The 111601-nt window shown below is 63.7% G+C and carries 111 protein-coding genes, 2 tRNA genes, 1 other RNA gene and 1 pseudogene (2 of these 115 cut by a window edge); 60 read left to right on the top strand and 55 right to left on the bottom strand.

The features are described from left to right. Positions 1 to 2375, top strand: partial view of a hypothetical protein gene (locus V6590_RS05350; RefSeq protein WP_335420657.1) — the 3' portion only. Its footprint begins 763 nt before the window's first position; the window shows 2375 of its 3138 coding nt (coding positions 764-3138); its start codon lies off the left edge, out of view; it ends in the stop codon at positions 2373 to 2375. A gap of 98 nt (positions 2376 to 2473) precedes the next feature. Beyond that, positions 2474 to 4336 carry a monovalent cation:proton antiporter-2 (CPA2) family protein gene (locus tag V6590_RS05345; RefSeq protein WP_335420654.1) on the top strand — a complete coding sequence of 621 codons (1863 nt, stop codon included), beginning with the start codon at positions 2474 to 2476 and terminating at the stop codon, positions 4334 to 4336. Here V6590_RS05345 and cobT read toward each other — a convergent pair whose 3' ends face one another. Beyond that, positions 4337 to 5347 carry a nicotinate-nucleotide--dimethylbenzimidazole phosphoribosyltransferase gene (gene cobT, locus V6590_RS05340; protein ID WP_335420651.1) on the bottom strand — a complete coding sequence of 337 codons (1011 nt, stop codon included), beginning with the start codon at positions 5345 to 5347 and terminating at the stop codon, positions 4337 to 4339. A gap of 80 nt (positions 5348 to 5427) precedes the next feature. On the opposite strand from cobT, the gene cobS reads away from it, so the two are divergent. After that, a complete protein-coding gene (cobS, locus tag V6590_RS05335) occupies positions 5428 to 6195 on the top strand; it encodes an adenosylcobinamide-GDP ribazoletransferase (protein WP_335420650.1) in 768 nt (255 codons plus the stop codon). Positions 6196 to 6240: 45 nt separating this feature from the next. On the opposite strand, the gene V6590_RS05330 is transcribed toward cobS, so the two are convergent. From V6590_RS05330 to V6590_RS05310, 5 genes are all read right to left on the bottom strand, one after another. After that, a complete protein-coding gene (locus V6590_RS05330) occupies positions 6241 to 6750 on the bottom strand; it encodes a CarD family transcriptional regulator (RefSeq protein WP_335420647.1) in 510 nt (169 codons plus the stop codon). A gap of 272 nt (positions 6751 to 7022) precedes the next feature. Beyond that, positions 7023 to 7361 (bottom strand): ferredoxin FdxA, encoded by a 339-nt coding sequence (fdxA, locus tag V6590_RS05325; protein WP_335420645.1) that lies wholly within the window; start codon positions 7359 to 7361, stop codon positions 7023 to 7025. A 104-nt stretch (positions 7362 to 7465) separates the two neighbouring features. After that, complete coding sequence (locus tag V6590_RS05320) at positions 7466 to 7852, bottom strand: RNA-binding S4 domain-containing protein (protein ID WP_335420642.1); 387 nt, start codon at positions 7850 to 7852, stop codon at positions 7466 to 7468. Then, complete coding sequence (locus V6590_RS05315) at positions 7853 to 10780, bottom strand: helicase-related protein (protein WP_335420639.1); 2928 nt, start codon at positions 10778 to 10780, stop codon at positions 7853 to 7855. Positions 10781 to 10793: 13 nt separating this feature from the next. After that, positions 10794 to 11357 carry a tetratricopeptide repeat protein gene (locus V6590_RS05310; protein ID WP_335420636.1) on the bottom strand — a complete coding sequence of 188 codons (564 nt, stop codon included), beginning with the start codon at positions 11355 to 11357 and terminating at the stop codon, positions 10794 to 10796. A gap of 88 nt (positions 11358 to 11445) precedes the next feature. On the opposite strand from V6590_RS05310, the gene V6590_RS05305 reads away from it, so the two are divergent. Both V6590_RS05305 and V6590_RS05300 read left to right on the top strand, forming a co-directional pair. After that, positions 11446 to 11730 (top strand): SCP2 sterol-binding domain-containing protein, encoded by a 285-nt coding sequence (locus V6590_RS05305; RefSeq protein WP_335420633.1) that lies wholly within the window; start codon positions 11446 to 11448, stop codon positions 11728 to 11730. Positions 11731 to 11733: 3 nt separating this feature from the next. Further along, entirely contained in the window at positions 11734 to 12666 is a 933-nt protein-coding gene (locus tag V6590_RS05300; protein ID WP_335420631.1) for an alpha/beta fold hydrolase, read from the top strand. Positions 12667 to 12795: 129 nt separating this feature from the next. On the opposite strand, the gene V6590_RS05295 is transcribed toward V6590_RS05300, so the two are convergent. The 4 genes from V6590_RS05295 to V6590_RS05280 form a co-directional block, all read right to left on the bottom strand. Continuing rightward, positions 12796 to 13521, bottom strand: coding sequence for a proteasome-type protease (locus V6590_RS05295; RefSeq protein ID WP_335420626.1), 726 nt, complete (start codon positions 13519 to 13521; stop codon positions 12796 to 12798). 65 nt (positions 13522 to 13586) lie between these two features. Next, entirely contained in the window at positions 13587 to 14420 is an 834-nt protein-coding gene (locus tag V6590_RS05290) for a transglutaminase family protein (RefSeq protein ID WP_335420624.1), read from the bottom strand. Beyond that, entirely contained in the window at positions 14420 to 15370 is a 951-nt protein-coding gene (locus V6590_RS05285; protein WP_335420621.1) for an alpha-E domain-containing protein, read from the bottom strand. Before V6590_RS05285 ends, V6590_RS05290 begins: the two co-directional genes overlap by 1 nt. A gap of 5 nt (positions 15371 to 15375) precedes the next feature. Beyond that, complete coding sequence (locus V6590_RS05280; protein WP_335420871.1) at positions 15376 to 16767, bottom strand: circularly permuted type 2 ATP-grasp protein; 1392 nt, start codon at positions 16765 to 16767, stop codon at positions 15376 to 15378. Positions 16768 to 17064: 297 nt separating this feature from the next. On the opposite strand from V6590_RS05280, the gene V6590_RS05275 reads away from it, so the two are divergent. After that, the gene (locus V6590_RS05275; protein ID WP_335420619.1) at positions 17065 to 18891 is read left to right on the top strand and encodes a M3 family oligoendopeptidase; all 1827 of its coding nucleotides are present in this window, start codon (positions 17065 to 17067) and stop codon (positions 18889 to 18891) included. A 4-nt stretch (positions 18892 to 18895) separates the two neighbouring features. On the opposite strand, the gene V6590_RS05270 is transcribed toward V6590_RS05275, so the two are convergent. Next, entirely contained in the window at positions 18896 to 19744 is an 849-nt protein-coding gene (locus V6590_RS05270; RefSeq protein ID WP_335420616.1) for a LysR family transcriptional regulator, read from the bottom strand. A gap of 447 nt (positions 19745 to 20191) precedes the next feature. Here V6590_RS05270 and V6590_RS05265 point away from each other — a divergent pair, with 447 nt between their 5' ends. Continuing rightward, entirely contained in the window at positions 20192 to 20914 is a 723-nt protein-coding gene (locus V6590_RS05265; RefSeq protein WP_335420613.1) for a Bax inhibitor-1/YccA family protein, read from the top strand. A 157-nt stretch (positions 20915 to 21071) separates the two neighbouring features. Further along, positions 21072 to 21344, top strand: a complete 273-nt coding sequence (locus tag V6590_RS05260; protein ID WP_335420609.1) for a hypothetical protein — start codon at positions 21072 to 21074, stop codon at positions 21342 to 21344. 20 nt (positions 21345 to 21364) lie between these two features. Here V6590_RS05260 and rpmG read toward each other — a convergent pair whose 3' ends face one another. The 7 genes from rpmG to gatC all read right to left on the bottom strand — a co-directional run bounded on the left by rpmG (position 21365) and on the right by gatC (position 26086). After that, entirely contained in the window at positions 21365 to 21532 is a 168-nt protein-coding gene (gene rpmG / locus V6590_RS05255) for a 50S ribosomal protein L33 (protein WP_023666545.1), read from the bottom strand. Positions 21533 to 21676: 144 nt separating this feature from the next. Next, positions 21677 to 22387, bottom strand: coding sequence for a DUF533 domain-containing protein (locus tag V6590_RS05250; RefSeq protein WP_335420587.1), 711 nt, complete (start codon positions 22385 to 22387; stop codon positions 21677 to 21679). Between the two features lie 66 nt (positions 22388 to 22453). After that, positions 22454 to 22860: RNase P RNA component class A (rnpB, locus tag V6590_RS05245), an RNA gene on the bottom strand. Between the two features lie 52 nt (positions 22861 to 22912). Further along, positions 22913 to 23596 carry an N-acetylmuramoyl-L-alanine amidase gene (locus V6590_RS05240; protein ID WP_335420586.1) on the bottom strand — a complete coding sequence of 228 codons (684 nt, stop codon included), beginning with the start codon at positions 23594 to 23596 and terminating at the stop codon, positions 22913 to 22915. Between the two features lie 3 nt (positions 23597 to 23599). After that, the gene (locus tag V6590_RS05235) at positions 23600 to 24256 is read right to left on the bottom strand and encodes a hypothetical protein (protein ID WP_335420582.1); all 657 of its coding nucleotides are present in this window, start codon (positions 24254 to 24256) and stop codon (positions 23600 to 23602) included. 64 nt (positions 24257 to 24320) lie between these two features. Continuing rightward, entirely contained in the window at positions 24321 to 25802 is a 1482-nt protein-coding gene (gene gatA, locus V6590_RS05230) for an Asp-tRNA(Asn)/Glu-tRNA(Gln) amidotransferase subunit GatA (protein ID WP_335420578.1), read from the bottom strand. Further along, positions 25799 to 26086, bottom strand: a complete 288-nt coding sequence (gene gatC, locus V6590_RS05225; RefSeq protein WP_335420575.1) for an Asp-tRNA(Asn)/Glu-tRNA(Gln) amidotransferase subunit GatC — start codon at positions 26084 to 26086, stop codon at positions 25799 to 25801. Before gatC ends, gatA begins: the two co-directional genes overlap by 4 nt. 86 nt (positions 26087 to 26172) lie before the next feature. Between gatC and V6590_RS05220 the strand changes: the two genes are divergently transcribed. From V6590_RS05220 to dtd, 5 genes are all read left to right on the top strand, one after another. Continuing rightward, positions 26173 to 26352 carry a hypothetical protein gene (locus V6590_RS05220; RefSeq protein WP_335420572.1) on the top strand — a complete coding sequence of 60 codons (180 nt, stop codon included), beginning with the start codon at positions 26173 to 26175 and terminating at the stop codon, positions 26350 to 26352. Further along, positions 26349 to 26513, top strand: coding sequence for a DUF1398 domain-containing protein (locus tag V6590_RS05215; RefSeq protein ID WP_335420570.1), 165 nt, complete (start codon positions 26349 to 26351; stop codon positions 26511 to 26513). Before V6590_RS05220 ends, V6590_RS05215 begins: the two co-directional genes overlap by 4 nt. Before the next feature lie 133 nt (positions 26514 to 26646). Beyond that, entirely contained in the window at positions 26647 to 27612 is a 966-nt protein-coding gene (locus V6590_RS05210) for a phosphoribosylaminoimidazolesuccinocarboxamide synthase (protein ID WP_335420567.1), read from the top strand. Positions 27613 to 27734: 122 nt separating this feature from the next. Continuing rightward, entirely contained in the window at positions 27735 to 28658 is a 924-nt protein-coding gene (locus tag V6590_RS05205) for a carbohydrate kinase family protein (RefSeq protein ID WP_335420564.1), read from the top strand. Continuing rightward, positions 28655 to 29095: a D-aminoacyl-tRNA deacylase gene (gene dtd / locus V6590_RS05200; RefSeq protein ID WP_335420561.1), complete on the top strand. Its 441-nt coding sequence runs from the start codon at positions 28655 to 28657 to the stop codon at positions 29093 to 29095. The genes V6590_RS05205 and dtd overlap by 4 nt, the downstream gene beginning before the upstream one ends. A gap of 9 nt (positions 29096 to 29104) precedes the next feature. On the opposite strand, the gene V6590_RS05195 is transcribed toward dtd, so the two are convergent. Beyond that, positions 29105 to 29704 (bottom strand): lytic transglycosylase domain-containing protein, encoded by a 600-nt coding sequence (locus V6590_RS05195; RefSeq protein WP_335420558.1) that lies wholly within the window; start codon positions 29702 to 29704, stop codon positions 29105 to 29107. A 169-nt stretch (positions 29705 to 29873) separates the two neighbouring features. On the opposite strand from V6590_RS05195, the gene gatB reads away from it, so the two are divergent. Together gatB and V6590_RS05185 are read left to right on the top strand one after the other, a co-directional pair. Continuing rightward, positions 29874 to 31433 carry an Asp-tRNA(Asn)/Glu-tRNA(Gln) amidotransferase subunit GatB gene (gene gatB, locus V6590_RS05190; protein WP_335420555.1) on the top strand — a complete coding sequence of 520 codons (1560 nt, stop codon included), beginning with the start codon at positions 29874 to 29876 and terminating at the stop codon, positions 31431 to 31433. 218 nt (positions 31434 to 31651) lie between these two features. Then, on the top strand, positions 31652 to 32029 hold the full coding sequence (locus tag V6590_RS05185; protein ID WP_335420552.1) for a DUF4177 domain-containing protein: 378 nt from the start codon (positions 31652 to 31654) through the stop codon (positions 32027 to 32029). On the opposite strand, the pseudogene V6590_RS05180 reads toward V6590_RS05185, so the two are convergent. After that, a pseudogene (locus V6590_RS05180) lies at positions 32030 to 32143 on the bottom strand (pyridoxal phosphate-dependent aminotransferase); the annotation flags it as partial. It abuts the gene before it with no gap. A gap of 243 nt (positions 32144 to 32386) precedes the next feature. Next, positions 32387 to 32827, bottom strand: coding sequence for a hypothetical protein (locus V6590_RS05175; protein ID WP_335420549.1), 441 nt, complete (start codon positions 32825 to 32827; stop codon positions 32387 to 32389). Between the two features lie 3 nt (positions 32828 to 32830). Between V6590_RS05175 and V6590_RS05170 the strand changes: the two genes are divergently transcribed. From V6590_RS05170 to V6590_RS05160, 3 genes are all read left to right on the top strand, one after another. Next, the gene (locus tag V6590_RS05170; RefSeq protein ID WP_335420547.1) at positions 32831 to 33229 is read left to right on the top strand and encodes a hypothetical protein; all 399 of its coding nucleotides are present in this window, start codon (positions 32831 to 32833) and stop codon (positions 33227 to 33229) included. A gap of 388 nt (positions 33230 to 33617) precedes the next feature. Beyond that, positions 33618 to 34310: a response regulator gene (locus V6590_RS05165; RefSeq protein ID WP_335420544.1), complete on the top strand. Its 693-nt coding sequence runs from the start codon at positions 33618 to 33620 to the stop codon at positions 34308 to 34310. Further along, positions 34307 to 35407, top strand: a complete 1101-nt coding sequence (locus tag V6590_RS05160) for a sensor histidine kinase (protein WP_335420541.1) — start codon at positions 34307 to 34309, stop codon at positions 35405 to 35407. The genes V6590_RS05165 and V6590_RS05160 overlap by 4 nt, the downstream gene beginning before the upstream one ends. A gap of 127 nt (positions 35408 to 35534) precedes the next feature. On the opposite strand, the gene V6590_RS05155 is transcribed toward V6590_RS05160, so the two are convergent. The 4 genes from V6590_RS05155 to V6590_RS05140 all read right to left on the bottom strand — a co-directional run bounded on the left by V6590_RS05155 (position 35535) and on the right by V6590_RS05140 (position 40536). Continuing rightward, a protein-coding gene (locus tag V6590_RS05155) for an IS5 family transposase (protein WP_335420538.1) occupies positions 35535 to 36304 on the bottom strand; the annotation gives its coding sequence in 2 pieces (ribosomal slippage) (positions 35535 to 35968 and positions 35968 to 36304; 771 coding nt in all). Positions 36305 to 36591: 287 nt separating this feature from the next. Next, the gene (locus V6590_RS05150; RefSeq protein ID WP_335420535.1) at positions 36592 to 37395 is read right to left on the bottom strand and encodes a metallophosphoesterase; all 804 of its coding nucleotides are present in this window, start codon (positions 37393 to 37395) and stop codon (positions 36592 to 36594) included. Next, positions 37392 to 39431, bottom strand: coding sequence for an AAA family ATPase (locus V6590_RS05145; protein WP_335420533.1), 2040 nt, complete (start codon positions 39429 to 39431; stop codon positions 37392 to 37394). Before V6590_RS05145 ends, V6590_RS05150 begins: the two co-directional genes overlap by 4 nt. Positions 39432 to 40224: 793 nt before the next feature. Further along, positions 40225 to 40536 carry an ETC complex I subunit gene (locus V6590_RS05140; protein ID WP_335420528.1) on the bottom strand — a complete coding sequence of 104 codons (312 nt, stop codon included), beginning with the start codon at positions 40534 to 40536 and terminating at the stop codon, positions 40225 to 40227. Between the two features lie 361 nt (positions 40537 to 40897). Between V6590_RS05140 and uvrB the strand changes: the two genes are divergently transcribed. Beyond that, complete coding sequence (gene uvrB / locus V6590_RS05135; protein WP_335420527.1) at positions 40898 to 43075, top strand: excinuclease ABC subunit UvrB; 2178 nt, start codon at positions 40898 to 40900, stop codon at positions 43073 to 43075. Positions 43076 to 43083: 8 nt separating this feature from the next. Here the strand turns inward: uvrB and V6590_RS05130 are convergent, their stop codons facing one another. Beyond that, positions 43084 to 43401 carry an antibiotic biosynthesis monooxygenase family protein gene (locus tag V6590_RS05130; RefSeq protein WP_335420524.1) on the bottom strand — a complete coding sequence of 106 codons (318 nt, stop codon included), beginning with the start codon at positions 43399 to 43401 and terminating at the stop codon, positions 43084 to 43086. Positions 43402 to 43451: 50 nt separating this feature from the next. On the opposite strand from V6590_RS05130, the gene V6590_RS05125 reads away from it, so the two are divergent. Further along, positions 43452 to 43640 carry a hypothetical protein gene (locus V6590_RS05125; protein WP_335420521.1) on the top strand — a complete coding sequence of 63 codons (189 nt, stop codon included), beginning with the start codon at positions 43452 to 43454 and terminating at the stop codon, positions 43638 to 43640. Here V6590_RS05125 and V6590_RS05120 read toward each other — a convergent pair. After that, a complete protein-coding gene (locus V6590_RS05120; protein ID WP_335420517.1) occupies positions 43615 to 43914 on the bottom strand; it encodes a hypothetical protein in 300 nt (99 codons plus the stop codon). The genes V6590_RS05125 and V6590_RS05120 overlap by 26 nt on opposite strands. Before the next feature lie 124 nt (positions 43915 to 44038). Here V6590_RS05120 and pth point away from each other — a divergent pair, with 124 nt between their 5' ends. Genes pth through V6590_RS05105 form a run of 3 tightly spaced genes read left to right on the top strand, consistent with a single transcriptional unit; the run spans position 44039 to position 46312 of the window. Next, positions 44039 to 44752, top strand: a complete 714-nt coding sequence (gene pth, locus V6590_RS05115; protein WP_335420515.1) for an aminoacyl-tRNA hydrolase — start codon at positions 44039 to 44041, stop codon at positions 44750 to 44752. 29 nt (positions 44753 to 44781) lie between these two features. Next, positions 44782 to 45945 carry a serine hydrolase domain-containing protein gene (locus tag V6590_RS05110; protein ID WP_335420511.1) on the top strand — a complete coding sequence of 388 codons (1164 nt, stop codon included), beginning with the start codon at positions 44782 to 44784 and terminating at the stop codon, positions 45943 to 45945. Beyond that, positions 45938 to 46312: a DUF2237 family protein gene (locus tag V6590_RS05105; RefSeq protein WP_335420509.1), complete on the top strand. Its 375-nt coding sequence runs from the start codon at positions 45938 to 45940 to the stop codon at positions 46310 to 46312. The genes V6590_RS05110 and V6590_RS05105 overlap by 8 nt, the downstream gene beginning before the upstream one ends. A 17-nt stretch (positions 46313 to 46329) precedes the next feature. Here V6590_RS05105 and V6590_RS05100 read toward each other — a convergent pair whose 3' ends face one another. The 6 genes from V6590_RS05100 to lon form a co-directional block, all read right to left on the bottom strand. Further along, on the bottom strand, positions 46330 to 46914 hold the full coding sequence (locus V6590_RS05100) for a helix-turn-helix transcriptional regulator (protein ID WP_335420507.1): 585 nt from the start codon (positions 46912 to 46914) through the stop codon (positions 46330 to 46332). Continuing rightward, positions 46911 to 47324 (bottom strand): hypothetical protein, encoded by a 414-nt coding sequence (locus V6590_RS05095; protein WP_335420504.1) that lies wholly within the window; start codon positions 47322 to 47324, stop codon positions 46911 to 46913. Before V6590_RS05095 ends, V6590_RS05100 begins: the two co-directional genes overlap by 4 nt. 120 nt (positions 47325 to 47444) lie before the next feature. Beyond that, on the bottom strand, positions 47445 to 48098 hold the full coding sequence (locus tag V6590_RS05090; RefSeq protein WP_335420501.1) for a hypothetical protein: 654 nt from the start codon (positions 48096 to 48098) through the stop codon (positions 47445 to 47447). 437 nt (positions 48099 to 48535) lie between these two features. Beyond that, a tRNA-Val gene (locus V6590_RS05085) sits at positions 48536 to 48610 on the bottom strand. A 19-nt stretch (positions 48611 to 48629) separates the two neighbouring features. Then, positions 48630 to 49109 (bottom strand): HU family DNA-binding protein, encoded by a 480-nt coding sequence (locus V6590_RS05080; RefSeq protein ID WP_335420498.1) that lies wholly within the window; start codon positions 49107 to 49109, stop codon positions 48630 to 48632. A 158-nt stretch (positions 49110 to 49267) separates the two neighbouring features. Next, entirely contained in the window at positions 49268 to 51676 is a 2409-nt protein-coding gene (gene lon, locus V6590_RS05075) for an endopeptidase La (RefSeq protein ID WP_335420495.1), read from the bottom strand. A 267-nt stretch (positions 51677 to 51943) separates the two neighbouring features. Here lon and V6590_RS05070 point away from each other — a divergent pair, with 267 nt between their 5' ends. Continuing rightward, positions 51944 to 52477, top strand: a complete 534-nt coding sequence (locus V6590_RS05070) for a hypothetical protein (protein ID WP_335420493.1) — start codon at positions 51944 to 51946, stop codon at positions 52475 to 52477. Between the two features lie 25 nt (positions 52478 to 52502). Here the strand turns inward: V6590_RS05070 and V6590_RS05065 are convergent, their stop codons facing one another. The 4 genes from V6590_RS05065 to V6590_RS05050 all read right to left on the bottom strand — a co-directional run bounded on the left by V6590_RS05065 (position 52503) and on the right by V6590_RS05050 (position 57378). Then, positions 52503 to 54152 carry a flotillin family protein gene (locus V6590_RS05065; RefSeq protein ID WP_335420490.1) on the bottom strand — a complete coding sequence of 550 codons (1650 nt, stop codon included), beginning with the start codon at positions 54150 to 54152 and terminating at the stop codon, positions 52503 to 52505. A 38-nt stretch (positions 54153 to 54190) separates the two neighbouring features. Further along, positions 54191 to 54901, bottom strand: a complete 711-nt coding sequence (locus V6590_RS05060; protein WP_335420487.1) for an OB-fold-containig protein — start codon at positions 54899 to 54901, stop codon at positions 54191 to 54193. 128 nt (positions 54902 to 55029) lie between these two features. Beyond that, on the bottom strand, positions 55030 to 56160 hold the full coding sequence (gene tgt, locus V6590_RS05055) for a tRNA guanosine(34) transglycosylase Tgt (protein WP_335420484.1): 1131 nt from the start codon (positions 56158 to 56160) through the stop codon (positions 55030 to 55032). 126 nt (positions 56161 to 56286) lie between these two features. After that, positions 56287 to 57378, bottom strand: a complete 1092-nt coding sequence (locus V6590_RS05050; protein WP_335420481.1) for an LLM class flavin-dependent oxidoreductase — start codon at positions 57376 to 57378, stop codon at positions 56287 to 56289. Positions 57379 to 57493: 115 nt separating this feature from the next. On the opposite strand from V6590_RS05050, the gene V6590_RS05045 reads away from it, so the two are divergent. Then, positions 57494 to 58045 (top strand): winged helix DNA-binding protein, encoded by a 552-nt coding sequence (locus V6590_RS05045; protein WP_335420478.1) that lies wholly within the window; start codon positions 57494 to 57496, stop codon positions 58043 to 58045. Between the two features lie 32 nt (positions 58046 to 58077). Here the strand turns inward: V6590_RS05045 and V6590_RS05040 are convergent. The 4 genes from V6590_RS05040 to pdxH all read right to left on the bottom strand — a co-directional run bounded on the left by V6590_RS05040 (position 58078) and on the right by pdxH (position 59921). Beyond that, positions 58078 to 58154: transfer RNA gene (locus V6590_RS05040), tRNA-Pro, on the bottom strand. 41 nt (positions 58155 to 58195) lie between these two features. Next, entirely contained in the window at positions 58196 to 58651 is a 456-nt protein-coding gene (locus V6590_RS05035; RefSeq protein WP_335420870.1) for a DUF192 domain-containing protein, read from the bottom strand. Positions 58652 to 58653: 2 nt separating this feature from the next. Further along, complete coding sequence (locus V6590_RS05030) at positions 58654 to 59193, bottom strand: cold-shock protein (RefSeq protein ID WP_335420475.1); 540 nt, start codon at positions 59191 to 59193, stop codon at positions 58654 to 58656. A gap of 116 nt (positions 59194 to 59309) precedes the next feature. After that, positions 59310 to 59921: a pyridoxamine 5'-phosphate oxidase gene (gene pdxH, locus V6590_RS05025; protein ID WP_335420472.1), complete on the bottom strand. Its 612-nt coding sequence runs from the start codon at positions 59919 to 59921 to the stop codon at positions 59310 to 59312. 214 nt (positions 59922 to 60135) lie between these two features. Here pdxH and fabI point away from each other — a divergent pair, with 214 nt between their 5' ends. From fabI to trpE, 6 genes are all read left to right on the top strand, one after another. Beyond that, positions 60136 to 60957 carry an enoyl-ACP reductase FabI gene (gene fabI, locus V6590_RS05020; RefSeq protein WP_335420469.1) on the top strand — a complete coding sequence of 274 codons (822 nt, stop codon included), beginning with the start codon at positions 60136 to 60138 and terminating at the stop codon, positions 60955 to 60957. Continuing rightward, positions 60957 to 61595 (top strand): LysE family translocator, encoded by a 639-nt coding sequence (locus V6590_RS05015; RefSeq protein WP_335420466.1) that lies wholly within the window; start codon positions 60957 to 60959, stop codon positions 61593 to 61595. The genes fabI and V6590_RS05015 overlap by 1 nt, the downstream gene beginning before the upstream one ends. Before the next feature lie 16 nt (positions 61596 to 61611). Then, entirely contained in the window at positions 61612 to 62115 is a 504-nt protein-coding gene (gpt, locus tag V6590_RS05010) for a xanthine phosphoribosyltransferase (RefSeq protein ID WP_335420461.1), read from the top strand. Positions 62116 to 62314: 199 nt separating this feature from the next. Beyond that, a complete protein-coding gene (locus V6590_RS05005) occupies positions 62315 to 63493 on the top strand; it encodes an aminotransferase (protein WP_335420459.1) in 1179 nt (392 codons plus the stop codon). Positions 63494 to 63588: 95 nt separating this feature from the next. After that, the gene (locus V6590_RS05000; protein WP_335420457.1) at positions 63589 to 65454 is read left to right on the top strand and encodes a peptidylprolyl isomerase; all 1866 of its coding nucleotides are present in this window, start codon (positions 63589 to 63591) and stop codon (positions 65452 to 65454) included. Between the two features lie 10 nt (positions 65455 to 65464). Then, positions 65465 to 66973, top strand: coding sequence for an anthranilate synthase component I (trpE, locus tag V6590_RS04995; RefSeq protein ID WP_335420454.1), 1509 nt, complete (start codon positions 65465 to 65467; stop codon positions 66971 to 66973). Positions 66974 to 67015: 42 nt separating this feature from the next. Here trpE and V6590_RS04990 read toward each other — a convergent pair whose 3' ends face one another. Further along, the gene (locus V6590_RS04990; protein ID WP_335420452.1) at positions 67016 to 68404 is read right to left on the bottom strand and encodes a divergent polysaccharide deacetylase family protein; all 1389 of its coding nucleotides are present in this window, start codon (positions 68402 to 68404) and stop codon (positions 67016 to 67018) included. Between the two features lie 153 nt (positions 68405 to 68557). Between V6590_RS04990 and V6590_RS04985 the strand changes: the two genes are divergently transcribed. From V6590_RS04985 to lexA, 7 genes are all read left to right on the top strand, one after another. Then, a complete protein-coding gene (locus tag V6590_RS04985; RefSeq protein WP_335420448.1) occupies positions 68558 to 69139 on the top strand; it encodes an anthranilate synthase component II in 582 nt (193 codons plus the stop codon). Then, positions 69136 to 70149, top strand: coding sequence for an anthranilate phosphoribosyltransferase (gene trpD / locus V6590_RS04980; RefSeq protein WP_335420446.1), 1014 nt, complete (start codon positions 69136 to 69138; stop codon positions 70147 to 70149). The genes V6590_RS04985 and trpD overlap by 4 nt, the downstream gene beginning before the upstream one ends. Next, a complete protein-coding gene (locus V6590_RS04975) occupies positions 70149 to 70784 on the top strand; it encodes a uracil-DNA glycosylase (RefSeq protein WP_335420868.1) in 636 nt (211 codons plus the stop codon). The genes trpD and V6590_RS04975 overlap by 1 nt, the downstream gene beginning before the upstream one ends. Before the next feature lie 89 nt (positions 70785 to 70873). Beyond that, positions 70874 to 71686: an indole-3-glycerol phosphate synthase TrpC gene (gene trpC, locus V6590_RS04970; protein ID WP_335420442.1), complete on the top strand. Its 813-nt coding sequence runs from the start codon at positions 70874 to 70876 to the stop codon at positions 71684 to 71686. Continuing rightward, positions 71683 to 72162, top strand: a complete 480-nt coding sequence (gene moaC, locus V6590_RS04965; protein WP_335420439.1) for a cyclic pyranopterin monophosphate synthase MoaC — start codon at positions 71683 to 71685, stop codon at positions 72160 to 72162. The genes trpC and moaC overlap by 4 nt, the downstream gene beginning before the upstream one ends. Beyond that, positions 72159 to 73334 carry a molybdopterin molybdotransferase MoeA gene (locus V6590_RS04960; protein WP_335420436.1) on the top strand — a complete coding sequence of 392 codons (1176 nt, stop codon included), beginning with the start codon at positions 72159 to 72161 and terminating at the stop codon, positions 73332 to 73334. The genes moaC and V6590_RS04960 overlap by 4 nt, the downstream gene beginning before the upstream one ends. A 79-nt stretch (positions 73335 to 73413) precedes the next feature. Next, the gene (gene lexA / locus V6590_RS04955) at positions 73414 to 74103 is read left to right on the top strand and encodes a transcriptional repressor LexA (RefSeq protein ID WP_335420433.1); all 690 of its coding nucleotides are present in this window, start codon (positions 73414 to 73416) and stop codon (positions 74101 to 74103) included. Here the strand turns inward: lexA and V6590_RS04950 are convergent. After that, positions 74060 to 76246, bottom strand: coding sequence for a ComEC/Rec2 family competence protein (locus V6590_RS04950; RefSeq protein ID WP_335420430.1), 2187 nt, complete (start codon positions 76244 to 76246; stop codon positions 74060 to 74062). The genes lexA and V6590_RS04950 overlap by 44 nt on opposite strands. A gap of 85 nt (positions 76247 to 76331) precedes the next feature. On the opposite strand from V6590_RS04950, the gene gltX reads away from it, so the two are divergent. The 4 genes from gltX to V6590_RS04930 all read left to right on the top strand — a co-directional run bounded on the left by gltX (position 76332) and on the right by V6590_RS04930 (position 80462). Continuing rightward, the gene (gene gltX, locus V6590_RS04945) at positions 76332 to 77747 is read left to right on the top strand and encodes a glutamate--tRNA ligase (RefSeq protein WP_335420427.1); all 1416 of its coding nucleotides are present in this window, start codon (positions 76332 to 76334) and stop codon (positions 77745 to 77747) included. A gap of 77 nt (positions 77748 to 77824) precedes the next feature. Continuing rightward, a complete protein-coding gene (gene gltA / locus V6590_RS04940; RefSeq protein ID WP_335420424.1) occupies positions 77825 to 79120 on the top strand; it encodes a citrate synthase in 1296 nt (431 codons plus the stop codon). Positions 79121 to 79216: 96 nt separating this feature from the next. Continuing rightward, on the top strand, positions 79217 to 79918 hold the full coding sequence (locus V6590_RS04935; protein ID WP_335420421.1) for a heparan-alpha-glucosaminide N-acetyltransferase: 702 nt from the start codon (positions 79217 to 79219) through the stop codon (positions 79916 to 79918). A 58-nt stretch (positions 79919 to 79976) separates the two neighbouring features. After that, positions 79977 to 80462 carry a PaaI family thioesterase gene (locus V6590_RS04930; RefSeq protein ID WP_335420418.1) on the top strand — a complete coding sequence of 162 codons (486 nt, stop codon included), beginning with the start codon at positions 79977 to 79979 and terminating at the stop codon, positions 80460 to 80462. Here the strand turns inward: V6590_RS04930 and V6590_RS04925 are convergent. Continuing rightward, a complete protein-coding gene (locus V6590_RS04925) occupies positions 80459 to 81553 on the bottom strand; it encodes a T6SS phospholipase effector Tle1-like catalytic domain-containing protein (protein ID WP_335420416.1) in 1095 nt (364 codons plus the stop codon). The two genes, V6590_RS04930 and V6590_RS04925, sit on opposite strands and share 4 nt — an antisense overlap. Positions 81554 to 81744: 191 nt before the next feature. Beyond that, complete coding sequence (locus V6590_RS04920; protein WP_335420413.1) at positions 81745 to 82890, bottom strand: type III PLP-dependent enzyme; 1146 nt, start codon at positions 82888 to 82890, stop codon at positions 81745 to 81747. Between the two features lie 216 nt (positions 82891 to 83106). On the opposite strand from V6590_RS04920, the gene V6590_RS04915 reads away from it, so the two are divergent. Next, positions 83107 to 83538 (top strand): Lrp/AsnC family transcriptional regulator, encoded by a 432-nt coding sequence (locus V6590_RS04915; protein WP_335420410.1) that lies wholly within the window; start codon positions 83107 to 83109, stop codon positions 83536 to 83538. A 15-nt stretch (positions 83539 to 83553) separates the two neighbouring features. On the opposite strand, the gene V6590_RS04910 is transcribed toward V6590_RS04915, so the two are convergent. Continuing rightward, complete coding sequence (locus V6590_RS04910; RefSeq protein WP_335420407.1) at positions 83554 to 84171, bottom strand: winged helix-turn-helix transcriptional regulator; 618 nt, start codon at positions 84169 to 84171, stop codon at positions 83554 to 83556. 75 nt (positions 84172 to 84246) lie between these two features. On the opposite strand from V6590_RS04910, the gene V6590_RS04905 reads away from it, so the two are divergent. The 5 genes from V6590_RS04905 (at position 84247) to V6590_RS04885 (ending at position 91887) form a co-directional block, all read left to right on the top strand. Continuing rightward, positions 84247 to 84624: a DUF1428 domain-containing protein gene (locus V6590_RS04905; protein WP_335420404.1), complete on the top strand. Its 378-nt coding sequence runs from the start codon at positions 84247 to 84249 to the stop codon at positions 84622 to 84624. Between the two features lie 3 nt (positions 84625 to 84627). Continuing rightward, complete coding sequence (locus V6590_RS04900; RefSeq protein WP_335420401.1) at positions 84628 to 85392, top strand: VOC family protein; 765 nt, start codon at positions 84628 to 84630, stop codon at positions 85390 to 85392. Between the two features lie 70 nt (positions 85393 to 85462). Beyond that, a complete protein-coding gene (locus V6590_RS04895; protein ID WP_335420398.1) occupies positions 85463 to 88588 on the top strand; it encodes a valine--tRNA ligase in 3126 nt (1041 codons plus the stop codon). Positions 88589 to 88693: 105 nt separating this feature from the next. Then, a complete protein-coding gene (gene pepN / locus V6590_RS04890) occupies positions 88694 to 91249 on the top strand; it encodes an aminopeptidase N (protein ID WP_335420396.1) in 2556 nt (851 codons plus the stop codon). 98 nt (positions 91250 to 91347) lie between these two features. Next, a complete protein-coding gene (locus tag V6590_RS04885; RefSeq protein WP_335420393.1) occupies positions 91348 to 91887 on the top strand; it encodes a hypothetical protein in 540 nt (179 codons plus the stop codon). A gap of 17 nt (positions 91888 to 91904) precedes the next feature. On the opposite strand, the gene V6590_RS04880 is transcribed toward V6590_RS04885, so the two are convergent. From V6590_RS04880 to V6590_RS04865, 4 genes are all read right to left on the bottom strand, one after another. Then, a complete protein-coding gene (locus V6590_RS04880; protein ID WP_335420390.1) occupies positions 91905 to 92372 on the bottom strand; it encodes a GNAT family N-acetyltransferase in 468 nt (155 codons plus the stop codon). A gap of 199 nt (positions 92373 to 92571) precedes the next feature. Continuing rightward, entirely contained in the window at positions 92572 to 94458 is a 1887-nt protein-coding gene (locus V6590_RS04875) for an acyl-CoA synthetase (RefSeq protein WP_335420387.1), read from the bottom strand. A gap of 227 nt (positions 94459 to 94685) precedes the next feature. Next, a complete protein-coding gene (gene lysM, locus V6590_RS04870; protein ID WP_335420384.1) occupies positions 94686 to 95135 on the bottom strand; it encodes a peptidoglycan-binding protein LysM in 450 nt (149 codons plus the stop codon). A gap of 123 nt (positions 95136 to 95258) precedes the next feature. Then, positions 95259 to 97043, bottom strand: a complete 1785-nt coding sequence (locus V6590_RS04865) for an ABC transporter transmembrane domain-containing protein (RefSeq protein WP_335420381.1) — start codon at positions 97041 to 97043, stop codon at positions 95259 to 95261. Positions 97044 to 97168: 125 nt separating this feature from the next. On the opposite strand from V6590_RS04865, the gene V6590_RS04860 reads away from it, so the two are divergent. From V6590_RS04860 to glpX, 9 genes are all read left to right on the top strand, one after another. Beyond that, entirely contained in the window at positions 97169 to 97861 is a 693-nt protein-coding gene (locus tag V6590_RS04860; RefSeq protein ID WP_335420378.1) for a haloacid dehalogenase type II, read from the top strand. Beyond that, positions 97858 to 98694 (top strand): alpha/beta fold hydrolase, encoded by an 837-nt coding sequence (locus tag V6590_RS04855; RefSeq protein WP_335420376.1) that lies wholly within the window; start codon positions 97858 to 97860, stop codon positions 98692 to 98694. Before V6590_RS04860 ends, V6590_RS04855 begins: the two co-directional genes overlap by 4 nt. Continuing rightward, a complete protein-coding gene (locus V6590_RS04850) occupies positions 98691 to 99671 on the top strand; it encodes a threonine ammonia-lyase (RefSeq protein ID WP_335420373.1) in 981 nt (326 codons plus the stop codon). Before V6590_RS04855 ends, V6590_RS04850 begins: the two co-directional genes overlap by 4 nt. Beyond that, positions 99671 to 100453, top strand: coding sequence for a 3-oxoadipate enol-lactonase (pcaD, locus tag V6590_RS04845; RefSeq protein ID WP_335420370.1), 783 nt, complete (start codon positions 99671 to 99673; stop codon positions 100451 to 100453). Before V6590_RS04850 ends, pcaD begins: the two co-directional genes overlap by 1 nt. Before the next feature lie 60 nt (positions 100454 to 100513). Then, on the top strand, positions 100514 to 101182 hold the full coding sequence (locus V6590_RS04840; RefSeq protein WP_335420367.1) for an alpha/beta fold hydrolase: 669 nt from the start codon (positions 100514 to 100516) through the stop codon (positions 101180 to 101182). Continuing rightward, on the top strand, positions 101182 to 102393 hold the full coding sequence (locus V6590_RS04835; protein WP_335420365.1) for a TCR/Tet family MFS transporter: 1212 nt from the start codon (positions 101182 to 101184) through the stop codon (positions 102391 to 102393). Before V6590_RS04840 ends, V6590_RS04835 begins: the two co-directional genes overlap by 1 nt. A 79-nt stretch (positions 102394 to 102472) precedes the next feature. Next, positions 102473 to 103717 (top strand): mandelate racemase/muconate lactonizing enzyme family protein, encoded by a 1245-nt coding sequence (locus V6590_RS04830; protein ID WP_335420361.1) that lies wholly within the window; start codon positions 102473 to 102475, stop codon positions 103715 to 103717. A gap of 142 nt (positions 103718 to 103859) precedes the next feature. Then, entirely contained in the window at positions 103860 to 105155 is a 1296-nt protein-coding gene (locus V6590_RS04825) for a homoserine dehydrogenase (protein ID WP_335420358.1), read from the top strand. A 111-nt stretch (positions 105156 to 105266) separates the two neighbouring features. Further along, the gene (gene glpX, locus V6590_RS04820; RefSeq protein ID WP_335420355.1) at positions 105267 to 106232 is read left to right on the top strand and encodes a class II fructose-bisphosphatase; all 966 of its coding nucleotides are present in this window, start codon (positions 105267 to 105269) and stop codon (positions 106230 to 106232) included. Positions 106233 to 106324: 92 nt separating this feature from the next. Here glpX and V6590_RS04815 read toward each other — a convergent pair whose 3' ends face one another. Together V6590_RS04815 and V6590_RS04810 are read right to left on the bottom strand one after the other, a co-directional pair. Beyond that, entirely contained in the window at positions 106325 to 106738 is a 414-nt protein-coding gene (locus V6590_RS04815; RefSeq protein WP_335420352.1) for a PaaI family thioesterase, read from the bottom strand. 72 nt (positions 106739 to 106810) lie between these two features. Then, a complete protein-coding gene (locus V6590_RS04810) occupies positions 106811 to 107716 on the bottom strand; it encodes a LysR family transcriptional regulator (RefSeq protein ID WP_335420349.1) in 906 nt (301 codons plus the stop codon). Between the two features lie 102 nt (positions 107717 to 107818). Between V6590_RS04810 and V6590_RS04805 the strand changes: the two genes are divergently transcribed. Then, a complete protein-coding gene (locus tag V6590_RS04805) occupies positions 107819 to 108748 on the top strand; it encodes an alpha/beta hydrolase family protein (RefSeq protein ID WP_335420346.1) in 930 nt (309 codons plus the stop codon). Between the two features lie 78 nt (positions 108749 to 108826). Here the strand turns inward: V6590_RS04805 and V6590_RS04800 are convergent, their stop codons facing one another. From V6590_RS04800 to V6590_RS04790, 3 genes are all read right to left on the bottom strand, one after another. Next, the gene (locus V6590_RS04800; protein ID WP_335420343.1) at positions 108827 to 109477 is read right to left on the bottom strand and encodes a GcrA family cell cycle regulator; all 651 of its coding nucleotides are present in this window, start codon (positions 109475 to 109477) and stop codon (positions 108827 to 108829) included. A 111-nt stretch (positions 109478 to 109588) separates the two neighbouring features. Next, entirely contained in the window at positions 109589 to 109852 is a 264-nt protein-coding gene (locus V6590_RS04795) for a DUF167 domain-containing protein (RefSeq protein WP_335420340.1), read from the bottom strand. A 1-nt stretch (position 109853) separates the two neighbouring features. After that, positions 109854 to 110318: a transglycosylase SLT domain-containing protein gene (locus tag V6590_RS04790; protein WP_335420337.1), complete on the bottom strand. Its 465-nt coding sequence runs from the start codon at positions 110316 to 110318 to the stop codon at positions 109854 to 109856. A 159-nt stretch (positions 110319 to 110477) separates the two neighbouring features. On the opposite strand from V6590_RS04790, the gene V6590_RS04785 reads away from it, so the two are divergent. After that, entirely contained in the window at positions 110478 to 111056 is a 579-nt protein-coding gene (locus tag V6590_RS04785) for a nitroreductase family protein (protein WP_335420334.1), read from the top strand. Positions 111057 to 111063: 7 nt separating this feature from the next. Next, positions 111064 to 111601, top strand: the 5' portion of a protein-coding gene (locus V6590_RS04780; protein WP_335420866.1) for an EI24 domain-containing protein. It continues 161 nt past the right edge of the window; 538 of the gene's 699 nt are visible here — the first part of the coding sequence; it begins with the start codon at positions 111064 to 111066; the stop codon falls past the right edge of the window.

The following is a 111601-nucleotide window of genomic DNA, read 5'->3' as shown; positions in this document are numbered from 1 at the left end:
CTGATCCGGTGCTGGCCGCACCAGTTGCCCCCGAACCCGTCGCCCCCGAACCTGTTGCGAAGGCGCCGGTTGTTCGGCCTGAACCGCCACAATCCGACCCTGCGCCCCTGCCGGCCTCCGATCCCGAATATCCGATCGAAGCGCCCCCGGCCTTTGCCTCGCGCCGCGCGGCAGAACCTGCGGCCGAACCCACGCTGCGGGCCCCGGAACCGAAGCCCGAAGCCGGGCTGCCCCCCGAACCCCAGGCCGCTGGGGCAGAGGCTGCTTCGGCGCGGTTGGCTGTCACCTCGGTTACCACCAGCCATGGCCGCAAGGCCCCTGCCGCCCCGCTGACCCCGCCTGCCACCGGCCCGGCCCGGGCAGAACCCCAGCCCTATCAGCCCGAGCTGATGGACGAGGCAGCGGACGAGCCCTTTGCCGATCTGATGGTAGAGCCGAAGATCGAGGATGATCTGCCACCGGCACCGCCCGCCAGCGTGCAGGCGGCACGGGCGCGCGGGGCCGCACCGCTTGCCGCGCCTGCACGCAACCCGGCCCGCCCTGCCGCCGCGCCCAAACCTGCCAAGGGCAAGGCTCTGGGCGGGATTGTCACCGCACCTGGCATTCCGGGTTTCGGCGGGCCCAAGAAGGCCAAGCCAAACCCGGCAGCGGTAGCCGAAACGCTGGTCGCCCCGCCCCCGCCCGCCGAGCAACGGCCCTTCCGGGTCCAGCGCCCCGCGCCAAAGGGCAAGCCGAAATTCCTGGGCCTGATCCTGACCGGCCTGCTGCTGATTGCGCTTGCTGTCCTTGCGGCATGGTCGTCGATCTATCTGGCGGGCGGCAGCGATCCCGAAGATCAGACCGAGGTCGCCGCGCTGGCCCCTGAAGCCCCGGCACCTGAGGCCGCGTCACCCGACCCATCGGCAGCCCCCGCGCCTGCGTCACAGCCGCTTGCGCCCGAAGACCTGCCCCTGCCGGAGGATGAAGCCGCCGCCGATGGGGTGATCCTGCCCGAGGATGAGGCTGCGGCGGACGGGATTGCCAGTGCCGATGCCGTCCCGCCCGAAGCCCCGGTATCCGAGGCGGCGGCAGAAGCCCGGCTGCAATCGGGCGCGACCGCCCTGCCCGGCGTGGCGGATGAAATCGTGATCGCCGCAATGGATCAGCCGCCTGCCGCCTTGCCCGCCCAGCAACTGGGGGTGCCGCAACTGGCCGCAGATGCGCAACCCTCCGGGGTAGCGCTGCCGCCCCCGTTCGGCACGCAATATGAATTTGACGACAACGGCCTTATCAAACCGACGCCCGAAGGCATCCTGTCGCCCGATGGCGTGCTGCTGGTGGCTGGCCCGCCGCCAAAGCGCCCGCCAGAACGCCCGGCCAGCCTCGTGCCCCTGGCCGCTGCACCGGCACCCACGCTGGATGCCGATAATCCGCCGCCTGCCGCCGATCCGACGCTGCAAGGCCGCCGCCCCGCACCACGCCCGGCCAGCATTGCCACATTGGCAGCACCTGCAGCCACACCTGCCGTCAGTGACAACCCGCCGCCCGCCGCCGATCCGACCCTGCAAGGCCGCCGCCCCGAACCGCGCCCGGCCAGCATCGCGGCGCTGGCCCTACCCTCGGTGGCCCCTGCCGCCACCGATGATCCGCCGCCTGCCGCCGATCCGGCGCTGCAGGGTCTGCGCCCGCCCGTGCGCCCCGAAGGACTGGTGGCCAATGACGATGCCGCGCTGGACATCCCGGCAGAAACCCGTTTCGCCAGCAAGGTGCCGCGCCGTCGGCCCGCCGAAATCACCGCACAGGCCGAACAGCGCCGTCTGGATGAAGAAGCACGCAAGGTTGCCGAAGCCGCCTCTCTTTCCGCTGCCGCCGCTGCAAGAGCCCTTGCAGAGGCCGCACCGCAAGGAGAGCCTGCCGCCCTGAAACCCGAAGGGCCGTTCAGCGAATTGGCCGTGTCGATCTCGCGCCGCCCCGAACCACGCCCGCGCAATTTTGACCGCAAGGTTGCCGCTGCAGTCGCCAGTGCCGCCATCCGCCCGCGCGAGGAACCGCGCGAAAAGCCCGATGCCCCCGAGGACAAGCCCCGCCGCGCCGAACCGGGCGAGGATGAGGAACCCGATGTCGCCCCGGCCCGCACGCCAAAGGTGCCGACCAAGGGATCGGTGGCAAAGAACGCGACCTTTGCCAATGCCATTGATCTGGGCAAGACCAACCTGATCGGCGTCTATGGCACCCCGTCGCGCCGCCACGCGCTGGTGCGTCTCGGCAGCGGACAGTACAAGAAGGTCAAGGTGGGCGACCGCGTCGATGGTGGCACCGTGGCCGCCATCACCGAAAGCGAACTGCGCTACAAGAAGGGCGGGCGCATGATCACCCTGAAGATGCCCAAGACCTGATCCGCCCTACGGATTGTTTCACCCCGATTTGCTTTTGCAGCACAGTGTGTGCCCCGCCCCCCTTGCCCCGGCGGGGCCTGCCCCCGCATAGTTGCGCCATGGAACATCTTCTGCTTCAGGCTTCGATCTATCTGGGTGCCGCCGTGATTCTGGTGCCGGTCGCGGTGCGGCTGGGGCTTGGGTCGGTTCTGGGCTACCTGGCTGCCGGGTTGCTGATCGGCCCGGTGCTGGGGCTGGCCGGATCGGAAACCGCCGATCTGCAGCATTTCGCCGAATTCGGCGTGGTGATGATGCTGTTCCTGATCGGGCTGGAACTGGACCCGCGCACCCTGTGGGAAATGCGGCAGCGCCTGCTGGGTCTTGGCGGGGCGCAGGTCGTGCTGACCAGCCTGCTGATCGCGGGCGCCTTGCGCATGATGAACCTGGATTGGCCGGTGGCGCTGACGCTGGGGATGCTGCTGTCGCTGTCATCCACCGCCATCGTGCTGCAGACGCTGACGGAAAAGAACCTGTTGCGCAGTTCGGGGGGGCGATCGGTCTTTGCGGTGCTGCTGTCGCAGGATATCGCCGTGGTGCCGATGCTGGCGCTGATCCCACTGCTGGCCAGCCGCACGGCCGCCCCATCGCATGCCGACCATGGCGAAGGCGCGGCGGAACCGCTGATGTCGCTGGTGCAATCGCTGCCGGGCTGGGCGGTCACGCTGCTGACGCTGGGGGTGGTGGTGGCCATCGTGCTGGCCGGGCATTTCCTGTCGCGCCCGGTGTTCCGTTTCATCCATGCCGCGCGTCTGCCGGAAATGGGCACCTTCTTTGCCCTGCTGCTGGTGGCCGGTATCGCCTTTCTGATGGCCATGGTCGGCCTGTCGCCCGCGCTTGGCACCTTTGTGGCGGGGGTGGTTCTGGCCAATTCGGAATTCCGCCACCAGATCGAGGCCGACATGAAGCCCTTCAAGGGCCTGCTGCTGGGCCTGTTCTTCATGACGGTCGGCATCGGGATCGACCTGTCCTTGCTGGCCGATCAGCCCCTGCGCATCCTGGCGCTGACCCTGACCCTGATTGCCGTGAAGGCGGCGGTGCTGTTGGGTCTGGCCCTGGCCTTCGGATTGAAGTCGCGGGAACGGACCTTGTTCACGCTTGCCTTGGCGCAGGGTGGCGAATTCGGCTTTCTGCTGGTCAGCTTTGCCACCGCGCAGCATATCCTGCCCGAAATGGTGGCGCAGCGAACCTTGCTGGTAATCAGCCTGTCGATGCTGCTGACGCCGCTGCTGTTCATCCTGCAGGACCGGCTGGCCCGCCGCCATTCTGGCGCATCTGCCAATCAGCGCCCCGACCCGATCGACGAACAGGGCCCGGTGATCATCGCAGGCATCGGGCGCTTTGGGCAGGTGGTCAACCGGCTGGTGCGCGGGGCTGGCCTGAAAACCGTCGTGCTGGATGCCGATGCTGGCGCGATCGAACGCTTGCGACGCTTTGGCATCAAGGGCTATTTCGGCGATCCGTCCAACCCCGACCTGCTGCATGCGGCGGGGCTGGAGCAGGCGCAGGTGCTGGTGGTGGCGGTGGATGACAAGCCCAATGCGCTGCGCATCGTGGCCTTTGCCCGCAAGATGCGGCCTGATCTGCATATCGTGGCCCGCGCCTATGACCGGGTACATACCTATGAACTGTACCAGGCCGGCGCGAATGACATCGTGCGCGAAACCTTTGACAGCTCGGTCAGGGCTGGTCGCTATGTGCTGGAAAACATGGGCTTTACCGAATACGAAGCCGCAAAGCTCAGCCAGACCTATTACCGGGTTGACCGCGCGGCGATGCGCGATCTGGCCGAATTGTGGGTGCCGGGCCGCCCGCTGCACCAGACCGAGGCCTATATCGCCCGGGCCCGCCAGATCGATGATGATCTGCGCGAAGCGATGCGCGATGACCCCGACAGCCTCGCGCTGCGCGAAGCGGCCGAGTAATCAGCCCGCCGCGACGCCCGCTTCGGCAAAGGTCGCCATGCCGCTATGGCAGGCCACCGCACCTTTCAGAACCCCGATGGCCAGTGCCGCGCCCGACCCTTCGCCCAGACGCAGCCCCAGTTCCAGCAGTGGCTGCTTGCCCAGTTTCGACAACAGGGTGCGATGCGCAGCCTCGGCGCTGGCATGGCCCGCCACGCAATGATCCAGCGCGCCATCGCAGGCCTGCGCCAGAACGGCGGCGGCAGCCGTGCAGATGAACCCGTCCAGAATGACCGGGATACGTTCCGCCCGGGCGCGCGCCATTGCACCTGCCATGGCCGCAATCTCGCGCCCGCCGAGGCAGCGCAGCACCTGCAAAGGATCGCGGTCAGGATTGGCGGCCAGACCTTCGGCCACCACCTGCGTCTTGATCGCAAGCCCGTAGTCATCGACACCCGTGCCCCGGCCTGTCCATTCGCCCGGCGTGCCACCAAACAATGCGCAGGCAATCGCAGCAGCGGCGGTCGTGTTGCCGATACCCATTTCGCCCACCACCAGCAGATCCGCTGCCGGATTGACGGCCTGCCAGCCTGCCGCCAAAGCGGCCACCAACTCGGCCTCGGTCATTGCCGGGCCTTGGGTGAAATCGGCAGTGGGGCGATCCAGATCCAGCGCCTGCACCGACATTTCGGCCCCGAAGGCGCGCGACAACTGGTTGATCGCCGCCCCACCCGCCTGAAAGTTTGCCACCATCTGCACGGTCACCTCGGCCGGAAAGGCCGAAACGCCCCGCGCCGTCACGCCATGATTGCCCGCAAAGATGATGACTTGCGGCTTGTCCAGGCCGGGGCGTGCCGTTCCGCGCCAGCCCGCATACCAGATGGCCAGATCTTCCAGCCGGCCAAGCGCGCCGGGCGGTTTGGTCAACTGGCCATTGCGGTCGCGCGCACCCTGCAGGGCCGCAGCATCCGGGCCGGGGGCGGCAGCCAAAAGGGCGCGGAACTCGGAAAGCGTGGCAAAGGCGGCAGACATGGCAATGTCCTCATTGATCCCAGGTTGCGCCTTGGGTAGCGATGTTGGCAACGGAAAACCATCCCGGAAAGGGCATCGCAATGGCAGGAAACGACCCGAGCGGCATTGTGACACGCGGCCTGCATGACCTGCGCGCCGGGCTGGGGCTGCTGTCGCGCCTGCCGCTGCCCCCCTTGTCGGATTGGCCCAATCCGCCCGCTGTCTGGGCCTGGCCGCTGGCCGGTCTGGTGCTGGGTGCGCTGGCCTTGGCGGGGGGCGCTGCGGCTCTGGCGTTTGGCCTGTCGCCGGGCCTTGCGGCGGCGCTGATGCTGATGCTGGGTACGGTGATGACCGGCGCCATGCATGAAGACGGGCTGGCCGACAGTTGCGACGGGCTTTGGGGCGGATGGGATCGCGACCGGCGGCTGGCCATCATGAAAGACAGCCATATCGGCAGCTATGGTGTGATGGGGCTGGTTCTGGTGACACTGGCGCGCTGGTCGGCGCTGAGCGCGTTGCTGGCGGTGGGGCACTGGGGGGCGGCACTGGCGGCGGCGGCGATCAGCCGGGCCCCGATGGCGGTGCTGATGGCGGCCTTGCCCAATGCTCGCGGGGGCGGCCTGTCGGCATCGGTCGGCAGGCCAAGCCAGGATGCGGCGGCGGCGGCTTGCGGGGTGGCACTGCTGGCCGGGCTGATCTGCACTGGATGGGTGGCCCTGGCCATGGCGGCGGCGGCGACAGTTGTGGGCTGGCTGCTGGCGCGGATTGCCCTGCGCAAGATCGGCGGACAGACCGGCGACATTCTGGGGGCAACCCAGCAACTGACCGAACTTGCGGCATTGGCCTGCGCCACGGCCCTGCTGACATGAAAAAACCGCGCCCGAGGGCGCGGTTTCAAAGGCGAAGCATCGGGATCAGGCAGCGCGCGAGGTCAGCACCTGATCGACGGTTTTCTGCGCCTGCGCTTCATCCGCGCCCGAGACAGCGGCCACTTCGCGGGTCAGCCGTTCCAGCGCGGCTTCATAAAGCTGACGCTCGGAATAGCTTTGTTCGCGCTGATCGTCGCTGCGATGCAGATCGCGCACGACTTCGGCAATCGCCATCAGATCGCCCGAATTGATCTTCTGTTCATATTCCTGTGCGCGACGCGACCACATGGCGCGCTTGACCCGGGCCTTGCCCTTCAGGGTATCCAGCGCCTTGTTCACCACGTCGGGGGTGGACAGCTGACGCATGCCGATTTCCGTCGCCTTGTGGGTAGGCACCCGCAGGGTCATCTTGTCCTTTTCGAAGGAGATCACGAACAATTCCAGATGGATGCCCGCAATTTCCTGTTCTTCGATCGAAATGATCCTGCCCACGCCATGGGCCGGATAGACAACAAATTCATCGGGACGGAATTCAGGCTTTTTGGTCTTGGTCATTCCAGCGGCTTCCTCATGCGCAGGTGTCTGATCTTCCCACGAAAAAACCCGGCCGAAAGCGCTTGCTTTCAGCTGTTTCGGGCATTCTTTCACAAGAAATCCCGTCTCAGGCGAGCAGTCCTGAGGCGGCGGTCAGGCATCCATGCTTGGTTTGTGACGTCTGTATAACACAGAATCAGCCCGATTCCAACTGCGCCCGACACATCAGATGCCAAGGCAGCAGCCAATCAGGCCAATTTTTCCGCAATTCCGTTACGTCAAGGTTAACGGGATCAGCTCCCCTGCCCCGGATTGGGCGAGAAATAGCGTTCCAGCTTGTTCTTTTCGCCGTCGCGGTCCTTCGCTTCGGGCAGCGGATCGCGCTTTTGGGTGATCACCGGCCAAAGCTCCGCATATTTGCGGTTGAACTCGACCCAAGCATCCATATCCGGTTCGGTATCCGGGCGGATGGCATCGGCCGGGCATTCCGGTTCGCAGACCCCGCAATCGATACATTCATCCGGATGGATGACCAGCGTGTTCTCGCCTTCATAGAAACAGTCCACCGGACAGACTTCGACGCAGTCGGTGTATTTGCAGGCGATGCAGTTGTCGGTCACCACATAGGTCATGGCACGATCCCGGTCAGAGTTGGCTGCGGTCTAGCTAGTCCAACCGCGCCGGGGGATCAAGCGGGGTTGCAGGCCCCGGATCGCAGGCGCGGCAGGTTTGGCGATCATTCCGGGAAATCGTTCCTGAAATCTGCCGCTTCATCGGTATCCTGTTCCGACAGATCGGCAGGATCCGGATTCGATTGTGGATCAAGATCGCGATAAAGCGTCTGCGCCTCGGTCGCAGGTCCGCGGCGCTGCCCGGGGGCCAGCACCCGGATCAACCGGATGCGCCCACCTTGCGGAAAGGTCAGCGTGTCCCCTTCCCCGACCTGATGGCCGGGTTTCAGGCAGCGCTGGCCATTCAGCCGCAAATGGCCTTCAGCGATCATCTCGCAGGCCATGGGACGCGATCTGAAGAACCGCGCCTGCCAAAGCCATTTGTCCAGCCGGATGGTGTCGCGCGCTGGCGCCACCGGTTTGCGGCTGTCCTCCGGGCGATACTTGGCCAATCAGACCTTGCCCTTCAAAGCCAGCAATGCCGCGAAGGGATTGTCGGGATCTATCGGCTTTTCGGCGCGCGGCGGGCGGGTCTCGAAGTTGCGGGGCTTGTTGTCCTTGCCGCCATCGCGATCGCGACGCGGACCCTTGCCGTGATCGCGCCCTTCGGGCTTGCCGCCCTTGCGGTGATCGTCACGCTTTTCGCCACCTTCGCGGCGCGGGCGGTCCTCACGCGGCTTGTCGCTGCGTTCGGCCCCCTCGCGCGGGGCACGCGCCGGGCGATCTCCGCGCGGCTGACCTTCGCCACCTTCACGGCGCGGCCCCCGGCCTTCGCGGCCCTGCCCCTCACGCGCTTGCCCGTCGCGCCCCTGCCCTTCACGACGGGGGCCGCGATGGTCATTGCGCGGGCGCGGGGCCCAGGTGAAGGTATAGAAGGTTTCCATTTCGGGCGGCGGGGCTTCGGCCCCTTCGGGCAGCGGTTCTTCGGGCACGGGGGCCAGAACCGAAACCTCTTCCGGAATCGGGGCCGTGCTGGTTTCGGTCGCCACCGGCGGCAGCGGTGCGCGCACCTTCACCCGTTCTGCCTTTTCGCCCTTGTAGCCCAGCCCGCCCATCAGATCGGCGAATTGTTCCAGCGTCATGCCGGTGATCGACAGCATGTCGGGCGTGGCTTCGAACCCGGCCCGGCTGTCCTTGGCACGCAGCAGATCGGCCAGACGTTCCAGCATGTCGATGCGGATGGCACGGCTGCCCGCCGGGCGATAGCCGGCCAGCGTATAGTGATCCTTCGGCACTTCGGCGATATTCGGAATGGTCACCAGACCCGGAGGCGGGCTTTCAGGGAATTCCTGCAGGCCCTTGGCCAGCGACCACAGAACCAGCCGCAGCCGGGTTGGCGCGGGCTTGAGCAGCAGCGGCAGGAAGATGGTGTATTGGCCAAAACGCACGCCATGCTTGCGCAGGCTGGCGCGCGCCTCCTGATCCAGCGCCTTTACATCGTCGTTCACGCTTTCACGGGTGACAACGCCCAGGCCTTCGACCAGACGGAAGGCAAAGCCGCGGGCCAGGCCCTGCAGGTTTTCATCGCGGCCAAGCGCCAGCAGCGGCTCGAACAAGGCGGCAATCTTGCGGTCGATGAAATGCTGCAGGCGGCGCTTCACCTTTTCGGTGACGTCATACCCGGCCTCTTCATCGACAAAGGCTTCGACCTGCGGCTTCATCGCCTCGGCCCCGGCCACCAGCTTGCCCACCGCCGAGCCGCCCCACATCAGGCCGCCCTGTTCGGTGAAATCCATCTCGGTATCGGGCGCGTTATAGAACTTGTCCGCCCGCAGATGGAATTCGGGGCGCAGCGCTTCATAGGCCGCCTGCCGCATCACCCGCGCTTCCTCGCCTGTTGCCGAGGCATCCTGACGGAAACGGAACCCTTCGAGACGGCCGACGAATTCGCCTTCGACCATCACTTCACCCTTGTCATTCACCTCAGCCACAAGGCTCTCCTTCTGTTTCAACCGGCGCATCAGGACCGATGTGCGCCGATCGACAAATCTTTGCGTCAGCCGCGCATGCAGCGCATCCGACAGTCGGTCTTCTACAGCGCGGGTTTCCTCGCGCCAATGGGTTTCATCCTCGACCCAGCCCTTGCGCTGCGCAACATATGTCCAGGTGCGGATATAGGCCAGCCGTTTTGAAAGCGCGTCAATATCCCCGTCGCTGCGATCAATCCGCGCAATGGCCCGGGCCAGCCAGTCGGCCGGAACCCGCCCCGCCCGCAGGAATCCGTGGATGCGCGACAGAAGCTGCACATGATCGCCCCCGCCGACCGAGCGGAAATCGGGGATGCGGCACACATCCCACAGCAGGCGCACCCCCTGCGGCCCCAGCTTGGATGCCTGCAGATCGGGCAGATCGGCCAGCGCCTTCAGCGCCTGAAGATCGTCCGATTCCCGGGTGCGCATCAGCCATTCATTACCGGTTGGCGCCTCGAGCGAGGCAATCAGCCGCGCCACGCTGCCGAAATCCAGATCGGGGTTGCGCCACATCAGCTTGCGCACAGGGGCGAAGCGATGTTCCTCGATGGCTTCGACAATATCCTCGTCCAGCGGCCCGGCCTCGCCCGTCGTGCCAAAGGTGCCCGATTCCATGTGCCGTCCGGCCCGGCCCGCGATCTGGCCCATTTCATGCGGGAACAGGGGACGCATCCGCCGCCCGTCAAACTTGTGGGTGCTGGAAAAGGCGACATGCTTGATGTCCAGGTTCAAGCCCATGCCGATGGCATCGGTCGCCACCAGATAATCCACATCGCCATTCTGATAGAGGGCGACCTGTGCATTGCGGGTGCGGGGCGACAAGGCCCCCATCACCACGGCGCAGCCGCCCTTCTGCCGCCGGATCAGTTCGGCAATCGCATAGACATCATCAATGGAAAAGCCGACGATGGCCGACCGGGTCGGCATGCGGCTGATCTTCTTCTGGCCCGAATAGCTCAGCGTGGAAAGCCGGTCGCGCCGCAGGAACTGTGTCTGCGGGATCAGCGCGGCAATGGCGGGGCGCATGGAATCAGAGCCGAGGAACATCGTCTCGACCAGCCCGCGCGCGCGCAGCAGCCGGTCGGTGAAGACATGGCCGCGATCCGGGTCACCGCACAACTGGATTTCATCCACCGCCACGAAATCGGCGCCGATCTCCTGCGGCATCGCTTCGACCGTGCAGACCCAATACTGGGTGCGTTCGGGCACGATGCGTTCTTCGCCAGTCACCAGCGCCACGACCGATGGCCCGCGCGCCTTGACGATGCGGTCATAGACCTCGCGCGCCAGAAGCCGCAACGGAAAGCCGATCACCCCGGTGCGATGGCCCAGCATCCGTTCGATGGCATAATGTGTCTTGCCGGTATTGGTCGGTCCCAGAACCGCCGTCACCCGTCCTTGCGCTGCCATGCCGCCGGTGCCTTCAGATTTCCTGCCCGGCGACCTTGGCCTCCAGACGCTTCACCGCATCCTCTATCCCGTCGAGATGCGGATGTATAGCAAGCGCGGCGCGATAGACTTCCAGGGCCTGCGCCGGCCGGTCGATGGTTTCCAGAATGGCCCCGAACCCGGCCAAAGCGCCGAAATGCCGGGGATTGAGCGCCAGAACCCGCTGCAGATCGGCAATGGCCGGTCCGGTGCGCCCGGCATGGAAATAGGCCAGGGCCCGGGCATTCCAGCCTTCGGCGAAATCGGGCGCGTGATCGGTCAGCGCCGTCAGATGATCGATGGCCTCGGTGATCTCGCCCTGTTCCAGCGCGGCATTGCCCCGTTCCAACAGCAGATCCATCGCCGCCGACCCGGAACGCGACCAGATCCGCTCGATGTCATCCGCGATGCGCCGCGCCTCGGCGCGATCAGCCCCCTGCAGGTCGAAAAACAGCCGGTCCAGATCCTCGGCCCCCGCCGCGCGTGCCGCTGCGTCACAAAGCGGCAGTGCCAGCACTGCCGCAACGACAAGGTTGAGTATGCGTAACCGGAGTTTCATGATCTGCACTGTATCGCAAGAGATGCGAAATGCCATAAGGCTTGGGTCACATTCCGGCGACAGCCGCGACAAAACGAAGGAACACAAGATGAGCGAGATCATTTCCACCGCAGTCGAAGCCCTGTCGGCCAAATTGCCCAGCTTTGACGGCGTGGCCAAATTCGTCATTCCCGGCGAAGGTGCCATCATGATCGATGGTGCAGGCGTGCGCGCAGGCGATGACGAAGCCGATGTGACCCTGACCGCCGAGGCTGATGTGTTCCGCGCCATTCTGGACGGCGAGATGAACCCGACCTCGGCCTTCATGTCCGGCAAATTGGCGGTCGATGGCAATATGGGCCTTGCCATGCAACTGGCGGCCACCCTGGCCTGAACCATGACAGCCCCCCTGTTCCAGCATCTGGCGCAGGGTCCCGAAGGGGGCCAGGCCCATTGGCGCATGACGCCCGATGGTGCCCGGCTTCGTCTGGTGCATTGGCCCGCCGCCCGGGCACGGGGCACCGTGCTTCTGTTCAACGGGCGGTCGGAATATGCCGAAAAATACGGGCCCGCAGCGACCCGGCTGACTGCGGCAGGCTGGCATGTCGTCACGCTGGACTGGCGCGGGCAGGGTCTGTCGAGCCGCCACCATCCCGACCCGATGCTGGGCCATGTCGGGGATTTTGCGGAGTATCAGCAGGATGTGGCGGCGCTGATGGGGTTCATGCGCGAGAGCGGCCTGCCCGAACCGCTGCATCTGCTTGCCCATTCGATGGGCGGCTGTATCGGCCTGCGGTCGCTGCTGCAGGGGCTGCCGGTGCGGTCAGCGGCCTTGTCGGCCCCGATGTGGGGCATCCGCCTGTTCCCGACTGTCACGCCGGTCGCCATGAACCTGTCCTGGCTGGCCCATCAGGCCGGGCATGGCCATCGGCTGACGCCGACCACCACCCGTGTCAGCTATGTGCTTCATGCCGGATTTCGCGGCAATCTGCTGACCCGAGACCCGGAAATGTGGACCTGGATGCGCCAGCATCTGACGGCAGAACCCGGGCTGGCACTGGGTGGGCCGACCCTGACATGGCTGCATGCCGCCTTTACCGAGATGACGGCCCTGATGCGTGCCCCTGCCCCGAACCTGCCCGCCTATGTCGCCTTGGGCACGCGCGAACGCATCGTCTGCCCGCGCAGCATCCGTCGTCGGCTGTCCACATGGACCGGGGCGCGGCTGGAGCCCTATACCGGTGCCGAACACGAGGTGATGATGGAAGTGCCGCGCCATCGCGAACATTTCCTGCAGGCCTGCCTGACCCTGTTCGACCATCATTCCTGAAAAACAGCGGCGTGCCTTGGGGGCATCGAGCGCCATCGCCTGAGGAAGCCGCGCGCGCAGCGCGGCTGACGAGGCAAAAACCGTGCAGCCCCCCGCAGGGGGGCTGCTCCGCAAGATCACTGCCGGGGATTACAGGCAGATCTGGGTAAAGCCGTCCCGCAAGGCGCGCGACCAGGCCTCGCTCATCGCCGCGAATTGCGAATCTCCTGCCTCGATCCGGCGGCGCAGCGTCACGCGGCAAGCATCGCGTTCGATCACCGCCAGATCCAGCGGCATGCCCACCGACAGGTTCGACCGCAGTGTCGAATCCATGCTCAGCAGCACGGCCTTCTGCGCATCCTGCAGGCTGGTATCAGGACGCACCACCCGGTCCAGGATCGGCTTGCCATATTTATGTTCCCCGATCTGCAGAAAGGGGGTGTCTTCGGTTGCCTCGATGAAATTGCCTTCGGGATAGATCAGGAACAGCCGCATCACCCCGCCCTTACGCTGCCCCGCCACGATCATGCTGGCCGAGGCCAGCTGGCGCATCGTGGCCAGTTTCTCGTCGATCTCGGCCCGGACCGAAGCCAGCATGTTGCCGACGATTTCGGCCACCTTGAGCATGGTGGGCGCCTGCATGATCGAGGTTTCGCCGGTCGCGCCATCATCTTCGATCGCTTCGCGCAGGCGGGCGATGGTGGTCTGGGTCACACTCAGGCTGCCGGCGGTCATGATGGTGATCACCCGCTCGCCCGGTTCTTCAAAGGTGAACATCTTGCGATAGGTCGAGATGTTGTCCAGCCCCGCATTGGTCCGGGTGTCGGACAGCAGCACCATGCCTTCATTCAGCAGAAGGCCCACGCAATAGGTCATGATCGTTTCCGTTTCGGCAGGTTTGGCGCAACACTATTGCTGCGCCGCCCCGGGTGCAACCGTGGCTATTGCTGGCTCTGGCTTTGGGTCTGCCCTGTCGGCGCCAGAACACGGACCGTCACATCCATCCGTTCCACCCCCGGCCCGCGGGCAATGCCCCGGATCGGGGCGGCATCCTGCGCATCAAAGCCCGAACCCAGCCGGATATAGCGTGCATCGGGACAGCACCGATTCGCCGGATCAAATCCGATCCAGCCCAGCCCGCCGATCCACAATTCGGCCCAGGCATGGGCAGCCTCATGCGGGGTGCCTTCGGCATCGGCGAACAGATAGCCCGAGACATATCGGGCCGGAATCCCGCGCGCGCGCGCCATGGCGATCAGGGCCTGCGCATGATCCTGGCAAACCCCCGCCCCGCGCGCCAGCGCCTCGGCGGCGGTGGTCTGCGCCTCGGTCACGCCGGGGGTATAGGTGATGGCATCGGCCACAGCTGCCGACAGGCGATGCGCGGCATCAAGACTGCCCTCCGCCCCTTCTGCCGCCACGGCCAGCGCGACCAGCGCCGGATCAGCCCATGTGGCCGCCGTTTCGCGCAGATAGACCTCGGGGCGCACGCCTTCGCGATGGCCGCGCAGAACCCCGGCCAGATCGAGCGTTTCCACCGTGCCGCGCACCCGCACCACGATTTCAGACACCGGGCCGGGCACCGACCACGCGGTGATCCGGTCGCCCGCGCCATCGCGGAAGGTGCCGCCCTTCACGCCGTCGGTCACCTCCACCATCCAGTCGGCAACCATCTGGCCTTCAAACACCGAAGGCGTCAGCCGGTGGCTTTGCACCACGCCGCGCACCGGCTGGTCATAGCTGTATCGCGTCACATGATCGACAGTCAGGCGCATCAGCGAACATCCCCGCTCAGGTAGGATTCATGGATGACATGGCCCAGATCGGCCGAATCGCGGATGAAGCGCGACAGGAATTCATGCAGCCCTTCATCAAAGATCGCATCCGCCGTGGTGGTTTCCAGCTCGGCCAGCATGGCCTGCGCCTTGCCCTGCGCCGCCGTCATCCGGCCATAGGCCTTGGCCAGCCGCCCCAGATGATTGGTGACCCCGGCCACACAGGTGATGAGCGCGCGCGGGCTTTGCGGGTTGAGGATCAGGAAATGCGCGATCTTGGCCGCCGTCACCTCGCCCCCATAGGCCCAATGGAAAGCGCGCTGCGCCCCCATGGCACGCAGAAGCGTGGTCCATTGGTAATTGTCGAGGCCTGAGCCCACGAAATCCACCCGGGGAAGCAGGACGTAATATTTCACATCCATCATCCGCGCGGTATTGTCGCCACGTTCCAGATAATAACCGATATTCAGGAAGTTATAGCCATCATTGCGCAACAGTGTGGCGTCGATGGCGCCGCGCACCATGGCGGAATGGCGCATGACCCAATCGGTGAGGCGGCTGAGTTCCAGTTCCGAACGCGGCGTGCGTTCCAGCTGGCGCAATTCCTGAAAGGCGGTATTCAGCGCATCCCAGACCTGGCTTGTCAGCGCCGTGCGCACGATGCGGCCATTTTCCCGCGCCGCCGTGATGCAACTGGCCACGCTGGACGAATTGTCGCGATCGAAGAACAGCCAGCTTTCCAGATTGCGCTGCACCGGATCGCCGTATTTCTTGGCAAAGCCATCGGCGGTGCCAGAAGATTGCAACAGGCTGTCCCATTCGCTGCGATAGCCATGGACCGAAGGCAGCAGCGAAATCCGTGATCCCACTTCCAGCAGGCGCGCGGCGATGTCGGCGCGTTCCATGTAGCGGGCGATCCAGTAAAGGTTGTCTGCGGTTCTGCTCAGCATCTGTGTTACTCCGCCAACACCCAGGTATCCTTGACGCCCCCGCCCTGGGACGAGTTCACCACCAGACTACCCTCTTTCAGCGCGACCCGTGTCAGGGCACCGGGCACAAGGTCGATGTTTTCGCCCACCAGACAATAGGGCCGCAGATCGACATGGCGCGGCGCAATGCCCTGTTCGACAAAGGTCGGCGTGGTGGAAAGCGCCAGCGTTGGCTGGGCAATGTAGTTCCCCGGATCGTCCACGACCTTGGCGCGGAAGGTCTCGATCTGCTCCTTGGTCGATTTCGGCCCGACAAGCATGCCGTACCCGCCCGAGCCATGCACTTCCTTCACCACCAGATCGCCCAGGTTTTCCAGCACATATTTCAGATCATCGGCCTTGCCGCATTGCCAGGTCGGCACATTTTGCAGGATGGGTTCTTCCCCCAGATAGAAGCGCACCATTTCCGGCACATAGGTATAAACCGCCTTGTCATCGGCCACCCCGGCACCGGGCGCCGAACAGATGGAAACCCCTCCCGAACGATAGACATCCATCAACCCCGGAATGCCCAGCATGCTGTCAGGGCGGAAGCAGAGCGGATCGATGAAGGCGTCATCGATGCGGCGATAGATGACATCCACCCGCTGCGGGCCTTCGGTCGTGCGCATCCAGACATATTCGCCTTCGACAAACAGGTCCTGCCCTTCGACCAGTTCGATCCCCATCAGATCGGCCAGGAAGCTGTGTTCGTAATAGGCGCTGTTGAAATGGCCCGGCGTCAGCAGCACGACGCGCGGTTCGCCCTTGCATTTGGCGGGCGCAACCGAGGCCAGCGTCCGGCGCAGCCTTTCGCTGTAGCTGTCCACCGGCTGAATGCGGTTTTCGCGGAACAGGGCCGGGAACATCCGCATCATGATTTCGCGGTTTTCCAGCATGTAGCTGACACCCGAAGGGGTGCGGCAATTGTCCTCCAGCACGAAGAAATCATCCGGGCCGGTGCGGACAAGATCGATCCCCACGATATGCGAATACACCCCTTTGGGGGGGACGAACCCCACCACCGCCTTTTCATAGGCTTCGTTTTCATAGACCAGCCGCGCCGGGATGCGCCCCGCCTTGACGATTTCGCCCCGGCCATAGACATCGACCAGAAAGGCGTTGAGCGCCCGCGCCCGTTGCTTGATCCCGCGTTCCAGCCGGGCCCATTCCGCAGCGGTAAAGACCCGCGGAAACATGTCGAACGGGATCAGCCGGTCCGGGTCTCCGCCTTCGCCATATACGGCAAAGGTGATGCCGATGCGGCGGAACAGGGCCTCGGCCTCGGCCTGTTTCATCTGCCGGAACTCGGCCGGCATGGTTTTCATCCAGTCTTCCAACCGGGCATAGGGCGGGCGCACCGCCCCGTTCTGGTACATTTCGTTGAAGTATTCCGTCACCTGAACCACCCCCGTCCTTGGTATGGCCAGTTAAGCAATGCGCTTTGCGGGATTGAAGCGGTCATGTCGCATTTTGTGGCGGTTTTGAAAGAAAATTGCGAGACGCATCACGGTATGCCTAATTTTTGTGCAGATTTTCCACTCCAAGCCCGTTCAAAGCCCTTTGGCTGCCTGTCAGAAAGCCAAATCGCCCCTGACACGCGCAGCTGACACCTGCCCTTGCCTTTCCGCCCCCCCCGCCCCTAGATGTTGGGCAGTCCAACTCACAGGTGATCCATGACGCTGCCGCTGCCCACCCCGGTCTTTGACGCCCATGCCTCTGCCGGCGGTTTCGGTGACCTGCCCGACTGGGATCTGACCGATCTCTATCCCGCACCGGACTCGCCCGAGGTGGAACGCGATCTGGCATGGCTGGAAACCGCCTGCGCCAGTTTTGCGGCGAGCTATGAGGGCAAGCTTGCCAGCCTTGATGCGGCGGGCCTTCTGGCCTGTGTGCAGGAGTATGAGGCCATCGACATCGTGGCCGGACGCCTGATGTCCTATGCGGGCCTGCGCTATTACCAGAACACCATGGACAGCGAGCGCGCCAAGTTCATGGCCGATGCGCAGGATGAGGTGACCACCTCAACCACGCCGCTGGTGTTCTTCAGCCTGGAATTCAACCGGCTGGACGAGGCGCATCTGGCGGGCCTTCTGGCCGCCAATGCCGATCTGGCGCGCTACAAGCCGGTCTTTGACCGCATGCGCGCCATGCGCCCGCATCAGCTTTCCGATGAGCTGGAACGCTTCCTGCATGACGAAAGCGTGGTGGGGGCCAGCGCCTGGAACAAGCTGTTCGACGAGACCATGGCGGGGCTGATGTTCACCGTCGCTGGCGAGGAGGAGGAGCTGAACCTTGAGGCGACGCTGAACCTGCTGACCGACACCGACCGCGCGCGGCGCGAGGCGGCGGCGCGGGCGCTGGCGGCGGTGTTTGACAAGAACATCAAGCTCTTTGCCCGCATCCACAACACGCTGGCCAAGGAAAAGGAAATCCATGACCGCTGGCGCAAGATGCCCAGCCCCCAGCATGGGCGCCACCTGTCGAACCATGTGGAGCCCGAGGTGGTGGAGGCGCTGCGCAATGCCGTGGTCGCCGCCTATCCGAAGCTGAGCCACCGCTACTATCGCCTGAAGGCCAAATGGCTGGGGCTGGAGCGGCTGCAGGTCTGGGATCGCAATGCGCCGCTGCCGATCGAGCAGCCGAAAACCATCGGCTGGGATGAGGCGCGCAAGACGGTGACGGATGCCTATGCCGCCTTCTCGCCCGCCTTGGCCGATCTGGCCGAACCCTTTTTCACCAAGGGCTGGATCGACGCAGGCGTGAAGCCGGGCAAGGCGCCGGGGGCCTTCGCGCATCCGACCGTGACCACCGTGCACCCCTATGTGATGCTGAACTATCTGGGCAAACCGCGCGATGTGATGACGCTGGCGCATGAGCTGGGCCATGGCGTGCATCAGCGGCTGGCGGCGGCGCAGGGTGAATTGCTGGCCTCCACCCCGCTCACGCTGGCCGAAACCGCGAGCGTGTTCGGCGAGATGCTGACCTTCCGCAAGCTGCTGGATGACGCCAAGACCAAGGCCGAGCGCAAGACCCTGCTGGCGGGCAAGGTGGAGGACATGATCAACACGGTCGTGCGCCAGATCGCCTTCTATGATTTCGAATGCAAGCTGCATGCGGCCCGCGCCGAAGGCGAGCTGACGCCGGATGACATCAACGCCCTGTGGATGAGCGTGCAAGCCCAAAGCCTTGGCGATGCCTTTGATTTCATGGATGGATACGAGACCTTCTGGGCCTATATCCCGCATTTCGTGCATTCGCCCTTCTATGTCTATGCCTATGCCTTTGGCGATGGCTTGGTGAACGCGCTCTATGCCGCCTATGCGTCCGGCCTGCCGGGGTTCGAAGAGAAATATTTCGAACTGCTCAAGGCGGGCGGGTCGAAGCATCACAAGGAGTTGCTGGCACCCTTTGGCCTCGATGCCTCGGACCCGAAATTCTGGGACAAGGGCTTGTCGATGATCGCAGGCTTCATTGACGAGCTGGAGGCGATGGAGGACTGATCGCTCAGTCCCCGTAAGCCAGACTCAGTTCCGACAGCAGCGCCTCCACCGCCTCGCCCTTGGCGGTGGGCGCGCGATAGAGACAGACCGACAGTCCCGGCAGATCGGGCAGGCCAAGCCCGGTCAGCTCCACCGTGCCCTGAGGGCAGCGCCCCCGCAACCGGGCCGAAATCGCCAGATCAGCCGCCACCATAGCTTCAGCCGCCTGTTCGCTTTCGCCTTCGATTGCCAGTTCCCACTGAACCCCTGCCGCATCGAGGGCCGCCTGCGCAGTGGGGCGGAAGATGCAGGTATCCTTGAAGGCCAGGCGCAAGGGGCTGCGCCGCGCCGCCGCGCCCTCTTCAGCCCCGACCCAGACCAGAGCCTGACGCGACAATTCCTGCCCTTCCGGGCCGGGCCGGTCTTCGGTGGTCAGGATCACATCCATGTCGCCGCGGGCAAAAGCCTCTTTCAGCGGCAGGGTGAAGGATGATGCAAGGTTCACCCGCAGGCGCGGATATTGCGCAGCGAGCCGTTTCAGGATGCCCGGGATTGCGGGATAGACAATGTCATGCGGCACCCCCAGCCGGATTTCACCTTCGAAATCAGCGCCCGTCAACCGGGCCAGCGCCTCGTCATTCAGGGCCAGCATACGGCGGGCAAAGCCGATCAACTGCTCGCCCTCGGGCGTGAGGCTCAGCTTGCGGGCATTGCGCAGGAACAGCGCAAGGCCAAGACTATCCTCCAGCCGCTTGAGCTGCATCGACACCGCACTTTGCGTCAGGTTCAACAGCCCCGCCGCCCGGGTCACCCCGCCTGCATCCGCCACAGCCACCAGCGCCCGCAGCGCCGTCAGGTCCAGATTGCGCGCCACATCACACCCCTTGATGAATTATCTGACAATCATTCATTTCCATTATCATGCATCAAGGCGCATCTATCATCAAGACCCGGAATGATCGGGCCGCCATTCATCAAGGATCAGCGTGTGCCATGTTCAGCGCCCTCTTTCGCATAGCCCCAACCCCTTTGCGCCATCCCGGCCTGTTGCGTTGGTTGATCGCCAGCGTCCATCACTGGCAGAGCCGCCGCCAACTGGCGCGCATGGAACCCCGCCTGCACAGGGATGCGGGCCTGCCACCGCAAGACGCCGGCAGACCGGACTGGGATCCCCCACTGTGGTGGCATGACCTGCGCTGAAAACCCGGTTCTTCTGCGCAACTTTTCGGCCAGACCGCTTGAAATGCGACAGCAGCCTGCCGATATTGAACGCATAAGGCGCGGCCCACAAAGGCCGCAGCCACCACAACTGGAGGCAACTATGGCTGATTACAATACGATCCGCTCCGTGGGCATGGGTGCCCGCGCCGCGCAGATCGACGAAGGGCTGCGCGCCCATATGAACAAGGTCTATGGCCTGATGTCTGTGGCCATGGTTCTGACCGCAGGCGTGGCATGGGCCGTCGGCACCAATGATGCGATGATTGCCGCGATCTTCGGCACCCCGCTGAAATGGGTCGTGATGTTCCTGCCGCTGGTGCTGGTCTTTGCCTTTGGCGCGATGATCAACCGCCTGTCGGCACCAGCTGCGCAGCTGTTCTTCTATGTCTACGCGGCCGCCGTGGGTCTTTCGCTGTCGGTGATCTTTGCCGTGTTCACCGGCACCTCGATTGCCAGCACCTTCCTCGTGACCGCGATCGCCTTCGCGGGACTTAGCCTTTATGGCTACACCACGAAGAAAGACCTGAGCGCGATGGGCACCTTCCTGATGATGGGCGTGATCGGCCTGTTCATCGCGATGATCATCAACATGTTCCTGCAATCGAGCGGGCTGCAATTCGCGATCTCGTTGCTGGGCGTGCTGATCTTCGCGGGTCTGACGGCCTTTGACACGCAGAACATCAAGAACACCTATATCGAACATGCGGCGATGGGCGATCAGGAATGGCTGGAAAAATCGGCCATCATGGGGGCGCTGAACCTCTATATGGACTTCATCATGATGTTCCAGTTCCTGCTGAGCTTCCTGGGTGAACGCGAATAAGCGCCCCAGACGCAGATCATCCGAAAGGCCGGGCACAGCCCGGCCTTTTTGTTTTCAGGGGCTTGTCAGCCCTGCCGGATCAGAGCCCCTCTCGCGCAGGAAGACTGATGGCCTGACATGACTTTCGGATCTGATGTGGCCCCCCCCATTTCCCTGATTGCGGGATCTGAAGGCGGCGCGGCTGCTGGCCTTGGCTTGCGTGGCAACCGCAGCACCAGGACTGCTGCGTCTGTTCGAAGTCTGGCCAGCAGCGGGACCACTGGCCGCCGGATTGGCCGCCGCAACCCTGATCGCGGCACTGGTGCTTGGCCTGTCATCCCGGCTTGCCCTGCGGACCGAAGCTGTCCTGAATCGGCTGCGTGACCGTATGCGCAGACGCAACGCCTGGCGCAGAAATGACAAGGGCCGCACCCGAAGGTGCGGCCCATGATCCGGTAGGATCGGCAGATCTTACTTGATCTTGCCTTCCTTGTATTCGACATGCTCGCGCTTCACGGGGTCGTACTTCTTCACGACCATCTTTTCGGTCATGGTGCGGGCATTCTTCTTGGTCACATAGAAGTGCCCGGTGCCCGCCGTCGAGTTCAGACGGATCTTGATCGTCGTCGGCTTCGCCATAGTCGTCTCTCCTGCATCCGGGGAAACAGCGTAGCCCCGTAAAATCCTTGAGACCTGCCTTTTAAGGATGCAGGCGGCAGAGTCAACGCGAAAACGCAAGGCGAGGGCGCAAAATATGCCACCCCTGCCCTGATTTTGCTGGGGTTACGGCGCGGGCTTGCCCATGTCGGCATGCAGCTTTGCGACCGTGGCGGAATCAAGCCCGAGCGCGCGCGCCAGCCCCGCCAGATAGCTCCGCTCGGCATCGGTATCGACCGAGATCACCATCAGCGACGCCGCATAGACCTGCCCCTTGGCGCTGTCGGCCACACCGTTGGCAAGCCCTGCCAGATCCATCGGCCCGTCCAGCTCTGCCTGAACAAAGGCGATTTCCTCGTCGCTGGCATCCTTGAGATGCGACAGGATGGTTTCGCGTTCCGCCGCATCAATGGTGCCATCGGCCTTGGCGGCCTGGATCATGGCCCGGATCATCAGCCGGGCGTTTTCCTCGGCCATCGGCCCGGCGGGGGTGGCCCCGGTCAGCGCCCCCAGCATGTCGCCCATATTGGCCGCGCCTGTGCTGGCCGCGCCGGTCAGCGCCGTCATCAGGTTGCCAAAGCCCGCCTCGGCGGTTTCTGTCGCCTGTGCGGCAGTGGTGCCGAATTTGTCGAGCATGCCGCGCACGGCATCCTTGCCGCCCGGAAGGCCCATCTTTTCGGCCATCGCGCCCATCTGATCCCCGATGCCGCCCGGCTGGCCCGCACCGCGCAGCGCATCCTTCACCGCAGACAGGCCGCCGGCCTGCTGCAGCTTCTGCACGCCCTTGGCTGCGGCAAATCCCACGGCCAGCGTGGCCAGCGTCTTCACGAAACTCATGGCTGATTCCCCCCTTGTTACCCGGCAAGCTTAGCGCAGTCCTGTAACAGGACAGGGGGAATTTCGATGCACGGATGGCCTGTAAGCCGGATTCTGTCCAAGAGGTTGCCCTCTCTGGATGACCATTCCTCTATGCGGGCCGTTACCGACACGCTTTAGCCGCCAACCCGGGCGCTCTTGGGCTGAAGCATCCCTTGCGGAGGTCTCCGACAGCCTTGCAGCATATCGTCGGACCTTTCCGCGCGAGGCCCCTATTCGGCGTTGCTCCGGGTGGGGCTTGCCGTGCCGTCCTTGTTGCCAAGTCCGCGGTGGGCTCTTACCCCACCGTTTCACCCTTGCCCTGCAAGCAGGGCGGTCTGTTCTCTGTGGCGCTTTCCCTGGGGTTGCCCCCGCCGGGGATTACCCGGCACCCTTGCTTCATGGAGTCCGGACTTTCCTCGCGTCTTGCGACCCGCGGTCATCCGGCCATCCGTGCGAGGGCTGGCTTACGCGGTGGGGGGCGGGGCGTCAATCGCGAAAGCGGGATCAGCGATCTGGCCGCCCACAATCCACCGGCCAGTGGGCGGCCAGATCGGCGGCCAGCGCGGCATCCACTGCATCCAGCGGGCCGGAAAATCCGGGGCGGAACCGCAGGCGGAAGGCCTGAAGCAGATCTTCCTGCGCGACATCGGGATAGCCAAAGGCGCGGGCCTTGGCCCGAAACTCGGCCGGGTCGGCCTCTTGGGTCACCATGGGCCAGACCGACAAGCCACGATCGGCCAGCCTGCGCCAGTCAAACAGCGGGCCGGGATCGGATTTGCGCCCCGGCGCCATGTCGCTATGGCCGATCACCCGTTCCGGCACGATCTGCCAACGGGCCATCAGATCGGCCAGCACGACCTCCAGCGCCTGCATCTGCGCCTCGGGAAACGGATCATTGCCAGCGTTCGCCAGTTCGATCCCGATGGAACGCGAATTGACGTCGTGGCAGGCCCCCCAGGCCCCTGCCCCGGCATGCCAGGCGCGCAGTTCTTCGGGCACCAGCGCCTGCAGACTGCCATCCACATCGATCAGGTAATGCGCCGAGACCTCGGCCACCGGATCGCACAGCCGGGCCGCCGCTTCAGCGCAGCTTGGCATGGCCGTGTAATGGATCACCACCAGATCGGGCAGCGCGCCATGGCGGCGCGGGCCGAAATTGGGGGAGGGATGGGCAGCAAAGGCCCGCATCGGTCAGCGCACCGCGTTGCGGAAGACCGAGGGGTCCCATGCGCAGGCGAATCCATCGCCGTCGGGGTCAAGCCCCTTGCGGTCTTTCTCGGGGCCGCCCGCTTCAAGGAAGGCAAGCTGGGCCTGTTCCGGCGATGGATACTGCCCGCAGGCCTTGGCCGGATCGCGGATCTGCAGCGACGAGCGTTCATACATGGGCGTTCCCACCGCATGGGTGGTCGCCAGCGCAAATTCGACAAGGTTCGGCCCGCCCGAACCCGACCGCTGCGGCAGCGGCGCAACCGGCGTCACGGCGGCAGGCGCGGGAATCGCAACTGCCGGGGCCGACCCCAGCGGCTGGCCGGGCGCGACAGGGGCAACGGGGGCCGTTGCCATGGCAGGGGCCGGGCTTCCGGCTGCGCGGTCAATGGCAGCCCCCAGCCGATCAGTGGAGAAACCGCCCGCCGCAGGGCTACCCGCGCCAAGCGGTTGCGCCGACACCGCGCCGCCGGCAATGGGCTTCGCCCCGGGGGCCAGGATCGGTGCCCCGCTGTTCAGCGCCGCTTCGCGCTGCGCATCATAGCTGTCAAACCCGACCGGATTTGAATCCGGCACCGAAGGCGCACAAGCCGCAAGGGCAAGCGGTGAAACCAGCATCAAGGGCAGCAAAAGACGGCGCATCGCATTCATCCTGCACAGCAAAAGGCCGGCCCGAAAGGGCCGGTCCGGTATTCAAGTCCGGCTCTTACCACCATTTGCGCGGCTTGGCCACAAAGCCCGCCGCCTGTTCCAGCACATGGGCGTGATTGAGCAAGGCCCCCTCTTCCCAAGGCCGCCCGATCAGCTGCAGGCCCAGCGGCAGACCCTCCGGGTCCAGCCCGACCGGCACCGAAATGCCCGGCAGGCCAGCAAGGTTCAGGGTCACGGTAAACACGTCGTTCAGATACATTTCCACCGGATTGGCGGTCTGCATCTCGCCCAGACCAAAGGCCGGGGTGGGCGTGGCCGGGGCCAGGATCGCATCCACGCCCGCGGCAAAGGCCTGTTCGAAATCGCGCTTGATAAGCGCGCGCACCCGACGGGCACGGTTGTAATAGGCATCATAGAAGCCCGCCGACAGCACATAGGTGCCGATCATGACCCGGCGCTGCACCTCGGCACCGAAACCTTCGGCGCGGGTCTTCTCGTACATCTCGGTGATGCCATCACCAGCGGCCAGTTTGGCGCGGTGCCCATAGCGCACGCCATCATAGCGCGCGAGGTTGGACGAAGCCTCCGCCGGGGCGATGATGTAATAGGTGGGCAGCGCATATTTGCTATGCGGCAGCGAGACTTCGACAATCTCGGCGCCTGCGTCACGCAGCATTTCTGCACCCTGATCCCAGATCCTTTCGATCTCGGGGCGCAGGCCCGGCAGGCGGTATTCCTTGGGAATGCCGATCTTCTTGCCACGAATGTCACCGGTCAGGGCGGCCTCGAAATCCGGAACGGGAATGTCGGCGCTGGTCGAATCCTTCGGATCGTGGCCCGCCATGGCCCCCAGCATGATCGCGGCATCGCGGACCGATTTGGTCATCGGGCCTGCCTGATCCAGACTGGAGGCATAGGCGATGATGCCCCAGCGGCTGACACGGCCATAGGTCGGCTTGATGCCGACGATGCCGCAGAAGGCCGCAGGCTGGCGGATCGAGCCGCCGGTATCGGTGCCGGTCGCGGCGATGCAAAGATCGCCCGCCACCGCCGCCGCCGAACCGCCCGACGATCCGCCGGGGGTCAATTCTCGGTCATCCACGCGCCAGGGGTTCACCGCCGGGCCGTAGCACGACGATTCATTGGACGAACCCATGGCGAATTCGTCCATGTTCAGCTTGCCCAGCATCACCGCGCCCGCATCGAACAGCCGCGACGTCACGGTCGATTCGTATTGCGGGCGGAACCCGGCCAGAATGTTCGAACCGGCCTGGCTGGGCACATCCTTGGTGCAGAACAGATCCTTGATCCCCAGCGGGATGCCGCACATGGCCGGGGCATCGCCCGCCTTGATGCGGGCATCGGCGGCGCGGGCCTGTTCCAGCGCGATTTCCGGGGTCTTGTGGACAAAGGCCCCCAGACCGTCACCGGCATCCATCGCCGTCAGGCAGGACATCGTCAGATCGACCGCCGACAGATCGCCCTTGCGCAGCGCGTCGCGGGCGGCGGCGATGGTCATTTCGTTTGCGTTGGTCATTCCACCACCTTCGGCACGGCAAAGAAGCCCTCGCGGGCGTCGGGGGCGTTCTTCAGCACCAGATCCTGAATATTCCCGTCGGTCACCACATCGGTGCGGCGCTTCAGCCGCATCGGCGTCACCGATGTCATCGGCTCCACCCCGGTCACATCGACCTCGTTCAGCTCTTCCATGAAGCCCAGAATGTTCGACAGCTCATCCGCCAGCGCGGGCAGATCGCTTTCATCCACCTGAATCCGGGCGAGTTTGGCCACCCGGCGCGCGGTTTCGACGTCAATCGACATGGGTGATGCCCCCTTTGACAGTTTGCCCCCGTTTAGCCGGGCCGGGGCAGGCGTGCAAGGCTGTGGCGTGCAAGCCCCCCACGCGGGTGCAGGGGTTACGCCTGAGCGAGGCCGGAGCCGCGCAGGTGCCTGTGCTTGCAGCACTTGCCGAGCGCAACGATGCCACCTGCTTCGCCGGGCTGAACAGCGACGAACAGGCGACCCTGATGGCATTGCTGCAAAAACTGGCCACGGCGCAGGGCTTGCAAACCCCGCCGATCGGATGACCCAGGATCAGACCGGCGCGGCAGTCTACAGCTATGCAGGTTTTTGCACCAAGGCCGGGGCGGCGGGCTGCGCGCTTTATCTGGTGTCGCTGGGCGGGCGGCGGGTGGTCTATGTCGGGCGCAGCGGCGAGACCCATACCGAACATTTCCCGCCGGGCTGAGGGGCGGAATTGACTTCGGCGGCCCCGCGCGGCATAGCCCCGCCATGACAAGCGCGGCGGCAGCGCCGCGCAGAGACGCCACCGCGGCGCTGCCGCATCCTCCCGCCCCTGCCCCGCCCCTTCCGGAGTTGCCATGCGCGTGTTGCCCGAAGCCCGTATCGCCGAATTGCCCAACCCCTATTTCGGCAAGGTGCGCGACTGCTATGATCTGCCCGCCACGGCAGAGGTGCCCGAAGGGCGGCGCATCCTGATTTCGTCCGACCGGATTTCGGCCTTTGACCGCATTCTGGCGGCGATCCCGCACAAGGGGCAGGTGCTGACGCAAGTGGCGCGCTGGTGGTTTGACCGCACGAGCGACATTTGCGGCAATCATGTGCTGGCCTATCCGGATGCCAATGTGGTGGTGGGCAAGCGCCTGACCATCCTGCCGGTGGAAATCGTGGTGCGCGGCTATCTGGCAGGCACCACCGGCACCTCGGTGCTGACGCTCTACAAGCAAGGCCAGCGCGAAATGTATGGCCATACCCTGCCCGATGGGCTGCGCGACAATGAGGCACTGCCGCAAGCGATCATCACGCCCACCTCCAAGGCCTTTGACGGCGGCCATGACGAGCCGCTGACCGCGGCGGAGATCGTGGAACAGGGCCTGCTGACGGCGGCGCAATGGGATGAGGTCTCGGCCAAGGCGCTTGCGCTGTTCGCCCGTGGGCAGAAAATGGCGGCGGAGCGCGGCTTGATCCTGGTCGATACCAAATACGAATTCGGCACCGATCTGGAAGGCAATATCCTGATTGCCGACGAGATTCACACCCCCGATTCCAGCCGCTACTGGCTGGCCGATGGTTATGACGCCGCACTGGCGGCAGGCAGCCGCCCGCCCAGCTTTGACAAGGATGTGATCCGCGCCTGGGTCGCCGCGCGCTGCGACCCCTACAAGGACGCCATCCCCGAAATTCCCGCCGAGATGATCGCGCAGACCAGCGCCGTCTATGTTCAGGCCTATGAGGCGATCACCGGCGAAACCTTCGTACCGGACCTGTCGGGCGAGACGGTGCTGGACCGCGTGCGCAGCAATCTGACCCCGTATTTCGCCGGGTAAGCTGCGCGCGGGGGCTGCCTGCCCCCGCACCCCCGGGGATATTTTTCTCAGGTTGAACGGGCGATGTTTGCGCTAACAGCCACAGGTCGGCTATAAGCGCCAAAACGATTTGGGAGGGTGCCATGATTCTGAGCTGTGGCGAAGCGCTGATCGACATGTTGCCGCGGGAAAGCACCGCAGGCGAAGCCTGCTTTGCCCCCTATGCGGGCGGGGCGGTGTTCAACACGGCCATCGCGCTTGGCCGTCTGGGCGCGCCCTCGGCCTTCTTCTCCGGTGTTTCGACCGATATGCTGGGCGAGATCCTGGCCGATACGCTGGAGGCCTCCAAGGTCGATACCAGCCTGATGGCGCGTTCGGCTCGCCCCACGACCGTGGCCTTTGTCAAGCTGGTGAACGGTCAGGCCACTTATGCCTTCTATGATGAAGGCACGGCGGGGCGCATGCTGTCGGTGGATCAACTGCCCGCGCTGCCCGCAGAGGTGGACGCGCTGTTCTTTGGCGGCATCAGCCTTGTGAACGATCCCGCCGCCAGCACCTATGAGGCACTACAGGCGCGCGAGGCCCCTGCCCGCGTGACCATGATCGACCCGAACATCCGCCCCGGCTTCATCGCGGGCAAAGAGGCCGAATACCGCGCCCGGATCGAGCGGATGATCGCCCGCGCCGATCTGGTGAAACTGTCGGATGAAGACCTGCATTGGCTGATGGGCGACGGCGATCTGTCGGCCTTGGCGCGCGACATCCTCGCCAAGGGGCCGAAGGTCGTGTTCATCACCGAAGGCGCTGCGGGCGCGCGTGCCGTCACGGCGACGCAGGATCGGTTTGTCGCGGCGACCAAAGTCACCGTGGCTGATACCGTCGGCGCTGGCGACACCTTCAACGCGGGCGTTCTGGCCGCGTTGCATGAGGCAGGCGCGCTCAGCAAGGCGGGCGTGGCCGCGCTGTCTGACGCGGTGCTGGATACCGCGCTCAGCCTCGGCACGCGCTCTGCCGCTGTCACCGTCAGCCGCGCGGGCGCCAATCCGCCCTGGAGGCATGAACTGTGAGAGCGGTCATTCAGCGGGTCAGCCGCGCCAAGGTCAGCGTCGATGGCGTGGTGGCGGGCGAGATTGGCGAGGGTCTGATGATCCTCGTCTGCGCCATGCAGGGCGATACCGAGGCGCAGGCCGATCAGTTGGCCGCCAAGATCGCCAAGCTGCGCATCTTCAAGGATGAGGCGGGCAAGATGAACCGCTCGGTCAAGGATATTGGCGGGGCCTGCCTTGTGGTCAGCCAATTCACCCTGGCTGCCGATCTGCGCGGCAACCGCCCCGGCTTTTCCACCGCCGCCGCGCCCGCAGAGGGGCAGCGGCTTTACGAATATTTCACCGCGCGCCTTGGGGCCGAGGGGCTGGCCACCGCAAATGGCATCTTCGGTGCGGATATGGATGTGGACCTGCTGAACCAGGGGCCGGTGACGATCTGGATGGACACCGCGCAGTAAGCTGCCGGATCAGCCGGGCTGGCAATAGCTTTGGGTTTTCACCCAGGCCTGCATTTCGGCCCGTTTGGCGGATTTGCGGAAGGGCATCCAGTCGCGCCCGATCCCCTGTCGGCCATTGCCCACCGCCACACCATCGCGTTCGACGTGATGGGCGACCATTTCCACCGCACAGGCCAAATTGGCACTGCCATCCTTCAGGGCCGCGCTGGATTGCGCGTCACAGCCGTAATTGGCGGCCGACCGGGGGGAAATCTGCATGATGCCGATATAGCGCCCGCCCGCGCCCGAAGCCTTGGGGTTATAGCTGCTTTCATGCTTGCCCACGGCCGAGATAAGCCCGGCCCAGAAGGCGCGGCGTTCCATCAGGCTGGCCTTTTCATAGCCCGGGCACCATTGTTCGATATCGTCGGGCACACGGGCAGCAAGGGCATCATCCTTTTCGGCCACGGCCATCAAGGTGTTGACCGTCCATTCCTGTGCCTGCGGGTGATGGTCCCATCGCATGGGAGGGGGTGTCGTGGCCCTGGCCACCAGATCGGCGGTTCCTGTCGTGCATCCTGCCAGGGCAATTGCTGCCGTGACCATGATGATGGACTGTCTGACCTGCATCCCTGCATCCAAGTGGCGCCGCACCTCTGTGCGCGACGGCAGGTTTGTGCCTGCCCTTGGCCACTTGAAGCAAGCTCTGCCTTCGGACATGCGCGAAAATCCGCCCGTTGCGCCTTGCCCGTCGGGCCGCGCCTGCCTATGAAGGGGGCAAGTTTGCAAGGGGAAACCGATGCTCGACCTGACCTATGAAGCACCCAAACCGAAGGTGATTTCGGGGGCGAAACATGATTGGGAACTGGTGATCGGCATGGAAATCCACGCCCAGGTCAGTTCCAACGCCAAGCTGTTTTCGGGGGCCTCTACCCAGGTCGGTGCCGAGCCGAACAGCAATGTCAGCTTTGTGGACAGTGCCATGCCCGGCATGTTGCCGGTGATCAACGAATTCTGCATCGAACAGGCGGTGCGGTCGGGTCTGGGGCTGAAGGCACAGATCAACCTGCGGTCTGCCTTTGACCGCAAGAACTATTTCTATCCCGACCTGCCGCAGGGCTATCAGATCAGCCAGCTGTATCACCCCATCGTGGGCGAGGGTGAGGTGATCGTGGAACTGGGCCCCGGCGTTGCCCGGCGCGTGCGGATTGAACGCATCCATCTGGAACAGGATGCCGGCAAGTCGATCCATGACATGGACCCGAACATGTCATTCGTGGATTTCAACCGCACCGGCGTGGCGCTGATGGAGATCGTCAGCCGCCCCGATATCCGTGGCCCCGAAGAGGCAGCGGCCTATGTGGTGAAGCTGCGCCAGATCCTGCGCTATCTGGGCACCTGTGATGGCAACATGCAGAACGGCAATCTGCGCGCCGATGTGAACGTGTCGGTCTGCCGCCCCGGCCAGTATGAAAAATATCAGGAAACGCAGGATTTCAGCCACCTGGGCACGCGCTGCGAATTGAAGAACATGAACTCCATGCGCTTCATCCAGATGGCCATCGATTACGAGGCCCGGCGCCAGATCGCCATTCTGGAAGATGGCGGCACGGTGGTGCAGGAAACCCGGCTGTATGATCCAGACCGCAACGAAACCCGGTCGATGCGCAGCAAGGAAGAGGCGCATGATTACCGCTATTTCCCCTGCCCCGATCTGCTGCCGCTGGAAATCGATCAGGCCTGGGTCGATGACATCGCCGCCCGGATGCCCGAACTGCCGGATGCCAAGAAGGCCCGTTTCATGGCCGATTTCGGCCTGACGGATTACAATGCTGGTGTCTTGACCGCTGAATTGGCGAATGCCTCTTATTTCGAGGCTGTCGTGGAAAAAGCGCGCCGCAAAGGAATTGATCCTCAGGCAAAACAATCAAGCGGCTTTACCGTTGCGCATGGGATCTCAAATATGATCGTCAATGATCTGTTTGGAGCACTCAAGAGCTCAGACTTTACAATCGAAACGAGCCCAATTTCTCCCGAGCAACTCGCCTCTTTGGTTATGCTGATGCAAAATGGCGAGATCACCTCGAAAATGGCCAAGGAGCTGTTCGAAATCCTCTGGACCGAAGGCGGCGATCCGGCCGAAGTGGCGGCGGCGCGCGGGATGAAGGCGGTCACCGATACCGGGGCCATCGAAAAGGCGCTGGATGATCTGATCGCAGCCAACCCCGCGCAGGTCGAAAAAGCCAAGGTCAATGCCAAGCTGGCAGGCTGGTTCACCGGTCAGGTATTGAAAGCCACCGGCGGCAAGGCCGATCCGGCGGTGGTCAATGCCATGGTGGCGCAGAAACTGGGGCTTTGATCCCGGCCAAGGCAGGAAAGCAGGGGCACCTTGCAGGTGCCCCCTTTTTGTTGGCGGGTGATGGCACGCCACCGCACGCGGATTTGTGCCGCCGGTCGGCCTTGGGCAGTTGCGCGGGGGGCGGTTGGTTTCTATCAAGGCGGGGTGCGCAGTCCCTTGGCGGGGCTGACAATGACATTCGCCCGCAAGGGGCAAGACTTTCCGGGCAGGAGTTTCGGATGCAGCAATTTGAATTCAAGGTGGTCCCCGCGCCGCGCCGGGCCGAAAAGGTCAGGGGGTTGAAAACCACCGAAGACCGGTTTGCCCATGCGCTCATGCAGGTGATGAACCAGCTGGGGCGCGAGGGCTGGGATTATGTCCGCGCCGATGTGCTGCCCTGCGAAGAACGGGTGGGGCTGACAGGCAAGGCCACGAATTTCCACAACATGCTGGTGTTCCGCCGCCCGCTTGCGACTGCGGCTGCGGCGACTGTCGTGGCGATGACCGAAATAGCTCCCCCTGCCCCGACCGAGGCCCCGCGTCTCGGGACTGCGCTGGTCAGCGAAGGCAGCGCCCCGGCGCTTGGCCCGGCACGGCCTGAGGCGGCAAACGGCTGATCAACCGCGCGCTGCCGCCAGCGCCTGCGGCAGGGCTTCGGCAAAGGCGGCCAACGCCGCCGCATCCCCCACGCTGACCCGGATGCACCGATCCATCGGCGCGACAAAGGGCACGGAACTCCCCTCTGCGGGGGAACACACGGATGGCACAGCGCTCAGCATCGGCCAATGGAATACCTGCGGCCTCGGCGAAGCTGACAATCGCATCGTTGTAGCCTGATACGAAATGCTCGGGATTGATCCCGAAATCCTTGACAAGCCGTTCCATGCCGCGCCCGGTGTGAAGCATCGACAACCGATCAGCATAAGACAGCAGCGTTTCCTCTGCGTCGAAAGGAAGGGCAGGCCAAAGCGTCATCACTGCCCCCATCCGACAGCCTGCAACTCGGCTTTCACAACATCCCATGCCCCACTATCGAAGGGCGTCAGGTCAAGGCCAGAATTGGACTTTCGGTAAATCCGTTCGGCATCTTTGAGGTTGATCTCGTGCCGCCCGCGCTTGATCGCGGCCAGCATCATACTTTTGCCCAATGCCACGCTTTTGCCGACCTGGCCGTGTTCGGCAAACAGAATACGATCAGGCAGCGCATCCTCTTCGGCCACTTGCAGCCCCAAAATCTTTGCGGACTTCATGAAGTTTTTGCCGAAAGTTGCGGCGCCCTTCGACCCAGGGCGGATACCCGCCAAAGAAAACTCGGAGAAACGGCGCAGGGTTTCACCGGTGGGTTCCGACATGATTGCGGTTTTCAGGCTCGGCACGTCGGCGATGATCAGCGCAACGCGGTGTTTCGTCTGCATGATGTGCTTGAGAGACTGTATGGCACCCGGAACATCGCGACCGGGTCAGCTGGCGTACAGGATAAAGAGAAGGCCTTGCTCTCGTTGATTGTTCAAAAGCTGAATGATCTGTTCACAGGCGACCTGAGTGACAATGATCAGTTGTCCTACGCCATGGCTGTGAAGGGGAAGCTTTTGGATAATGAAGTCTTGCTCAATCAGGCTGCAAACAACAAAAAGGAACAGTTTTCGACTTCACCCACCCTGACCAAGGCGGTGCTTGCTGCAATTATGGATGCGTTTGAAACGCATGCAGAGATGAGCAAACAGGCCCTCGAGTCTCAAGTTGTACAAGACGGGCTGAAGGACGCGCTGCTCGGGCCAGGGCAACTCTATGAAGCTTTGAGGGCACGGGCTGCTTGACGTGGAAATGGAGGCAAGGTTCAGGTCGTCGCAACAACAGTGGTCGGAACGGGCGGGAAGCCGACGGAGAAGTTGCGGTATCGCACGCGCAGCAAATCGACAATAACCGCCGTTCACGGGGCCCCATGGGGAACGATACAATGCGCAGTTTGCAGACACGGCGCTCAAGCCGTCGCGCCAGACGCGATCGATGCAGCCGGGGCGAAGCCGACAAACACGCAAGGCCAACGACAAGATTTGGACAGCACCTTGCCGAGGAGGACAAAGGCGGGCTACCGTTAAGCTAGGGCCTGCACTTGGACGCGGCACGTACAGATTCGCAAAGAACATAACGTTGGAGGCGACTACCCCCTACGATAGACGGCTTGGGCAATGAAGAGAGGGAAACATGTGGCCGAAGAAACTTGAGAAATACCGCTCGATTCTAGAGATTAGAGACTACATTAAATCAAAGAAAGTTGAATTTAAACGCAACGATCTTCGCGGCAAAATTAAAATCGCGGTTATAGATGATGATAGCTTCAAGCCAAGGCCCAACCTCGAGAATTACGGATTTCAATTTGACGAACTGCAGGATATTAAGTCCATCGAAAAAATATCCAAATACGATATAGTGATCTGTGACCTAATGGACGTGGGGACGAATTTCGACTCTGCGATAGGTGGGGCGAGCATTATCGGTGAGATTAAACGCAACTACCCCTCGAAATACGTTATCGCATATACCGGGGCTCGCGCAAACAGCCCGGAGTCAATTGCGGCCAAAGAGTATGCCGACGCGCACGTCAAGAAAGATACCGAAATCACTAAGCTGGTCTCTGAACTCGATGAGGCAATTGACTACAGTTTGGACCCGTATGAGAAATGGATTATCACTCGCCAAGGACTAATAGATTTGGATGTCGATCTCCGTGAGGTGGTGAAGCTCGAAGATGCATACGTCCAATCGGTACTGTCGAAGGATGCCAATCTCCAAGGATTCAAATCAGCGATTATTTCTGCGGCGATACCCGGTCACGCCAAGGCTATCGCGCAAAGTCTCGCGGCATCAGTAATATATAGAATTCTGTTTCCTTCATGATTTTCGCACTTCCATGTATCGTTACTCGCGGGCAGGATGACTTTGAGTTCCTCCAAGGGCGGCTTTTTCCCCTCCCCCCGGAATTGTCCACAAATTACCAAATAAAGAAGTATTCAGAGGCTAGAATTATCGGCTGGAGCAGGTGCGACCTAGGATATTGGACTTTTACCACGACTCATGAGACGGGAAGATTCATAGTTCCCGGCCTACATCTTACCGACGCTGAAAGGCCACGAAAAAGGATCCATGGCCATAATGCAATGTTTTCAAAGAGACAGATAGAAGGCTACACAGCCGATTTCTTTGCAGCAATGCGAGACTCAAAGGTGGAGGCTGAAAAGGCGCTTACGTCATTGGTACATGACCTCCGACATCTGTCACACTCTATTTATCACAGCGCGCTGGAGGTGGAGGATTCTTGTCGAAATAGAAATACCGCCCAAGCTTTGGAGAAGATTAAAAGCGTAATCGCATCGCAGGCGATGCTAAAAGTCCGAATCGATTATCTCGACTTTAGCAACTCCGTCGATAGATTTTCGGAAATTGAAGAAATACCGGTTTACAGTCGTGTCGACAAGGTGAAGCGGTGCTTTTCTTCCAATGCAAATAGCAAGAACATTGACCTTCACCTTGTCGGAGAATCATTCCGTCTGGCGAGGGGCCCCAACATACTTGATATTGTGACCTACACGTTCGTTGAAAATGCAATCAAGTACTCTCCGTGTAATCAGCATGTTGAGATCCTTGTTAGTGACACCGACTGCGCAACGCGTGTCTCAGTTTCGTCTCTCGGACCCGCGATCGAGAAGGGTGAGTTACTAGAAATATTCAACAATGGTCAAAGAGGGAAAAACGCTGTGAAGGTGAGGCCGTCCGGAACCGGATTGGGGCTTTCTGTCGCTAGGGATATCATTGACGTTTTTTCGGGGTCTATTGGGGTGACGCCCAGCGGTGAAATTAAGAATGTTGATGGCGTGCCTTTCCAGCGTGTAACTTTCTTCTTTCAGATTCCCACTTCTGGGGAGGACGCGAAGCGCAAGAGTAGGATAGAGAAGTTTCGCTCCCAAAGGCGTAAGGCTCAGATTCTCACTACCTAGTAGCGGGTCTTGGCGAGAGCAGGATTTCGAGCATTGCGGAAATCGGCTGTCAAGAGTCCGATGAAAAGCCGTGTCCGCAAACTTGCTTCTCTCAGTCTTGTTTGCTAGGGTCCAGAATCATTGATCGTCAAAGCCAGAACATGACGGTAGCAGCGAGTGCGACTGCCGAGAGGAAGGTCTTGGCGCATCGGTCGTAGCGGGTGGCAACCCTGCGCCAGTCTTTCAATCGACCGAACATGATCTCGATCCGGTTGCGGCGGCGGTAACGTCGTTTGTCGTAGCAGACTGTCTTGCCGCGCGACTTCCGCCCAGGGATGCAGGGGCGTATCCCTTTGTCTTTCAACGCTTCCCGGAACCAGTCGGCGTCATATCCCCGGTCCGCGATCATCCATTCGGCAGCAGGCAGACTGCCAAACAGGGCGGCGGCTCCGGTGTAGTCACTGACCTGGCCTGCGGTCATGAAGAACTTCAGGGGTCGTCCCTTGGCGTCGGTGACTGCATGCAGCTTGGTGTTCAGCCCGCCCTTTGTGCGGCCGATAAGGCGCCCGCGCTGATCTTCAGGCCCCCCTTTTTCGCCCGCAGGCTCGAAGCCGTGCGATGCGCCTTCAGGTAGGTCGCGTCGATCATGATGGTCTTCTGCTCGGCCCCTTCGAAGGCCAGCCCTTCCATCATCCGGGCGAACACCCCCATGTCGCCCCACCGCTTCCACCGGTTGTATAAGGTCTTGGGAGGGCCATACTCCCGTGGCGCATCGCACCAACGCAAGCCATTGCGATTGATGAAGATTATGCCGCTCATAACCCGCCGATCATCAACCCTGGGCTTGCCATGGATCTTCGGGAAAAACGGCCTCAGCCGCTCCATCTGCTCTTCGGTCAGCCAGTAAAGATTGCTCATCATCACTCCCGTCAGTTCAAGAGATTGAATCACGCAGGAAGAGCGGTCTCAAGCAGATCAATGGGTCCTGACCCTAGGAATTTGCGCTTCACATCCTCTGCGACGGCGCCAGTTATTGCGCTGCAACCCGCACGAGAGCCCGGAATGGGCTGCGACCGCGTATCGCTGCTGCCGGATCGAGTGACCGCTTCGGTGTCCTATGGCGGGAGGGTCGAGTGGCCGGTCAGGGCCGTTCACGCTCCTTGGCAACCCAAAAACACTCTCTGCCGCGCCGCCGCTTCAACATTTCACTCGACCAGAAGGCTCGCCACCTCGGTATCGATCAGCCCCTGCCTGAGAAGGCCTGATACCTGATCCGGCTCGACCTCATGGGGATAGCCGAAGGAAATATCCCGGATGCACGTGTTGCCAACCCTGCCTTGCAGGCGCCGATGGGCATGGCCGCAGAGCCAGAGGTCTGGGGTGTGGGCGCGGATCCAGTCCTCCAGATTGGAGACGAAGAACGGCGACAAGGGGGTGGGTCTGCCGCCGATCACCGGGCTCGGCTGATGATGTGTCACCACGACCGTGCGCCCGGCATGGGGGATTTCCATCTGCCGTTTGAGCCAGGTGAGATGATCCTGATGGGCTGCGCGGAGGTCTTCGGGCTGGACCAGGTCGCCTTTCCCATCGCGCTGGATACGCGAAAAACCCTCCATCCAGCGTGCATCATGCATGGAGCGTTCAGGCCTGCCAAAGAGGCCAAAATCGGTCCACAGCGTGCAACACAGAAACCGGACATCCCCGAAGATCAGTGCCTGTTTTTGAACAAAACGCATGCCCGCGGCGTCCACGACGGCGCGCAATGCCGCGTCTCCATCCAGCCGATGGCCATAATAATCATGGTTGCCGGGCAGGATATGGACCTTGGCCGGATCAATCTGCCGCCCCAGCCAGTTGAGGTAAACCGGCCAGGTTCGCAGCGGATCATCCGCCAAATCGCCCGCAAGGATCAGGGCATCCAGGCCGTGGAGATGCGGAACGAGCTCGGGTGGTGAGACGCTCTCGGACCAATAGTCGAGATGCCAGTCAGAGGTGACGAGAATTTTCATGGGCAGCCTCCTTCGGGCTGCGTATCGGCCCCCCTTTGGGCCTCGGTTTGCACGGCCTGAACCCAAGGCAGCACACCTTCGGCCCGCAGGCTGCGTTGGGCCAGCACCTCCTCGGCCAAGCCGATCAGGGCGGCTTTGTGGGTGCTGAGGATGGTTTGGGCGCGGGCCTCGGCAGCGGTGAGGCGGGCGCTGATCCTGCGTTGAAGGCTGGGTTCGGTCAGCAAATGCGTCTGGGGCGCGTCGAGCCAGAGCAGGCCGGAACTGCCCAAGCCCAAGGTGGTCTCAATCGCCAAGGCAAGGGTGGTGGCTTGCGCGAGATCCGATCCGGCGGAGCCGCCGGACCCGGCGGAGACCTCGCCCAAGATCAGCGCCTCCGCCGCGCGCCCGGCAAGATGGAGGCAGAGGTTGTTTTCCAGATCGCTCAAAAGCCCCGGCACAAGGCTCGGCTGCCGCGCCACCTCACCGCCCTGACGGCTGATCGACATCCGCTCGATGGTGCCCAAGTGCAGCGCAGCCACCACCACCGCATGGCCCGCCTCATGCACGGCATGGCGCCACAGCAGTGCACCCTCTGCGGGGTCAGGCGTCAGCCGCAACTGGTCGCGCAGCAGCGCCAGATCGAGGGGCTTGCGGGTATGGCGTGCCTCAGAGCGGGCGGCGCGGATGGCGGCATCGATGGCGGCCAGGCTTTGCCCCACCGCCTGCCGGGCCAAAGGCTCCAAGCTGTCTTGCGGAAAATCCGCGCCCATATGCTGCTGCAACACCGCCAGAATGGCCGCGGCATCGGGCATCGGCACCTCCAATTTCAGGTCAAACCGGCCCGCCCGAGTAATGGCAGGGTCGATCCGGTCCGGGTGGTTGCAGGCGCCCACCACGATCACGCCGGGCTCCAGCGCGAGCGAGTTCATCTCGCCCAGAAACCCATTGATCACATTTGCGCGGTAGTTTTCGTTATGCCTGTCGCCGGATTTGCGCGACCCCACCGCGTCGATCTCATCGAAGAACAGAAGCGCCGGTGCCGCGCGGCGTGCGGCGGCAAAGCTTTTGCGCATCGCGGCCAGCATTTCGCCCAAATGCCCGGCGGCCTGCCATTCGGCAAAGCTGGCCTTCACGCAGGCGATCCCGGCAGAATTACCCATGGCGAGCGCCAGCCATGTCTTGCCGGTGCCGGGCGGGCCATAAAGCAGCAGGGAATGGCTGAAATCTCCCCAACCGATCTCCCCGCGCCGCCAGGCCAGCAGATCGGCCACCAAGCGCTGCGCGGCATGAAGCGCCGGGCTGTCGGCAAAGCCCGTATCCAAGGTTGGCCCTTCTGGGGCGGGGGCAGTCAAGGTGTGCAACCGCTGGGGCAGATCGCCCCCAAAGCCAAGCCGCAAGGCGGGTACCAGCTGCGCGACCTCCAGCTGAGCCAGAGCCTCCTCGCCCGGGAGAGCATGCAGAAAACCCTCCACATCCGCAGGCCTGCGGCCCAGTGCCGTCAGAAAATCCAACACAATCTGAGCAGAGAGGGGGGCATAGGTCAGCAGCGTGGCACCGGCTTGGAGGAGATGCGCAGGCTGAGCAGCCTCAGTGGGCAGCAGGATCAGAATCGCGCGCGGGAGGTCGAGCGCGAGGTCCAGATCGCGCTGAAACCGCGCAAGGCTGGATTTGGTGACCCCGCCTTCATAGATCGATGGGGCCAAGACCCTCCATTCCGCCTGTGGCAGGACAATCTTGAGCAAAGCCGCCACATCCCCCGCCTCATCGGCGCCAAAGCCGCGCAAAACCGTCACCGCCCCGGCGCGCGTGAGCGGCAGGATGGCCTCGGCAGTGCCAAAACTCGCGGCGAGCCGGAGGCAGATGAGCAGGGAGCGGGCGGGGATCAGCCCGGGCGCTTGGTCTGAAGGATCGTCCTCCTCGGGGTCATCCCATGGGGGGATGTCGCGTTCCGGTTCTGTCGCCGGGGAGGCGAGATGCGCCTTCAGACGCGCGACAAAGGTTGCGGTCAGATCATCGCTCTGTGAGGCCGTGAGGGGGAGTTCGTTGGATTTGGTCATTGGGCGGGTTCCTGGAAAATCGGGCAAGCGCGATCAGCCGGAAAAACCGGTTCTGCGCGGCTGTGTGAAAAGCGGAAAGGAGGGGTTACTGGGCTATGCGTGCCGGGCGCTTTGCGCCTGCCGGAACCGCGAGCCCCAGCAGCACTTCCATGTGCATCTTGGCACCCAATCTTGGCGCCACAGCATGTTGAGGGTCGGAATTGGTCAGCCTGCGGATCATCTGCACACCATCTGTTCTGCCCTCAGGGTTGGCCGAAGAGGGGCAAATGGCAAGGGGGATTTGAGCCCTCAGTGCAAAATCACTTCGAGGTAAGTGCAAGAAAAACAAGAATTATTGGGGGAGTGAGGCCCGGTTTGATGGGCCAAAGCCTTGATCCGACACAAAGCCGAGGAGGCGGATCAAGGCCTGATCCAAAATCCGAAAAGGAGGTTTGCACTGTGATGCCTTGCAGAGCGGCAAGAGCGGTTTCGCCCCTCTCACGCGGCCTGAGCAGCAGCCTGAGGCTGAGTCAGATGTACTCAAGGCCGAATCGTCACAGGTACAGAACAGGGCGAGAAGGTGCGAAAACACGCGCTTGGGGCGACGCCTGCTTACCCAGAAAAATGATGCCACGCTTGCAAGGCGGCGCCATCGGGCAATGCTGGTGCCTTAGCCCTTGGGTCGGTTCCCCGCGCTCAGAGCTGAACAACATATAGAAAGAGCGCCCCTTGGGCGCTCCATATCTTGATTGAGCCGTGGCTTCGCGAGATCCTTGCCCCGATTTCGAGACAACTTTGCTCCGATTTACAATGTTCAATGTGTCCAGGCGCCCTTGCGATTGGTCGCAAAATTCTCGCCATAACCCAGCGGCCGGATGTTCGGCTTGCGGGTCTTGGGTTCCAGCACGATGGCGTCAATCCCATGGGCGCGGGCATAGTCTTCGGCAGCTTCACGGCTGTCAAAGCGCAGCTTCACCTGCGTGGTGGTATCGGTGGTCGAAGTCCAACCCATCAGCGGATCAACTTCGCGCGCCGATGCGGGCGCGAATTCCAGAATCCAGCCCTTGGTCTTGGCGGTGCCTGACTGCATGGCATTGCGGGCGGGCTGATAGATGCGGGCGCGCATGGCTGTCCTCCGGTTCTTGTCCCGCCCTTATTGGCGAAAACAGATCGGCAAGGCAAGCCCGATGCCCTGATTCAGCGCTGATTTTCAAGGGAAAGTCAGGTCTGTCGGCCGACCACTGGGAGTGTGGGTGGGGTGTGTGGTGCAGCCGGCCGACAGTGCGTTGCTTGCCCAGAAACTATGCCAACGTACTTAACGTAAATCAACCAAAAGCTGCGCCAGCCACAGCGCGCAATCCATAAAATTGCAACCACTTCCTTTACCTTAGCGCAGCAAAGGTTAAGCAGCCGTTGATTTCGCCCATGCCCGGGGCTTGCATGGGAACAAAAACAGATCATCTTGAAGGCTGACGAAGGGAATCGCCATGCCGCACAACAACACCAATGCCCTGTCTGAACGTCCCGAAGTGCTGACCCGGCAAAAGCTGGAAGGCGGGCGGCGCTTTGTGCTGCATTCCCCTTTCCAACCCGCCGGTGACCAACCGACCGCCATCGCCGAACTGGCCGAAGGGGTGATGGGGGGTGAACGCAATCAGGTGCTGCTGGGCGCGACCGGGACCGGCAAGACCTTCACCATGGCCAAGATCATCGAGCAAACCCAGCGGCCTGCCATCATCCTGGCCCCCAACAAGACGTTGGCCGCGCAATTATACGGTGAATTCAAGGGCTTCTTCCCCGAAAACGCGGTGGAATATTTCGTCAGCTATTACGACTACTACCAACCCGAGGCCTATGTGCCGCGCTCGGACACCTATATCGAGAAGGAAAGCCAGATCAACGAACAGATCGACCGGATGCGCCACTCGGCCACCCGGGCGCTGCTGGAACGTGACGATGTGATCATCGTGGCCTCGGTGTCGTGCATCTATGGCATCGGCTCGGTCGAGACCTATTCGGCCATGACGCAAGACCTGATCGTGGGGCAGATGTATGAACAGCGGCAGGTGATCGGCGAACTGGTTGCGCAGCAATATCGCCGCAATGATGCGGGCTTTGCGCGCGGGTCGTTCCGGGTGCGCGGCGATAGCCTTGAGGTCTGGCCCGCCCACCTTGAGGATCGCGCCTGGCGGTTTTCCTTCTTCGGGCCAGAACTGGAAAGCATCGTGGAGTTTGACCCCCTCACCGGGGCCAAAACCGATGTGTTCAAGCAAATCCGCATCTATGCCAACAGCCATTATGTGACGCCCCGCCCCACCATGCAGCAGGCGGTGAAGGGCATCAAACTGGAGCTGAAACAACGGCTTGAGCAGCTTGTTGGCGAAGGCAAGCTGCTGGAGGCGCAGCGGCTGGAACAGCGCACCAATTTCGATCTGGAGATGCTGGAGGCGACCGGCGTCTGCAACGGGATCGAGAATTATTCGCGCTATCTGACGGGTCGTGCGCCGGGCGAACCGCCGCCGACGCTGTTTGAATTCATTCCCGACAATGCCATTGTTTTTGCAGATGAATCCCACGTCTCGGTGCCGCAGATCGGCGGCATGTATCGCGGCGACTATCGGCGCAAATTCACGCTGGCGGAACATGGCTTCCGCCTGCCCTCCTGCATGGATAACCGCCCGCTGAAATTCGAGGAATGGGATGCGATGCGCCCGCAATCGGTTTTTGTGAGCGCGACGCCAGCGGCCTGGGAGATGGAGCAGGCGGGCGGGGTCTTTGCCGAACAGGTGATCCGCCCGACTGGCCTGCTGGACCCGGTGGTGGAGATCAGGCCCGTGGACATGCAGGTGGATGACCTGCTGGACGAGATTCGCCGCGTGGCGGCGCAGGGGTTGCGGGTGCTGGTCACCACGCTGACCAAGCGCATGGCCGAAGACCTGACGGAATATTTCCACGAACAGGGCATTCGCATCCGCTATATGCACTCGGATATCGACACGATCGAACGCATTGAAATTCTTCGGGATTTGCGCTTGGGCGCCTTTGATGTGCTGGTGGGGATCAACCTGCTGCGCGAGGGGCTTGATATCCCGGAATGCGGGCTGGTGGCGATTCTGGATGCCGACAAGGAAGGCTTCCTGCGCTCGGAAACCTCGCTGATCCAGACCATCGGTCGGGCCGCGCGCAATGCGGAAGGCCGGGTCATCATGTATGCCGACCGCATCACCGGCAGCATGGAACGCGCGCTGGCCGAAACCAACCGGCGCCGCGAAAAGCAGATTGCTTACAACACCTTGCACGGCATTACCCCTCAGACAGTGAAGAAGAATGTCGAGGATGTGCTGGCGGGTCTCTGGCAGGGCGACACCGATATGGCCAGGGTCACAGCGCAGGTGGAAAAACCCCTGGTCGGATCGAACTTGGCCGCCCATCTGGATGCGTTGCGGCTACAGATGCGCAAGGCAGCGGAAAATCTGGAATTCGAGGAAGCCGCGCGCCTGCGCGACGAGGTCAAGCGGCTGGAAGCCGTGGAACTGGCGGTTGCCGACGATCCGCTGGCCCGGCAATCGGTGATCGAAGACGCCGTGGAAGAGGCCGTCAAGACCCGTGGGCGCAGCACCGCCGGGCGCGCAGGCCAGCGTGGCGGCACGAAACGGCGCAGATAGGCGGACGTTCAGAACACCGCCTGCACGTCATACATCACCGGCTCGAACCCCTTGCACAATTCGTTGATGCGGCGGTTGCGGTCGCGCATTTCGCCGGTGCGCAGCATGGCCAGATAATCCTCGCGCCGCTGCCATTGCGAATAGTTGCAGATCCGGGTCTGGGCATCATTGATATGCAGCCCCGCACCCAGAAAACCGGCCTGGTGGCGGATCACGTTTTCATACGCGTTTACAAGGGCTTCCAGCACATCCTGTGCGGTTCCCGGGGTCACTTCAAAGGTGGTGATGACGGTCTGGCCTTGAAAGCCTGTGGTGATCTCTGGCATGGTTCTGGTCCTCCGCTGGGAAAACTCTAGCAGAAAAACCATGGAAAATCATGCGCTTCATTGACCCTGATCACAGCTTCTTTGCCCGTGCCCCGGTGCGCTGTATCACCGCACTTGCCCCGCTGGCCTGGGCGGTGGTGGAATTGCTTACGGGGTCACCCGGCTGGGCGATCCTGTTTGCGGCTGTCGGAGTTTACGCCTTCTGGGCGCTGATCATTGTTGGCCCTTCGGGCAGGTGACACGCCCCCGCATTGCGCCACTGTCACCCTGCAGGGTGGATGGCACGATGCTGCAGCCGGTCAGTTTCGGGACCAGATCAAACATCGTGGCCCGGATGCGTGGGTGTTCTTCGGGGTCGGCCCAGCCCAGCCGGATCACCTCAACCCGATTGTCCTTCTTGAAAAGCGTATAGCTCCGCCCCTCCACCACGGTATCAAACCGCTGCGCCCCGAACATCAGCGGGCTCGGCTGGGCGCCGCAGGCAGCAAGGATCAGGATCAACAACCAACGCATGTCAGCAATCTGGCGGGCAATGGTAAACCAAAGGTTAACCGCGCCATGCCTGGCAAAGGCCCTGCGGGGCGACTTGACCACCCTGCCGGCTTTCGGCAGAGCTTGGTCAACAAGGGAGACTGCGATGAAGCTCTGGGTCGGGCTCGGCAATCCGGGCGCAAAATATGCGGGAAACCGGCATAATATCGGCTTTATGGCCCTGGACCGGATCGCCGCCGATCACGGGTTTTCCGGCTGGAAGCGCAGCTTTCAAGGCCTGCTGGCCGAAGGCAGGCTGGGCGGCGACCGGGTTCTGCTGCTGAAACCCGAAACCTTCATGAACCTGTCGGGCCAATCTGTGGGCGAAGCCATGCGCTTTCACAAACTGGCACCGGCAGATGTGACTGTCTTTCATGATGAACTGGACCTTGCGCCGGGCAAGATCCGGGTCAAGACCGGCGGCGGCCATGCCGGGCATAATGGTCTGCGCTCGATTCACGGCCATATTGGCGAGGCCTATCACCGCGTGCGGCTGGGCATCGGCCATCCGGGCCACAAGGATGCCGTCGCGGGTTATGTGCTGCATGACTTTGGCAAGGCCGATGCCGACTGGCTGGATGATCTGCTGCGCGGCATCTCGGATGGCGCTGCGGCATTGGCGGGGGACGATTCGGCCCGTTTCCTGAATGCGGTCGCCCTGCGGGTGGCCCCGCCCCGCGCCTCTACCGGGCAGGCCCGGCCCGAGGGCAACATGCCGAAAGCCCCCCCGACGCCGCGCCCGGCCCCCGCAGCGGACGCAACGGAACAGCCCCCCGACACCCGAAGCGCACTGCAAAAGCTGGCAGATCGCTTTCGTTAAGGACAGGATCGCCGCAAGGGAGGACCACCATGCGCCGTTTTCTGAAATTTCTTGCTCTGATCGTGCTGATCATCCTTGCCGCCGCGGTCTGGAAACGCGACGAGATCGCCCGCCTGCATGCCGTCTTGACGCTGTTTGACGATGACCGGATCGTCACCAATTTCAGCCATATGGACGCGGCCTTCCTCACTGTCCCGGTGCCAAAGGGCGATGGACCGGCAATGCCCTTGCCGCAAGGCGCGGCCTTCGCCCTTCCCGCTGCTACCAAGGACTGGATCGTTGAACGGTCTGTGACTGCGCTGGTCATCCTCAAGGATGGGGCGATCCGGCATGAAAGCTATCACCTGGGCACCGGGCCGATGGATCGCCGCATCAGCTGGTCTGTCGCGAAAAGTTTCCTGTCGGCGCTACTGGGAACGCTGGTTGCTGACGGCACCGTGGACCTGGACCGCCCGGCGGTGGACTATGCCCCGCAATTTGCGGGATCGGCCTATGAAGGCGCAACAGTGCGCCAGATCGCCAATATGACGGCGGGCCTGGAATTCGACGAGGATTATCTGAAGTTTTCAAGCGACATCAACAAGATGGGCCGCGTTCTTGCACTGGGCGGCTCCATGGATGACTTTGCGGCCGGTCTGACAGCACGCCGCGCGCCGCCGGGCGACAGCTGGGCCTATGTCTCGATTGACACCCATGCGCTTGGCATGGTGATCCGCGGGGCCTCCGGGCGGTCGATTGTTGATCTCCTGTCGGAACGGGTCATCACTCCGCTGGGGTTGGAGGCAGAGCCCTATTACGTCACCGATGGTTATGGCGAACCCTTCGTTCTGGGCGGCCTGAACCTCATCACGCGCGATTATGCGCGGATGGGCCAGATGTTTCTGGAGGGCGGCCGCGCCATGGGGCGGCAGGTGGTGCCCGAATCCTGGGTCGAGGCCAGCACCAGACCGCAGGCCGAAACCCCAGCCGGGGCCATGGGCTATGGGTATCAGTGGTGGATCCCGCAAGGGGCAGAGCCGGGCGAATTTCAGGCTCAGGGCGTTTATGGCCAGTATGTCTATGTGAACCGCCGCGCTGGCGTGGTGATCGCCGTGAATGGCGTGGACAAGGGCTTTACCGCGCCTGCAGTTGAGGCGCAGAATATCGCCATGTTCCGCAGCCTTGTGGCTGCGCTGGAGGCTGCGGATGGCTGACAAGGAAGCTTCGGTCAATGTGCTGGGTACGGCCCTGGAACCCTGTTCCACGGCGCCGATGACCGGGTTCTGGCGCAATGGCTGTTGCGACACCGGGCCAGCCGATGCCGGTCGTCATACCGTCTGTGCGGTGATGACGGCCGAATTTCTCGCATTGTCCAAGTATCTGGGCAATGACCTGTCCACGCCCCGGCCCGAATTTGGCTTTCCCGGCTTGAGGCCGGGCGATCAATGGTGCCTGTGCGCCAGCCGCTTCCTGCAGGCCCATGATGAAGGCGCGGCCCCAAAGGTCAGGCTGGCCGCAACCCATATCCGCACGCTGGATATCGTTCCGATGCAGGCCTTGCGCGACGCCGCGATCGATTGAACGGCCGGGCGCGCCGATCAAATGGCGCGCAGCGGCTTTTTTTCCGGCAGTTCGGCGGGCCGCTCCTGCTGCTGCAGCGGGCCATCTTCGCGCATGAGTTCTTCGATGAACAGGCTCAGCAGTTGCGGGCGACCGGTCACCCCGGCCTTGCGGTAAATCGCATTGGTCTGCGCTTTGACCGTGCCTTCCGATGTCGCCCGCAGCGCGGCAATCTCGGCGGTAGACATGCCCTTGATCGCAAACAGCGCCACATCGCGTTCAGCGGGCGTCAGCCCCCATTCGGCGAAGCGTTCGGCCAGAATTTCGCTGAAGGCCCCCGAAGCACGCCGGAGCCGCGCCTCGGCAAGGTTGCGTTCATGCAGGGCATGGCGCAGCGCCAGTGTCCCAAGGATCAGGCCCAGCATCAGGCCAAGCGCCGCGCCGATTTCGAACATCTCGCGCACTTGCCAATCGATCGGCACCGTATGCAGGCCAAGCAGCGACGACAGGATATCCAGAATGAAATAGGCGGCGCAAACCAGTTGCAGGGCCAGCAAAAGCCCCAGTCCAACCGGCCCGCGGGTCAGAAACCGGCGCAACCTGCCGGCGGGTGGCATGTTCATTGGCTGACCCCCATCGACGGTTCTGCGACCTTGCCGTCCACAGTGCCTGACCGGTCGATGATACTGCCCGAATCGCCCGCGACTCCCACCTCTGCCCCAAGTGACTCGGGCGTGCCGCCTGTGCTTGCGCTTCCGGATTTGCTGCTTTCTGCCCGACGTGGTTCGGCCTGATAGTCGCGCAGAATTTCGCCAGTCGTGGGATTGATGACAATCTCGCGTTCGGCGGAATTGACCACCGCCACGATCCTGACCCGTCCAAGCCAGGTTCTGTTCACCTTGATCTGGCGATAGCCCTGATATTCCAGTTGGGCCACAATTTCCTGCACGGCAACGGGCAGCGTTTCGGCCTGCGCCGGTTGCACCAGCCCCAGCGTGAGGGTCAGAAGAAGTGGGGCGAGCAGGTGTCTCATGTTACTCTCCAAAGGCAGGCGCGCGGGATTAGGCACCGCGCCCCCAAGAAACGGGAACGGCCCGGAGCAGATCCTGCGCCGGGCCAGCGTGACGGGCCGCCAACAGCCCGTCAAGCCAGATCAATTGTCGCCGCAACGGCTGCCAGATGCGCTGGCTGCACAGATATCACGTCCACCGCGATCCGAACGGGCCGTGGTTTGGATTTCACTGCGCGTTTCAACTTCAACACCGGTGGTTTGTACGACCTCTGGTGCGAAATCGTCCTCGATATAGGTGGGCTCTTCTTCCGTGCCCGACAGATCTTCACCGTCGATCACCTCGCCGCCGCAGGCCTCGCAGAAATCCGGGTCACCACCGGCCCACATGGTCTGGTCATCCTCGTCCACCGGCATCGGATCGACCAGCGCTTCACCGTCTTCATCATCGACAGGACCACCGATGTCACTGCCCTCATCTTCATCGCCACGGCAGTTTTCGCAATCGTCACGCCCATCGCCAGGGGCCACGCCATCGTCGGCATCCCCATCTGCGCCATCATCGGCAGCGCCGTCATCTGCGCCATCACCCGCACCGTTGTCAGTGCCTTCGTCCGCATCCCCGTCGCCATCCGCCGATGCCAACACCATCAAGCCAGCACCGGATTGGACCGGGGCAGCCTTCGTCAGTGTCAGCCAGCCGGCCGTCGTGGCACCGGGCAGCGCCAGAACCGGGCCTGCCATCATCGCGCACAGGGCAACACCTGCCATCAGCGCGCTGTTCATCCTGATCTTCATGTCACTCATTCTCCTGAAATGATCTGCTCGATCACTTGGTGGGTTCTGCCCGCATCCTTCCTGGTGTCTGGGTTGCCCCTTCCCCGGTATCTGATCCGTGCCCCCAGATCAGGCACCCGGAATGCACTGCGGTCCATTTCAAGCGCGGTATAAATTGGCCCTGGCTTTGAACGAATGACGGGCTAAACGATGGTTTATCCTGGGATGAGAGCCGCCCGGCCATGATCCGGCCCGGACTTTTTTCAATTCACCGGCACCTCAGCGCCGCCACCGGTGGAACAAGGCCAAGACGATCATTTTCGAAACCGGGCCATCCGCACCGCCGGCACGGCGTGATCGACTTGCCGCCGGGGCTGCACCGGGAGGTGACACAAGGTCAGCCACCAGATCGCAAAGACAAAAGCCGAGGCATTCAGCCTCGGCTTTTGCATGAATGATGGTGGGCGATAACGGATTTGAACCGCTGACATCTTCGATGTGAACGAAGCGCTCTACCGCTGAGCTAATCGCCCGATGCCGGGGTATCTACCGTCACTCGTCGGCCTCTGCAACCCCCTCAGGCGCATCTTTCCGGTTTTTCTTTTCGGCGGTTTTCCCATTGTCGGGTTTCAGTTTGATGACCATCATGCCACCTTCGCCCTCGCCCTTCTGGCGGCTGACCTTGGCCTTGCCCAAGGGCGGCAGGTTCAGGTCATGGCCCTTGGCAAGGGCCGCTGCCAGCGCGCTCAGCGTGGCTTCGATGGTTTCCTTGACGCCCTTCTTCTTGCCGCCGGTTGCTGCCGTGACCTGTTCGATCAGCGCACGCAGTTTCAGCACCTCGCCCGCCGGGCGGACCTTGGGTTCGGGCACATCGGCACTGACCACAGTTTCGGTGACAGCCGTTTCAGCCTGCGCCGCGACCTTGGCTGCACGCGGCTTAGCCTCTGCTTTTGAGGCGGCCTTGGGGGTGCTGCTGCGGGATTTGCTGCCGCGCACGGCACCGGGTTTCGCTTCTGATGGTCTGGTGGCCATTTCTGTCCCCATTGTTTCTTTTTCTGCAACGACAATAGGGGAGTTTTGGGGGGATGCCTAGCGGGCTTCATCCGCCAAGATGCGAAAGATTCGCGCAAAAAGGCGCGGTTTCCCGCGCCTTTCGCCATCTCGTCACGCGCTCTGTTCAGGGCAAGACGTCAATGCGCCGTCTGACCGGCCACGCTTTCGCCTGCCCCCTTGCGGGCGGCGGCGGCGGCCTCTTCGGCTGCCTCATCCCATTCCACCGGGTCGGGCTGACGCACCAGCGCATGGCGCAGCACTTCGCGCACATGGGTGACCGGGATGATGGTCATGCCCTGCTTCACGTTGTCGGGGATCTCGGCCAGATCCTTTTCGTTTTCCTGCGGGATCAGCACCGTCTTGATGCCGCCGCGCAGGGCTGCAAGCAGCTTCTCCTTCAGCCCGCCGATCGCGCTGGCATTGCCGCGCAGGGTGACTTCGCCGGTCATGGCGATATCCTTGCGCACCGGAATACCGGTCAGCACCGACACGATGGCCGTGACCATGGCAAGCCCGGCGCTCGGGCCGTCTTTCGGCGTGGCCCCATCGGGAACATGGACGTGAATGTCGATATTCTCGAACTTGGGCGGCTTCACCCCGATTTCCGGGCTGATCGACCGCACGAAGCTTGAGGCGGCATCGATGGATTCCTTCATCACATCGCCCAGCTTGCCGGTCGTCTTCATCCGCCCCTTGCCGGGCAGCTTCAGCGCCTCGATATGCAGCAAGTCACCGCCGACACTGGTCCAGGCCAGACCGGTGACAACACCGATCTGATCCTCGGCCTCGGCCAAACCATGGCGATGGCGCTGCACGCCCAGATATTCGCCGGCCTTGTCGGACGTCACTTCGACCGACTTCGCCTTCTTCTGCAGAATCTCGGTCACCGCCTTGCGGGCCAGTTTGGCAATCTCGCGTTCAAGGTTCCGGACACCTGCTTCCCGCGTGTAATAGCGGATCACATGGGTCAGCGCCTCGTCGCTGATGCTGAACTCACCCTTGCGCAGCCCGTTCGCCTCGATCTGCTTGGGCACCAGATGCTGCCGCGCGATTTCGCGCTTTTCATCTTCGGTATAGCCCGCAAGGCTGATGATCTCCATGCGGTCCAGCAGCGGGCCGGGCATGTTGTAGCTGTTGGCCGTGGTCAGGAACATCACGTTCGACAGATCGTATTCCACTTCCATATAGTGGTCCACGAAGGTCGCGTTCTGTTCCGGGTCCAGCACCTCCAGCATCGCGCTGGCCGGGTCACCGCGGAAATCCTGCCCCATCTTGTCGATTTCATCGAGCAGGATCAGCGGGTTGGTTGTCTTGGCCTTTTTCAGCGCCTGAATGATCTTGCCGGGCATCGACCCGATATAGGTGCGCCGGTGGCCACGGATTTCGGATTCGTCGCGCACGCCACCAAGGCTGATGCGGATGAATTCGCGCCCCGTCGCCTTGGCAACCGAACGGCCCAACGAAGTCTTGCCGACACCCGGAGGGCCGACGAGGCAGAGGATCGGGCCTTTCAGCTTGGCCGAGCGTGCCTGCACCGCCAGATATTCGACGATGCGTTCCTTGACCTTTTCAAGGCCATAGTGATCGGCATCCAGAACCTTCTGCGCGGCGTTCAGGTCTTTCTTGACGCGGGATTTCACGCCCCACGGCACGCCCAGCAGCCAATCCAGATAGTTGCGCACGACCGTCGCCTCGGCGCTCATCGGCGACATGGATTTGAGCTTTTTCAGCTCGGCATCCGCCTTTTCGCGCGCCTCTTTCGACAGGTCGGTCTTGCGGATCCGCTCTTCCAGCTCGGCCAGTTCGTTCTGGCCGTCCTCGCCATCGCCCAGTTCCTTCTGAATGGCCTTCATCTGCTCATTCAGATAGTATTCGCGCTGCGTGCGCTCCATCTGGCTCTTGACGCGCGACTTGATCTTCTTTTCCACCTGCAGGACGGACATTTCGCCCTGCATATGGCCATAGACCTTTTCCAGCCGTTCGGCCACGTCAAGCGTTTCCAGCAGTTCCTGCTTTTGCGCCACCGGAATGCCCAGATGGCCTGCCACCAGATCGGCCAGGCGCGCAGGTTCGCGCGTGTCCGATACGGCAGCCAGCGCTTCTTCGGGGATATTCTTCTTGATCTTGGCGTAGCGTTCGAATTCTTCCGCCACACCGCGCAGCAGCGCATCAACCACCGCCTGATCGCCGGGGGTTTCGTCCAGCGGCTCGGCCGTGGCTTCAAAGAAGCTGTCATTGGGCAGGAAGCCGGTGATCTTCACCCGGGTCTTGCCTTCCACCAGCACCTTTACAGTGCCGTCGGGCAATTTCAGCAATTGCAGCACATTGGCCAGAACGCCATTGCGGTAGATGCCCTCGGCGGTCGGATCATCGACCGTCGGGTCCATCTGGCTGGACAGCAGGATCTGGCGGTCTTCGGCCATCACCTCTTCCAGAGCCCGCACAGATTTTTCCCGCCCCACGAACAGCGGCACGATCATGTGGGGAAACACCACAATGTCGCGCAGCGGCAGAACCGGGTAGCTGGGTGAGAAAGTCTCGCTCATTCGCGCATCCTTGTCTGGCAGGAAGGCAGCGGCCCCGGCATGCGGCAGCCCGGCCTCCCCCGTTTGGATACCATATCTGTGCGTCTGTCATGGAACTGTCAACCTGACCTTGCTTCACATTCGACGCATGGCCTGTCTTCCGGCATGGATTTTGCCGCAACGCGGCGTCGTGATCGGGGCATGAACAGGTCAAAATCAGGCCACAATCGCCTGCGACTGTTTCCTGATCGGGCTGTAATCCCGGCCCTTTGAAGGGAGATAATGAGTATGTTCGGCTTTCTGAACCGCAAACCCAAGACCCCTGCCCTGTCCGGTCTTCTGGCCGAATGGCTGCAGGCACCCACAGTCGTGTTGCAACGCCAAGCCCAACAGCGCCGGGCCTGGCCCGAACAGGTGGTGGCCCGTCTGCTGGAGGGGCTCATCACGCAAGGCAGTTTCGTGGGTGCGCTGGATGCGCTGCCGGGGTTTGAATCCCGCGCCATGCCGGCGGGCATCCATTGCCTGCGTCATTCCGGGCAATTGGCGGGCGCGATCCTGACCGATTGTTCCGCTGCGTTGCATTTCGCCCAGCCGGGTTTGGGGATCTTTGCCGAAACCATCGCCGCCCCCGTGCTGGCCGCACATCTGGGCCAATGGCCCGACTGGAGTTCCGAAGACTCCACCGGCATGACTGCCGCAATCTGGCTGACCCCGACCCTGGTGCTGGATGTCGCGCTGGCCGAAGGTCCGGTCGATCCGTTGTTCATCGGGCAAACCCTTCCGGGCGTCACCCTGACACTGGCCCTGCGCCCCGCTGCCTGAACAGCGGGGCCCGTCAAACCGTGTCTCAGGCCTTGTCTGCCGGCTTTTCCGAAGCGGCAGGCCCCGGTTCCGCCACATCGTTCAGCACGCCTGCCAGACCATCCTCCAGACTGATCCCCAGTTCGGCGCCCAGCTTCTTCATCACCGGCAGTTGCAGCGCGGCCCCCAGCATGGCGTCAAAAGCCTGATTGACCGGGGCCTTGCTGCCACCAGCCTCGGCCATCACTCCGCCCTGCCCCAGACCGGTGATCTGGTTGATGCGGATGGAATCGATCTTTTCGGCCGGTTTCACCATTTCCTGCACGATCTTCGGCATGGCTTCCAGACGGGCCAGCGCCACGCGCATGGCAATGATTTCCGGCGACAGCGTATTTTCCGAATTGGCCAACGCCTGCCGCCCCTCGGCCTCGGCCAGAAGATCGGCCTTCTTCGCCTCGGCGCGGATGGTGACGGCATCGGCCTCGGCCTGCGCCTCTTCGCGCAGCGCGGCGGCACGGTCTGCTGCTGCCGCACGCTCGGCCTCGGCGGCCAGACGAATCCTGGTCCCCTCGCGTTCAGCCTCGCGCCGGGCTTCGATCACCGCGATTTCCTTGTCGCGTTCAGCCTGCGCCAGGGCGCGCGCCGTTTCGATCGCCTCGGAGGCCTTGACCGCCTCGGCACGGGCGGCATCGGCACTGGCGCGGGCACGGCTTTCCGCCTCGGATTTCTGGTTGATCACGATCTGGCGATCCTGATTGGCCACCTCGATTTCACGTTCCTTGGTGATCTGGGCCTCTTCCATCGCCCGGGCGCGGGCGATTTCTGCGGTCTCGATCTCCTGCTCGCGGCGGATGCGGGCGCGTTCCTTCTCTGATTCCGCCGCTTCGCGCGACCGGGCGATTTCGGCATCCTGCGCGGCCTTCAACTGCTCGATCTCCAGCGTCCGGGCGATGCGAGCCTCTTCCTCGTCGCGGGCGATCTGCATTTTCAGCTTTTCGGCCTCCATCGCCGACCGGCGCACCGACACATCGGCCTCGGCATCAATCTGGGCGCGTTCCTTCTTTGAGGTGGCAATCACCTCGGCCAGCTTGCGCATCCCCACCGCGTTGAAGGCGTTGTTTTCATCCAGCGCCGAAAACGGGGTCTGGTCCAGCGCGGTCAGCGACACGCTTTCCAGTTCCAGCCCGTTCTTGAGCAGATCATTCGATACCGCATTCTGCACCTCCTGCACGAATGAGGTGCGGTTTTCATGCAGTTCATCCATCGACATCCGGGCCGCGACCGCGCGCAGACCATCAATCAGCTTGCCCTCGATCATTTCGCGCAGCGCATCGACATTGAAGGTCTTTTCGCCCAGCGTCTGCGCCGCGCGGCTGATGCCATCTTCGGTGGCCTGTACCGAGACATAGAATTCGGCCCCCACATCGACGCGCATCCGGTCCTTGGTGATCAGCGCCCCTTCTGAGGCGCGCTTCACCTCCAGCCGCAGTGTTTTCATGTTCACCGGGCTGATTTCGTGCAAGAGCGGGATCACGATGGCCCCGCCATCCATGATGACGCGCTTGCCCCCGGCGCCGGTCTTCACAAGGCTGATTTCACGCGTGGCCCGGCGATACAGCCGACCCAGGATCAGCCCGATCAGCAGCAGAAAGGCGACAATGGCGCCGATGATGACAAGGTAGGTGGTCAAGGGCATGCGGGCCTCCTGATCTGGCGGTTAAGATGAATAAGGGGTCATGCAGTGGCAATGATGCGCAGAACCCATTGGTCTGGCGCGGCACGCAGGCGCAGGGTCAGCACCTCGGTTCCTTCGGGAATGCTGTCATGGTCCTGCAATGGTTCGCAGCGCAGGAAGTGCAGGTTGCCATGGCGGTCATGCAGCCGCACCTCGGCGGGCGAACCACGCCGGGCAATGCCCTGGGTAACAACACCGCGCAGCCCCCCCATGAACTGGGCCCGGGTGGCCGTGGTTTCATCCTTGGGCAACAACCGGGCAAACCCGCGCGCAAAGCCCCGGGCAAAGCCAAGCCCCAGACCAAGCGCAACCGGCACGGCGAAAACCGCCGACATCGGGCTGCCTGCAACTGCGGTCCAAGCCCCTTGCAACGCAATCCCTGCGACGCCAAAGCCGGTCAGCGCGGCAGCGAACCACAGCATGAAGGGCGTGGCCCCCAGCCCCAGAAATCCGGCAAGGCCCGGTTGCGGCAGATCGGCTGGCAGATCAGCCGGGCTGTCTGCCGCCGCGAGCAGGCTGGTCAAATCCGGCGTCTCGCCCGGTTCCACATCGAACAACCCCATGCCGCCGGGTTCCAACTCGGGCCCTGCATCCGACAGAAACAGAGAACTGCCCAGAAGCAGGGCCGCCAGTTCCACCAAAAGCAGAGCGACCAGCACCCCCAGGGCCAGCGAAAACGCGATATAGGGGCCGGAAAACAGCAGCGTCATCCCATCTCCTCGGTTGTGCGGATTGGACAATGTTCGCCCATCCACCTCTGACGCAATTGTGAATGCCGGAGCGCATTTTCAATCCTTTGTGCGCCAGAAATCCCGAATATGGGGCTGCGTCAACCGGATCAAAGCGGATCAATATCCCCTGCGGCCCGCATGGCGTGGAAATCGGCCACAAAGCCCGCCAGACGCTGCCCGGCAATCGCATCGCGCAGACCCTGCATCAGATCCTGATAATAGTGCAGGTTGTGCCAGGTCAGCAGCATCGAGCCGATGATTTCGTCCGCCTTGACCACATGATGCAGATAGGCGCGGCTGTAATTGCGGCAGGCCGGGCAGGTGCAGGCCTCGTCCAGCGGGCGGGGATCATCCTTGTGGCGGGCGTTCTTCAGGTTCACCGCGCCGCGCCGCGTCCAGGCCTGGCCGGTGCGGCCCGACCGTGACGGCAGCACACAATCCATCATGTCGATGCCGCGTTCCACTGCGCCGACGATGTCATCGGGCTTGCCCACGCCCATCAGGTAGCGCGGCTTGTCTTCAGGCAGCAAACCGGGGGCATAGTCCAGCACGCCGAACATGGCCTCCTGCCCTTCGCCCACCGCCAGACCGCCGACGGCATAGCCGTCAAAACCGATCTCGCGCAGTTTGGCAGCGCTTTCCTCGCGCAGGTCACGCGTCACGCCGCCCTGCATGATGCCAAACAGCGCATGGCCCGGCCGGTCGCCAAAGGCATCGCGTGATCGTTGCGCCCATCGCATCGACAATTGCATGGATTTCGCCACTTCCGCCTCGGTGGCGGGCAGTGCCGGGCATTCGTCGAAACACATCACGATGTCAGACCCCAGCAGGCGCTGGATTTCCATGCTGCGCTCGGGCGTCAGCATGTGCTTTGATCCATCGACATGGCTGGAAAAGCGCACGCCCTCTTCGGTCAGCTTGCGCAGACCAGACAGGCTCATCACCTGAAATCCGCCGGAATCGGTCAGGATCGGGCGCTCCCAGTTCATGAAGCGATGCAGCCCGCCCAAGGCCGCGATGCGTTCGGCTGTGGGGCGCAGCATCAGGTGATAGGTATTGCCCAGCAGAATATCGGCTCCGGTCGCACGCACGCTTTCCGGCATCATCGCCTTCACCGTGGCCGCCGTTCCCACCGGCATGAAGGCGGGCGTGCGTATCTCGCCGCGCGGGGTGGAAATCACGCCGGTGCGCGCACGACCATCGGTGGCGGCAAGCTGAAACTGAAAGCGGGCGGTCATCGGTCGGGTTCCCTCAACAAACGCCGCCTTCTGCCGCAAAACCAGCTCTTTGCCAAGCACAGACCGGCAAGCCCCCCTTCCGGCGAAAAAGCGCGGCCCGGATCCCCGGGCCGCCAGTCCGGGGTCTTATCGGATGCCCGCGCGTTCCAGGCGCGGCAGCACCTCGTCGCGGAAATAGGGAAACTCGGCCAGATAATCGACAAAGCTCAGCGTCGTGCCGGCAAAGCCCGCCCCATGCAGCCGCAAGATACCCGCCGCCACCTGATCGGGCGTGCCCACCAACGGATAGCCGCCATGCCCCATGGCAAAGAGATGCTTGATCTGCGCCAGCAGATCATGCGGAAAGCTGTGGGCATGGGCAAATTGCAGGTTCACCAGATTGTCCACTGCCGCATGATCGCAGTTTTCCACCGCTGTATAATGCAGAAACTCTTGTGCTTCGGCCTCGGTCGGGCGGCAGATCACATGGCTGAATGTCAGCACATCGACCTTGCGGCCCTTGGCTTGGGCCTGCGCCTTCAGATCAGCGATTTCGGTCTTTGAGCGGTCCAGATCAATGGCCGGGGTGAACAGGAAATCGGCATTGTCGGTGGCAAAGCCCCTGCCTTGCGGGCTGCCTGCGGCGTTCAGGATCGGCACGGTGCCCCGCTGCGGCCTTGGATCGCCTTTCACCTTCCGGGCCTTGAAGAACCGGCCCTCCCAATCGAAGTGCGTCTCGGCGGTCCAGAGCTTGCGCACCAGATCAAACCATTCCTGCGCATAGGCATAGCGGGTTTCATGGTCATCGGGCAGGTTCAGCCCGAGCGCCTCATATTCCGGCTTGTTCCATCCCGCGACGATGTTCAGACCGGCCCGGCCATGGCCGATCTGGTCGATGGTGGCGATCTGCTTGGCCACCACCACGGGATGATTGGCCGCCGTATGGATGGTGGCAAAAACCGAAATGTCCTTCGTCGCCGCCAGCAAGCCGGCGGCCCAGGTCATCGTTTCCAGCACACCGCCATGAAAGTCCGTTTCGCCCCCATAGCCGATCCAGCGCGCAATCGGCAGCATGAAGTCGATCCCCGCCGCATCCAGCATCCGTGCCAGCGCCAGGTTGTTGTCCCAGCTGTTGACCCAGCGTTCGGCGATCTTCGTGGGCGTCATGCCCGAAGAACAGTTGGTCGAAAATGTGCCCAGGCGAAAGCGATCGCCCGACAGTATCGGGTGGTGTGTCATGATGTTCGTCCTGTTGGAGATTTTGATTTATTTTATGATTGAAAGTCTATCGTAAATTCGCGTTGCGTCAACAGGCTTGCCACGCCATCCTGCGCTGATCCCGAAAGGAAGCGGCATGGCGCGGAAACCCCTTCAAACTCAAAGCATTGTCACGAACGACAAGCATGACCGGCGCTGGCATCTGGCCGAAAGCGCCGTCGAGGTGGATACGACAGAACTGGAATTCGCCTTGATGCGCGCCTTCGAAGGATTCGGGCGCTGGCAATCGGAATGTCTGGCCTCGGTCTCCGAAGTGGCGGCCAGCGGCCCCGAAAACGCCATGCTGCACATCATCCGCATGAATGACCGGCCCAAAAGCCTGAAGGATCTGGCGCGGCTGACCAATCGCGACGATGTGCCCAACATCCAGTATTCGCTGCGCAAGCTGATCGGGGCGGGGCTGGTGTTGCGCAAGGGCGCGGGACGGTCGGGGGTCAGCTATGAGGTGACAGACCTGGGCCGCCAGGTGACTGACGATTACGGCACTTTGCGCCGCCGCCTTCTGATCGAGGCGATCACCACCCTGCCCGGCTTTTCCGCCCGCCTGCAAGATGCGACACGCACGCTGAACCTGCTGTCAGGCATCTATGAAGAGGTGGCGCGCGCAGCAGCCACCCACCGGCATTGACCGGGCAGCTCTGTCACAGTGATCTGGATGTTTGGTCGGGGCGGCGGGATTCGAACTCGCGACCTACGGTACCCAAAACCGTCGCGCTACCAGACTGCGCTACGCCCCGACTGCGGGCTTCCTAACCGGTTGTTACCGGGATGGAAAGCCCTAATCTTGCCCGCAAGGCCAGGCGGCCGTCGCGGCAGAAATGGCCGGATGGCGCAGCTCGGCCCCCGGGGCAATGCCGATGGCCTTGGCCAGTCCGGCATTGATCTCAAGCACATAGGCCACGCCCTGACCGCCGTCGATGGGCGTTTCATCCTGCGGCACGGCACCGGAATGCACATGGGTGACCCGGCCTGACGCATCGGCAAAGATCATGTCCAGCGGGATCAAGGTGTTCTTCATCCAGAAGACCGCGCGCTGCGGTTGCGGATAGACAAACAGCATCCCCGCCCCACGCGCCATGCTTTCGCGAAACATCAGGCCCTGAGCCCGCTCTCCGGCTTCATCGGCGACTTCGACATGGAACTGCGCCGCCCCAAAGGGGCCACGCAATTGCACGGTTTCAGGCGCACAACCCGAGGCGGCCAAAGCCACCCCCGGCCAGAGCGCGGCGAGCATGATCACTGATGCGCTTCGCGCGCCGCTGCTTCCCACGAAACCACCTGTACGGCCATGCGGCCACGCTTGCCTTCGATGATGCGCAGACAGACTGCTTCGCCTGCGGCCAGATCGGCAAAGCCTGACAGGCGCAGCACCTCGATATGGATGAACACATCCTCGGGCCGTCCGAAAACATTGGCAAAGCCGAAGCCCTTGCCCTTGTCGAACCATTTCACCCGGGCCGGTTCCATCGGCCGTGCGGCGATTTCTTCCGGTGTGGCCAGACCATGTTCCTCGCCCAGTGGGAAAGAAACGCCTGCCGGAGGTTCGATCTTCAGCACTTCGACCGCCTGAACCCCGCGTTGGGTATTCTGCACCATCACGCTGATGCCGGTCCCGTCCGCAACCGAGCTCTGGCCGTAATTGCGCAGAACATTGGCATGCAGCAAGATGTCGGAACCACCTTCCTCGGCCACGATAAACCCGAACCCTTTGGCCGGATCAAACCATTTTACCTTGCCATGCACCACACGCGGCATGACGACGTTCTCTTCTGACATATGAGAGCCATTTCCCCAGATAAGACCCCTCGGCATTAGTCATTCGAGCAAACTGAACGCGTATTCAAGCGAAAAACACCGAAAGTTTACGCGCCGGTTTTCACGAAGCGTGAAAATCAAGGGTTCAGCCGCTCGATTTTCCACTCAGTTTCAACCCGATCGCGCCGCCAGCGAAAGCGGTCGTGCAACCGGAAGGCCCCATCGGCCCAGAACTCGATTTCCACAGGCTGAATGCGGAAGCCGCCCCAGAACGGCGGGCGCGAAGGATTCGGCCCTTTGGTCGCCGTCACCTTCGCCACCTCTGCCATCAGCGCCATCCGCGACCCCAAAGGCCGCGACTGGCGGCTGGCCCAGGCCCCCAGCCGCGACTGCAGGCTGCGGCTGGCATAATAGGCATCGGCCTGCGGGCCTTCCTCACGGCTGACCTCGCCGCGCACCCGGATCTGCCGACGCAGCGATTTCCAGTGCATCACGAAAGCCGCCTTGCCCGAGGCCGCCAGTTCCTCGCCCTTGGCACTTTCGTAATTGGTGTAAAAGACAAAGCCCCCCGCGCCTTCGGTTTCGATCTCCTTGAGCAAAACCATGCGCACATTGGGCAGGCCCGCCGCATCGACCGTGGCCAGCGCGATGGCGTTCGGATCATTGGGTTCCTGCGCCTCGGCCTCGGCCAGCCAGGACCGGGCCAGAACGAAAGGATTGTCTCCCGCGAAGATGCCGCCACGATCCATTCCGCTATCCTTTCACAACGTCACTCGCAAAGAGCCTGTCACCGCGCGCAGGCAGGTGCAAGAGCAACTAATGCGGCAAATCGGTCAATCAAGCCCGGCACAGCCTGCCATCCGGACCGCACCGGCCATCGGCCCATCATGCCCGGCCTTGATGCTCTGGGGCGTATCGCCTAAAGCTTGCCGCAAAGACCGCAATGGAAAGACGGGGGAAGACATGGCGAACGGGCTGCTGGCGGGAAAGCGCGGGCTCATCATGGGGCTGGCCAATGACAAGTCGATCGCCTGGGGCATCGCCAAGGCCTGTGCCGATCAGGGCGCGGAACTGGCCTTCTCCTATCAGGGCGATGCGCTGAAAAAGCGGGTCGAACCGCTGGCAGCCAGCATCGGCTCGGATTTCCTGGCCGAATGCGATGTGGCCGATGAAGCCAGCCTGGACGGCCTGTTCACCGCCATCAAGGATCGCTGGGGCGGATTGGATTTCGTGGTCCATGCCATCGGCTTTTCCGACAAGTCAGAATTGCGCGGCCGCTATGTCGATACCACGCGCGGCAATTTCGGCATGACCATGGATATCTCGGTCTATTCCTTCACCGCTGTGTGCCAGCGGGCCTGCGCGATGATGGGGCCGGGCGGCAGCCTGCTGACGCTCACCTATTACGGGGCCGAAAAGGTGATGCCGCATTACAATGTGATGGGCGTGGCCAAGGCCGCGCTGGAGGCTTCGGTGAAATATCTGGCCGAGGATCTGGGCAAGGACGGCATTCGCGTGAACGCGATTTCCGCCGGGCCGATCAAGACGCTAGCCGCCTCGGGGATTGGCGATTTCCGCTATATCATGAAGTGGAACGAGCTGAACTCGCCGCTCCGCCGCAATGTGACACAGGAAGAAGTCGGGAAAGCCGCGCTTTACCTCTTGTCCGATCTGGGCTCCGGCACCACGGGCGAAAACCTGCATGTCGATGCAGGCTACCATGTCGTGGGCATGAAGGCGGTGGATGCACCCGATATTGACGTGGTCACCGGGCGGAAAGACTGATGCTGGAACTGGCAGGCCCTTTCACCGTCATGGTCGCCACGCTGACGCTGGCCATCCTGTCACCCGGGCCTGCCATCATCGCGGCGATGCAGACATCTTTTGCCCGCGGGCGCACCGTTGCTGTGCCCTATGGCGTTGGGCTGGCCGTTGGCGCATCAGTCTGGTGTCTGTTTGCGCTGGCCGGTCTGACCGTGCTGTTCCAACTGGTGCCCGCCCTCTATGTTGCGCTGAAGATCTTCGGCGGGCTTTATCTGCTGTGGATGGCCTGGGGGCTCTGGCAGAGTGCCCCACATCCGATGCCCGAGGCTGCACGGGCACGGTTTGGCACGGGATTCTGGGGTGGCATCGCGCTGAACCTGTCAAACCCGAAACCGGCACTGTTCTATTCCGCCCTGATCGTGGCGCTGTTCCCGGGGCCACAACCCCTTGGCGCACAGGCCGCGATCTATGCCACGGCGGTTGGCACCGAATTGTTCTGGTATGTGGCGATCACCTCCGCCATGTCCACCGCCCCCCTGCGCCGCCGTTACGCTTCTGCCAAGCTCTGGCTGGATCGCGGGGCGGCCTTGCTGCTGGGGCTGCTCGGGCTTGGCCTGCTGGCCGAAACCGCGCGCGAAACCCTGATCGAAACCGCCTGAGGAGAAAGGCCAGACCATGATCGACCGCCTGCCGCATGAAAAGGGCTTCCATGTCAGCTGGGACCAGATCCATCGCGACGCCCGCGCACTGGCCTGGCGCATGGACGGCAAGGGGCCGGACAATGGCGCCTGGAAGGCGGTGGTCGGCATCACCCGCGGCGGCCTTGTGCCCGCCATGATCGTCAGCCGCGAGCTGGACATCCGCGTCGTCGATACGATCAGCGTGAAAAGCTACAGCCATCAGGACCGGTCCGAAGCCGTGGTGACCAAAAGCCCGCAGGCCGACCTGATGGGCGATGGCACCGGCATCCTGATCGTGGATGATCTGGTGGACAGCGGCAAGACGCTGGAACTGGTGCGCAGCCTCTATCCCAAGGCGCATTTCGCCACCGTCTATGCCAAACCGCATGGCAAGCCGCAGGTGGATACCTATGTGACCGAAGTCAGCCAGGACACCTGGATCTTCTTCCCTTGGGACATGGCGCTGCAATATGTGCAGCCGATGCGCGGGAAAGACTGACGTTGCAAGGGGGCGCTCGCGCCCCCTCTTGGCCTTGCGGCCAATTCACCCCCTGAGGATATTTTTGAACAGATGAAAGCGGGGGGACCGCTTGGTGTTTCATCTGTTCCCAAATATCCTCGGGGGGAGGCCCGACAGGGCCGAGGGGGGCAGACAGCCCCCCTGCCCCCTCATCCGCCAGCACGAACCGGAGCTGTCCATGTCCCTGCCCCTGAACCCCGCCATGGCCGCCACCTTTGCCCCGCCGGTGATGGAGGCGCGGCGTTGGTTGCAGGGTGTGACCTTCACGCATGACAGGCCGCTCATCAATGTGAGCCAGGCCGCGCCGGTCGAAAGCCCGCCCTTGGGTCTGCGGCAGGCTCTGGCTGAAGCCGCGCTCTCGGAAGGGGCGGCGCATCTTTATGGCCCGGTGCTGGGTCTGCCCGAGCTGCGGGCCGAGATCACGGCGCAATGGTCGGTCGCCTACGGCGGCGCGATCAGCGCTGATCAAGTGGCGATCACCCAAGGCTGCAATCAGGCCTTCACCGCCGTGATGTCCACCCTTGCGGGGGCCGGGGATGAGGTGATCCTGCCGACACCGTGGTATTTCAACCATAAAATGTGGCTCGATATGCAGGGCGTGCATGCTGTGCCGCTGGCCACTGGCGCCGACCTGCTGCCCGATCCCGAGAAAGCGGCGGCCCTCATCACGCCGCGCACCCGTGCCATCGCGCTGGTCAGCCCGAACAACCCCGGCGGGGTGGAATATCCGCCCGCCCTGATTGCGGCTTTCCGTGATCTGTGCCGCGCGCGCGGCCTTGCGCTGATCCTCGATGAGACCTACCGCGATTTCGACAGCCGGGATGGGCGGCCCCATGATCTCTTCACCGATCCGGATTGGGATGATGTGCTGATCCATCTCTATTCCTTCTCCAAGGCCTACCGCCTGACCGGGCACCGTGTCGGCGCGGTGGTGGCCAGCGCGCGCCAACTGGCCGAGGTGGAGAAATTCCTCGATACCGTCGCCATTTGCCCCGGCCAGCTGGGCCAGATCGGCGCACTTTGGGGGATGCGGAACCTCAGCCAATGGGTGGCGGGCGAACGGGCCGAGATCCTGCGCCGCCGCGCAGCCATGGTCGCGGGCTTCTCTGCCCTGCCCGACTGGCGGCTGATGGGATGCGGGGCCTATTTCGCCTATGTCGAACATCCCTTTGCCAGTGCCTCGCCCGAATTGGCGCAGCGCATGGTGCGCGAGGCGGGCGTTCTCATGCTGCCCGGCACCATGTTCCAGCCCGACAGCCACGCAGAGGGCGCGCGCCAGTTCCGCATCGCCTTTGCCAATGTCGATGAAACCGGGATCACTGCGCTTTTTGACCGGCTGGCAGGCTTTGCCGGCTGACGACCACTGGCCCTTGCCGGGCCGGGGGCAACTGCTTAGAACCGTGCAAACCCCGATCGCTTTTGGGCGCGGGTCTCCGAACAGACAGGCATGACATGACACAGCAAGACGACAGCGACAGCCCGAAACGCAAGCGCCGTGGGTCTTCGGTCATGGCCTGGCTGTTGATGGGCATGCTGGTGGCCGGTCTGGGCGGCTATGGCGTGACGAATTTCGGCGGCAACCTGCGCAGCATCGGCAAGGTCGGCGACCGTGACATCCCGCTCAACCGCTATGTCCGGGGTCTGCAGGGCGAGATGCAGGCCTTTGGCGCACAGGTCGGCACCCAGATCGGCATGGCCGAGGCGTTGCAACTGGGGCTGGATGCACGCGTGCGCCAGCAACTGGTGACCCAGACGGCGCTTGATAACGCCAATGATCGGATCGGCCTGTCGATGGGCGATACCCGGCTGGCGGCTGAACTGACATCAATGCCCAGCTTCAAGGGGGCAGATGGCAATTTTGACCGCGAAACCTATCGCTTCACGCTGCAGCAGAACAACCTGACCGAAGCCGAATTCGAATCCGGTCTGCGCGACGATATGGCCCGGGCGCTGTTGCAGGGGGCCATCGGGTCGGGTTTTGCCGCCCCGGCCCCGATGACCGACAAGCTCTTGGCCTATGTGGCGGAGCGGCGCGGGTTTTCCCTGCTGAAACTGACCGAGGCGGATCTGTCCACGCCGCTGCCCGCCCCGGATGAGACCGCGCTGAAAGCGCATTACGATGCCAATATCGCGGCCTTCACCCGGCCCGAGGCCAAGCGCATCGCCTGGGCCGCCCTGCTGCCCGAGGCGCTGGCCGCGACGCTGCCGGTGGATGAGGCGGAACTGCGCAAGCTGTATGACTCGCGCCTTGCCGAATACGTCAAACCGGAACGGCGGCTTGTCGAACGGCTGGTCTTTGGCAGCGACGAAGAGGCGGCGGCGGCGAAGGCCCGTCTTGATGCCGGCGAAAGCTTTGAAACGCTGGTCAGCGAACGCGGTCTGCAGCTGATCGACATTGACCTGGGCGATCAGTCGCAGGAGGAACTGGGTACCGCGGGCGCGGCGGTCTTTGCCTTGGCCGAACCGGGCGTCGTCGGGCCTCTGCCGTCGGATCTGGGCCCGGCACTGTTTCGGATGAATGCGATTCTGGCTGCCGAAGAAACCAGCTTTGACGAGGCCAAGGCCGACCTGACGACCGAATATCAGCTGGATGCCGCCCGCCGTGCCATTGGCGACCGGCTGGAGGCCATCGACGATGCGCTGGCTGGCGGTGCCACGCTGGAAGAACTGGCCAGGGAACAGGCGATGGAACTGGGCCGGATCGATTTTTCGGGCGCATCCGATGACAAGATCGCGGGCTATCCTGCCTTTGTCGAAGCCGCCAACAAGATCGCCGAAGGCGATTTCCCCGAGGCCATCGCCCTGGATGATGGCGGCGTGGTTGCCCTGCGGCTGGATGAGATTGTGCCCGCCGCGCCCATCCCGTTTGACGAGGCCCGCGAAGCCGTCACCGAAAGCTGGCAGCGCGAGGCCCTGCGCAAGGCGCTGGCCGCCCGTGCCGCCGAGGTGCAGACCGCCATTGCGAATGGCACGGCAATCGGGGCCCATGGCATCGTCAGCGTGACACCTGAAATCGCCCGCGATGGCTTTGTCGAAGGGGCCCCTGCCGGACTGATGCCGCTGGTCTTCGGCATGGCGGAGGGCGCGACAGAGGTGATCGATCAGCCCGATTGGGTCGGTCTGGTGCAGCTGGATCGTATCCTGCCCGTGGATATGGCCAGCCCCGACGCCGTGGCCCTGAAAGCTGCCATTACAGCCCAGGTCGAACAGGCCTTTGCGCAGGATGCCTTTACGCTGTTCGGTGCGGGCGAAGCCGCACAGGCAGGCATCCAGCTGGATCAGACGGCGATTGACGCCGTCCATGCGCAGATGCGCTGAAGGCCGGACCATGACGATGATCTCCTCCTTCGAGACCTTCGAACGTGGCTGGACTGCTGGCCGGAACCAGTTGGTCTATGCCCGGTTGGCCGCCGATCTGGATACGCCGGTCAGCCTGATGCTGAAACTGGGCGAAGCGCGCGCCGATACCTTCATGCTGGAAAGCGTGACCGGGGGCGAACTGCGCGGACGCTATTCCGTGGTGGGGCTGAAACCCGATCTGATCTGGCGCTGCCGGGGCGAAGCATCGGAGATCAACCGCGAGGCACGCTTCGATCCGATGGCGTTTCAGCCACTGGACGGCCATCCGCTCGACACGCTGCGCAGCCTTCTGGCCGAATGTCGGATTGATATGCCCGATGATCTGCCCGCCATCGCGGCGGGGCTGTTCGGCTATCTGGGCTATGACATGATCCGGCTGGTGGAACATCTGCCCGATGTGAACCCTGATCCCCTGGGCCTGCCCGATGCGCTTCTGATGCGGCCTTCGGTGGTGGCGGTGCTGGACGGGGTCAAGGGCGAGGTCACGCTGGTCGCGCCCGCCTGGGTGGGTTCGGGCCTGTCGGCCCGCGCGGCCTATGCGCAGGCCGCCGAGCGCGTGATGGATGCGCTGCGCGATCTGGACCGCGCGCCCCCCGCGCAACGCGATCTGGGCGAGGCTGCACCTGTCGGCGCACAAGTGTCGAACTTCACCCATGAGGGCTACAAGCAGGCGGTCGAGAAGGCCAAGGACTATATCCGCGCGGGCGACATCTTTCAGGTCGTGCCCTCGCAGCGCTGGACGCAAAGCTTCGCCCTGCCGCCCTTTGCCTTCTACCGCTCGCTGCGGCGCACCAACCCCTCGCCCTTCATGTTCTTCTTCAACTTCGGCGGCTTTCAGGTGGTGGGCGCAAGCCCCGAAATCCTCGTGCGGCTGCGCGAGGGCGAGGTGACCATCCGCCCGATCGCAGGCACCCGCAAACGCGGCGCCACGCCCGAGGAGGACAAGGCGCTGGAGTTGGACCTGCTGGCCGACAAGAAGGAACTGGCCGAACATCTGATGCTGCTCGATCTGGGCCGCAATGATGTGGGCCGGGTGGCGAAGATCGGCACGGTGAAACCGACCGAGAAATTCATCATCGAACGCTACAGCCATGTGATGCACATCGTGTCGAATGTGGTGGGCGAGATTGCCGAGGGGCAGGATGCGCTCTCGGCCCTGCTGGCGGGCCTGCCTGCGGGCACGGTTTCGGGCGCACCCAAGGTTCGCGCGATGGAAATCATCGACGAGCTGGAGCCGGAAAAGCGCGGCGTCTATGGCGGCGGGGTGGGCTATTTCGCGGCCAATGGCGAGATGGATTTCTGCATCGCGCTGCGCACCGCCGTGCTGAAGGATGAGAAGCTCTACATTCAGGCAGGCGGCGGCGTGGTCTATGACAGCGACCCAGAGGCCGAGTTCCAGGAAACCGTGAACAAATCCAAGGCGCTGCGCCGCGCCGCCGAGGATGCGGGCCTGTTCGCCCGCCGCAGCAACAGCTGACCCATGGTCCCGGGGGGCTGTCTGCCCCCCGGGACCATGATCTTACTCCGCCGCCTCCAACACCGCCGTCAGCGGGGCCAGTGCCACCGACCCGGCCCGGCCCTCGATCGACCATTCAAGCAATGCGGCGATGGTCTCCGCTCTGGCAGTGCCATAGACCACCACCCGCCCGTCCTGAGCGGCCTTGAAAGCGGCGCGGTCAAGATAGCGGCGCATCACGGGCGCGGTTTCGCCTTCGGCATCGATCTGGCGGAAGATCAGGGCCGAGGGCACCGCTTCGCGCCGGGCCAGTTGTTCGCCGGCATTCAGCCCCCGGTCAAAGGTCACCAGCCCACGCCCCTGATCCTTGATGAGCGGCACAAGATCGGTGGACAGCGTCCGGTCATTCTGAAAGCCATCGACCGGCAGGTCGATCACGGCGACGGCCTGCGGCACCGCGCTGGCATGAGAACCGAAGGTCACCTGCAGGTCGCTGGCCTTGGCCCCGGCCGGGATGGCGGTGGCCAGCATCGCCACTTCCTTGCCCGCCTTGCGATAGGTTTCGGCCAGCGCCGTCACCCCCGGTGCCGTCGGGTCCAGCGCGATGGTCACAGGCAGCGGCAGTGCCGCCAGCCCTGTGCGATCCAGATCGGCGCGGCCATCATCGGCCAGAATGATGGCAAAACGCGGCTTGCCCGCCGGATTGTCGAAGGCTTCTGCATGCCGTTTGACAGGCGGGGCGTCTTCACCCAGCCCCGGCTCTGCCGCGGGTTCTGCGGGTGGGGTCACGCCGATGGCTGGCAGATTGCCCACGGTCACACCTTCGACTGGTTTGCCAAAGCCCGGTTCGGGCCGATCCAGCAGCGGCTCGGCAGGGGCTGGCGGTTCTGTCGGCGCGGGGTCCGGCAGGGTCGGTTCAACGACCTCCAACTCGGGGGCCAAAGGCGATCCGGGCGGCACCTCGCCCGGCAGCGGGGCCAGAATGGCCTGTTCTTCGGGCGTGAGCGGCGGCACCGGTGGCGGTTCGGCCCCTGCAGGCGAGGGGTCGGCAGCGCGGTCGAGCCCCACGGCCAATTCGGTCGGATCGGGCTCGGCCACCGGTGCGGGCTCTTGCGGCACCGGTTCCGGCGCGGCCTCAGATTGAGCCGGGGGCGCGGGTTCCAGCGGCGCTTCGCTGACGGCTGCAGTGGGCGGCGGGGCGGGTGGCTCCGGTTCGGGCGCGGCTGCGGGCTCTGCCACCACGGCCTGTTCCGACGCGGGGGCGGGCTCCGCCTCGGTCGGGGTTTGCGGGTCCATGGCAGGCTCTGCCACTTCTGCCGTCTCTGGCATCACCGCAGGGTCGGCCCCGGCGCTTTCGCCCCGCTGCGGGAGCGGGGCCAGTTGCGACACCACGCCCAGACCCAGAACCGACACCACGCTGCCCACAAGCAACCCTGACAGATACCCGCGCATTCCTGCCTCCACACCACTCCGGCGGTTGTCCCGCCGCTTGCCTTGTTGCGCGCCCGGTTTGGCTTGACCTTCCGGCGCGGCTGGCCCCATGTATAGCGCGACGATGCGCGGGGTTCACCCCCTTGCGTGAGCTTTGTTGAAGGCCTGCCCCGAATGCTGCTTCTGATCGACAATTACGACAGTTTCACCTACAATCTGGTGCATTATCTGGGCGAGCTGGGGGCCGATATCCGCGTTGTCCGCAATGACGCGCTGGATGTGCAACAGGCCATGGCCCTGCGCCCCGAGATGATCGTGCTGTCACCCGGCCCCTGCGATCCGGCACAGGCGGGTATCTGCATTCCGCTGACCCATGCCGCAGCCGAGGCCCGCATTCCGCTCTTGGGCGTCTGCCTGGGCCATCAGACCATCGGCGAGGCCTTTGGCGGCCGGGTCATTCGCTGCCATGAAATCGTGCATGGCAAGATGGGCACCATGCATCATGCCGACAAAGGGATTTTCCGGGGTCTGCCCTCGCCGTTCCTGGCCACCCGGTATCACAGCCTTGTGGTGGAACGTGACAGCCTGCCCGATTGCCTGGAGGTCACCGCATGGCTGGACGACGGCACGATCATGGGGCTGCGCCACAAGACGCTGCCCATCGAAGGCGTGCAGTTCCACCCCGAAAGCATTGCTTCTGAACACGGCCACCAGTTGCTGAAGAACTTCCTCGACATGGCAAAGGTGGCGGCATGACCGACCGGCTGAAATCGCTGATCGGCACTGCGGCCGCCCGCCCGCTGACCCGGGACGAAGCCGAAACCGCCTTTGCCGCGCTGTTTGAAGGCGAGGCGACACCGGCCCAGATGGGCGGCTTTCTGATGGCGCTGCGCACGCGGGGCGAAACGGTGGATGAATATGCCGCCGCCGCATCCGTCATGCGCGCCAAATGCCATGCCGTGCATGCGCCCACTGGCGCGATGGACATCGTGGGCACGGGGGGGGATGGGAAGGGGACGCTGAACATCTCCACCGCCACGGCCTTTGTGGTGGCGGGTTCCGGCGTCGTGGTGGCCAAGCATGGCAACCGGAACCTGTCGTCGAAATCAGGTGCGGCGGATGCGCTGATCGAACTGGGCCTGAATGTGATGATCGGGGCCGAGATCGTCGAACGCTGTCTGGACGAAGCCGGGATCGGCTTCATGATGGCACCGATGCACCACCCCGCCATGCGCCATGTCGGCCCGGTGCGGGCAGAGCTTGGCACCCGCACCATCTTCAACATCCTGGGGCCGCTGACCAATCCGGCCGGGGTGAAACGGCAATTGACCGGCACCTTCAGCCCGACCCTGCTGCGCCCGATGGCCGAAACCCTGCTGGCGCTTGGGTCGCACAAGGCCTGGCTGGTCCATGGCGGGGATGGCACGGACGAGCTGTCCATCGCCGCACCCTCGCAGGTTGCGGCTTTGGAGAACGGGGCGATCCGCGAATTTTCGATCCACCCCGAGGATGCGGGCCTGCCGGTACATCCTTTCGAGGCGATCCTGGGCGGCACACCCGCCGAAAACGGGGCCGCTTTCCGCCGCCTGATGGAGGGCGAGACCGGGGCCTATCGCGATGCCGTGTTGCTCAATTCCGCGGCTGCGCTGATGGTGGCGGATCGCGCCACCAGCCTGGCCGAAGGGGTGGAAATTGCGCGGGACTCGATCGATTCAGGTCGCGCCCTGGCCAAGGTGGAGGCGCTGGTCGCGCTGACCAACGCGTGATCCCTGCCCCGCCCGAAAGCTGGGCCGATCTGCCCTTTTTCCGGCAGGACTGGCCTGCTTTGGCGGCCCGTCTGGCCATGGCCCCCGACTGGCAGCCCGCCGATCCGTTTCGCGCGCTGCGGCTCACCCCGCGCGAAGCGGTGCGGGTGGTGATCCTTGGGCAAGACCCCTATCCGACACCGGGCCGGGCCACGGGACTTGCCTTCGGCTTTCCGCCGGGGGCACCGCCGCAACATTCGCTGAAGAACATCCTGACCGAATTGCACAGCGATCTGGGACTGTCGCGCCCCGATGGCGATCTGGCGGGCTGGGCCAGGCAGGGCGTCTTGCTGCTGAACACCGTGCTGACCGTGCCATCTGGCCAGTCGAATGGCCACAAGGGCTGGGGGTGGGAGACACTGGTGGCGCAGATCATCGCCGCAACCGCCGCCGATGGGCCACGCGCCTTCCTGCTCTGGGGGGGGCCTGCGCAAAAGCTCTGCGCCCGCGTGCCACGCGACGGGCATTTGTTCGTGGAAAGCCCGCACCCCTCGCCGCTGTCGGTCTATCGGGGCTTTTTCGGCAGCCGCCCTTTCAGCCGGGTGAATGACTGGCTGGTGGCACAGGGCAGCAGCCCGATCGACTGGGCTGCCTGATCCTTCGACCGATCTGGCGGACCCCCAACGCTTTTGCCGGGTTTTCAAGCCCGCCCCTGCGGGGTAATGCTGCGGAAAGGAGTCTTGCCATGCCTACCATTCTTGACCGCATCAAGGCCTACAAGCTTGAGGAAGTGGCCGCGCGCAAGGCCGCCCGTCCGGTGGCCGATCTGGAAGCCGCAGCCAAAGAAGCACCGCCCCCGCGCGGCTTTGCCAAGGCGCTGCGGCAGGCGACCGGCACCGGCTATGGCCTGATTGCCGAAATCAAGAAGGCCAGCCCATCCAAGGGTCTGATCCGCGCCGATTTTGACCCGCCCGCCCTGGCCCGCGCCTATCAGGAGGGCGGTGCCACCTGCCTTTCGGTGCTGACCGACGGGCCGTCCTTCCAAGGCGACGATGCCTTCCTGACCCAGGCCCATGACGCAACCACCCTGCCCTGCCTGCGGAAGGATTTCATCTATGATCCCTACCAGATCATCGAGGCCCGCGCGCTGAAGGCCGATTGCATCCTGCTGATCATGGCGTCGCTGGACGATGCGCAGGCGGTCGATCTGGAACAGGTGGCCATGGATCAGGGCATGGATGTGCTGATCGAGGTGCATGATCGTGCCGAACTTGACCGCGCCGCACGGCTGAAATCGCCCTTGCTGGGGATCAACAACCGCAACCTGCACAGTTTCGACGTGACGCTGAACACCACCCGCGATCTGGCCCGCCGCGCGCCCGAAGACCGCCTGATCGTGTCGGAAAGCGGCCTGTTCACCCCCGCCGATCTGGCCGACATGGCGCAATATGGCGCGCGCTGCTTCCTGATCGGCGAGGCGCTGATGCGGCAGCCCGATGTTGCCGCCGCCACCCGCGCCATTCTGGCCAATCCGCTGGTCGCACAAGGGGGCGCATGATGGCGCTGAGCCATTTCGATGCCGAGGGCCGCGCCCATATGGTCGATGTCTCGGAAAAGCCCGTGACCGCGCGGCTGGCCGTCGCGCGGGGCGAGGTGCGGATGACCGCCGAAACTTTGGCGCTTGTGATCGAGGGCCGCGCCGACAAGGGCGATGTGCTGGGAATTGCGCGGCTGGCGGGGATCATGGCGGCCAAGCGCACCGCCGACCTGATCCCACTGTGCCACCCGCTGCCGATCACCAAGGTTGCTCTGGATCTGACGCCAGACCCGGCCCTGCCCGGCGTGGTGGTGCAGGCCACCGTCAAGACCGGCGGCCAGACCGGGGTGGAGATGGAGGCGCTGACTGCGGTTTCCGTGGCCTGCCTGACGGTGTACGATATGCTGAAGGCCGCCGAAAAATCCATGCAGATCGAAGGGATACGGCTGGTTCTTAAAGAAGGCGGGAAATCCGGCCGCTATGAGGCGCAGCCATGATCTCGGTTGAAGAGGCCCTGGATCGTGTTCTGGCCTTGGCCCGCCCGATGGGTGTGGAAGAGGTGCCGCTGGCCGAAGCCCATGGCCGTTGGCTGGCCCATGCGGCCGTGGCCCGGCGCGATCAGCCGCCCTTCGACGCCTCGGCCATGGATGGCTATGCCGTGGCTGGCCCGGCTCCGCTGGCTGCGCGGTTCCGGGTGATCGGCGAAGCGGGCGCAGGCCATGGCTTTGCGGGGCATTTGGCGCCGGGCGAATGCCTGCGCATCTTCACCGGCGCACCGGTGCCACAGGGCGCGACCCGTGTCGTCTTGCAGGAAAATGTGCAGCGCGACGGCGAGATCATCACGATCGCCGAGACATCGGAGAACGACAATATCCGTCTGCGCGGAAGTGATTTTGCTGCCGGGGCCGAGGTCGGGCCGCGCAGGCTTTCGGCCAATGATCTGGCGCTGCTGGCTGCCATGAACGTGCCGCGCCTGACCGTGCGCAAAAAGCCGGAACTGGCAATCATCGCCACGGGCGATGAACTGGTCATGCCGGGCGAAGAGCCCGGGCCGGATCAGATCATCGCATCGAACTCATTTGCGATCAAAGCCCTGGCCGAGATGGCGGGCGCGCGGGTGCGCCTGCTGCCGATTGCCCGCGATACCGAGGCCAGCCTGCGCGCCGTCTTTGAACTGGCGCGCGGCGCCGATCTTGTGGTGACGATCGGCGGCGCTTCGGTCGGCGATCATGACGTGGTGGCACGGCTGGCCGAAAGCCTTGGGCTTGACCGCGATTTCTACCGCATCGCCATGCGCCCCGGCAAACCGCTGATGGCCGGGCGTCTGCACGGCGCACCGATGCTGGGCCTGCCCGGCAATCCGGTGTCGGCCATCGTCTGCGCCCATCTGTTTCTGCTGCCGCTGATCCGCGCCATGCAGGGCGATCCCACCCCCCGCCCGCAACCGCGCCACGCCATGCTGGCCTGCGACACCGGCCCGACCGGGCCACGCACACATTACATGCGGGCGCATTTGTCGGCAGGCCCGAACCTGCCGCATATCACCCCGTTCCGCGATCAGGATTCCGCCTTGTTGGGCGTGCTGAGCCAGGCAGATGCCCTGCTGATCCGTCCTTTGGGCGACGGCCCCCGCGCCGCCGGAGAGCGTGTCGAATATTTGCCGATCTGATCTGGGGGCTTGACACAAACCGGGAACGCGGGCAGAACATTATGCAAACACGCCACAGTTCTGGCGAAGGGATGGCCTGATGCTGACGCGCAAGCAATTGGAACTTCTGGATTTTATCCGCAGCCGGATGGATCGTGACGGCGTTCCGCCGTCATTCGACGAAATGAAGGAGGCGCTGGACCTTCGGTCGAAATCCGGGATCCACCGCCTGATCACGGCACTTGAAGAACGTGGCTTCATCCGCAGGCTGGCCCATCGCGCCCGCGCCATCGAGATCGTCAAGATCCCCGAGGCGATGGAGAAATCGGGCTTCTCGGCCCGGGTGATCGACGGTGGCCGCCGCACGGAACCGGCGCGCAACCCGATGGCCGCCCTGCCCGCCCATGCGATGGAACTGCCGGTGATGGGTCGGATCGCGGCAGGTGTCCCGATTGAAGCGATTTCGGAAATCTCGCACCACATCGCGGTTCCAGGCACGATGCTGTCGGGCTCTGGCCAGCATTATGCGCTTGAGGTCAAAGGGGATTCGATGATCGAGGCGGGCATCAACGATGGCGATATCGTGGTGATCCGCGAACAGGATTCTGCGCAGAATGGCGATATTGTCGTGGCGCTGGTCGAAGATTCCGAAGCGACGCTGAAGCGCTATCGGCGCCGCGGCGACATGATCGCGCTGGAGGCCGCAAACCCGGCCTATGAAACCCGGATGGTGCCGGAACATCTGGTCAAGGTGCAGGGGCGGCTGGTTGGCCTGATCCGCAGCTACTGATCCCGGGACAGCGTTCCGGGCCCTGTGCCAGACGGAGTGCCGGCGGGGGCAGGTTGTGGGGCAATGATGCCATCGGTGCGGGGCGGTCGTGCCAGACCCGCGCAGCGCCGCGCGAGGACGTGATTTGCAATCCTCCGTCCGGCAACAGATGAATGGCAAGCGCCCCGGTCGCCGCCAGCATCGTCTGGTCGATCACGACGCAATCCCCCGGGCTCGCTGTCACTCGCGCTGCGATGATCACCAGATCGGCTGTCAGGCAGGCGGTCTGCAGCGCGTCCCTGGCGGTTTTTCCCCGAAGATGTACCCCGCGCCAGGGGCCAAGGACGAACCGCCGCTCGTGCTGGGGTCCTGAAAAACCCGCCCGACGCGCGGCAATGGCTTGCGCCGCAAGATCACCGTCATGCGCCAGCCAGTTTTCGGCCGCAAAGCCGCCGCCCCGCGCAACCGACAGCGCCCGCCCCTCTGGCCCGGCCAGTCCGACCAGTGCCGCATCCTCGGCAATCAACAGATCGGGCCGCGCCACTTGTGACCACAGGACGAATGCCAGACCCAAAGGGGCGACGGCGGCAAACCGCCCCCAGCCGCGCCAGACCGCCAGCCAGATACCGGCCAGCGAGATCAGCAGCAGCACGGCAGGACCAGGGGCCGGAACGGCCGTCACCGCCCCTTCGCGCGCGGCCACCCAATGCGCCACCTGCAACACCCAGTCGCAGCCGAGCCCCATGATCCAGAGCGGCAGGTCGGCCAGCCCCAAGGGGGCCAGCAATGCCGCCAGCGCCCCTGCCGGCATGATGATGACCCCCATCACCGGCACCGTCAGCAGATTGGCAAAGAACCCCAGATCGGCAATCCGGTTGAAATGCGCAGCCGCATAGGGACCGGTGGCCAGCCCGCCGATGGCGGATGACAGGACAAGGGTGAAGACCGGCAGAACCCAACGCGGCAGGTGATCGCGCAACACACCGCCCTCCAGCGCCCCGAACCCGGCGATCAGCATGGTGGTCGCAGCAAAGGACATCTGGAACCCTGCATCGAACAAGGTCTCGGGGCGCAGGGCCAGCAGGATGACCGCCGACATGGCAACCGACCGCAGGCTGAGCGCGCGCCGATCCACAAGGATCGCCCCCAGCATCACCACCACCATGATGAAGGCGCGTTCGGTCGGCACATTGGCCCCAGACAGCAGCAGGTAGAACCCAGCCACGCCCAAAGCCAGCACTGCCGCGATTTTCTTGGCATTGATCCGCAGCGCGACAAAGGGAACCAGCGCGACGCCGCCCCGGCACAGCGCAAAGACAAAGCCGGTCAGAAACACCATGTTCATGCCGGAAATGGCCAGCAGATGTGCAAGGCTCGAATCGCGCAGGGCGGCCACGGCGTCACCGCTCAGCCCAGAACGGTCGCCAGTCATGACACCGGAAGCAAAGGCCCCGGCATCGCCCGGAATCGCGGCCTGTATCCCGGCGGATAGCTGACTGCGCAACCGGCCCACCCATTGTTCGCCCGGCGAAGGCGGCGCCCAGGGCAGCACCGGATGGCGGGTATAGCCCACCGCGCCGATCTGACGAAACCAGGCATTGCGCTGAAAATCGAAGGCGCCCGGTTCAACCGGCCCGCGCGGCGGTGACAGATGGGCCGTGACCTGAACCCGCGCGCCGGGCTGCGACACCAGCCAGCGTTGATCGCCCTGCACCGAGATGCGTACCCGTATCGGCACGTCGCCGGGTGCGACCCCGTCCAGCACCACCAGGTCCAGCGTCAGGCGCAGCGCATCGCTTTGCGAACGGTCGATCTCCACGATGCGGCCTGATACCGGGCCGTAGTAATGGCCCTCCAGCACCGGGCTCGCAATCACCATGACGCGCAACCCGCAAAGCAAGACCCCGGCCGCAACGCATCCGGTCGCCACCCAGAAGGGCTGCGCCAGATGCGGCCCGATCCGCCAGCCGATGACACAGAGCAGAACCACCGCCGCCGCAGCGGCATAGACAGGCATGTCTGGTTCGTCGGCGCGGCCGAACCACCAGCCAATGCCGCAGGCCAGAAAGACCGGCACCCAGGGAAACAGGATGCCCCGCGCCTCGGCCAGCGCCAGAACCGGCCAGAGCGCCACCTGCTGCATCCAGAGGCCGATCCGCTGCATCCCCTGCCGCCTCCTTGTGTCCGGCCCGCCTTCCGCCTATCACCGAAGACAACTTGCGAAGATCTGGTTTCCGAAAGGTTAAGGTATGGCGCTCCAGTCCACCTCCCGTCCCGTTGTCACGCGTTTCGCCCCGTCGCCGACCGGCTATCTGCATATCGGTGGCGGGCGGACGGCGCTGTTCAACTGGCTCTATGCCCGGGGGCGCGGGGGAAAGTTCCTGCTCAGGATCGAGGATACCGATCGCGAACGGTCAACCCCCGAGGCAACGGCGGCAATCCTGCGCGGGCTGGAATGGCTGGGGCTGGACTGGGATGGCGAGGTGGTCAGCCAGTTTGACCGCAAGGATCGTCATGCTGCCGTGGCACATGAAATGCTTGCACGAGGAACGGCCTACAAGTGCTTCAGCACCAAGGAAGAAATCGAAGCTTTCCGGGCCGAGGCCGAAGCCCGGGGCAGCTATGCCGCCTTCCAGAGCCCCTGGCGCGACGCCGATCCCGCCAGCTATCCCGATCTGCCTTATGCAATCCGGATGCGTGCCCCGCGCACGGGCGAAACCGTGATCGACGATCAGGTTCAGGGCCGGGTGGTCATCCAGAATTCCACGCTGGACGATATGATTTGTTTACGCTCGGATGGTACGCCGACCTACATGCTCGCCGTTGTGGTGGATGACCACGATATGGGCGTGACGCATGTGATCCGGGGGGATGACCATCTGAACAACGCCGCGCGCCAGCAGATGATCTATGATGCCATGGGGTGGGAAATCCCGGTCTGGGCCCATATCCCGCTGATCCATGGGCCGGATGGCAAGAAGCTGTCGAAACGCCATGGCGCGCTTGGTGTCGAGGAATATCAGGCCATGGGCTATCCTGCTGCCGGGATGCGCAATTACCTGACACGTCTGGGCTGGGCACATGGCGATGCCGAATTCTTCACCAGCGCACAGGCGATGGAGTGGTTTGACCTGAAGGGAATCGGTCGCGCACCGGCCCGACTGGATTTCAAGAAGCTGGAAAATCTCTGCGGTCAACACATCGCCGCCGGCGATGATGCCGCATTGCTGCGTGAATTGCAGGCGTTTCTGGCTGCATCGCAGCAACCGGCACTGACAGATCATCAGGCCGCGCTGATGCTGAAAGGCATGGCCGGGTTGAAGGAACGCGCCAAGACCTTCCCGGAATTGCTTGAAAAGGCGCGCTATATTCTGGAATCGCGCCCGATTGCACGCGACGAGGCCGCCGAGAAGGCGCTTGATCCGGTATCCCGTGGTATACTGAAATCATTGACGCCGCGCCTGCGAAATGCTAGCTGGACCAAGGATGATCTTGAGGCCATTCTGACCGGGGCTGCCGCAGATGCTGGCATCGGCTTCGGCAAACTGGCTGCCCCCTTGCGCGCGGCTTTGGCCGGACGCACGGTAAGCCCCAGCGTCTATGACATGATGCTTGTCATCGGTCAGGACGAAACGATTGCGCGGCTGGAGGATGCCGCGGCCTGATCGCCGCGCCCCCCTGCCCGGACTATTCGCCGCAGCGCCTTCCCGGCGCTGCCCGCCAACGCAGAGGGATGTAAGAGATGGCAGAACCGACCCGGACCGCAAAGCTCACGATCGATGACAAGTCGTTTGACCTGCCGATCTATTCGGGCACCCTCGGTCCCGATGTGCTGGATATCCGCAAGCTCTATGCGCAGACGGATATGTTCACGTATGATCCGGGCTTTACTTCGACGGCAGCCTGCGACAGCGCGATCACCTATATCGATGGTGACAAGGGCGAACTGCTGCATCGCGGCTATCCGATCGACCAGCTGGCCGAGAAATCGCATTACCTGGAAGTCTGCTATCTGCTGCTGCATGGGGAACTGCCCAATGCCGCACAGATGAAGGATTTCGAACAGCGGGTCACGCGCCATACCATGGTGCATGAACAGATGCACAACTTCTTCCGCGGGTTCCGTCGTGACAGCCACCCGATGGCGACCATGGTGGGCGTGGTGGGCGCCATGTCGGCCTTCTATCACGACAGCACCGATATCAACGACCCCTGGCAGCGCGAAGTTGCGGCCATGCGCCTGATCGCCAAGCTGCCAACCATCGCGGCAATGGCCTACAAGTATTCGATCGGTCAGCCCTTCGTCTATCCGAAGAACAACCTCGATTACGCGGCCAATTTCCTGCACATGTGCTTTGCCGTGCCCTGCGAGGATTATGTGGTGAACCCGGTTCTGGCCAAGGCCATGGACCGCATCATGATGCTGCATGCCGATCACGAACAGAACGCCTCCACCTCCACGGTGCGTCTGGCGGGTTCGTCGGGGGCCAACCCCTTTGCCTGCATCGCGGCGGGCATTGCCTGCCTGTGGGGCCCGGCCCATGGCGGGGCCAATCAGGCCTGTCTGGAAATGCTGCGCGAAATCGGCACGGTGGACCGCATTCCGGAATACATCGCCAAGGCCAAGGACAAGAATTCCGGCTTCCGCCTGATGGGCTTTGGGCACCGCGTTTACAAGAACTTCGATCCGCGCGCCAAGGTGATGAAGGAATCCGCCGACGAAGTGCTGAGCCTTCTGGGCATTGAAAACAACCCGACGCTGCAGGTCGCCAAGGAACTGGAACGGATCGCGCTGTCGGATGATTACTTCATCTCGAAAAAGCTCTATCCGAATGTCGACTTCTATTCGGGCATCATTCTGGATGCGATGGGCTTCCCGACTGCGATGTTCACCCCGATCTTCGCGCTGTCGCGCACTGTGGGCTGGATCAGCCAGTGGAAAGAGATGATCGGTGACCCGACGCAGAAGATCGGCCGTCCGCGCCAGCTTTATCTGGGCGAAAAGGCCCGGGATTATGTGGATGTGCGCCACCGCTGATCGGGCGCAGCAGACCATCGGGGCGGCCTTCGGGCCGCCCTTTTTCATTGCAGACAGGGGCGTCCTGCGGGACAAGGGGGCAAACAGGGGGCCGGGATGCAGCGGATCTGGATCATCGATGTGGCGCGCACATTGGCGCTGATCGGCATGGCGGCCTTTCATCTGGTCTATGACCTGCAGATGTTCGGGGTGCTGCCGCCGGGCACTGCAACATCGGGGATATTCTACTATCACGCACGGATCGTGGCCGGCAGCTTCCTGTTTCTGGCGGGGATGGGGCTGTGGCTGGCACATGGCTCAGGTCTGCACTGGCATGCCTTCTGGCGGCGCTGGCTGCGGATCGCGGCAGCGGCAGCGGGGGTAACGCTGGTCACCCGCCTTGCCATGCCGCAGGCTTGGGTTTTCTTCGGCATCCTGCATTGCATCGCGCTGGCCAGCCTGATCGCCCTGCCCTGTCTGCGCCTGCCTGCCCTGCTGACCCTTGCCCTGGGCGCCACGGTGCTGGGGGCCGCATGGTGGGCACCTCCGCTGCTGGAATGGACATGGCCGCCCCTGCGCTTTCTGGGGCTGCAGACCGGACCGACCTACAGTGTCGATTTCGTGCCGCTGGTGCCGTGGTTCGGGCCATTTCTGATCGGGCTTGGCCTTGCCCGGCTGATCGGTCCCGGCTGGGTGCGGCTGGCCCGGTTGCAAGCGCCTGACTGGCTGGCCTGGCCCGGACGACATTCGCTGGCCATCTATCTGCTGCACCAGCCGGTGCTGATCGGACTGCTCTGGCTGATCCTGCAACTGGTATGACGCTGCGTCACTCCAGCTCCCTCTCGACATTGCAGTTTGAGCCGGACCAGATCGGGGCATGACCACACCCTATTTCGCCCAAAGCCCCGCTGATCTGCCTGACCGCCAAACCCTGTTGTCCATGTCGGGTCTGGACTTCATGCAAGGCATTCTGGCAGGCCGGTTACCGCATCCGCCGATTGCCCGCCTGATGGGCTTTCACCTGACCGAAGTGGCTGAGGGCAAGGTGGCCCTGCGCGGGGCGGCCGGGTTTGACCATTGCAACCCCTTTGGCGCAGCGCATGGCGGCTGGTATGGCACGGTGCTGGATACGGTTCTTGGCTGCGCGGTGATGACCACGGTGCCACAGGGGCGCTGGTACACCACGTTGGAATACAAGGTGAACATCACCCGCGCGGTGCCCTTGGGGCAAGAGGTCAAGGCCGTGGCAATCGTCGATCACGCGGGCCGCAGCACCGCAGTTGCAAGCGCCATTCTGCGTGGGGTCGCCGATGGCAAGACCTATGCCACGGGCAGTACCACCTGCATCATCATGGCGGGCTAAGGGCGGCCCGGCACGCGGCGTGGCCAGAAACCGGCCAGCCGCGCGCGTGGCGTCACCATGGACGAAGCTGTAGGATGCACCCGTTCGGACGGGTCGCGCCCCACCACCCGCGCCTTGCGCAACAGGAAAGCTGCGCCCCAGCCACGCCAGGTGCCCACCATCGGGGCCGCTGCATCACAGGGAAACCGGCCGCGCCAATCCTGCGGCAGGCGCAGCCCGCAGGCCTCGGCCCGTTCCAGCATCCAGACCAGCGGGATATTGGCCAAAGGCCGCGCCGCCTCACAGCTGCCGATCTGCCCGCCCACATCGCCATGCGCGCCCCGGAACCAGACCTGTTCGACATTGCCCTCCCATCCGGGCGGACAATCCCACAGCACAGGTTCGAACACCGCCCGCGTTTCATGCAGCGCCAGCGCCTGAAAGCCATGACGGATCGAACTGCCCAGATGGTGGTTGTGAAAGGCATGGCGGCTTTCGGTCAGCATCCACAGCAACGGCAGCCGCAGCCCGAGCGCCTTGACCGTATCCCAGACGCCCACCATCTGGATCGCTGCCTCGGCATGGCAGAATTCATGGGCGAAGGCCCGGGCCGAACGGGAATCGGGATCGCGCGCATAATGGCGATAGGCCAGCGTCACATTGCGTTCGGTCGCCGCATCGTGGCGCAGCAGCCCGACGCGGTCGATCACCCCGGCCAGACTGCGCACTGCATAGGCCCCGCGCGAATAGCCGAACAGGAAGATCCGGTCGCCCGGCCGGTAATGGCTGGCCAGATGGCCATAGGCACGGCGGATCTGTCGGTTGATGCCGCGCCCCTGCATCACATCCAGCGTGTTGCGCCAGCCTTCCCATTGCAGACCGGGTTCATAATAGAGGGAACGGCGGTTGCCCGGCACGCTTTCCTTCATCACCAGAAAGGCCCGCCCGGCATTGCTGTCCATCCCCGGCTCCAGCGAGGCCATGGTGCCATCCAGCACGATCACATGATCCACCTGTCCGCGTCCCCGCCCCTTGGCCGGGGCATCTGCCGGATCGGTCTGCACCACAGGATGACGGCGCAGCCAGCTGTTCAGGCGCTCCATCCAGCGCATTGGCGGCCCTTTCGCGTTCCAAAGCCCGCAGCCGGATCGCTACGGTCCAGACGATCAGGGTGATCCTGTCCGCCTTTCCCGATGATTGACAGGATGCCACCCAATGCAAAGAGTTTTACAATCTGTCGCGCAAATGTGTGCGGGCCGGGCCGGAAAGTTCCGGCACGGCCCGTAACGGGATCAGCCTGATGTCAGACCTTCAGCGACAGGACCGTGGCGATGGTCAGATCGCCAAAGCCGTTGAACCGGGTATTGGTGGCCACCGAATAGGCCCCCATACCATGGATCACCAGATAATCGCCTTCGGCAATGTCGTCTGCCAGCATCAACTCGCCGGGAATACGATCCACCGAATCGCAGGTGGGGCCAAAGACGATGCGCGACTGCAATTCGCCCCGCCGCTTGGCCCCCATGCCATCGACCACCTCGATCCGGTCGATGATGCCAACCAGCGGCAGTTCGGCCAGCGCCCCGTAGACCCCGTCATTGAGGAACACATGCGCGCCATCGCGCACGGCCTTGACCTTGGCGATATGGGTGAAGGCATCGCCGCACAGGCCTCGGCCCGGTTCGCAGACCAGCATCGGGCGGGCATCGCCAAAGGCTTCGGTCGCGACACGGTCGATCAGCGCGAAGGTTTCGTCGATCTGCGGCACCACGGCCTGCAGACGATGGTTCGGGAACCCGCCGCCGACATTCAGCCGCGCCACGGTCACATCGGCCATACGCGCAATGTCAGCCGCCGCCCGGATGTAGGATTCCCAGGCATGCGGATCAGTGCATTGCGTGCCCGGATGGAAGGTGAGCGAGGGGATGAAGCCCGCCTCGGCCGCGCGCTTGAGCAGTTGCGCCGCCAGATCAACCGTCGCGCCGAACTTGGCCCCGAAATTATAGGCCGCACCGGCCACCGGCAGCTTGAACCGGACCGAGATTTCGCAGTCTTGCGCCGGAACCATCTCGATCAGCTTTTCCAGCTCGGTCGCACTATCCACCGAATAGCTTTTCACACCCAGTTCCACCGCCACGGCGATCTCGGCGCGGGCGCGGACGGGGTTGTTGTAATGCATTGCGGCATCAGGTGCGATGCGCTTGACCAGCCGCATCTCGCCGGGGCTGGCCACGTCAAAGCCACGCACCCCCGCCGCCGAGAGGTTTTCGATCACCACATCCGACGGGTTGGTCTTGACCGCATATGTCACCATGCCCGGGAAGCCGTCGATGAACCGGCGCGCGGCGGCCTGCAGCACGGCAGGCGAGAAGAACAGCACGGGATTTTCCGGCTGAACGGTACGGATATATTCGGACGGATTGGTCCAGATCGTTTTGGAAAGTCCCATCGGCGTGTCCTTTTCTGCCAACAGAACGCAAGCGGCCATTGCCCGGAACCCTTCCGGGAGCCAGCACCTGCGCGGTCATTACAACCAGGCCAGGTGCGTATGAGCCGCCCTTTTCCTGAAAACGTGGAATGCGCATATGGGACCAAACTTCACCGATGAAAACCACAAAAATATAGTGTAGGGGTGACAGAATGACGAAATTTCCGGGCATATTGCATGGACGATCTGGATAGAAACATCATCAGCCTTCTGGGGGCGGATGCACGCATGTCAGTGGCCACCCTGGCCCGGCGGATGAAGGTGGCGCGCTCCACCGTGCAGGCCCGGCTGGAGCGGCTGGAGACCACCGGCGTGATCGCGGGATACACGCTCAAGCTGGGCGAAGGCGCACGTCAGGGGCGTCTGCGGGCCAGCGTGCTGCTGACCATCGAACCCCGCGCGCAGGCCGCGATTCTGACTCGGCTGAAAAGCATCGCGGAAATCGAACGGGTCTCGACCACCTCGGGGCGTTATGACCTGCTGTTGCAGGTGGCAGCCCCCAGCACCACGGTGCTGGATCAGGTGCTGGATCAGATCGGCGCGCTGACCGGCGTCATCAGTTCGGAAAGCCTGATCCACCTGTCCACGAAATTCGACCGGGCATTGTAACCGGGCGGCCTTGGGTCAGCGCAGGCGGAACAGATCAAGAAAGGCCTGACCTTCCGCCGGATCGCCCGCAAAGTGGATAAGGCTTTGCGCCGTTTCGACCAGGGGCTGCGGCCCGTAGACAGCGGCTGCCATGGCATTGGGCGGCCCGGAAAACACCATCCCGGTCGCGGCCGGATCGCGCGTCACCACATAGCTGCCGGGGTCGCAGAGGATCTGGAACCGGTCGGTTCCCAGATCCATCGCCACCCGGTATCGGCCAGCCCGGTCGTGCGCACACATCGCCCGCATCGACAGCATCAGCGCCGCCGGGCTGATGAACAGGCGCGGGTCATGCCCGGGTTGCGCCGCCCCCCAATGGCACAACGCGCGGATCACCGGCCAAAGCCCCTCGCCCGCCTCAGTCAGGCCATAGCCGGGCGGGATGCTGACCACGAGCCCCGCCACCTCCAGTTCCGCAAGCCTCTGGGTCAGCACATTGGCGCTGACCCCCGGCAGGCCCGCACGCAGGGCGCCAAAGCGGCGCGGGCCGAACATCAGTTCGCGCACCACCAGCAACGCCCAGCGGTCGCCGATCAGGTCCAGCGCATGAGCGGCCACACAGCCTTCGCCATAGCTTCGTCGGGTTCGGTCCATGCCACCACATTTTAGTTGTTTTTTCTAACTAACCTCGCCAGAGTGACGCAACAAGGGCTTTCATCGGGGGATTTCATGGCGATCGGCTATATTGACGGCTTCCTTGTTCCGGTCGCGACAGCCGACCGCGAAACCTACCGCGCGCATGAGGCCAAATGGTGGCCCCTGTTCCGCGACATGGGGGCGCTGAGCATCGGGGTCGGCTGGGGGGATGATGTGCCGCCGGGCAAACAGACCGATTTCCTGCGCGCGGTCGATCTGAAAGAGGGCGAGACTGTGGTCTTCTGCTGGATGACCTGGCCCGACAAGGCCACCCGCGATGCGGCCTATGCCAGAATGATGACACTGGACCCGGCAACGCTGGGAGAAATGCCATTTGACGGCAAGCGCATGGTCTATGGCGGCTTTGTTCCTCTGCTGCTTGAAAGCGCGCAGAATTCGGAAGGGGTATGAGCCATGGCACTTCTGGGCGCCCCGTGCTGGTATGAACTGACCACCGCCGATCCCGATACCACGACAAGGTTCTTCGGGCCGCTTCTGGGCTGGTCCTTTCGCGATGCCGGGATGGAAGGGTTCGACTATACGCTGGCCCATGCCCGCCGCGACGGGGCGGAAACCATAGTTGCGGGGCTGTATCCGCCTTTTGACGGCCAGCCCGAGGCCTGGCTTGTGTATTTCGCCGCTGACGATCTGGATGCCACGCTGATGCGGGCCATTGGCCTGGGGGCCACGATCCTGCAACCGGCCAGTGATGTTCCGGGCACCGGGCGATTTGCCGTGCTGGCCGATCCCCAAGGCGCGGCCTTCGGCCTGTTTCAACCGCTGGACGGTCTGCAAGGCGGGGCCTTTGCCCCACCCGCTGCCGGGCATGGGTGCTGGCATGAACTGATGGTGCCCGATCCGGTGGCAGCCATGACCTTTTACCGCGCCGTGCTGGGCTGGCAGGAATCGACAGTGATGCCAATGGGCGAGACCGGGGCCTACAGGCTGTTCGGCTGGCAGGGTCAGGATATCGGCGGCATGATGGGCCTGCCCGCCCCCGATGCCCCGCCCTGCTGGCTGCCCTATTTCGGGGTCGAGTCGATTGCCGGGGCGATGGCGAAGATCACTGCTTCGGGCGGAACTGTTGTCATGGGTCCGATGCCGGTGCCGGGGGATGCCGTGGTCTGCATCGCACAAGACCCGCGCGGCAGCCATTTCGCCCTTGTCGGCGGCACCTGACCGCTCTGCCAAGCCTTCCCCTTGCCCGGCCTTTTCGCTAAACCCGGGGCCGACGAAAAGGGGAATGATCATGCCGATGGAAAAGACCTTCAACGCCGCCGAGGCCGAGGCCCGCATTTCTGCCCAGTGGATCGAAGGCAAGGCCGGGCGGGCGGGCGCGCATGCCAAGCCCGGGCGTCCGGCCTTTTCCATCATGATCCCGCCGCCCAATGTGACCGGCAGCCTGCATATGGGCCATGCCTTCAACAACACGCTGCAGGATATTCTGGTGCGCTGGCACCGGATGCAGGGCGATGACACGCTCTGGCAGCCCGGCACCGATCACGCAGGCATCGCCACGCAGATGGTGACCGAACGCGAAATGGCGCTGCACCAGGAACCCACCCGACGCGAGATGGGGCGCGAAAAATTCCTTGAACGCGTCTGGCAGCAAAAGGTGAAATCGCGCGGCACCATCATCGGCCAGTTGCAGCGCCTTGGCGCAAGCTGCGATTGGGACCGCGAGGCCTTTACCATGTCGGGCGCCCCCGGCGCACCGGCGGGCGAAGCCGGCAATTTCCACGATGCCGTGATCAAGGTCTTTGTGGACATGTACAACAAGGGCCTGATCTATCGCGGCAAACGCCTCGTGAACTGGGACCCGCATTTTGAAACCGCGATTTCCGACCTTGAGGTCGAGAATATCGAAGTCGCGGGCCATATGTGGCACTTCAAATACGAACTCGCGGGCGGCGAAACCTATGACTATGTCGAGAAAGACGAAGACGGCAATGTGACCTTCCGCGAGAAGCGGAATTACATCTCCATCGCCACCACGCGCCCCGAAACCATGCTGGGCGATGGCGCGGTGGCGGTGCATCCGTCGGATACCCGCTATGCGCCCATCGTCGGCAAGATGGTGAAACTGCCGCTTTGCGACCGTCTGATCCCGATCATCGCCGATGAATACCCTGATCCGAACTTCGGCTCGGGCGCGGTGAAGATCACCGGCGCGCATGATTTCAACGATTATGCGGTGGCCAAGCGCAACAACCTGCCCTGCTATCGCCTGATGGATACCCGCGGCCGGATGCGCGACGACGGCGCGGCCTATGAGGTCGCCGTGGCGCGGGCGCGCGAGATTGCCGCAGGCTCGCCCACGACTGAATCCGAAGTGGACAGCCTGAACCTCGTGCCGACGAAATATCGCGGCATGGACCGGTTCGAGGCCCGCAAGGCCGTGATCGCCGATATCAACGCCATCGGCCTGGCCGTCACCGTGATGATCCGCGAAACCGACCCGGAAACCGGATCGGAACATCTGCGGCTGGAACCGGTGGTAGAAAGCAAGCCGATCATGCAGCCCTTTGGGGATCGCTCGAAGGTGGTCATCGAGCCGATGCTGACCGACCAATGGTTCGTCGATACCGCCAAGATCGTGGAACCGGCGCTGGAGGCGGTGCGCACGGGCCGCGTGAAGATCATCCCGGAATCGGGCGAGAAAACCTATTATCACTGGCTGGAGAATATCGAGCCTTGGTGCATCTCGCGCCAGCTTTGGTGGGGGCATCAGATTCCCGTATGGACAGCAATGGTCCCTAGCCTCAAGGGTGAAGTAGGATCATGGCGCATTGGGGTTGGGTCCGAAATCCCGTTGGGAGAGGCCGCGCAATTCTTGCGTGAGAACGCCTATGATGAGAAGGCCCTCGGAGGACAACTCACCCGCGCGGGGCTCCTTACTATGCAGTTCTGCGCTGCATCTGCTGAGGATGCACAAAAGCAGATTGCAAAAGTTTGGATTGATCGGACAGGCGCTGCGCCCTCGAATTTGGTTGAAGTCAACGCAGAACCTTCTGAATGGCCTCAGTTTCTGCATGACACGCCGAACAAGGGAGGCGACATTCCCTTCTGGCGCGACCCCGACGTTCTCGACACCTGGTTCTCCTCCGGTCTCTGGCCCATCGGCACGCTGGGCTGGCCAGAGCAAACGCCGGAGCTGGAGAAATACTTCCCGACCTCGGTGCTGGTCACCGGGCAGGACATCCTGTTCTTCTGGGTCGCCCGCATGATGATGATGCAGCTGGCCGTGGTGGAGGATATCCCCTTCCACACCGTCTATCTGCACGGCCTTGTGCGCGACGCCAAGGGCAAGAAGATGTCGAAATCCTTGGGCAATGTCATCGACCCGCTGGAGATCATCGACGAATACGGGGCTGACGCGCTGCGCTTTGCCAATGCCGCCATGGCCAGCCTTGGCGGGGTGCTGAAACTCGATACCCAACGCATCGCGGGCTATCGCAACTTTGGCACCAAGCTGTGGAATGCCTGCCGCTTTGCCGAAATGAACGGCGTCTGGGAAGGCCATGCAACCCGCGCCGCCCCCCCCAGCCCGCAGGCCACGGCGAACAAATGGATCATCGGCGAAACCGCCAAGGCACGGGTCGAGGTAGATGCCGCGCTGGCCGATTTCCGCTTCGATCAGGCCGCAGACGCGCTCTATAAATTCGTCTGGGGCAAGGTCTGCGACTGGTATGTCGAATTTGCCAAGCCGCTGTTTGACGGCGATCAGGCCGATGAAACCCGCGCCACCATGGCCTGGGTGCTGGATCAGTGCATGATCCTGTTGCACCCCTTTACCCCCTTCATCACCGAGGAACTCTGGGCCACCACCGGCACCCGCGCCGGGATGCTGGTCCATGCCGATTGGCCGACCTACGGGACCGAGCTGATCGACACAGAGGCCGACCGTGAAATGACATGGGTGACCGGGCTGATCGACGAAATCCGGTCCGCCCGCGCGCAGGTGCATGTGCCGGTGGGGCTGAAGCTCGACATGCTGGCCACGGCGATGGATGCGCAGGCCCGTGCGGCCTGGACGCGCAATGAGGCGCTGATCAAGCGGTTGGCGCGCGTCGAAAGCCTGACGGATGCCAGCAGCGCGCCCAAGGGGGCCATTGCCATCGCCGCCGAAGGCGCCAGCTTTGCCATCCCGCTGGAGGGGATCATTGATATCGGTGCCGAAAAGGCCCGGCTGCAAAAGGCGCTGGAAAAGCTGGAAAAGGAAATCAGCGGCCTGTCGGGGCGGCTGTCCAACCCCAAGTTCATCGAAAGCGCCAAGGAAGAGGTGGTCGACGAAGCCCGCGCCAATCTGGAGGCCCGCAGCGACGAGGCCGCCAAGGTGCGCGCCGCCATGGCCCGTCTGGCCGAACTCGGCTGATCCAATCCGCCCGGGCCCCGATCGCGGGCCCGGGCCCGCCCCCCGCCACGGCTTGACCTTGGCGGCGCTTCATCCCACCTTTCCGGGGCATTGATGGAGTGTTGAATGACCCCCGCCCCGGTTCTGCTGTCGGATTACCAGCCCTACCCCTTTCTGATTGAACAGGTCAGCCTGCGCTTTGCCCTGTTGCCACAGGCCACGCGCGTCAGCGCCCGGCTGGACCTGACGCCCAACCCGGCCCGCCCGGGGCAGCACGATCTGCGGCTGGATGGCGAAGGGCTGAGGCTGCTGTCGCTGCGGCTGGGGGGGACGCCGCTGGAATGCCAGCCCGATGCCACGGGCCTGACCATTCCTGCCGCGCTGATCCCCGCCGGGGCCTTCACCTTGGAAACCGAGGTGGAGATCGCGCCCGAAGGCAATACCGCGCTTGAGGGGCTGTATATGTCCAACGGCATGTATTGCACCCAATGCGAGGCCGAGGGTTTCCGCAAGATCACCTTCTATCCCGATCGCCCGGATGTGATGGCGCGGTTCCGCGTGCGGATCGAGGCCGATCTGCCGGTGCTGCTGTCAAACGGCAATCCGGTGGACAGCGGCGCGGGCTGGGCGGAATGGGATGACCCATGGCCCAAACCCGCCTATCTGTTTGCACTGGTCGCCGGGGATCTGGTGGCCCATTCCGCGCCCTTCACCACGGCCGAGGGGCGCAAAGTCGCGCTGAACATCTGGGTGCGGCCCGGCGATCAGGACCGCTGCGCCTATGCGATGGATGCGCTGATCCGGTCGATGCAATGGGACGAAACCGCCTATGGCCGGGCCTATGATCTGGATGTGTTCAACATCGTGGCGGTCGATGATTTCAACATGGGCGCGATGGAGAACAAGGGGCTGAACATCTTCAACTCCAAATTCGTGCTGGCCAGCCCGGAAACCGCGACGGATGACGATTTCGCCCGGATCGAGGCGATCATCGCCCATGAATACTTTCACAACTGGACCGGCAACCGCATCACCTGCCGCGACTGGTTCCAACTGTGCCTGAAGGAAGGGCTGACCGTGTTCCGCGATCAGCAGTTTTCCGGCGACATGCGCAGCCACGCTGTGAAGCGCATCGAAGATGTACTGATGCTGCGCGCCCGGCAGTTCCGCGAAGATCAGGGGCCATTGGCCCATCCGGTGCGGCCCGACAGCTATGTCGAGATCAACAACTTCTACACCGCCACGATCTATGAAAAGGGGGCCGAGGTCATCGGCATGTTGAAACGGCTGGTGGGCGAAGATGGCTACAAGGCCGCGCTGGACCTGTATTTCACCCGCCATGACGGCGATGCCGCCACGATCGAGGATTGGCTGAAGGTCTTTGAAGATGCCACCGGCCGCGATCTGACCCAGTTCAAGCGCTGGTATACCGAAGCGGGCACCCCGCGTCTGGGCGTGCATGAGGCCTGGGATGGCGCGGGGACCTATACGCTCACCTTCACACAGACCAATCCGCCGACACCGGGCCAGCCCGACAAGGGGGCCAAGGTGATCCCGATTGCCGTGGGCCTGCTGAACCCCAATGGCGACGAGGTGCTGCCGACCACCGTTCTGGAAATGACGCAAGCCGTGCAATCCTTCCGGTTTGACGGGCTGGCAGCGCGGCCTGTACCGTCGATCCTGCGCGGCTTTTCCGCCCCCGTGGTGCTGGAGCGCGACGCTGATGCTGCCGAACGCGCCTTCCTGCTGGCCCATGATACCGACCCGTTCAACCGGTGGGAGGCCGGGCGCAGCCTTGCCAAGGATGTTCTGGCGCGCATGGTCACCCAAGGGGCGGCGCCCGCGCGGGGCTGGCTGGATGGGTTGGCGGCACTGGTCTGTGACGACAGTCTGGATCCCGCCTATCGCGCACTGGCGCTGCGCCTGCCGTCCGAGGATGACATGGCAGCCACCCTTGCCGCGGCGGGCCATGTGCCCGATCCGGATCGCCTTCATGCCGAACGCCGCCGCATGGCACTGGCGCTGGCAGAGCGGTTGGCACCGCATCTGCCCGGGCTGATGGAGGCGATGCGCGTCACCGCCCCCTTTGCCCCCGACGCGACACAGGCCGGACAGCGCGCGCTGTTCAACGCCTGCCTGCAACTGGCCAGCCGTCTGGATGGCGGTGCGCAGGCCCGCGACGCCTATGCCCGCGCCAGCAACATGACCGATGGGCTTGCGGCGCTGGTCGCGCTGCTGGATCTGGGTCAGGGTCAGGCGCAACTGGACGCATTTGAAACCCGCTGGCGGCATGACAGGCTGGTGATGGACAAATGGTTCATGCTGCAAATCCTGCATGCCGCGCCCGACCAGACCGCCGCGACAGTCGCCCGCCTGACGGCCCGCACCGATTTCGACTGGCAGAACCCCAACCGCTTTCGTGCGGTGATCGGCGCACTGTCGGCCAATCATGCGGGCTTTCATCAGGCGGATGGATCGGGCTATCGGCTGCTGGCCGATTGGCTGATCCGGCTGGACCCGAAGAACCCCCAGACTGCCGCCCGCATGTCCACCGCCTTTGAAACCTGGCGGCGCTATGATGCCGGAAGACAGCAGTTGATCCGGGCCGAATTGTCCCGCATCGCCGCCACGCAGGGCCTGAGCCGCGATCTGGGCGAAATGGCCGGGCGCATGTTGGGCTGATGCAGCCTGTGCAAAGGGCGGCCTGCCCAAAGGCCCTTGATCGTTGAAACAATTGTTCGATTGTGGCACCCAAACCGTGAACAACTTTTGGGTGTGACATGCCGATTCTTCTGGCCCTTCTGGCTGCTGCGGGCGGGATTGTTTTCTGGATGATGCGGGCGCGAAATGCGGCCCATGCGGCCCATGCGGCGCAGGATCTGGCCGATATGGCCGGGGATGTGATGTCTGCGGCGCGGCGCTTCGGATTTCGGCGGCGCCATGACGAACACCCGGTTGACAGCCTGCAAGATCGCAACGTCGCGGTCGCCGGGATTGGCCTGTCCTTTCTTGAAATGGGCGCCCTGCCCACTGCCGAGCAGCACGAGGCCCTGTTGATCAGCCTGCAACACCGGCTGGGAATGACCGAACCCGCCGCACGCGAAGCGGCCATTCTTGGGCGCTGGCTCATGCAGGAATGCAGCGGCGCGCAGCAGGGCCTGACCCGGCTGGCACGGCGGCTGTACAAACTGGGCGGGGCCAACGGTTTTTCGGCCCTCATGGATGTTCTGCGCGATGTCGCGGCAAAGGCAGAAGGCACCCTTGCCCCCCGCCAGAAAGACGCGCTGGAAGAGATCGGGCGCATCTGGAAGCTGCGCTGATCCGCCAAAGCGCCCAGTCAGGCCAGGCTGCGCGTCATGAAATAGCTGTGCGGGTCGTTCCAATAGCCTTCAAAGGGCGGGCATTGCACAAAACCCGCATTGGCATAAAGCGCGCGCGCCGGGGCAAAGACATCTTCAACCCCGGTTTCCAGCGACAGCCTGCGATAGCCCAGGGCGCGCGCCTCATCCATGATGTGTTCCAGCAGCACCCGCGCCAGCCCGCGCCCGCGTGCCTCGGCCACCACATGCATGGATTTGATCTCGGCATGGGTGGCGTCAATCCGCTTCACCGCGCCCATGCCCAGCACCATTTCGCCCTCGCGCAGGGTGTAGAAGGCAATCCCCGGCGCGGCAAGATCCTGCGGGTCCAGCGCATGCACCGATTCCGGCGGGCTGGCCGACCACATCAGATCCAGATGGCGCTGCAGCAGGGGCAGCACCTCGGCGGCAAGCGGCGTGTCACGGCGGATCTCGATCTTGGTCATTCAGCGGCAGTCCTGTCAGGGGTATTGCCGCCATTCAATACCATGTGCTGCGGCGCTGTCAGGCCATCCAAGACGCATTTGTGACGATTTCCGCCGCAGTCCCCCTGCCTGTCTGCCGTTTTACGATGCCCGCAAAGGCAAATGCCCTGCCCGAATGAAACGGAGCAGGGCATCTGTCAGCGTGACAGGCCGGGCCGTGTCAGGCCTTCCATTCCCAGGCTGTGGTGAATTGCCCCAGCACCGCCTGCACCGCCGCATCATCGCCCTTGGGGCTCAGACGGGCGACAAGGCCGCGCTTCTTGTCCTCGACCACCTCGGCCACCCGGGCAGCAAGCCCCGCATCGGTCAGCGCCGCATCATAGACGCGGGTGATCGCACTGCGGCGCAGATCGGGTTTGAACACCTTGCCCACGGCGGTCTTGGGCAGTTCGGCCAGAACCTCGATATGTTTGGGAACGGCCGCGCGTTCATGGATATGCGTCTTGGCGAACTCCATCAACTCGGCCTCGGTGACATTCGATCCCTTGACCAGTTCGACATAGGCGCAGGGCAATTCACCCGCATGGGCATCAGGCTGGCCGATGGCGCCAACAAAGCTGACCGCTTCATGGCCCATCAGGGCCTCTTCGATCACCGCAGGGTCGATGTTATGGCCGCCCCGGATGATCAGATCCTTGGCCCGACCAGTGATGTACAGGTAACCGTCAGCGTCGATCCGGCCCAGATCGCCCGTGCGCAGATAACGGCCTTCGGCAAAGAGCGAGCGGTTCTTGTCCACCTCGGTATAGGTTGACCCTTCAAACACCCCGGGATTGGCGACGCAGATTTCGCCCACTTCATCGGTTCCGCATTCCCGGAAGCCACCCTGCCCATCGGTGTTGAGGATGCGCACATGGGTATGCGGAAAGGGAATCCCGACCGACCCGTTCTTCTTGGCCCCCGACGGCGGGTTGCAGGACACAAGGCAGGTGCATTCGGTCAGGCCATAGCCTTCGATGATCTGCACCCCGGTGGCCTTTTCGAACCGGTTGAACAATTCGATCGGCAAGGGGGCCGAGCCGGAAAACGCGCCGCGCAGGCTGCTGACATCGGCATTGACCGGGCGCTGCATCAGGGCGGCCAGCGCGGTGGGCACGGTGATCATATAGGTCACCTTCCAGCGCGCGATCAGTTTCCAGAAATTGTCGAACACGCCGTCGCCGCGATAGCCCGCAGGGGTCGGGAACACCACATGCGCACCGCTGGCGATCATCGACATCAGGATCGGATAGACTGCAAACACATGGAACAGCGGCAGCGGGCAGATCACCGTATCGGTTTCGCGGAACAACAGCCGCGACCCGAGCCAGCCGTTATAGACCATGCCCGAAACCTTGTGCTGCGCCACTTTCGGCATGCCGGTGGTGCCGCCGGTGTGGAAATAGGCGGCCACGCGATCGGTGCTGGCATCCTGAAAGGTCAGCCGGTCAGCGGGCTGGCGTTTCATCTCGGCATGAAAGCTCTTGACATTGGCGGTATGGCTGACAGGGGATTTGGGCCGCAGGAAATGCGCGATCCATTTCTTCGGCGGCTTGAGATAGCGCAGCAGGTCCACTTCCAGAACGGTTTTCACGCTGGGGGCATGTTTCACCGCCTCGGCCACCTTTGCCGAAAGGTCGGTCTTGGGGAAGGCGCGCAAGGTGACAACCACCTTGGCCTTGGTTTCGCGCAGGATGGCGCTGATCTGTTCGGCCTCCAGCAGCGGATTGATCGGGTTCACGATGCCCGCGATCATGCCGCCCAGCAGAACCTGCACGGTTTCCGATGCATTGGGCAGCACATAGGCCACCACATCGGATTCCCCCACACCCAGACTGCGGAAAAGATTGGCGGCCTGTGTGGCCTTGCCATGCAACTGGCTCCAGGTCAGCGTCTCGGCCGGGTCATCGGGACCGGAGGTCAACTGATAGCTGACGGCCGGACGCGCGCCATGTGCAGCCTTGGCCCGGCTGAGGAATTCATGAATGCTGCGGGCACGGTCGCGTGCCTCCCACGGCATTTCGGCCTCGATGGCCTGAATATCGGCCAGATTGGCAAAACTTCCCATTTTGGTCTCCTCCCCTCGTCCCCCGGTCTGGTGCCGGGATGGACCTTGCCTCAAACATGGGCAGATGTGGGCGTGATCGCAAGGTTTTCCCTTCCGTCACGGCACGAGGCAACGCAGCGTCAGAACGGGCATCGCCGGTACGCTGGCCCCAGACCCGCAGGCCGGCCAGAAACAAAAAAAGCGGGGGGCCTGTCAGCCCCCCGCCTCTGCCGCATGGGCGCCTTTGTTCACTTCGCAGGAATGCGCAGGTTCTGGCCCGGATAGATCTTGTCGGGATGCTGCAGCATCGGCTTGTTGGCCTCGAAGATCTCCGGATAGCGATTGGCATTGCCCAGCGTGGCCTTGGCGATGGCAGAAAGTGTGTCGCCCTTCTTGACGGTGTAGAACACCGGCTCGGCGCCCTGCGGCATGTCGGCCTCGACCGCGGCGACACCTGCCACATTGCCCACCGCAAGGATGACCTTTTCCTGCGCTTCGGCGGTCGGGGCGGTGCCGGTGATCTTCACCTTGTCGCCCTCGACGGCGATCTGCACATCGCCCGCCTCAAGCCCGAGCTTTTCCACCTCGGCCTTCAGTGCCGCCTCACGCGCAGCGGCGTCTTCGGGTGCCTCGGCGGCTTCGGCCTTGGAGCCGAACAACGACGATCCTGCATCCTTCACGAATGACCACAGACCCATGGCAATCTTCCTTTCACTGCGGGCGCAGCCCCCTGCCGCGCCGGAACGGGGGCACAATGGGCCGCATCTGCCGCGCCGTCCAGTGAAAGAACCACGACAAAATTCCCCCTCGGGGAAGGCCGGTCAGGCCTGCCCGTCGGTAAATTGCAGCCGCGCCAGCCGGGCATAAAGGCCACCTTCGGCCACCAGCGCATCATGGCTGCCTTGCGCCACGATCCGCCCGCCATCAAAGACCACGATCCGGTCGGCGCGTTTCACCGTGGCCAGACGATGCGCGACGACCAGTGTGCTGCGCCCCTGGGACAGCCGCTCCACCGCTGCCTGCACCGCCTGTTCGCTTTCGGCATCCAGCGCCGAGGTCGCCTCATCCAGCAGCAGCACCGGGGCATCGCGCAAGATGGCGCGGGCAATGGCGATCCGCTGTTTCTGGCCGCCCGACAGCATCACCCCGCGTTCGCCCAGGAAGGTGTCATAGCCCTGCGGCAGGGCCGAGATGAAATCATGCGCCGCCGCCGCCGCAGCAGCGGCTTCCACTTCGGCATCGGTCGCCACAGGGCGGCCAAAGCGGATATTGTCGCGGGCCGAGGCGGCAAAGATCACAGGGTCCTGTGGCACAAGGGCCATGGCCCGGCGGAAATCGGTCTTGGCCATGTCGCGCAGATCAACGCCATCCAGCGTGACGCGCCCGGCCTGCGGATCGTAGAACCGCAGCAAAAGCTGCAGGATGGTGGTCTTGCCCGCGCCCGAAGGCCCGACCAGCGCCACGGTTTCACCCGGGGACACCTGCAGATCAACCCCTTGCAGCGCCGATGCCTCGGGCCGGGTCGGATAGCTGAAGCGCACGCCTTCAAAGGCAATGGCCCCGCGCACCGGATGCGGCAGCGGCTTCGGGTTGATCGGGTCAGGCACGGTATCATCGGTGTTCAGCAATTCCACCAGACGTTCGGTCGCCCCCGCCGCGCGCTGCAATTCGCCCCAGATTTCCGACAGCGCCCCCACGGCCCCCGCCACCATCACCGCATAGATGACGAATTGCACCAGTTCGCCCGCGCTCATCATCCCGGCCCGCACATCGCGCGCGCCGATCCACAGAACGCCCACGATCCCCGCAAAGACAAGGAAGATCACGATGACGGTCATTACCGCGCGGGTGCCGATGCGCGCCTTGGCCGAGGCATAGGATTTTTCGGTCACTTCGGCAAAGGCCGCGCGGGTGCGGGCCTCGTGGGTATAGCTTTGCACTGTCTGCACCGCGCCAAGCGCTTCGGAGGCGGACCCCGAGGAAGCGGCGATCCAGTCCTGATTGTCGCGGCTGAGCGTGCGCAACCTGCGCCCCAGCACGATGATCGGCACGATCACCGCCGGCACGATCAGCAGCACCAGCCCGGTCAGCTTGGCCGAGGTGAAGAACAGAAACACCAGACCGCCCAGCAAAAGCAGCACATTGCGCAGCGCGACCGAAACAGAAGACCCGATCACCGACAGGATCAGCGTGGTATCGGTGGTCAGTCGGCTCAGCACTTCGCCGGTCAGCACGCGTTCAAAGAAGGCAGGCGACAGGCCCGACACCCGGTCGAACAGCGCGCGGCGGATATCGGCCACCACCCGCTCTCCCAGCCGGGTGACCAGATAATAGCGCAACCCGGTACCCAGGGCGAGCGCCGCCGCAATCAGCAACGCCGCGCCGAAATACTGATCCAGCAGTTCCGCCGCGCCCACGTTGAAATTGTCCACCACCCGGCGCACCGCCAGCGGCAGGATCAGGCTGACCGTCGCAGTCAACGTCAGCGCCGCAAACGCCGCCAGCAACATACCCCGGTAAGGGGCCAGAAAGGGCCGCAACCCCGACAATGAGCTTACACGCTTTGATGCCGCCCTGTCGGGCAACGGGTCGCTTCCACGGGCCATGGCTTCCTCCGGTCTTGCGCAGCGGGTTTAGGCGGCAAATGCCTGCGGAGCAAGCGCTACGAAACCATGTTCGCCCCTTTCACCGGCCCCGAGCCTGTGCCACCCTGCCATCCGAGAGGATAGCCATGACCCTGACCCGCCCCGACACTCGCCCGATCCGATGCGTCGTCTTTGACGCCTATGGAACCCTGTTCGATGTGGCGGGCGCCGCCCGCATCGCCGCGCAAGAGGACAATCGTCTGGCCGCGATCTGGCCGCGCCTTGCCGATGACTGGCGACGCAAGCAGTTGGAATATACCTGGTTGCGCAGCTTGATGGGCCTGCATGCCGATTTCGCCCAGGTGACAGCCGAAGCGCTGGATTGGGCGCTGGCGGCACAGGGCTTGGCCGAGGATGCTGTGCTGGCGCAGCGGTTGATGGCGCTCAATGACAGGCTGCCCTGCTATGCCGAGGTGCCCGCCATGTTGCAGGCGCTGCCCTGCCCGGCGGCGATCCTGTCGAATGGCAGCCCCGCCATGCTGGCCGCCGCCACCCGCGCTGCCGGGCTGGAGGGGCGCTTTGCCGCGCTGCTCTCGGTCGAGGAGTTGGGCATCTACAAGCCAAGTCCCGCCGTCTATGCGCTTGCAACCCGGCGGTTTTCCGTCGCACCGGCCGAGGTGCTGTTCGTTTCGTCAAATGGGTGGGATATTGCAGGGGCCGCCGCTTTCGGATTTGAGACGCTTTGGGTAAACCGGGCGGGCCTGCCACAAGACCGGCTGCCCCATGGCCCCGCCCATATCGCCCATGATCTGACCAGCTTGACGGATTTTCTTGCATGACCCGCTTTTTCACCGCCGCCGATGGCACCCGCCTGGCCTATCGTGACGAAGGCGAAGGGCTGCCGCTGCTCTGCCTTGCCGGGCTGACCCGGACCATGGCCGATTTCGATTACATGATCCCGCATCTGGCCACCCTGCCCTTGCCCATCCGGCTGATCCGCATGGATTACCGGGGCCGGGGCGAAAGCCAGTGGTCGGGCGCGGCAAGCTATACCGTACCGCAGGAAGGCCATGACGCGCTGGCCCTGCTGGATCATCTGGGGCTGGACCGCGCCGCCCTGCTGGGCACCTCGCGCGGGGGGCTGATCGCGATGTTTCTGGCGGCAGTTGCCAAGCCCCGTCTGCTGGGCGTGGCGCTGAACGACATCGGCCCTGTCATCGAGCGCAAGGGGCTGGAACGCATCTTCGATTATGTCGGGCGCAATCCCAATGCCAAGACCCATGCCGCGCTTGCTGCGGCCCTGCCCCGCAACATGCCGGGCTTTGCCAATGTGCCCGAAAGCCGCTGGATGGAAGAAGCGGTCAAGCATTACACGGTCAGCGATCGCGGGCTGAAGATCACCTATGACCCGGAATTGCGCGAGGCCTTCCTTGCCGCCTTCAAGGGCCCCGAGGTGGATGCCTGGCCGCTGTTCGATGCTCTGGCGGGCCTGCCGGTGGCACTGATCCGGGGCGCGAATTCCGACCTTCTGTCCAGCGAGACGGCTGCGGAAATGGCCCGCCGCCATCCGGGGATGATCTTTGCCGATGTACCCGACCGCGCCCATATCCCCTTCCTCGATGAACCCGAGGCCGTGTCTGCCCTGCATCGCTGGCTGGAGACTCTGCGATGATCGACATTGCCCGGATCGAAGCGGCCAGCTTCCGTCTGGCGGGTCATGCGCTGCGCACCCCCTTGCTGGGGTCGTCCTTCCTGAACGAGATTGCCGGGCGCCGCGTCTGGGTCAAGGCGGAATGCCTGCAGCATACCGGATCGTTCAAGTTCCGGGGCGGTTGGGCGGCAGTGTCGGCCCTGTCTGCCGAGGCGCGGCAAAAGGGGGTCATCGCCTATAGTTCCGGCAATCACGCGCAGGGCGTGGCGCTGGCCGCACAGCGGCATGGCGCGCCTTGCGTCATCGTGATGCCGTCGGATGCGCCCCGGCTCAAGCTCGCCAATACGCGGGCCTATGGGGCCGAGGTGGTCACTTATGATCGTGCGCGCGAAAACCGCGATGCGATCGGGGCCCGCATGGCCGCCTTGCGGGGCCTGACGCTGATCAAACCCTATGACGAACCCGAAGTGATTGCCGGTCAGGGCACCTGCGGGCTGGAACTGGCCGAACAGGTGACGGAAATCGGTCTGCGCACCGCCGATGTGCTGGTCTGCTGCGGTGGCGGCGGGCTGACGGCAGGGGTTGCCCTGGCGCTGGAAAGCCGCGCGCCGGGGCTGCGCGTCCGCCCGGTGGAGCCGGAAGGGTTCGACGACACGGCGCGCAGCCTTGCGGCGGGTGAAGTGCGGCGCAATGCCCGGCTGTCCGGTTCGGTCTGCGATGCCATCGTGACGCCGGTTCCGGGCGCGATCACCTTTCCGATCAACCGTCGCCTGTGTGGCCCCGGTCTGGTGGTCACTGACGATCAGGCGCTGATGGCGGTGGCACTGGCCTTCAAGCGGTTGAAGATCGTGCTGGAACCCGGCGGCGCAGTGGCGCTGGCGGCGGCCCTGTTCCACCCCGGCCAGATCGCGGGAGAAGATGTCATCGCCATTGCCACCGGCGGCAACATTGATGCGGCGCTGTTCCAGACCGCGCTGTCCCGGTTCGGAGATTTGTAATGCCTCTGGCCTTTCTGCCTGACCTGCGCCTGAACTATGCCGATCAGGGCACCGGCCCGGCGGTGGTCTTTTCCCATGCGCTTGGCCTTGATCTGCGCATGTGGGATGCAGTCCTGCCGCTGCTGCCGCTCGGTCTGCGGCTGATCCGCTATGACCATCGCGGCCATGGCGGATCGGATGTGCCCGATCCCCCCTATGCCATGGGGGCCATGGTGCGCGATGCCGAGCGCCTGCTGGATCATCTGGGGGTGAAGGATTGCGTTTTTGTCGGCCTGTCGCTGGGGGGGCTGGTGGCGCAGGGTCTGGCCGTGAAGCGGCTTGATCTTGTGCGCGGCATGGTTCTGTCCAACACGGCGGCGCGCATCGGGATCGAAAGCCAATGGCGGGCGCGCGCCGATCTGGTGGCGGAACAGGGCATCGCGGCCTTGGCCGATGCCACGATGGAACGCTGGTTTACCCGTACCTTCCGGGCCGAAGGGCACCACCTGCCCTGGCGCGCGCGGCTGTTGGACTGCAACCCGGCAGGCTATCGCGGGGCCTGCGCCGCCATCGGCGGCACCGATTTCTACACCCCCACCGCCAGCCTGACCTTGCCCACGCTGGTTATCGCCGGGTCCGAGGACGGATCGACCCCGCCCGATCTGGTGCGCGAAACCGCCGATCTGATCGCCGGCGCCGATTTCCAGCTGATCCGCCGCAGTGGTCACCTGCCCGCCATCGACGCGCCCGAGACATTTGCCACGGCGCTGACCAGCTTCCTCAGGCGCATTGGCCATGTATAAATCGAACATTTACCCGTTCTCGACCAATCGTTGAACATGAACTGACAAGAGTATGATCTTATGAGATTTGTTTTCGTTCACGGATCATGTCATGGAGCCTGGTGCTGGCGCGATGTTTTGCCATTTTTCAACAATGCGCAGCTGATCGACCTGCCAAAAGACCCCTCGGCCGCCACGCTGGAATCCTATGCAGCAACCATCACCAACCAGTTAGAAGAGCCCAGCGTGCTGGTCGGCCATTCCGCCGGGGGCTATGCCATCACCGCAGCCGCCGAAGCCGCCCCCGATCGGGTTTCGGGGCTGATCTATATCTGCGCCTATGTGCCCCAACCGGGGCAGAGCCTGGCGCAGATGCGCCGGGCCGGGCCGTCACAGCCGCTGGCCGATGCGATCCGGGTCAGCCCGGACCGGGCCAGTTTCAGCTTTGATCCCGCCCTGATTGCCGACCGGTTCTATCACGATTGCCCGCCCGAAACCCTGGCCTATGCGGCACCCAGATTGCGGCCTGAACCGATCCGTCCGCAGGAAACCCCGATGGACCCCCGTCACACAACCGGCCTGCCCCGCGCCTATGTCCATTGCGCCCATGATCGCGCCATTCCGCCCGCCTATCAGCTGGAGATGGCCCGTGGCTTGCCGCTGATCTCTTTGGCCTCGGGGCATTCGCCGTTCTTTTCCATGCCCGAGCGCCTTGCCGATGCGCTGCAGGGTCTGGCGCAGAGCTTCTGATGCGGCAGAATCTCGCGCTTGGCTTCATCCTGATGACGGTGCTGATCGATGCGATCGGCATCGGCCTGATCTTTCCGGTCATGCCCGACCTGATGACCGAGGTCACCCACCAGTCATTGGCCGATGCCGCCTTGTGGGGGGGCGCGCTGACTACAGCCTTTGCAGTGATGCAGTTCCTGTTCGGCCCGGTGGTCGGCAACCTGTCTGACCGCTTCGGGCGCCGCTTGGTGCTCTTGACCTCGCTGGCCATCATGGCGGTGGACTATGTGGTCATGGCGCTGGCCCAGACGGTCTGGCTGCTGCTGATTGGCCGCATCATCGCAGGCATCGCCGCCGCCACCCATTCCACCGCCAATGCCTATGTGGCCGATATCTCGGCCCCGGATCAGCGCGGCGCAAGGTTCGGGCTGATTGGTGCGGCCTTCGGGCTGGGCTTTGTCGCGGGGCCGATGATCGGCGGGCTGCTGGCCGGGATCGACAGCCGCGCGCCCTTCTGGGCAGCCGCGGCCCTTGCGGCAGGCAATTTCCTGTTCGGCCTTGTCATCCTGCCCGAAAGCCTGCCCGCAGACCGCCGCCGCCCCTTCACACTGGCGCGCGCCAACCCGCTGTCATCCTTCGCGGCGATCCGCACCCTGCCGGGGTTGAAATCCCTGCTGCTGGTCAGCTTCATCTATGCGGTCACTTTCAACGTCTGGCCCGCGATCTGGAGCTATTATGGCAAGGCCGCCTTTGGCTGGGATGCGCAATGGATCGGCCTTTCACTGGCGATCTTTGGCCTGTGCATGGCCGCGGCGCAGGCGACGCTGGTGCAGCCTGTCATCACCCGCTTTGGCGAACGCCGCACCGCGTTGATCGGCATGTGGGGCGAAGTGCTGACCTATGCCTTCTATGCCTTTGTCACATCGGGTTTCTGGGCGCTGACCTTCACCCCGCTGACCGCCATCGGCGGGCTGGCAGGCCCGGCCCTGCAGGCAATGATGTCGCGACGCACCCCTGAAACACAGCAAGGTGAATTGCAGGGCATCAACACCTCGCTCAATGCACTGGCGATGATCCTGGCCCCGCTGGTGATGACCTGGGTCTTCGGCCAGTTCACCCGCAGCGATGCCTGGGTCCATTGGCCCGGCGCGCCTTTCCTTCTGTCTGCGACACTTATGGTCGCTGCCACGATAGTCTTTGTCGCCCGCACGCGCGAGCCACCCCGGCCCTGACGCCTAGCCTGACCCTGGCAGAGATATCCCGCAGGGGCCCGGGCGTGATCCAGGTCTTGCGGGGCACAGGGAGAGCGCCATGAAACTGCAGGACCTTGAGATTTTCGTTGTGGCCCCACCCGCCCCGGGCTGGGGGGGGCGCTACTGGATCTTTCCGAAACTGACGACGGCCTGCGGCATCGTGGGCTATGGCGAATGCTATGCCTCCACCGTCGGGCCGAAGGCGATGAAGGCGGTGATCGAGGATGTCTTTGAACGCCACATGCAGGGCGAAAACCCCGAAAACATCGAACTGATGTTCCGCCGCGCCTATTCGGCGGGTTTCACCCAACGGCCCGACCCGACGGTCATGGGCGCCTTTGCCGGGCTTGAAATCGCCTGCTGGGACATTCTTGGCAAGGCGCGCAATCGGCCGGTCTGGGCGCTGCTGGGCGGGCGGATGAACGACCGCATCCGCAGCTATACCTATCTCTATCCCGAACCGGGCAAGGAAAGCGCGCAGTTCTGGGTGGACCCCGATGCCGCCGCCGAAGCCGCGCTGCGTTTTGTCGGCATGGGCTTCACGGCGGTGAAGTTCGATCCTGCCGGCCCCTATACCATTCGGGGCGGGCATGAACCCGCCATGTCGGACATCGCCCGCTCGGTTGCCTTCTGCAAGGCGATCCGCGAGGCGGTGGGTGATCGCGCCGATCTGCTGTTTGGCACGCATGGCCAGTTCACCACGCCCGGCGCGATCCGTCTGGGACGCGAGTTGGAACCCTACAACCCGCTGTGGTACGAAGAGCCGATCCCGCCGGACAATCTGCTGGAATTCGCCGAGGTTGCGAAATCCGTCCGCATTCCGCTGGCAACCGGCGAAAGGCTGACCACCAAGGCCGAGTTCGGCACGCTGTTGCGGGCGGGCGGCGTCAAGATCCTGCAACCTGCGCTTGGCCGGGTGGGCGGCATCTGGGAAGCCAAGAAGATCGCCGCCATGGCCGAAATCTTCAATGCCGAAATGGCGCCGCATCTCTATGCCGGCCCGGTGGAATGGGCGGCGAATGTGCATTTCGCGGCGTCGATCCCCAATCTTCTGATCGCGGAAACCATCGAAACCGGCGGGGCTTTCCATCAGAAATTGATCCGCAATTCGATCACTTGGGAAGACGGCTATATCCTTCCGCCGGATGGCCCCGGCCTCGGCATCGACTTTGACGAAGATGTGGCGCGCGCGCATCCCTATACCGGCACCGGGTTGCATCTGCAGATGCAGGAAGCGCCCTGCAGCTATTCGCGGCCCAATCTGTTTGAAGGCGGGGCCCCGGCCACCGTTCCGCCGCAGTAACCTGCCACGCCTCTCCGCCCCGCATGTCACGGGGCGGAGGTTCTGGCGCAGTGATTGCCACAACCGCAGCCAAGGTGCGCGCGCGATTGCGCGGGCCAGCCGAAACCGCTAACAGGCTGGCAGGCAATACACGGAGACTATCATGGTTCAGCCCCTGCGCCTTGGGCTCGCCGGTCTGGGGACCGTCGGTATCGGTGTGGTGAAAATCGTCCAGCAACACGCGGACCTGATCACAGCGCGCACCGGACGGCCAGTTGTCATCACTGCCGTATCCGCCCGCGACCGTACCAAGAACCGCGATGCCGATCTGTCGGGCTATGCCTGGGAAAGCGATCCGGTGGTTCTGGCGCAGCGCGATGATGTCGATGTCTTTGTCGAGGTGATGGGCGGCCATGAAGGGGCGGCCCGGGCCGCGACCGAGGCGGCGATTGCAGCGGGCAAGGATGTGGTCACCGCCAACAAGGCGCTGCTGGCGCATCATGGCCACGACCTTGCCCTGGCGGCCGAGGCCGCAGGCCGGGTGATCCGCTTCGAGGCTGCGGTCGCCGGCGGCATCCCGGTCATCAAGGCGCTGACCGAAGGGCTTGCCGGAAACCGCATCCGCCGGGTGATGGGCGTGATGAACGGCACCTGCAATTACATCCTGACGCGCATGGCCAATGCAGGCCTGCCCTATGAGGTGGTGTTCGAAGAGGCCCGCCAATTGGGGTATCTTGAGGCCGACCCGAATCTTGATGTCGGGGGGATCGATGCGGGCCACAAGCTGAGCCTTCTGGCCTCTATCGCCTTTGGCACCAAGGTGGCCTTCGACCATGTGGAGTTGGAAGGCATCGGCAATGTGTCGATCGAGGATATCAACCTGGCCGATGACATGGGCTATCACATCAAGCTGCTGGGTGTGGCGCAGATGTCCGGGCGCGGGCTGGAGCAGCGCATGACCCCCTGCCTTGTGCCTGCGGAAAGCCCGTTCGGGCAGCTGCAGGGCGGCACCAATATGGTGATGCTGGAGGGCGACAGCGTCGGCCAGATCGTGCTGCGCGGCCCCGGTGCGGGCGAAGGCCCGACGGCCAGCGCCGTGATGGGCGATGTGATGGATATTGCCCGGGGTCTGCGCCTGCCGACCTTTGGCCAGCCTGCCAGCACGCTGCAGGATGCAGTTCCGGCCAAATCTGCCACGCCCGCGCCCTATTACCTGCGGATGACCCTGCTCGATAAACCCGGCGCGCTGGCCAAGATCGCCACTTGTCTGGGCGAGGCGGGCATTTCCATTGATCAGATGCGCCAGATCAACCAGCCGGGCGAAGAGGATGACGATGCCATCGTGATCTTTGTCACCCACAAGGCCGCGCCTGCCGATGTGGAACATGCGCTGACCCGCTTTGGCCAAACCGGTGTTCTGGTGGGCCAGCCGGTCGCCATCCGCATCGAAGAGATCTGACCGGACGCCCGACGGGATGCGCTTTGTGCCGCACCGTTAACGCAACCGGCCTTGCCCGGCGACGCAGCGGCGGCTAAGCCAGCAGCAACCATTTCTTGATGAGGACTGATCATGGCTGACGCCGCCGAATTCCAGGACCGACTGCTTTCTCTGGGCCTTGCCCGCGTTTCTGAAGCTGCGGCGCTGGCCTCTGCCTCGCTGATCGGGCGCGGAGACGAGAAGGCCGCCGATCAGGCCGCCGTGAACGCCATGCGCGACCAGCTGAACCTGCTCGACATCAAGGGCGTGGTGGTGATCGGGGAAGGTGAGCGTGACGAGGCGCCGATGCTGTATATCGGCGAAGAAGTCGGCAGCGGCAATGGTCCGGCGGTTGATATCGCCCTGGACCCGCTGGAAGGCACCACGCTGACGGCGAAGGATATGCCCAACGCCCTGACCGTGATCGCCATGGCCCCGCGCGGCACGCTGTTGCATGCGCCCGACGTTTATATGGAAAAGCTGGCCATCGGCCCGGGCTACAAGCCCGGCACCGTGACCATGACCATGACCCCGTCGGAACGCGTTTCGGCTCTGGCTGCCGCGAAGGGGGTATCGACCGAGAATATCACCGTCTGCGTGCTGGAACGTCCGCGCCACGAAGATCTGATCCGCGAGATCCGGTCCACCGGCGCCTCGATCCGCCTGATCACCGATGGCGATGTGGCAGGCGTCATGCATTGCGCCGAACCGGAAGTGACCGGGATTGACATGTACATGGGCTCGGGCGGGGCACCCGAAGGCGTGCTGGCGGCTGCGGCCCTGAAATGCATGGGCGGGCAGTTCTTCGGCAAGCTTCTGTTCCGCAACGAGGATGAAAAGGCCCGCGCCCGCAATGCCGGCATCCAGAATTTCGACCGGGTCTATACCCGCGATGATCTGGTGCGCGGCGATGTGATCTTTGCGGCGACCGGGGTTACCAATGGCTCGCTTCTGGCTGGGATCAAGCGGGAACCGGGCTGGGTCACCACCGAAACCCTGCTGATGCGGTCGAAAACCGGATCGGTGCGCCGCATGACCTATCGCAGCCCGGCGCGCTGATCACGATCTTTCTGACGAAATGCCGAACCGGGCCCTATCATGTGGCCCGGTTTCGCATTTCTGGCGTCCCCAAACCGCGCCATGCGGGCGCGTCATTCCTGCCCGGAAAGCACCATCTGCGTCTGCGTCACCAGGGCTGCAAGTTTGCCATCCGCGCGAAAAAGGCTGGTCTGCCAGACCATGGTCTTGCGGCCGCGATGCAGGGCGATGGTTACGGCATGGGCGGTTTCGTTCAGAGGCACGGGGCGAAAGAAATTGGTCTTGCTTTCCACCGTCACCGTGCCCTGCCCCGGTTTCAGGTTCAGGAAAGTGGCGGTGCCACCCAGATTATCGGCCAGCCCCATCACGGCACCGCCATGCAGCATGCCATTGCGATTGGCCAGCGCCTCGGTCACCGGCAGATCGGCCTCTACCCGGTCAGGGCTGGCATGGGTGATGCGCAGGCCCAGCAGACGGGCAAAGGGCGGTTGGTCGGCGGCAAGGGCCGCAATCTCGTCAGGGGTCATGGCGATGCCTTTGGCAAAGGGGAGCAGCCCCCGTCTCTTGCAGCGCAGAGTGGCACGCGCCCCGGCAGCGCTTCAAGCCCGGATCAAACCGCCTGCAATGTTCAGAGCCGCCAGAAAGGCCCCCAGTTTGGCTGGTACATGGCGGCGGCTGGAATAGTACACCATCAGCGGCGGCAAAGGGGTGGGGAGGCCGGGCAGCACCTCGACCAGCGCCCCGCTGGCAATATCGTCGGCGACCTGCGCACGCGGTACAGCATAGGCAAGGCCCAGCCCCGCCCTTGCCGCCGCGATAGAGGCGTGATGGGTGCTGAATTGCAGCGCGGGGGTGATTTCCAGCCGTGTGACCTGCCCGGGCGGCCCAAAGTCCCATGACACCGGCCGCCCCTTTATCATCCAGACAAGGCAGGGATGGGCCAACACGTCCTCAGGCACCGTCAGGGGCGGACAAGTGGCCAGATAGGCCGGCGCGGCCACAAGCGCGCAATCCAGCGCCCCGGTGACGCGACGCCCGATCATGTCGGGCGAGACGGCTTCCACCAGCCGCAACCCGGCATCATACCCCTCGCGCACGATATCCACGAAGTGATCGTTCAGGTCGAGTTCCACCCGCAGATCGGGCGCCTGCGTCCGCAACCGCTCCAATGCAGGCAAGAGCAGCCAATCAAACACCACCGACGGCGCGGTCACGCGCAGTAGACCCTTTGGTGCGCCCGACACGGCCTGAACCTCGTCTCGGGCTGCACCGAGCGCCTGATACGGGCCTTCGACCAAGGCAAGAAACTGCGCGCCCGCCTCGGTCAGATGCACGCCTCTTGTGCTGCGATGGAACAGGCGCAGGCCCAGCTCATCCTCAAGCCGCCGCAAGGATTGGCTGATGGCGGATTTGGTCACCCCCAGCCGCGATGCGGCGGCTGTCAGGCTGTTAAGATCGGCAACCGCCATGAAGACCGGCAGGTCCGACAGAAGGGTCTGGCGCATGATGTTTAGCAGAACTGAACAAGCTGTGAAATATTAAGGCAATTTAGTGAACGATCCATGGGGTGTATAGCCCAATCCTCATCTTCTTTCGGAGCATATCGGATGACACAGACGCTTCCCCAGATCGCCCGGACCATTGCGCAGGCCTTCACCCGCCCCGTCCGCAGCAGCCAACCCAAGACCCCGTTGGACTATGGCATGGCGTTCGAACAGGTTGGCTTTCCCGCTCTGGACGGGCTGGCCCTGTCCGGCTGGCTGATCCCCGCCCCGGCAGGCACGGCGGAACCGCGCCTTGTGGTGATGAACCACCCGCTTTACTGCAACAAATATGGCTATGTCCCCAGCGGCCCGATCGGAGATCTGGTGCCGGTGCATGTCGAATTTCTGAAGACGGCCCGCCACCTGCACGACGCGGGCTACACTGTCCTGAGTTATGACCTGCGCAATCACGGCGACAGCGCCGATAGCCCGCATGGCACCTCGGGCATCGGGGCCTTTGAATGGCAGGATGCGGCAGGCGCGATGACCTTCATCGCCAGCCGCCCCGATCTGGCCCGCTTGCCCGTCGCGCTGGTCAATCATTGCATGGGGGCCAATGCCGCGATCCGGGCAATGAGCCTCGCGCCCGATCTGTTTGCACAAGTGCGCGCGCTGGTGGCCGTGCAGCCGATTTCAATGCGCTATATGGCCGAGAAGATGATCCCGCTGTTCGGCGGCGGCAGTGACCTGGCAGAGATTGACGCGGCGCTGACCGCCGAGGCCGGGCTGAAGCTGGCCGACATGTCGCCCATGGCCTTTCTGCGCGACCTGCGGGTGCCGGTTCTGTATGCGCAGGTGCGGGAGGATGTTCTGACCTCACCAGAAGATGTGCAGGCCATGCATGACCAGACCCCGACCCGATCCGAGCTTCTGTGGATCGAAGGGCCACTGAACCGATTTGACGGCTACAATCATTTCGGCATTCATCCTGAACGGATGCTGGCCTTCCTGGCTGCGAGCATGACAAGGCAAGCTGAACGCCAGAGCATCTGAGCCCCCGCACACAGCACAACGCCCGCGCCTTTCGGTGCGAGCGTCGTGTCATTCATGCGATGGGGCAGAACCCGAGCCTTAGCGGCGACGGTCGCGCCGTGCGCTCATCGGCTGGAAGGCAACGCCGACATGGGCATCGCAATAGGGTTTGCCGGGCTGGCTGGGAAGACCGCAGAACCAGAAATCATCCGTCGCCGGGTCGCCGATCGGCCATTTGCAGGTGCGTTCCGTCAGTTCCATCAGCGTCAGCTTGCGGGCACGCTTTTCGACCTCGCCCACCTTGGCCAGCGCCTCGGGGCTGATCTCATTGGCCGAAGGCTGCGGCGGCAGCGGTTGACCTGCTGGCACAATGGCCTTGCGCAGCGGCAGCGGCGTCACATTGCCAGCCGAGGCCGCAGGGGCAGCGGCAGGACGTTCCGCAGCCGGGCGTGGTGCAGGTTCCGCGCGGGTGACCACCGGCTCTGCCACGGGTGCGGCGGGTTTTGCAGGTTCAGGGCGAGAGGCAACCGGGTCCGGTGCCGCAGGTGCGGCAACCGGGGTTTCGACAACCTCTTCCTCTTCTTCCTTACCAGCCGTACCGCCGACACGGTTCGAAAGGCCCAGACGATGGACCTTGCCGATCACCGCGTTGCGGGTGACACCGCCCAGTTCCTTGGCGATCTGGCTGGCGCTCTGGCCTTCGGCCCACATTCTCTTGAGCGTCTCGACACGCTCGTCGGTCCAGGACATTGTGTTCTCCGGTAGGGATGCGCAGATGGGGCGACGGACCCCGGGCTGGCGCGCATTTTACCTGCCCCGGCAGCAGATACAAGCCGCACTTGGCGCAGATACGCCCGCAGGTCAGTCCAGCCGGAACAGCTTGTCGCGCGACGTGGCGCCCCGGACCAGTGTCAGGCGGGTTTTTGCCACCCCCAATGCATCTGCCAGCAAATCCTGCACCGCCCGGTTGGCCTTGCCATCCTCGGGCACCGTGGTCACGCTGATGCGGATCTGGCCCTCCACCATCTGCAGGGCATTTCGGGATGCCCGCGGCGTGACGCGCACGGCAAATTCCGCCCCGGCCTGGGCCATGGCCGAAAGGTCCGGGGCCGAAACGCGGGCCATGTCAGCTGCGCAGCCCGGTTTCTTCCAGCAGACCCATGCGCTTGGCCTCATAGTAATAGCCGCGCGCATACCACATCACTGCACGGTCGTGATTGCCGCGCGCCACCAGATAGGCCCCGCGCAGGTATTTGGCCCCGTAGCGCAGGTTCACCTCGGGATCGAGCAATTCCTGCGCCGGCCCCCGATGCCCCATGGTGCGCGCGGTTTGCGGCAGGATCTGCATCAATCCCCAATAGGGACCATTGCGCGCTGCAGGATTATAGTTGCTTTCGCGTTTCACCACACGGTGCAGCAGGCTTTCGGGAATGTCATATTCCCGGGCAAAGCGGCTGATCAGGGCATTGATCTCGGCCGGTCCACGGGAGTCTTCGGCACGGCGCCTGTCGCGGCGACGGCTGCCACCACAGGCGGCAACCAGACTGGCCAGACCAAGGGCAAGGGCGGCGCGGCGGGACAGGGCGGTCATTTCGGGCTCCTTCGGCAGGGGTTCCCCCTGATAGACGCCCGCTGCCCGTCGGGGCAAGCCCCGCAGCGGGGCGGCAACTGCGCATTTCCGTTGCCTGCCCGCTTCCCCCCGCCCCTGCCCGCGCCTATGTTGCGGCCAACATGACCAGAAGGAACCGCCATGCCCGCCCCCAACCCCGCCGTTCTGGATTTCCTGCTGACGCGCCGGTCACGCCCGGCCAAGACGATGACCACGCCGGTTCCCACGGCGGAAGAGCTGGCACCGATCCTGACTGCCGCGCTGCGGGTGCCGGATCATGGCAAGCTGGAACCCTGGCGGCTGCTGGTGCTGACCCGGCCCGCGATGATCCGGCTGGCCGATATGGCCGAGGCCCGCGCCCGTGCCACTGGTGGCAATGACGAACGCATCGCCAAGGGGCGCGGCCAGTTCGATCAGGGCAATCTGGCGGTGGTGGTGATCGCCAGCCCCAAGGCACAGGACAAGGTGCCGGAGATCGAACAGACCCTGTCGGCAGGCGCGGTCTGTCTGGGGCTGGTGAATGCGGCACAGGCGGCGGGCTGGGGGGCCTGCTGGCTGACCGGCTGGGTCAGCCATGACCGGGGCTTTGCCGAACCGGCCTTTGGCCTTGCGCCGCAGGAATGGGTGGCAGGCATCGTGCATATCGGCACGGAAACCACCCCGCCACCGGACCGACCGCGCCCGGATGTGGCGGCGCTGACCCGCTGGCTGACGGAGTGATGCGATGATCTTTTCCGCTTTCGGCAAGGCCCTTGGCCAGTTGGGCGATCCGCGCTTTCGCCGGGTGGTTCTGATCGGCATCGGGCTGGCCTTCCTGATGCTGGTTGCCGTCACGGCAGGCAGTGCCGCCCTGATCGAATGGCTGGTTCCGGCCAGCGTCTCGCTGCCCTGGATCGGGCCGATCGGCGGATTGGACATGGTGGCGGCCGTTTTCGGATCGGTGGCAGTGATGCTGTTCCTGTCGATCTTTCTGATGGTTCCAGTGGCGGCCTTGTTTTCCGGCCTGTTTCTGGACGGGATCGTCGATGCGGTGGAGCAGCGACACTACCCCGCCCTGCCCGCGCCACAACCCGTGCCCTTTGGGGATATTCTGGTTGATACGGTGAATTTCTTCGGTCTGCTGGTGGCGGCCAATGTCCTGGCGCTGTTCCTGTTCCCCTTCGCCGGCCCGCTGATCCCGGTGGTGTTCTGGGCGGTGAACGGGCTTTTGCTGGGGCGGGAATATTTCACCATGGTGGCCATGCGCAGGCTGGGCCGTCAGGGTG

The sequence above is a fragment of the Gemmobacter denitrificans genome, assembly GCF_036964905.1.
GTDB lineage: Bacteria > Pseudomonadota > Alphaproteobacteria > Rhodobacterales > Rhodobacteraceae > Gemmobacter > Gemmobacter denitrificans.
Note: the sequence above shows the minus strand (reverse complement) of the source record. Positions and strands in the feature narration are given on the sequence as shown.

What these genes read in the sequence shown, in the direction of transcription:
- V6590_RS05210 (WP_335420567.1), top strand. Translation starts at nt 26,647, where the DNA reads ATGCGCGTGTTGCCCGAAGCCCGTATCGCCGAATTGCCCAACCCCTAT.
- V6590_RS05240 (WP_335420586.1), bottom strand. Translation starts at nt 23,596, where the DNA reads ATGCGGGCCTTTGCTGCCCATCCCTCCCCCAATTTCGGCCCGCGCCGC.
- V6590_RS04865 (WP_335420381.1), bottom strand. Translation starts at nt 97,043, where the DNA reads ATGGCCCGTGGAAGCGACCCGTTGCCCGACAGGGCGGCATCAAAGCGT.
- V6590_RS04920 (WP_335420413.1), bottom strand. Translation starts at nt 82,890, where the DNA reads ATGGGACTTTCCAAAACGATCTGGACCAATCCGTCCGAATATATCCGT.
- V6590_RS04805 (WP_335420346.1), top strand. Translation starts at nt 107,819, where the DNA reads ATGACACAGACGCTTCCCCAGATCGCCCGGACCATTGCGCAGGCCTTC.
- V6590_RS04925 (WP_335420416.1), bottom strand. Translation starts at nt 81,553, where the DNA reads ATGCGCTGGATGGAGCGCCTGAACAGCTGGCTGCGCCGTCATCCTGTG.
- V6590_RS05060 (WP_335420487.1), bottom strand. Translation starts at nt 54,901, where the DNA reads ATGACGCTGCTGTTTTCCGGCCCCTATATCGCGTTTTCGCTGGCCCTG.
- V6590_RS05095 (WP_335420504.1), bottom strand. Translation starts at nt 47,324, where the DNA reads ATGAGACACCTGCTCGCCCCACTTCTTCTGACCCTCACGCTGGGGCTG.
- V6590_RS05150 (WP_335420535.1), bottom strand. Translation starts at nt 37,395, where the DNA reads ATGAAAATTCTCGTCACCTCTGACTGGCATCTCGACTATTGGTCCGAG.
- V6590_RS05215 (WP_335420570.1), top strand. Translation starts at nt 26,349, where the DNA reads ATGACCCAGGATCAGACCGGCGCGGCAGTCTACAGCTATGCAGGTTTT.
- V6590_RS05105 (WP_335420509.1), top strand. Translation starts at nt 45,938, where the DNA reads ATGGCTGACAAGGAAGCTTCGGTCAATGTGCTGGGTACGGCCCTGGAA.
- V6590_RS05000 (WP_335420457.1), top strand. Translation starts at nt 63,589, where the DNA reads ATGACACAGCAAGACGACAGCGACAGCCCGAAACGCAAGCGCCGTGGG.
- V6590_RS04790 (WP_335420337.1), bottom strand. Translation starts at nt 110,318, where the DNA reads ATGACCGCCCTGTCCCGCCGCGCCGCCCTTGCCCTTGGTCTGGCCAGT.
- V6590_RS05185 (WP_335420552.1), top strand. Translation starts at nt 31,652, where the DNA reads ATGCAGCAATTTGAATTCAAGGTGGTCCCCGCGCCGCGCCGGGCCGAA.
- moaC (WP_335420439.1), top strand. Translation starts at nt 71,683, where the DNA reads ATGATGGCGCTGAGCCATTTCGATGCCGAGGGCCGCGCCCATATGGTC.
- V6590_RS05285 (WP_335420621.1), bottom strand. Translation starts at nt 15,370, where the DNA reads ATGCTGAGCAGAACCGCAGACAACCTTTACTGGATCGCCCGCTACATG.
- V6590_RS04910 (WP_335420407.1), bottom strand. Translation starts at nt 84,171, where the DNA reads ATGGACCGAACCCGACGAAGCTATGGCGAAGGCTGTGTGGCCGCTCAT.
- lysM (WP_335420384.1), bottom strand. Translation starts at nt 95,135, where the DNA reads ATGGGTCTGTGGTCATTCGTGAAGGATGCAGGATCGTCGTTGTTCGGC.
- V6590_RS05205 (WP_335420564.1), top strand. Translation starts at nt 27,735, where the DNA reads ATGATTCTGAGCTGTGGCGAAGCGCTGATCGACATGTTGCCGCGGGAA.
- V6590_RS04880 (WP_335420390.1), bottom strand. Translation starts at nt 92,372, where the DNA reads ATGACCAAGATCGAGATCCGCCGTGACACGCCGCTTGCCGCCGAGGTG.
- V6590_RS05315 (WP_335420639.1), bottom strand. Translation starts at nt 10,780, where the DNA reads ATGGCAGCGCAAGGACGGGTGACGGCGGTTCTGGGACCGACCAATACC.
- pth (WP_335420515.1), top strand. Translation starts at nt 44,039, where the DNA reads ATGAAGCTCTGGGTCGGGCTCGGCAATCCGGGCGCAAAATATGCGGGA.
- V6590_RS05050 (WP_335420481.1), bottom strand. Translation starts at nt 57,378, where the DNA reads ATGACACACCACCCGATACTGTCGGGCGATCGCTTTCGCCTGGGCACA.
- V6590_RS05070 (WP_335420493.1), top strand. Translation starts at nt 51,944, where the DNA reads ATGTTCGGCTTTCTGAACCGCAAACCCAAGACCCCTGCCCTGTCCGGT.
- V6590_RS04785 (WP_335420334.1), top strand. Translation starts at nt 110,478, where the DNA reads ATGCCCGCCCCCAACCCCGCCGTTCTGGATTTCCTGCTGACGCGCCGG.
- tgt (WP_335420484.1), bottom strand. Translation starts at nt 56,160, where the DNA reads ATGACCGCCCGCTTTCAGTTTCAGCTTGCCGCCACCGATGGTCGTGCG.
- V6590_RS04885 (WP_335420393.1), top strand. Translation starts at nt 91,348, where the DNA reads ATGCCGATTCTTCTGGCCCTTCTGGCTGCTGCGGGCGGGATTGTTTTC.
- V6590_RS05280 (WP_335420871.1), bottom strand. Translation starts at nt 16,767, where the DNA reads ATGTACCAGAACGGGGCGGTGCGCCCGCCCTATGCCCGGTTGGAAGAC.
- V6590_RS05130 (WP_335420524.1), bottom strand. Translation starts at nt 43,401, where the DNA reads ATGCCAGAGATCACCACAGGCTTTCAAGGCCAGACCGTCATCACCACC.
- fabI (WP_335420469.1), top strand. Translation starts at nt 60,136, where the DNA reads ATGGCGAACGGGCTGCTGGCGGGAAAGCGCGGGCTCATCATGGGGCTG.
- V6590_RS05015 (WP_335420466.1), top strand. Translation starts at nt 60,957, where the DNA reads ATGCTGGAACTGGCAGGCCCTTTCACCGTCATGGTCGCCACGCTGACG.
- uvrB (WP_335420527.1), top strand. Translation starts at nt 40,898, where the DNA reads ATGCCGCACAACAACACCAATGCCCTGTCTGAACGTCCCGAAGTGCTG.
- pcaD (WP_335420370.1), top strand. Translation starts at nt 99,671, where the DNA reads ATGCCTCTGGCCTTTCTGCCTGACCTGCGCCTGAACTATGCCGATCAG.
- V6590_RS04895 (WP_335420398.1), top strand. Translation starts at nt 85,463, where the DNA reads ATGCCGATGGAAAAGACCTTCAACGCCGCCGAGGCCGAGGCCCGCATT.
- V6590_RS05295 (WP_335420626.1), bottom strand. Translation starts at nt 13,521, where the DNA reads ATGACCTATTGCGTGGGCCTTCTGCTGAATGAAGGCATGGTGCTGCTG.
- V6590_RS05110 (WP_335420511.1), top strand. Translation starts at nt 44,782, where the DNA reads ATGCGCCGTTTTCTGAAATTTCTTGCTCTGATCGTGCTGATCATCCTT.
- V6590_RS04990 (WP_335420452.1), bottom strand. Translation starts at nt 68,404, where the DNA reads ATGCGCGGGTATCTGTCAGGGTTGCTTGTGGGCAGCGTGGTGTCGGTT.
- V6590_RS05030 (WP_335420475.1), bottom strand. Translation starts at nt 59,193, where the DNA reads ATGTCAGAAGAGAACGTCGTCATGCCGCGTGTGGTGCATGGCAAGGTA.
- V6590_RS05290 (WP_335420624.1), bottom strand. Translation starts at nt 14,420, where the DNA reads ATGCGCCTGACTGTCGATCATGTGACGCGATACAGCTATGACCAGCCG.
- V6590_RS05120 (WP_335420517.1), bottom strand. Translation starts at nt 43,914, where the DNA reads ATGCGTTGGTTGTTGATCCTGATCCTTGCTGCCTGCGGCGCCCAGCCG.
- gltA (WP_335420424.1), top strand. Translation starts at nt 77,825, where the DNA reads ATGGCAGAACCGACCCGGACCGCAAAGCTCACGATCGATGACAAGTCG.
- V6590_RS05275 (WP_335420619.1), top strand. Translation starts at nt 17,065, where the DNA reads ATGACGCTGCCGCTGCCCACCCCGGTCTTTGACGCCCATGCCTCTGCC.
- V6590_RS04825 (WP_335420358.1), top strand. Translation starts at nt 103,860, where the DNA reads ATGGTTCAGCCCCTGCGCCTTGGGCTCGCCGGTCTGGGGACCGTCGGT.
- V6590_RS05345 (WP_335420654.1), top strand. Translation starts at nt 2,474, where the DNA reads ATGGAACATCTTCTGCTTCAGGCTTCGATCTATCTGGGTGCCGCCGTG.
- gatC (WP_335420575.1), bottom strand. Translation starts at nt 26,086, where the DNA reads ATGTCGATTGACGTCGAAACCGCGCGCCGGGTGGCCAAACTCGCCCGG.
- V6590_RS05330 (WP_335420647.1), bottom strand. Translation starts at nt 6,750, where the DNA reads ATGACCAAGACCAAAAAGCCTGAATTCCGTCCCGATGAATTTGTTGTC.
- V6590_RS05305 (WP_335420633.1), top strand. Translation starts at nt 11,446, where the DNA reads ATGAGCGAGATCATTTCCACCGCAGTCGAAGCCCTGTCGGCCAAATTG.
- V6590_RS05090 (WP_335420501.1), bottom strand. Translation starts at nt 48,098, where the DNA reads ATGAAGATCAGGATGAACAGCGCGCTGATGGCAGGTGTTGCCCTGTGC.
- V6590_RS04950 (WP_335420430.1), bottom strand. Translation starts at nt 76,246, where the DNA reads ATGCAGCGGATCGGCCTCTGGATGCAGCAGGTGGCGCTCTGGCCGGTT.
- V6590_RS05045 (WP_335420478.1), top strand. Translation starts at nt 57,494, where the DNA reads ATGGCGCGGAAACCCCTTCAAACTCAAAGCATTGTCACGAACGACAAG.
- cobT (WP_335420651.1), bottom strand. Translation starts at nt 5,347, where the DNA reads ATGTCTGCCGCCTTTGCCACGCTTTCCGAGTTCCGCGCCCTTTTGGCT.
- cobS (WP_335420650.1), top strand. Translation starts at nt 5,428, where the DNA reads ATGGCAGGAAACGACCCGAGCGGCATTGTGACACGCGGCCTGCATGAC.
- V6590_RS04875 (WP_335420387.1), bottom strand. Translation starts at nt 94,458, where the DNA reads ATGGGAAGTTTTGCCAATCTGGCCGATATTCAGGCCATCGAGGCCGAA.
- gltX (WP_335420427.1), top strand. Translation starts at nt 76,332, where the DNA reads ATGGCGCTCCAGTCCACCTCCCGTCCCGTTGTCACGCGTTTCGCCCCG.
- V6590_RS04935 (WP_335420421.1), top strand. Translation starts at nt 79,217, where the DNA reads ATGCAGCGGATCTGGATCATCGATGTGGCGCGCACATTGGCGCTGATC.
- gatA (WP_335420578.1), bottom strand. Translation starts at nt 25,802, where the DNA reads ATGACCAACGCAAACGAAATGACCATCGCCGCCGCCCGCGACGCGCTG.
- lon (WP_335420495.1), bottom strand. Translation starts at nt 51,676, where the DNA reads ATGAGCGAGACTTTCTCACCCAGCTACCCGGTTCTGCCGCTGCGCGAC.
- rpmG (WP_023666545.1), bottom strand. Translation starts at nt 21,532, where the DNA reads ATGGCGAAGCCGACGACGATCAAGATCCGTCTGAACTCGACGGCGGGC.
- V6590_RS04810 (WP_335420349.1), bottom strand. Translation starts at nt 107,716, where the DNA reads ATGCGCCAGACCCTTCTGTCGGACCTGCCGGTCTTCATGGCGGTTGCC.
- lexA (WP_335420433.1), top strand. Translation starts at nt 73,414, where the DNA reads ATGCTGACGCGCAAGCAATTGGAACTTCTGGATTTTATCCGCAGCCGG.
- V6590_RS04795 (WP_335420340.1), bottom strand. Translation starts at nt 109,852, where the DNA reads ATGGCCCGCGTTTCGGCCCCGGACCTTTCGGCCATGGCCCAGGCCGGG.
- V6590_RS04835 (WP_335420365.1), top strand. Translation starts at nt 101,182, where the DNA reads ATGCGGCAGAATCTCGCGCTTGGCTTCATCCTGATGACGGTGCTGATC.
- V6590_RS05250 (WP_335420587.1), bottom strand. Translation starts at nt 22,387, where the DNA reads ATGAGTTTCGTGAAGACGCTGGCCACGCTGGCCGTGGGATTTGCCGCA.
- V6590_RS05160 (WP_335420541.1), top strand. Translation starts at nt 34,307, where the DNA reads ATGATTTTCGCACTTCCATGTATCGTTACTCGCGGGCAGGATGACTTT.
- gatB (WP_335420555.1), top strand. Translation starts at nt 29,874, where the DNA reads ATGCTCGACCTGACCTATGAAGCACCCAAACCGAAGGTGATTTCGGGG.
- V6590_RS05140 (WP_335420528.1), bottom strand. Translation starts at nt 40,536, where the DNA reads ATGCGCGCCCGCATCTATCAGCCCGCCCGCAATGCCATGCAGTCAGGC.
- trpE (WP_335420454.1), top strand. Translation starts at nt 65,465, where the DNA reads ATGACGATGATCTCCTCCTTCGAGACCTTCGAACGTGGCTGGACTGCT.
- V6590_RS04855 (WP_335420376.1), top strand. Translation starts at nt 97,858, where the DNA reads ATGACCCGCTTTTTCACCGCCGCCGATGGCACCCGCCTGGCCTATCGT.
- V6590_RS05195 (WP_335420558.1), bottom strand. Translation starts at nt 29,704, where the DNA reads ATGCAGGTCAGACAGTCCATCATCATGGTCACGGCAGCAATTGCCCTG.
- V6590_RS05175 (WP_335420549.1), bottom strand. Translation starts at nt 32,827, where the DNA reads ATGCAGACGAAACACCGCGTTGCGCTGATCATCGCCGACGTGCCGAGC.
- fdxA (WP_335420645.1), bottom strand. Translation starts at nt 7,361, where the DNA reads ATGACCTATGTGGTGACCGACAACTGCATCGCCTGCAAATACACCGAC.
- V6590_RS04960 (WP_335420436.1), top strand. Translation starts at nt 72,159, where the DNA reads ATGATCTCGGTTGAAGAGGCCCTGGATCGTGTTCTGGCCTTGGCCCGC.
- V6590_RS04800 (WP_335420343.1), bottom strand. Translation starts at nt 109,477, where the DNA reads ATGTCCTGGACCGACGAGCGTGTCGAGACGCTCAAGAGAATGTGGGCC.
- gpt (WP_335420461.1), top strand. Translation starts at nt 61,612, where the DNA reads ATGATCGACCGCCTGCCGCATGAAAAGGGCTTCCATGTCAGCTGGGAC.
- pdxH (WP_335420472.1), bottom strand. Translation starts at nt 59,921, where the DNA reads ATGGATCGTGGCGGCATCTTCGCGGGAGACAATCCTTTCGTTCTGGCC.
- V6590_RS04930 (WP_335420418.1), top strand. Translation starts at nt 79,977, where the DNA reads ATGACCACACCCTATTTCGCCCAAAGCCCCGCTGATCTGCCTGACCGC.
- V6590_RS04840 (WP_335420367.1), top strand. Translation starts at nt 100,514, where the DNA reads ATGAGATTTGTTTTCGTTCACGGATCATGTCATGGAGCCTGGTGCTGG.
- V6590_RS05300 (WP_335420631.1), top strand. Translation starts at nt 11,734, where the DNA reads ATGACAGCCCCCCTGTTCCAGCATCTGGCGCAGGGTCCCGAAGGGGGC.
- V6590_RS04850 (WP_335420373.1), top strand. Translation starts at nt 98,691, where the DNA reads ATGATCGACATTGCCCGGATCGAAGCGGCCAGCTTCCGTCTGGCGGGT.
- V6590_RS05265 (WP_335420613.1), top strand. Translation starts at nt 20,192, where the DNA reads ATGGCTGATTACAATACGATCCGCTCCGTGGGCATGGGTGCCCGCGCC.
- glpX (WP_335420355.1), top strand. Translation starts at nt 105,267, where the DNA reads ATGGCTGACGCCGCCGAATTCCAGGACCGACTGCTTTCTCTGGGCCTT.
- V6590_RS05100 (WP_335420507.1), bottom strand. Translation starts at nt 46,914, where the DNA reads ATGAACATGCCACCCGCCGGCAGGTTGCGCCGGTTTCTGACCCGCGGG.
- V6590_RS05035 (WP_335420870.1), bottom strand. Translation starts at nt 58,651, where the DNA reads ATGCTCGCCGCGCTCTGGCCGGGGGTGGCTTTGGCCGCCTCGGGTTGT.
- V6590_RS04905 (WP_335420404.1), top strand. Translation starts at nt 84,247, where the DNA reads ATGGCGATCGGCTATATTGACGGCTTCCTTGTTCCGGTCGCGACAGCC.
- V6590_RS04830 (WP_335420361.1), top strand. Translation starts at nt 102,473, where the DNA reads ATGAAACTGCAGGACCTTGAGATTTTCGTTGTGGCCCCACCCGCCCCG.
- V6590_RS05065 (WP_335420490.1), bottom strand. Translation starts at nt 54,152, where the DNA reads ATGCCCTTGACCACCTACCTTGTCATCATCGGCGCCATTGTCGCCTTT.
- pepN (WP_335420396.1), top strand. Translation starts at nt 88,694, where the DNA reads ATGACCCCCGCCCCGGTTCTGCTGTCGGATTACCAGCCCTACCCCTTT.
- V6590_RS05235 (WP_335420582.1), bottom strand. Translation starts at nt 24,256, where the DNA reads ATGCGCCGTCTTTTGCTGCCCTTGATGCTGGTTTCACCGCTTGCCCTT.
- V6590_RS05165 (WP_335420544.1), top strand. Translation starts at nt 33,618, where the DNA reads ATGTGGCCGAAGAAACTTGAGAAATACCGCTCGATTCTAGAGATTAGA.
- V6590_RS04900 (WP_335420401.1), top strand. Translation starts at nt 84,628, where the DNA reads ATGGCACTTCTGGGCGCCCCGTGCTGGTATGAACTGACCACCGCCGAT.
- V6590_RS05310 (WP_335420636.1), bottom strand. Translation starts at nt 11,357, where the DNA reads ATGAAACTCCGGTTACGCATACTCAACCTTGTCGTTGCGGCAGTGCTG.
- V6590_RS05125 (WP_335420521.1), top strand. Translation starts at nt 43,452, where the DNA reads ATGCGCTTCATTGACCCTGATCACAGCTTCTTTGCCCGTGCCCCGGTG.
- V6590_RS04860 (WP_335420378.1), top strand. Translation starts at nt 97,169, where the DNA reads ATGACCCTGACCCGCCCCGACACTCGCCCGATCCGATGCGTCGTCTTT.
- V6590_RS04915 (WP_335420410.1), top strand. Translation starts at nt 83,107, where the DNA reads ATGGACGATCTGGATAGAAACATCATCAGCCTTCTGGGGGCGGATGCA.
- V6590_RS05080 (WP_335420498.1), bottom strand. Translation starts at nt 49,109, where the DNA reads ATGGCCACCAGACCATCAGAAGCGAAACCCGGTGCCGTGCGCGGCAGC.
- trpC (WP_335420442.1), top strand. Translation starts at nt 70,874, where the DNA reads ATGCCTACCATTCTTGACCGCATCAAGGCCTACAAGCTTGAGGAAGTG.
- V6590_RS04985 (WP_335420448.1), top strand. Translation starts at nt 68,558, where the DNA reads ATGCTGCTTCTGATCGACAATTACGACAGTTTCACCTACAATCTGGTG.
- V6590_RS04815 (WP_335420352.1), bottom strand. Translation starts at nt 106,738, where the DNA reads ATGACCCCTGACGAGATTGCGGCCCTTGCCGCCGACCAACCGCCCTTT.
- V6590_RS05005 (WP_335420459.1), top strand. Translation starts at nt 62,315, where the DNA reads ATGTCCCTGCCCCTGAACCCCGCCATGGCCGCCACCTTTGCCCCGCCG.
- trpD (WP_335420446.1), top strand. Translation starts at nt 69,136, where the DNA reads ATGACCGACCGGCTGAAATCGCTGATCGGCACTGCGGCCGCCCGCCCG.
- V6590_RS05145 (WP_335420533.1), bottom strand. Translation starts at nt 39,431, where the DNA reads ATGACCAAATCCAACGAACTCCCCCTCACGGCCTCACAGAGCGATGAT.